Annotated in this window: 71 protein-coding genes, 1 tRNA gene and 3 pseudogenes (1 of these 75 running past the window's edge); 56 read left to right on the top strand and 19 right to left on the bottom strand. The window is 75.3% G+C overall.

Annotated elements, in window-relative coordinates; genetic code table 11:
* The 3 genes from ABZ951_RS01620 to tdh form a co-directional block, all read right to left on the bottom strand.
* On the bottom strand, positions 1 to 655 hold the 5' portion of the coding sequence (locus ABZ951_RS01620; protein ID WP_344092325.1) for a LysR substrate-binding domain-containing protein. It extends 260 nt beyond the left edge of the window; the window shows 655 of its 915 coding nt (coding positions 1–655); its start codon is at positions 653 to 655; its stop codon lies off the left edge, out of view.
* A complete protein-coding gene (locus ABZ951_RS01615; RefSeq protein ID WP_344092323.1) occupies positions 652 to 1,833 on the bottom strand; it encodes a glycine C-acetyltransferase in 1,182 nt (393 codons plus the stop codon). The genes ABZ951_RS01620 and ABZ951_RS01615 overlap by 4 nt, the downstream gene beginning before the upstream one ends.
* Positions 1,834 to 1,929: 96 nt before the next feature.
* Positions 1,930 to 2,958, bottom strand: coding sequence for an L-threonine 3-dehydrogenase (gene tdh / locus ABZ951_RS01610; protein ID WP_344092321.1), 1,029 nt, complete (start codon positions 2,956 to 2,958; stop codon positions 1,930 to 1,932).
* A 354-nt stretch (positions 2,959 to 3,312) separates the two neighbouring features.
* On the opposite strand from tdh, the gene ABZ951_RS01605 reads away from it, so the two are divergent.
* Positions 3,313 to 4,437 (top strand): MFS transporter, encoded by a 1,125-nt coding sequence (locus tag ABZ951_RS01605; protein WP_344092379.1) that lies wholly within the window; start codon positions 3,313 to 3,315, stop codon positions 4,435 to 4,437.
* A 413-nt stretch (positions 4,438 to 4,850) separates the two neighbouring features.
* On the opposite strand, the pseudogene ABZ951_RS01600 reads toward ABZ951_RS01605, so the two are convergent.
* The 3 genes and pseudogenes from ABZ951_RS01600 to ABZ951_RS01590 all read right to left on the bottom strand — a co-directional run.
* Positions 4,851 to 5,096: pseudogene (locus ABZ951_RS01600) on the bottom strand (M48 family metalloprotease); the annotation flags it as partial.
* 851 nt (positions 5,097 to 5,947) lie between these two features.
* Complete coding sequence (locus tag ABZ951_RS01595; RefSeq protein WP_344092319.1) at positions 5,948 to 6,544, bottom strand: Pycsar system effector family protein; 597 nt, start codon at positions 6,542 to 6,544, stop codon at positions 5,948 to 5,950.
* A gap of 22 nt (positions 6,545 to 6,566) precedes the next feature.
* Positions 6,567 to 7,091, bottom strand: a complete 525-nt coding sequence (locus ABZ951_RS01590) for a hypothetical protein (RefSeq protein WP_344092317.1) — start codon at positions 7,089 to 7,091, stop codon at positions 6,567 to 6,569.
* A gap of 42 nt (positions 7,092 to 7,133) precedes the next feature.
* On the opposite strand from ABZ951_RS01590, the gene ABZ951_RS01585 reads away from it, so the two are divergent.
* The 5 genes from ABZ951_RS01585 to ABZ951_RS01565 all read left to right on the top strand — a co-directional run bounded on the left by ABZ951_RS01585 (position 7,134) and on the right by ABZ951_RS01565 (position 12,812).
* Entirely contained in the window at positions 7,134 to 7,847 is a 714-nt protein-coding gene (locus ABZ951_RS01585) for a response regulator transcription factor (protein WP_344092315.1), read from the top strand.
* Entirely contained in the window at positions 7,844 to 9,280 is a 1,437-nt protein-coding gene (locus ABZ951_RS01580; RefSeq protein WP_344092313.1) for a HAMP domain-containing sensor histidine kinase, read from the top strand. Before ABZ951_RS01585 ends, ABZ951_RS01580 begins: the two co-directional genes overlap by 4 nt.
* 167 nt (positions 9,281 to 9,447) lie before the next feature.
* Complete coding sequence (locus ABZ951_RS01575) at positions 9,448 to 10,905, top strand: cellulose binding domain-containing protein (protein WP_344092311.1); 1,458 nt, start codon at positions 9,448 to 9,450, stop codon at positions 10,903 to 10,905.
* Between the two features lie 103 nt (positions 10,906 to 11,008).
* Positions 11,009 to 11,998: a lytic polysaccharide monooxygenase gene (locus ABZ951_RS01570; RefSeq protein ID WP_344092309.1), complete on the top strand. Its 990-nt coding sequence runs from the start codon at positions 11,009 to 11,011 to the stop codon at positions 11,996 to 11,998.
* A 217-nt stretch (positions 11,999 to 12,215) separates the two neighbouring features.
* Entirely contained in the window at positions 12,216 to 12,812 is a 597-nt protein-coding gene (locus tag ABZ951_RS01565) for a TetR/AcrR family transcriptional regulator (protein ID WP_344092376.1), read from the top strand.
* Between the two features lie 107 nt (positions 12,813 to 12,919).
* Here ABZ951_RS01565 and ABZ951_RS01560 read toward each other — a convergent pair whose 3' ends face one another.
* The 3 genes from ABZ951_RS01560 to ABZ951_RS01550 all read right to left on the bottom strand — a co-directional run bounded on the left by ABZ951_RS01560 (position 12,920) and on the right by ABZ951_RS01550 (position 18,747).
* Positions 12,920 to 13,999, bottom strand: a complete 1,080-nt coding sequence (locus tag ABZ951_RS01560) for an RICIN domain-containing protein (RefSeq protein ID WP_344092307.1) — start codon at positions 13,997 to 13,999, stop codon at positions 12,920 to 12,922.
* A 65-nt stretch (positions 14,000 to 14,064) separates the two neighbouring features.
* Complete coding sequence (locus ABZ951_RS01555; protein ID WP_344092304.1) at positions 14,065 to 15,189, bottom strand: alpha/beta hydrolase-fold protein; 1,125 nt, start codon at positions 15,187 to 15,189, stop codon at positions 14,065 to 14,067.
* A gap of 135 nt (positions 15,190 to 15,324) precedes the next feature.
* Positions 15,325 to 18,747: an NACHT domain-containing protein gene (locus tag ABZ951_RS01550; RefSeq protein WP_344092302.1), complete on the bottom strand. Its 3,423-nt coding sequence runs from the start codon at positions 18,745 to 18,747 to the stop codon at positions 15,325 to 15,327.
* Positions 18,748 to 18,907: 160 nt separating this feature from the next.
* Between ABZ951_RS01550 and ABZ951_RS01545 the strand changes: the two genes are divergently transcribed.
* The 3 genes from ABZ951_RS01545 (at position 18,908) to ABZ951_RS01535 (ending at position 21,298) form a co-directional block, all read left to right on the top strand.
* On the top strand, positions 18,908 to 19,390 hold the full coding sequence (locus tag ABZ951_RS01545) for a C2 domain-containing protein (protein WP_344092301.1): 483 nt from the start codon (positions 18,908 to 18,910) through the stop codon (positions 19,388 to 19,390).
* 358 nt (positions 19,391 to 19,748) lie between these two features.
* The gene (locus ABZ951_RS01540; RefSeq protein WP_344092300.1) at positions 19,749 to 20,396 is read left to right on the top strand and encodes a DUF4360 domain-containing protein; all 648 of its coding nucleotides are present in this window, start codon (positions 19,749 to 19,751) and stop codon (positions 20,394 to 20,396) included.
* A 245-nt stretch (positions 20,397 to 20,641) separates the two neighbouring features.
* Complete coding sequence (locus ABZ951_RS01535; protein WP_344092298.1) at positions 20,642 to 21,298, top strand: DUF4360 domain-containing protein; 657 nt, start codon at positions 20,642 to 20,644, stop codon at positions 21,296 to 21,298.
* A gap of 63 nt (positions 21,299 to 21,361) precedes the next feature.
* Here the strand turns inward: ABZ951_RS01535 and ABZ951_RS01530 are convergent, their stop codons facing one another.
* On the bottom strand, positions 21,362 to 22,573 hold the full coding sequence (locus ABZ951_RS01530) for a cation:proton antiporter (RefSeq protein ID WP_344092296.1): 1,212 nt from the start codon (positions 22,571 to 22,573) through the stop codon (positions 21,362 to 21,364).
* Positions 22,574 to 23,314: 741 nt separating this feature from the next.
* On the opposite strand from ABZ951_RS01530, the gene ABZ951_RS01525 reads away from it, so the two are divergent.
* Both ABZ951_RS01525 and ABZ951_RS01520 read left to right on the top strand, forming a co-directional pair.
* On the top strand, positions 23,315 to 23,965 hold the full coding sequence (locus ABZ951_RS01525; RefSeq protein WP_344092294.1) for a DUF4142 domain-containing protein: 651 nt from the start codon (positions 23,315 to 23,317) through the stop codon (positions 23,963 to 23,965).
* A 6-nt stretch (positions 23,966 to 23,971) separates the two neighbouring features.
* Complete coding sequence (locus ABZ951_RS01520; protein ID WP_344092291.1) at positions 23,972 to 25,396, top strand: DUF1996 domain-containing protein; 1,425 nt, start codon at positions 23,972 to 23,974, stop codon at positions 25,394 to 25,396.
* A gap of 119 nt (positions 25,397 to 25,515) precedes the next feature.
* Here ABZ951_RS01520 and ABZ951_RS01515 read toward each other — a convergent pair whose 3' ends face one another.
* Complete coding sequence (locus tag ABZ951_RS01515) at positions 25,516 to 26,622, bottom strand: helix-turn-helix domain-containing protein (RefSeq protein WP_344092289.1); 1,107 nt, start codon at positions 26,620 to 26,622, stop codon at positions 25,516 to 25,518.
* Positions 26,623 to 26,959: 337 nt separating this feature from the next.
* On the opposite strand from ABZ951_RS01515, the gene ABZ951_RS01510 reads away from it, so the two are divergent.
* The 8 genes from ABZ951_RS01510 to ABZ951_RS01475 all read left to right on the top strand — a co-directional run bounded on the left by ABZ951_RS01510 (position 26,960) and on the right by ABZ951_RS01475 (position 34,696).
* Positions 26,960 to 27,772: a hypothetical protein gene (locus tag ABZ951_RS01510; protein WP_361278457.1), complete on the top strand. Its 813-nt coding sequence runs from the start codon at positions 26,960 to 26,962 to the stop codon at positions 27,770 to 27,772.
* Between the two features lie 71 nt (positions 27,773 to 27,843).
* Complete coding sequence (locus ABZ951_RS01505) at positions 27,844 to 29,271, top strand: NADH-ubiquinone oxidoreductase-F iron-sulfur binding region domain-containing protein (RefSeq protein ID WP_361278530.1); 1,428 nt, start codon at positions 27,844 to 27,846, stop codon at positions 29,269 to 29,271.
* Positions 29,272 to 29,395: 124 nt separating this feature from the next.
* Positions 29,396 to 30,418: an SCO0930 family lipoprotein gene (locus ABZ951_RS01500; protein WP_344095589.1), complete on the top strand. Its 1,023-nt coding sequence runs from the start codon at positions 29,396 to 29,398 to the stop codon at positions 30,416 to 30,418.
* A 184-nt stretch (positions 30,419 to 30,602) separates the two neighbouring features.
* On the top strand, positions 30,603 to 31,247 hold the full coding sequence (locus ABZ951_RS01495; RefSeq protein ID WP_344095587.1) for a CBS domain-containing protein: 645 nt from the start codon (positions 30,603 to 30,605) through the stop codon (positions 31,245 to 31,247).
* 207 nt (positions 31,248 to 31,454) lie between these two features.
* The gene (locus ABZ951_RS01490; protein WP_344095593.1) at positions 31,455 to 31,874 is read left to right on the top strand and encodes a DoxX family protein; all 420 of its coding nucleotides are present in this window, start codon (positions 31,455 to 31,457) and stop codon (positions 31,872 to 31,874) included.
* A gap of 69 nt (positions 31,875 to 31,943) precedes the next feature.
* Positions 31,944 to 32,201: a hypothetical protein gene (locus ABZ951_RS01485; protein ID WP_344095585.1), complete on the top strand. Its 258-nt coding sequence runs from the start codon at positions 31,944 to 31,946 to the stop codon at positions 32,199 to 32,201.
* Positions 32,198 to 33,607 (top strand): hypothetical protein, encoded by a 1,410-nt coding sequence (locus tag ABZ951_RS01480; RefSeq protein WP_344095583.1) that lies wholly within the window; start codon positions 32,198 to 32,200, stop codon positions 33,605 to 33,607. The genes ABZ951_RS01485 and ABZ951_RS01480 overlap by 4 nt, the downstream gene beginning before the upstream one ends.
* 69 nt (positions 33,608 to 33,676) lie before the next feature.
* Positions 33,677 to 34,696, top strand: coding sequence for an RICIN domain-containing protein (locus ABZ951_RS01475; RefSeq protein ID WP_344095581.1), 1,020 nt, complete (start codon positions 33,677 to 33,679; stop codon positions 34,694 to 34,696).
* 19 nt (positions 34,697 to 34,715) lie between these two features.
* On the opposite strand, the gene ABZ951_RS01470 is transcribed toward ABZ951_RS01475, so the two are convergent.
* The 3 genes and pseudogenes from ABZ951_RS01470 to ABZ951_RS01460 form a co-directional block, all read right to left on the bottom strand.
* Entirely contained in the window at positions 34,716 to 35,621 is a 906-nt protein-coding gene (locus ABZ951_RS01470) for a TIGR04222 domain-containing membrane protein (protein ID WP_344095579.1), read from the bottom strand.
* 28 nt (positions 35,622 to 35,649) lie between these two features.
* A complete protein-coding gene (locus tag ABZ951_RS01465; RefSeq protein ID WP_344095577.1) occupies positions 35,650 to 36,621 on the bottom strand; it encodes a TIGR04222 domain-containing membrane protein in 972 nt (323 codons plus the stop codon).
* 153 nt (positions 36,622 to 36,774) lie between these two features.
* Positions 36,775 to 37,924, bottom strand: a pseudogene (locus tag ABZ951_RS01460) (DUF692 domain-containing protein); the annotation flags it as partial.
* 157 nt (positions 37,925 to 38,081) lie between these two features.
* On the opposite strand from ABZ951_RS01460, the gene ABZ951_RS01455 reads away from it, so the two are divergent.
* Positions 38,082 to 38,282: a hypothetical protein gene (locus ABZ951_RS01455; RefSeq protein ID WP_344095575.1), complete on the top strand. Its 201-nt coding sequence runs from the start codon at positions 38,082 to 38,084 to the stop codon at positions 38,280 to 38,282.
* Positions 38,283 to 38,304: 22 nt separating this feature from the next.
* Here ABZ951_RS01455 and ABZ951_RS01450 read toward each other — a convergent pair whose 3' ends face one another.
* Positions 38,305 to 38,838: a GNAT family N-acetyltransferase gene (locus ABZ951_RS01450; protein WP_344095573.1), complete on the bottom strand. Its 534-nt coding sequence runs from the start codon at positions 38,836 to 38,838 to the stop codon at positions 38,305 to 38,307.
* A 361-nt stretch (positions 38,839 to 39,199) separates the two neighbouring features.
* Between ABZ951_RS01450 and ABZ951_RS01445 the strand changes: the two genes are divergently transcribed.
* The 31 genes and pseudogenes from ABZ951_RS01445 to ABZ951_RS01295 all read left to right on the top strand — a co-directional run bounded on the left by ABZ951_RS01445 (position 39,200) and on the right by ABZ951_RS01295 (position 103,529).
* Entirely contained in the window at positions 39,200 to 39,919 is a 720-nt protein-coding gene (locus ABZ951_RS01445) for a phosphatidylserine decarboxylase (protein WP_344095571.1), read from the top strand.
* 329 nt (positions 39,920 to 40,248) lie between these two features.
* On the top strand, positions 40,249 to 42,162 hold the full coding sequence (locus tag ABZ951_RS01440) for a condensation domain-containing protein (protein ID WP_344095569.1): 1,914 nt from the start codon (positions 40,249 to 40,251) through the stop codon (positions 42,160 to 42,162).
* A gap of 265 nt (positions 42,163 to 42,427) precedes the next feature.
* Complete coding sequence (locus ABZ951_RS01435) at positions 42,428 to 48,829, top strand: amino acid adenylation domain-containing protein (protein WP_344095567.1); 6,402 nt, start codon at positions 42,428 to 42,430, stop codon at positions 48,827 to 48,829.
* A complete protein-coding gene (locus ABZ951_RS01430; RefSeq protein ID WP_344095565.1) occupies positions 48,826 to 52,020 on the top strand; it encodes an amino acid adenylation domain-containing protein in 3,195 nt (1,064 codons plus the stop codon). Before ABZ951_RS01435 ends, ABZ951_RS01430 begins: the two co-directional genes overlap by 4 nt.
* Complete coding sequence (locus ABZ951_RS01425; protein WP_361278446.1) at positions 52,017 to 57,959, top strand: SDR family NAD(P)-dependent oxidoreductase; 5,943 nt, start codon at positions 52,017 to 52,019, stop codon at positions 57,957 to 57,959. The genes ABZ951_RS01430 and ABZ951_RS01425 overlap by 4 nt, the downstream gene beginning before the upstream one ends.
* Complete coding sequence (locus ABZ951_RS01420; protein ID WP_361278443.1) at positions 57,956 to 61,360, top strand: amino acid adenylation domain-containing protein; 3,405 nt, start codon at positions 57,956 to 57,958, stop codon at positions 61,358 to 61,360. The genes ABZ951_RS01425 and ABZ951_RS01420 overlap by 4 nt, the downstream gene beginning before the upstream one ends.
* 529 nt (positions 61,361 to 61,889) lie before the next feature.
* Positions 61,890 to 70,004, top strand: a complete 8,115-nt coding sequence (locus ABZ951_RS01415) for an amino acid adenylation domain-containing protein (protein ID WP_361278440.1) — start codon at positions 61,890 to 61,892, stop codon at positions 70,002 to 70,004.
* Positions 69,991 to 71,832, top strand: a complete 1,842-nt coding sequence (locus ABZ951_RS01410) for a condensation domain-containing protein (RefSeq protein ID WP_344096043.1) — start codon at positions 69,991 to 69,993, stop codon at positions 71,830 to 71,832. Before ABZ951_RS01415 ends, ABZ951_RS01410 begins: the two co-directional genes overlap by 14 nt.
* 12 nt (positions 71,833 to 71,844) lie before the next feature.
* On the top strand, positions 71,845 to 72,825 hold the full coding sequence (locus tag ABZ951_RS01405; RefSeq protein ID WP_344096046.1) for an NAD-dependent epimerase/dehydratase family protein: 981 nt from the start codon (positions 71,845 to 71,847) through the stop codon (positions 72,823 to 72,825).
* Entirely contained in the window at positions 72,818 to 74,305 is a 1,488-nt protein-coding gene (locus ABZ951_RS01400) for an aspartyl/asparaginyl beta-hydroxylase domain-containing protein (protein WP_344096048.1), read from the top strand. Before ABZ951_RS01405 ends, ABZ951_RS01400 begins: the two co-directional genes overlap by 8 nt.
* Before the next feature lie 7 nt (positions 74,306 to 74,312).
* On the top strand, positions 74,313 to 76,232 hold the full coding sequence (gene asnB, locus ABZ951_RS01395; protein WP_344096050.1) for an asparagine synthase (glutamine-hydrolyzing): 1,920 nt from the start codon (positions 74,313 to 74,315) through the stop codon (positions 76,230 to 76,232).
* A complete protein-coding gene (locus ABZ951_RS01390; protein ID WP_361278435.1) occupies positions 76,225 to 84,144 on the top strand; it encodes an amino acid adenylation domain-containing protein in 7,920 nt (2,639 codons plus the stop codon). The genes asnB and ABZ951_RS01390 overlap by 8 nt, the downstream gene beginning before the upstream one ends.
* 14 nt (positions 84,145 to 84,158) lie before the next feature.
* On the top strand, positions 84,159 to 86,684 hold the full coding sequence (locus ABZ951_RS01385; protein ID WP_344097941.1) for an AMP-binding protein: 2,526 nt from the start codon (positions 84,159 to 84,161) through the stop codon (positions 86,682 to 86,684).
* Positions 86,681 to 87,682 (top strand): TauD/TfdA family dioxygenase, encoded by a 1,002-nt coding sequence (locus tag ABZ951_RS01380; RefSeq protein WP_361278431.1) that lies wholly within the window; start codon positions 86,681 to 86,683, stop codon positions 87,680 to 87,682. Before ABZ951_RS01385 ends, ABZ951_RS01380 begins: the two co-directional genes overlap by 4 nt.
* Before the next feature lie 286 nt (positions 87,683 to 87,968).
* Positions 87,969 to 89,375 carry a condensation domain-containing protein gene (locus ABZ951_RS01375; RefSeq protein WP_361278428.1) on the top strand — a complete coding sequence of 469 codons (1,407 nt, stop codon included), beginning with the start codon at positions 87,969 to 87,971 and terminating at the stop codon, positions 89,373 to 89,375.
* Positions 89,372 to 89,602, top strand: a pseudogene (locus ABZ951_RS01370) (MbtH family protein); the annotation flags it as partial. The gene ABZ951_RS01375 and the pseudogene ABZ951_RS01370, both read left to right, overlap by 4 nt.
* Before the next feature lie 417 nt (positions 89,603 to 90,019).
* A complete protein-coding gene (locus tag ABZ951_RS01365; protein WP_361278425.1) occupies positions 90,020 to 91,177 on the top strand; it encodes a glycosyltransferase family 9 protein in 1,158 nt (385 codons plus the stop codon).
* Positions 91,174 to 92,805 carry a carbamoyltransferase C-terminal domain-containing protein gene (locus ABZ951_RS01360; protein WP_344097305.1) on the top strand — a complete coding sequence of 544 codons (1,632 nt, stop codon included), beginning with the start codon at positions 91,174 to 91,176 and terminating at the stop codon, positions 92,803 to 92,805. Before ABZ951_RS01365 ends, ABZ951_RS01360 begins: the two co-directional genes overlap by 4 nt.
* Positions 92,802 to 93,083 (top strand): phosphopantetheine-binding protein, encoded by a 282-nt coding sequence (locus ABZ951_RS01355; protein ID WP_344097302.1) that lies wholly within the window; start codon positions 92,802 to 92,804, stop codon positions 93,081 to 93,083. The genes ABZ951_RS01360 and ABZ951_RS01355 overlap by 4 nt, the downstream gene beginning before the upstream one ends.
* Positions 93,080 to 94,576 carry a D-glycero-beta-D-manno-heptose 1-phosphate adenylyltransferase gene (rfaE2, locus tag ABZ951_RS01350; protein WP_361278421.1) on the top strand — a complete coding sequence of 499 codons (1,497 nt, stop codon included), beginning with the start codon at positions 93,080 to 93,082 and terminating at the stop codon, positions 94,574 to 94,576. Before ABZ951_RS01355 ends, rfaE2 begins: the two co-directional genes overlap by 4 nt.
* Positions 94,573 to 95,847 carry a radical SAM protein gene (locus tag ABZ951_RS01345; protein ID WP_344097297.1) on the top strand — a complete coding sequence of 425 codons (1,275 nt, stop codon included), beginning with the start codon at positions 94,573 to 94,575 and terminating at the stop codon, positions 95,845 to 95,847. Before rfaE2 ends, ABZ951_RS01345 begins: the two co-directional genes overlap by 4 nt.
* Positions 95,848 to 95,872: 25 nt before the next feature.
* Positions 95,873 to 96,796, top strand: a complete 924-nt coding sequence (locus tag ABZ951_RS01340; RefSeq protein ID WP_344097295.1) for an aspartyl/asparaginyl beta-hydroxylase domain-containing protein — start codon at positions 95,873 to 95,875, stop codon at positions 96,794 to 96,796.
* A 109-nt stretch (positions 96,797 to 96,905) separates the two neighbouring features.
* A complete protein-coding gene (locus ABZ951_RS01335; RefSeq protein ID WP_344097293.1) occupies positions 96,906 to 97,274 on the top strand; it encodes a VOC family protein in 369 nt (122 codons plus the stop codon).
* Between the two features lie 84 nt (positions 97,275 to 97,358).
* Positions 97,359 to 97,925, top strand: coding sequence for an ankyrin repeat domain-containing protein (locus ABZ951_RS01330; protein WP_361278416.1), 567 nt, complete (start codon positions 97,359 to 97,361; stop codon positions 97,923 to 97,925).
* Positions 97,922 to 98,353, top strand: coding sequence for a DUF5990 family protein (locus tag ABZ951_RS01325; RefSeq protein ID WP_344097289.1), 432 nt, complete (start codon positions 97,922 to 97,924; stop codon positions 98,351 to 98,353). The genes ABZ951_RS01330 and ABZ951_RS01325 overlap by 4 nt, the downstream gene beginning before the upstream one ends.
* Positions 98,350 to 99,267 (top strand): GNAT family N-acetyltransferase, encoded by a 918-nt coding sequence (locus ABZ951_RS01320; RefSeq protein ID WP_344097287.1) that lies wholly within the window; start codon positions 98,350 to 98,352, stop codon positions 99,265 to 99,267. Before ABZ951_RS01325 ends, ABZ951_RS01320 begins: the two co-directional genes overlap by 4 nt.
* A gap of 86 nt (positions 99,268 to 99,353) precedes the next feature.
* Positions 99,354 to 100,334, top strand: coding sequence for an arginine deiminase-related protein (locus ABZ951_RS01315; RefSeq protein ID WP_344097285.1), 981 nt, complete (start codon positions 99,354 to 99,356; stop codon positions 100,332 to 100,334).
* Positions 100,331 to 102,145: an ABC transporter ATP-binding protein gene (locus tag ABZ951_RS01310; protein ID WP_344097283.1), complete on the top strand. Its 1,815-nt coding sequence runs from the start codon at positions 100,331 to 100,333 to the stop codon at positions 102,143 to 102,145. The genes ABZ951_RS01315 and ABZ951_RS01310 overlap by 4 nt, the downstream gene beginning before the upstream one ends.
* Before the next feature lie 97 nt (positions 102,146 to 102,242).
* A complete protein-coding gene (locus tag ABZ951_RS01305; RefSeq protein ID WP_344097280.1) occupies positions 102,243 to 102,878 on the top strand; it encodes a hypothetical protein in 636 nt (211 codons plus the stop codon).
* Positions 102,878 to 103,348, top strand: coding sequence for a hypothetical protein (locus ABZ951_RS01300; protein ID WP_361278410.1), 471 nt, complete (start codon positions 102,878 to 102,880; stop codon positions 103,346 to 103,348). Before ABZ951_RS01305 ends, ABZ951_RS01300 begins: the two co-directional genes overlap by 1 nt.
* 49 nt (positions 103,349 to 103,397) lie before the next feature.
* Positions 103,398 to 103,529 (top strand): LPFR motif small protein, encoded by a 132-nt coding sequence (locus ABZ951_RS01295; RefSeq protein ID WP_344097253.1) that lies wholly within the window; start codon positions 103,398 to 103,400, stop codon positions 103,527 to 103,529.
* Positions 103,530 to 103,591: 62 nt separating this feature from the next.
* Here the strand turns inward: ABZ951_RS01295 and ABZ951_RS01290 are convergent.
* Positions 103,592 to 103,668: transfer RNA gene (locus ABZ951_RS01290), tRNA-Lys, on the bottom strand.
* Positions 103,669 to 103,875: 207 nt separating this feature from the next.
* On the opposite strand from ABZ951_RS01290, the gene ABZ951_RS01285 reads away from it, so the two are divergent.
* The 5 genes from ABZ951_RS01285 to ABZ951_RS01265 all read left to right on the top strand — a co-directional run bounded on the left by ABZ951_RS01285 (position 103,876) and on the right by ABZ951_RS01265 (position 110,130).
* Complete coding sequence (locus ABZ951_RS01285; protein WP_344097255.1) at positions 103,876 to 104,505, top strand: DUF4956 domain-containing protein; 630 nt, start codon at positions 103,876 to 103,878, stop codon at positions 104,503 to 104,505.
* The gene (locus ABZ951_RS01280) at positions 104,502 to 105,335 is read left to right on the top strand and encodes a polyphosphate polymerase domain-containing protein (protein WP_344097257.1); all 834 of its coding nucleotides are present in this window, start codon (positions 104,502 to 104,504) and stop codon (positions 105,333 to 105,335) included. The genes ABZ951_RS01285 and ABZ951_RS01280 overlap by 4 nt, the downstream gene beginning before the upstream one ends.
* 294 nt (positions 105,336 to 105,629) lie before the next feature.
* A complete protein-coding gene (locus tag ABZ951_RS01275; protein WP_344097259.1) occupies positions 105,630 to 106,100 on the top strand; it encodes an XRE family transcriptional regulator in 471 nt (156 codons plus the stop codon).
* A 248-nt stretch (positions 106,101 to 106,348) separates the two neighbouring features.
* Positions 106,349 to 109,246 carry an AAA family ATPase gene (locus ABZ951_RS01270; protein WP_344097262.1) on the top strand — a complete coding sequence of 966 codons (2,898 nt, stop codon included), beginning with the start codon at positions 106,349 to 106,351 and terminating at the stop codon, positions 109,244 to 109,246.
* 164 nt (positions 109,247 to 109,410) lie between these two features.
* Entirely contained in the window at positions 109,411 to 110,130 is a 720-nt protein-coding gene (locus tag ABZ951_RS01265) for an MBL fold metallo-hydrolase (protein WP_344097264.1), read from the top strand.
* Positions 110,131 to 110,184: 54 nt separating this feature from the next.
* Here the strand turns inward: ABZ951_RS01265 and ABZ951_RS01260 are convergent, their stop codons facing one another.
* From ABZ951_RS01260 to ABZ951_RS01250, 3 genes are all read right to left on the bottom strand, one after another.
* Positions 110,185 to 111,447, bottom strand: coding sequence for a wax ester/triacylglycerol synthase domain-containing protein (locus ABZ951_RS01260; protein ID WP_344097266.1), 1,263 nt, complete (start codon positions 111,445 to 111,447; stop codon positions 110,185 to 110,187).
* Positions 111,448 to 111,664: 217 nt separating this feature from the next.
* Positions 111,665 to 114,469: an AAA family ATPase gene (locus tag ABZ951_RS01255; protein ID WP_361278402.1), complete on the bottom strand. Its 2,805-nt coding sequence runs from the start codon at positions 114,467 to 114,469 to the stop codon at positions 111,665 to 111,667.
* Positions 114,470 to 114,542: 73 nt separating this feature from the next.
* Complete coding sequence (locus ABZ951_RS01250; protein ID WP_344097270.1) at positions 114,543 to 115,202, bottom strand: TetR/AcrR family transcriptional regulator; 660 nt, start codon at positions 115,200 to 115,202, stop codon at positions 114,543 to 114,545.
* Positions 115,203 to 115,343 lie beyond the last annotated feature (141 nt).

The raw sequence follows: 115,343 nt of genomic DNA, 5'->3' as shown, positions 1-115,343 counted from the left end.
ACCCCGCGAGCTCGCAGGCCAGCAGCATCACGTCGTGGCAGGGGTTGCCGGGGTAGGGGCCGACCCAGTCGCTGTCGGCCAGCTCGCCGAGCGCGACGTGGGCGCCCTGGCCGAGCGGATGGGAGGCGTGCAGCACGGCGTCGAAGGGCTCCGCGTAGAGGGGCACGCGTACCAGCCGCCGGTCGTCCTCGCGCGGCGCGCCCCGGTACTCGACGGCCAGCACGACATCGGCCTCCCCGTCCAGCAGCAGCGGCAGGCTCTCGTCGCCCTCGGCGTCCCGCACCCGTATCCGGATGCCGGGGTGCCGGTCGGCGAGGCGCCCGATGGCCGGGGCGAGCACTTCCGCGATGCCCGTGGCGAAGGCCGCCACGCGCACCTCGCCGGCCGCCCCGCTCGCGTACTCCGCGAGCTCGGCCTCGGCCCGCTCCAACTGGGCCAGCACGGCGTTGGCGTGCGCCAGCAGAATGTCGCCGGACGCCGTCAGCCGCACCCCCTTGCCGCTGCGGGTGAGCAAGGTGTGGCCGGTCTCCTGCTCCAGCGCGGAGAGCTGCTGGGACACGGCGGAGGGGGTCAGATAGAGCGCTGCGGCCGCGGCGGTCACCGTCCGGTGGTCCGCCACGGCCCGCAGAATACGCAGCCTGCGGGGGTCGATCACCCAGCCATTGTCCCCCGCGCGTCGACGAAGGCCGCCACGGCCCGCTCCACGTCGGCCGTGGAGTGTGCGGCGGAGAGCTGCACCCGGATCCGGGCCGCGCCCATCGGCACGACGGGGTAGGAGAAACCGATCACGTACACGCCCCGCTCCAGCAGCAGCTCGGCCATCCGGCCGGCCTCGGCCGCGTCACCGATCATGACGGGGGCGATCGGGTGGTCGCCGGGCAGGATCTCGAATCCGGCCTCGGTCATCTTCGTGCGGAACAGCTTGGTGTTGTCGTGGAGACGCTCCCGCAGCTCCCCGGCCGACTCCAGCAGGTCGAGCACCTTGATCGACGCGGCGGCGATCACCGGGGCGAGGGAGTTGGAGAACAGGTACGGGCGCGAGCGCTGGCGCAGCAGCTCGACGATCTCGGCGCGGGCCGCGACGTAACCGCCGGAGGCGCCGCCGAGCGCCTTGCCGAGGGTGCCGGTGATGATGTCGACGCGGTCCATGACCCCGTGCAGCTCGGGGGTGCCGCGCCCGCCGGGGCCGACGAAGCCGACGGCGTGCGAGTCGTCGACCATGACCATGGCGTCGTACCGGTCCGCCAGGTCGCAGATCTCGGCGAGCGGGGCGACGTAGCCGTCCATCGAGAAGACGCCGTCGGTGACGATGAGCCGCCGGCGGGCGTCCTGGGTGTCCTTGAGCTGCTGCTCCAGGTCCGCCAGGTCGCGGTTGGCGTAGCGGTGGCGGCGCGCCTTGGAGAGGCGGATGCCGTCGATGATCGAGGCGTGGTTCAGGGCGTCGGAGATGACCGCGTCCTCGGGGCCCAGCAGCGTCTCGAAGACACCGCCGTTGGCGTCGAAGCAGGAGGAGTAGAGGATCGTGTCCTCCTGGCCCAGGAAGGCCGAGAGCCGCTGCTCCAGCTCCTTGTGGATCTCCTGGGTGCCGCAGATGAAGCGCACGGAGGCCATGCCGTAGCCCCAGCGGTCGAGCGCCTCCTTGGCGGCGGCGACGACCTCGGGGTGGTCGGCCAGGCCGAGGTAGTTGTTGGCGCAGAAGTTCAGCACGTCACCGGACGCGACCGCGACGGAGGCGCTCTGCGGAGTGCCGATGACCCGCTCGGGCTTGTAGAGACCGGCGGTGCGGATCTCGTCGAGGGTCGTGCGGAGCTCGTCGCGGACGGATGCATACATGTGAGGGCTCTCCTGGCGGTGTGTCGCGGGGCTGGGGGAGGGGGCGGGGCCCCCGGGTCGGGAAAGGGCGGGACCTGGCGGGGGTCCGCCGCTGAATCAGCTCGTCCAGTCGAGGATGATCTTGCCGCTGCGGGCGGTGGCGGCCTCGTCGAAGGCCGCGTCGAAGTCCTGGAAGCCGTAGCTGCCGGTGATCACGGGGGTGAGGTCGAGCCCGCCCTCCAGCAGGACGGTCATCGCGTACCACGTCTCGTACATCTCACGGCCGTAGATCCCCTTGACCGTGATCATCGAGGTGACGATCTTCGACCAGTCGACCGCGAACTCCTCGGAGGGCAGGCCGAGCATCGCGATCCGGCCGCCGTGCGTCATGTTCGCGACCATGTCGCGCATCGCCTCGGGACGGCCCGACATCTCCAGACCGATGTCGAAGCCCTCCTTGAGGCCCAGCTGCCGCTGCGCGTCGGCGATGTCGGTCCGGGCGACGTTGAGGGCCAGGGTCGCACCGGCCTTGCGGGCGATCTCCAGCCGGGACTCGCTGACATCGGTGATCACGACATTGCGGGCGCCGGCGTGCCGGGCGACGGCCGCCGCCATGATGCCGATCGGGCCCGCGCCGGTGATCAGCACGTCCTCGCCGACGAGGGGGAAGGACAGCGCGGTGTGCACGGCGTTGCCGAACGGGTCGAAGATCGCGGCCACGTCCAGATCCACCTCGGCCCGGTGCACCCAGACATTGGAGGCGGGCAGGACCACGTACTCGGCGAACGCGCCGTTACGGCCGACACCGAGACCGACCGTGGAGCGGCACAGGTGCCGGCGGCCCGCCAGACAGTTGCGGCACCGCCCGCACACCAGGTGGCCCTCACCGCTCACCAGGTCACCGACCGCCACGTCCGGCACGTCCGCGCCGACGGCCGCGACCTCCCCCACGAACTCGTGGCCGAGCACGAGCGGCGTGGCGACGGCCTGCTGCGCCCACCCGTCCCAGGACCTGATGTGCAGGTCCGTGCCGCAGATGCCGGTACGGAGCACCTTGATCAGCACATCGCCCGGGCCCGCCTCCGGCTCCGGCACGTCCATCAGCCACAGACCCGGCTCGGCGTACTGCTTGACAAGTGCCTTCATGGCGGTGGCTCCAGGCGGGGAAAAACTGATCGTGGACGCTGCCAATCTGGCGGGCCGCGGGCCTCACGTCCATCGAGGATTTCTTAACCGCGCCCACAGCGGAGCTTCACACGTCCGGAGGCCGGGCCGGTCCCGGGCCCGTTCCGGGCCGCCGACGGCCTTCCTGCGGCCGTATGACGGCCTTCCAACGACCTTCCAGCAGCTCTCCGGTGGCCTTCCGGCAGGGGCGGCGGCCTCTGTGGACGCGTGCCGGACCGTGCGTCCGGCTAGGTTGACGGCGTGACCGTTCACGACACGGGGGAACGTCATGCCCGGGGCCGGTACCTCGCGGCCGCGGGGGTGTTCGCCGTCGGCATGGCGGGGACCACCTTGCCGACGCCGCTGTACGGGCTCTACCGGGAACGGATCGGCTTCTCCGAGCTGATGGTGACGGTCGTCTTCGCCGTCTACGCGCTCGGCGTGATCGCCGCGCTGCTGGCCGCCGGTGACTTCTCCGACCTGCTGGGCCGCCGCCCGGTGCTGCTGACCGCACTGGTGCTGTCGGCCCTGAGCGCGGTGTGCTTCCTGGCCGAGAACGGGCTGCCGCTGCTGTTCGCCGGACGGCTGCTCTCCGGCTTCTCCGCCGGGCTCCTCAGCGGGGCCGCGACAGCCGCCGTGCTGGAGCTGGCACCGCCCGGGCCGGGCGCACGGGCGGCGTTCGCCGCCACGGCCGCCAACATGGGCGGCCTGGGCTGCGGCCCGCTGCTCGCGGGCGTCCTGGCGGAGCACGCGCCGTGGCCGCTCCGCCTGCCCTTCCTGGTCCACATCGCGCTGCTCCTCGTGGCCTTCGCCGTCACCCGCGCCCTGCCGGAGACCGTGCGGCGGCGCACGCCCCGCCCGCCGCTGCGCCCTCAGGGCATGGTCGTCCCCCCGCAGGCGCGTGCGGCGTTCGTGCCCGCCGGGCTGGCCGCGTTCGCCGGCTTCTCCCTGATGGGGCTGTTCACCGCGGTGGCACCGGGCTTCCTCGCCGAGACGCTGGACGAGCACAACCTGGCGGTCACCGGCGCCGTCGTCTTCTCGGTGTTCTGCGCCTCGACCGCCGGTCAGCTCCTGATGGGCCGGCTGGGCGTCCGGCGCGCCCTGCCGGCCGGCTGCCTGGTGCTGACGGCCGGCATGGTCCTCGTGGCCTGCTCCCTCCTGGCCGAGTCCCTGCCGGTGCTCGTCGCCGGTGCGGTGGCCGGGGGATTCGGCCAGGGGTTGGCCTTCCGCGCGGGCATCACCGACGTGAGCGCGGCGGCCCCGGACGAGCGGCGGGGCGCGACGATCTCGGCCTTCTTCGTCGTCGCCTACGCCGGGATCTCCCTGCCGGTGGTCGGCGTCGGGGCCCTCACCCTGGCCCTGGGGCTGCGCGGCGCGGGCCTGGTCTTCGCGGGGTGCGTCGTGCTGCTGTCGGCCGGCGTGGGCGTGTTCCTCCTGCGCCGGCCCCCTCGGACGGACTGACAGCCGGCCGTCCGCGTCACCGCACCGCCCGCTCGAAGGACCGCACAACCGTCCCGCGACCCGGACACACGCTGCCTGCGTGCTCTTTCTCCCGCCTCGCGCCGCTGTCGCCGGCGGATCACCCCGGCGCCTCGGCGGCCCCGGCCCGCCCCGGTCGCTACGGCCGCCCGGCCGGCCGGCGCACCTCCGCCATGTCGCGCTGCAGATGTGCCCCGCCCCTGCCCGTACCGGCCCCCTCCCGGGGGAAGGACGCCACCCGGACGGTGGGGAACGCCGCGCACACGAACTTCGAGGCCCGGCTGAGGCACCATCTTCGCCTTGCTCTTCGACCGCAGGAGGAGGAGCAGGCCGGCGGCGATCCACCGCCACACCGTCCGGGCCGGCAGCGCGTACCAGTCGGCGAGCATGCCCGCCCAGGTGTGCCCGCCCACGTGGTGGCCCAGCTCGTGGGCGAGGACGGCCGCCAGCTGCGAGTTGGGCAGCCGGTCCAGGGCGTGCCGGGTGACGGCGACGATGTGCCCGGCCGCGGCGGTCGCGTTCAGCTCGGCGCGCTCCTGGACCCACAGTTCGTACGTTCCCTGGCTCACCCCGGCCCGGCGTGTCACCTCTTCCCACACCGCGTCCAGCCGTTCGGCTTCCTCGCGCGTGGGCCGCCGCATCTTCAGCAGGTGCCGGGCGATGGCCGCTTCGGCGGGGCGGTGGAAGACCAGGGGGCCGGAGAGCAGCCACACCGCCGCCATGACCAGCCCCAGTAAGGGGTTGACCAGGGAGAAGGCCAAGCTGACCACGACGAGGCTGATCAGCGCCGTCGGAAGGGGCATGACCAGTTGGGAGAGGGCGGCGCCGTCCACCCCGCGCTGATGCGCCTTCAGGTGCTTGCGCCCGGACTGCAGGGCCAGGTCGTCGTGCCCGACGGCACCTGCGGGGCCGGACGCGACGTCCCCGGGCGGGAACGGGCCCCCGCCGGGGTGCGGGGGCGCGCTCGGCGGTGCCGGGGGCGGTTCCGGGTATGCGGGCGGTGCGCATGCCGGGCCGGCGGGCGGGTTCGCCGTGGGTTCGCCGCCCGGGTAGGGGGGTGGGGTTTCCGGATGGCCGGACGGTGTCTCGGTGGAGTCCGGCCGCGCCGGGGGCGGTCCCGGGTACGGGGGTGGTGCGTGGGCCGGGCCGGCGGGCGGATTCACCCTCGGTTCCTCGCCCGGGTAGGGCGGTTCGGCCCCCGGGTGGCCGGACGGTGTTTCCCCGGCCGGACGGACCGGCGGCTCCCCGCCCGGGTACACGGGCGGCGCACCGGCGGCGCCCACGGTCCCGGGGCGCGTCCCTTCGCCGGGGTACGGCGGCGGGGCCGCGGGCGGCTCGGACGCTGTCGGGTACGGGGGCGGCTCCTGCGGCAGCGGCGCCGGGGGCAGCGGTACCGGGGGTGGTGGCACCTCGGGGGCCTCGGGCCGGCTCTGGTCGGGCATGGTCGTGTCTCTCCTGAACGTTGTCGTCCGATGCGTGGCGGCCGGCCGGGTCAGCCGACGAGGAGCGCTCCCGGCAGCAGCACCATCGCGGCCGTGAAGCCGGCCATGCCGGCGCGCAGCCACCGGTACTTCCCGGCGACTATCCGGCTGTTGTCCGTGAGGGCCGTGAGGATCGCGGCCGCGGGGGCCCGTTCGGTCTCCCGCAGGGCCTCCTCCAGTGCCGGCCGGCCCCGGCGCGCCGCGCCGTGGATGTCGGCGAAGTGGGTGAGGGGCAGCCCGGGGCGCCACGCGTGCGAGCGGTAGCGGGGGATCACCGTCATCAGCAGCGAGAACAGCGAGCCGAGGAAGCAGGCCGCACCCGCCCACCACAGCACCTGCCCCGGCGCTGAGAGGGACGTCGGCTGCCAGCCCCGGACGGCGAGCACACCGACGAGCGCGGACGCGGCCATGCTCTGCGCGGCCACCAGCACGGAGCCCTTGGTGTCGGCCCGGGCGGCCTCCTGGCGCAGCTCCAGGAGCAGCCGGTCGGCCGCGCGCGAGCTTCCGCCGGGCGAACCGGTGGTCTCGCAGTTCTCGCTCGTGTGTGAGCGCGGCTTCGCCCCGGCGGATCTGGATCGCGCACCGCACGTGCAGCGCCGACCCCGCACGCCGCCGCCGTGGCGACCCCGGTCAGCCCTCCACCGTCTGCACCTGCGGCGGGTGGCCGTTCCAGGTGACGAAGACCGAGGTGGTCCGCGCGCCCGCCACGAAGTCCACCCGGATCCACGCGCTCTGCTTCCACACCCGCATCTGCCAGCCCTCCTCCGGCGCCGCCGAGACGAGCGTCGCCGCGCTCTCGCCGAGGTCGAAGACCGCCCGCCCGCCCCGCACCGGGTAACTCTTCACCGCACCGGCCGCGGGCGGCGGTGGCGACGCGGGGCTCGGTGTGACAGCGGGCGGTGAGGACGGGGCCTCCCGGGCGGACGGCCTTGCGGGCTGCGAGGGCGAGGGGGAGGGGGAGGCCGCCGGCTCCGGGGCGGGTGCAGGGGCGGACGAACCGGGCGTGGCCGGTGCCGTGTTGCCGGAGATCGGCAGCGCGCGCGGAGGCTCGTAGGCCGTGCCCGCCAGCACCGTCCGCACCCCGTACCAGGACACCGCCACGGCCGCCGCCGTCGCCAGCGCCCACGCCAGGGCCTGCATCATCGCTCGTCTCACCTGGCTCATAGTGCCTCACCCGTATGGCGTACGGTGCGGGCCATGGCAAGACTGCTCGTAGTCGAGGACGACCCGTTCGTACGCTCCGCCCTCATCCGGCAGCTGACCGAGGCGTCGCACACCGTCCGCAGCGTCGGGACCGCTCTCGAAGCGCTGCGCGAGGTCGCGCAATTCCCCTTCGACCTGGTCATCCTCGACCTGGGACTGCCGGACCTCGACGGCGCGCAGGCACTGAAGATGCTGCGCGGCATCACCGACGTGCCCGTCATCGTGGCCACGGCGCGGGACGACGAAGCGGAGATCATCAGGCTGCTCACCGACGGCGCCGACGACTACCTGGTCAAGCCGTTCTCCGTGGCGCACCTCACCGCCCGCATGGCCGCCGTGCTCCGCCGCGCGGGCCGGGGCGGCACCGCGGCCGAGCCGGTGCCGGCCGGAGTGCTGCGCGTCGGCGGCCTGGCGGTCGACCCGCTGCGCCGGCTGGCCGAACTCGACGAAAGCCCTCTGGACCTGACGCGACGTGAGTTCGACCTGCTCGCCTACCTCGCCGGCCGGCCCGGCGTCGTCGTCCCGCGCAAGGAACTCCTCGCCGAGGTCTGGCAGCAGTCCTACGGCGACGACCAGACCATCGACGTGCACCTGTCCTGGCTGCGCCGCAAGCTCGGCGAGACGGCCGCCAGCCCGCGCTACCTGCACACCGTCCGCGGGGTCGGGGTGAAACTGGAGGCGCCCGGGGCCAAGGGGGCGCCGGCGTGAGATGGGCGCTCATCAGGGTGTCGCTGGCCGTCACGGTGATGGTGGTGCTGGCCTTCGCCGTGCCGCTCGGGCTGGTGGTCCAGGAGCTGGCCCGGGACCGCGCCTTCGCCGACGCAGAACGGCAGGCCGCCCAGATACGCCCCGCCCTCGCCATCACCACCGACCGCGACCAGCTGGAACGAGCGGTCGCCAGCTCGCAGGCCGGCGGGGACGGCCGGATGGCCGTCCACGTACCGGACACGACCGGCACCCGGCGGGGGAGTACCGCCGACGCCCCCGGGACGCACGAGGCGTACGGCATCGGCCGGCGCCGGGCCGAACCCCGCGACGTGGAGACCGCACGCCGGGGCCGCTCCGCCGTCACCTCCGTGCCCGGCGGCTACGCCCTGCTCCAGCCGACGGCCCTGAGCAGCGGCGAGTTCGCGGTGGTCGAGGTCTACGTGCCGCACCGCGCGGTCGACAACGGCGTCACCACCTCCTGGCTGATCCTCGCCGGCGTGGGCCTCGGCCTGATCGCCGGTTCCCTCGTCACCGCCGACCGCCTCGGCCTGCGCCTGGTGCGCCCGGCCGAACGGCTCGCCCGGGCCGCCGCCGAGCTCGGCGAGGGCCACCTGGGCGTACGGGTCCGCGAGGACGGCCCGGCCGAACTGCGCGCCGCCGCCGTCGCGTTCAACTCGATGGCCGACAAGATCGTGCGGCTCCTGGCCAACGAACGGGAACTGGCCGCCGACCTCTCGCACCGGCTCCGCACCCCGCTCACCGTCCTGCGCCTCAACGCCGCCTCCCTCGGCGAGGGTCCGGCCGCCGACCAGACCCGCGCCGCCGTCGCCCAGCTGGAGCACGAGGTGGACCAGCTGATCCGCGCGGCCCGGGAGCAGGGGGAGCGCACGGAGCGGCCCGTGCTCGGCTGCGACGCCTGCGACGTGATCCGCGACCGCATGGACTTCTGGTCCGCGCTCGCGGAGGACCAGGGCCGCACGGTGCGGCTCGCGGGCGTCGACGCGGCCCTGCGCGTCCCCGTCGCCCGCCCCGAACTCGCCGCCGCGCTCGACGCGATGCTCGGCAACGTCTTCCGGCACACCCCCGAGGGCACGGCCTTCGCCGTGGACGTGCACCAGGGCGAGGACGCCGTGATCGTGCTCGTCTCCGACGCGGGCCCGGGCATCGCGGACCCGGACGCCGCGCTCCGCCGCGGCCACGGCGACGGGGGCCCCGGCTCCACGGGCCTCGGCCTCGACATCGTGCGCCGGGTCGCGGAGTCCACCGGGGGCGACGTACGGATCGGGCGGTCGGTGCTCGGCGGCACGGAGGTACGGGTGTGGCTCTCGCTGGACGGCGGGGGCCGGCCGCGGCGGGGCGGGCGGCGGCGCCGGATCCGCCGCGCGGGAGCGGGCTGGAAGACAGGACGGACGACGGGACGGCGGGTCTCCTGAGCCGCCCCGTCGTCCGCGACCCGGCCCCGGTCCTTTAACCGTCACCCATGTGTGTCTTAAGCCCGCCATAAATAGCGGGCCCGGGCACGGGATTCGGCGATTGGTCCGGTTCGCTCCCGCTAGCGTGCTGCCGCGTCACCCCCCGACACACGACAGGCAGGTACGCGATGGGATCCTCCGCACACCGTCGACGAGTGAGCCGCACGGCGAAGCTGATCGGTACCGGCGTCGCCGTGGCGCTCGCGGCCGGTGCCGCGGTCACGCTCACCGGCACGGCGAGCGCCGCGCCGGTCGGGGCCGGCTTCTCCCGGACCGGTTCCTGGGCGGGCGGCTACACCGGCCAGTTCGTGGTCACCAATGACACGGACAAGGAACTGCCGGGCTGGAAGCTGACGTTCGAGCTCCCGGCCGACACGAAGGTCACCTCGCTCTGGAACGGCAAGCACACGGTCAGCGGCCGCACCGTCACCGTCGAACCGGAGAGCTGGAACGCGACCATCGCGCCCCGGAAGTCCGTCACCGTCGGATTCGTCGCCGCCGGGGACGCGGCGGCCGGCCCGGTCGCCTGCCACATCGACAACGGCACGTGCGCGGTGGACGAGGCCCCCGGGCCGAAGCCCGCCGAGCCGGCGCCCACCCCGCCTGCGCCTTCCACCCCTTCCGCTCCGTCCGCCGAGCCCTCGCCGTCCAGGCCGGCGCCGGACGCGACCGCACCCGCCCCGGGCGGCGGTGGCGCCGCCTTCGCCCCCTACGTCGACACCGTCCTCCACCCCGCCTACGACCTCCTGGGCACCGCGAAGAAGACCGGCGTGAAGGAGTTCAACCTGGCCTTCATCACCTCCTCCGGCGGCTGCACCCCCTCCTGGGGCGGCGTGTCCGACCTCGCCGGCAACCCCGTGGCCCGGCAGATCGGCCCGCTGCGGGAGGCGGGCGGCGACGTACGGGTCTCCTTCGGCGGCGCCGCCGGCTCCGAGCTGGGGCTCGCCTGCTCCTCCGCCGAGACCCTCGCGGCCGCGTACGGCAAGGTCGTCGACGCCTACCGGCTCACCAAGGTCGACTTCGACATCGAGGGGAGCGCCCTGCCCGACAAGGCCGCCAACACCCGGCGCGCCCGGGCCGTCGCGCTGCTCCAGAAGAAGCACCCCGGCCTCGACGTGTCCTTCACCCTGCCGGTCATGCCCACGGGCCTCACCCAGGACGGTGTCGACCTGGTCGAGGACGCCAAGAAGAACGGCGTGTCCATATCGGCGGTCAACGTCATGGCGATGGACTACGGGCCCTCCTTCGACGGCGACATGGGGCAGTACGCGATCGACGCCGCCACCGCGACACATGCCCAGCTCAAGGGCGTGCTCGGGCTCGGTGACGCGGCCGCCTGGAAGGCCGTGGCGGTCACCCCGATGATCGGTGTCAACGACGTGGCCACCGAGGTCTTCAAGGTCGACGACGCGGCACAGCTGGCGAAGTTCGCCCGCTCCAAGGGCATCGGATGGCTGTCGATGTGGTCCGCCGCGCGCGACAAGCAGTGCCCGGGCGGCGCACAGCACTCCGCCTCCGCGACCTGCAGCTCGATCCCGCAGGACGAACTCGCCTTCACCAAGGCGTTCGCCGCTCCCCAGGGCTGACGCACCACCGCTTCACTCCCTCATACCGCCCCGCACGCACGGCACCCCCCACCTCACGGCCGGCGTGCGGGGCACCCCCTCACCCCCCAAGGAGACCCCTCTCATGCGCATGCGTCACCACGCCGTACGGATATCCCTGCTCGGCATCGTCCCCCTCGCGCTCACCGCGCTCACCGCCGCCCCGGCCCGGGCGCACGGCTCCCTGACCGACCCGGTCAGCCGGGTGTCCGCCTGCTTCGCCGAGGGACCGGAGCACCCGCGCTCGGCCGCCTGCAAGGCGATGGTCGCGGCGGGCGGCACCCAGCCGCTCTACGACTGGAACGAGGTCAACATCGGCGACGCCGCCGGGCGCCACCGGCAGATCATCCCCGACGGCAAGCTGTGCAGCGCCGGCCGCGACAAGTACAAGGGCCTGGACCTCCCGCGCGCCGACTGGCCGGGCACAAAGCTGGCCGCGGGCAAGCACACCTTCCGCTACCGGGCGACCGCCCCGCACCGCGGCACGTTCGCGCTGTACATCACCAAGGACGGCTACGACCCGAAGAAGCCGCTGAAGTGGGCCGACCTGGAGGCGAAGCCGTTCGCGAAGGTCACCGACCCGGCGCTGAAGAACGGGAGCTACGTCTTCGACGGCACGGTCCCGAAGCGGTCCGGGCGCCACCTGATCTACAGCGTCTGGCAGCGCTCGGACAGCCCCGAGGCGTTCTACACCTGTTCCGACGTGGACCTCGGCGGCGGGGCACCGGCGACGAAGGCCCTGGCTCCGGCGGCGAACGCGCCCAGCGACGCGCAGATCGCCGAGGGGGTCGGCAAGTCGACGGTCGACCACGGCGGGCACGGAGGTGACAGCCCCGGCGAGGGCACGCACGGCGGGGGAGAGCACGCCGGCAGCGGGCCTGCCGCGGACGGGACCGGGCCGCAGGCCGCGGTGAAGGCCGCCAACGCCCCGGCGGCCCAGGGCGGGCGTCTCGCCGAGACCGGCGGCGACAGCAGCACGACGGCGTTGGCCGTCGGGGGCGCCGGGATCCTGGCGGCCGGCTCCGCCACCTTCTTCCTGGCCATGCGGCGACGCTCCGCCCGCGGCCGCGCTTGAGCGCTCCGCTGGGAGGGGGAAGTCGGGCGCGTCACCTGCGGGTGCGCTGTGGCCGGCCGCGCGGTTCCCCGCGCCCCTTTGGGGCGCGGGGAACCGCGCTCCAGGCACCCGACCGCACCGCTGGGTACGGGCCCGAATGCCGTAGCATGGGTTTCTCATAACTCCCTCTACTTCTGGTGGCATCAGGCTGTTCACCGTGACCTAACGGGACCGCATCATCTCTCCTAAGCAGCAGCGTGGCGAAGCCACCGTCGACCGTCTCCTGACCGCCGCCCTTGAGGTGTACGCCGCCTCGGGCCCGCAGGGATTCACGGTGAACGCGGTGACCGCGGCCAGCGGGGTGAGTTTCGGCAGTCTGTACCACCACTTCGGCAGCTTCGACGGCCTCGCCGCCGCGCTGTACACCCGGTGCCTCGGGCAGCTGTTCGACGAGCTGACCGCCGCCCTGACCCGTTCCCGTACCGCCCGCACCGGGGTCCGCGCGCTCGTCGCGGCCTATCTGCGCTTCACCGAAGAGCGGGCGGACGTCGCCCTCTTCCTCCACGCCTCGGCCTACTCCGGCTATCTGACCTCCCACGCCGAGCAGATCAGCGCGGCCAGGACGGTCATGCTGCGCGGCATCGTGGACTGGATGCGCGCGCGCATGGAAGCCGGTGACATCGTGCCCACCCCCGAGCCGCTGATCGAGGCGCTGGTCATCGGCCCGGTCGCCGAGACCGCGCACCGCTGGCTCTCCACCACCTACGACATCGACCTCGCCGAAGCCGCCCGCATCCTGCCCGAGAGGATCTGGCGGTCCCTGCGGCCGGAATAGCGGCGGGGGGCCGCCATGACGCCCCCCGGGACACGACACCGCCCCTGCCCGCCGGTGGTCACCGGCGGGCAGGGGCGGGCGGGATCGGACCCGGGTTCAGGCGCGGGTCAGACGCAGGAGGTGAACGTCGGGCTGACGTTCGCGCTGTACAGCGTCGCACCGCCGGCGGGGTCGCTCTGGACGGGGACGGTGATGGTGTCGTCGGCCGTCCAGGGCAGGCCCTGGGCGTCGAACGTCCAGTTGCCGGTCACCTTCCTCGCCAGCTTCGCCAGGGTCACCCAGCCGTAGTTCTTGTCGGGCACGCGCACCGTGATGGCGTCATTGACCGACGACGAGCCCCGCCAGGTGTTGTTGAAGGTGAGGGCGGAGCTGATGGTCGCCTGCAGCGCCATCTCGTTCCCGCCGCTGATGTCCGACTGAAGGGTCGTCCCGATGCTGCTCTCCCAGCCGGACTCCTTGGTCACCGAGAAGGTCTGCGGAACCTCGGAGCCGGTGTTGTTGTACCAGACCGCCGACGCGCAGACCTTCGGCAGCGGCGCGGCCGGGGCCTCACTCTTCACCGTCCAGTGGCAACTGGCGGTGTTCTTCTGGCAGACCCTGGCGCCGTGGTCCACGGCCAGGTTCCACGCGGCGGCCGAGGCCGTGGTCCACCGCTGGTTCGCCGCGCCGTGGCAGGAGGACTTCCCCGTCCAGGCGTCGTTGTACTGGGCGTTGGCCGTGAGGTCGATGCACGAGTTGTCGTTCGCGTTGCGGATCATGAACGCGTCGGTGGACCCGGAGACGGGCTGGAAGTACCACTTCTGGCTCTTCTGGCCCCGGCAGGTCTGCTGGCGCAGGGCCGGCCAGCCGACGTCGATGCACTTGCCCGTCGTGTTGTTCACGATGCTGAAGGAGGAGTCCGTCGCATCGACGTTCAGGCGCCAGGACTGGTGGTGCCCGGGCGCCGAGTTGGTGACGATGTAGGCCCCGTCGTTGCGCGAGCCGTTCTGCACGTCGAGCGCCCGGCCGTTGCCCTGCGACGTGAACGTCATGCACTGGAGGGCGGAGTCGCAGTTCTCGGCCGCGTGGGCCGGTGCCGCCAGGGGCGGTGACAGGGCGATCCCCAGGGCCGCGCAGCAGGCCGCCAGGGCCGCGGCGACCATGCGGAGAAACGGCACCGGGCGTCTCGGGGCCGGGGTGAACGTCATAGGTGTGTTCTTCCTGTAGCGATGAGAGGTTTCGAACCAGGCGCCCTGAAAGGCCGCCGCCGGAGTCACTCGGAGGCGAAGGCCGCTTCCAGGCGCGGCACGTAGTCCACGAGGTCCTGCGCCCAGCAGCCGGCGTTGTGCCCGCCGTTGCAGGCACTGCCCCAGCCGGAGCCGTTGCCGTAGTCCACGTAGTGCGAGGGGTACTTCAGGGCGTCCAGCCGCTCCTTGGCGTGCTGGGAGGCCGACTGGGCCCAGAACTCCGGCTCGGCGGGGTTGCCGCCGCCGTTGCCCGTGTAGAGGGTGACGCCGATGCCCGCCTGGGCCAGCACGCCCATGCGCGCGACGGGGTCCGCCGCGTTCCAGTGCCGGTCTGCGCCCAGGATCGGGTACGGCGTGCCGAAGATCGCGTCGCTGGACACCGTGGGGCCGAAGTTGAGCGAGCAGGCGGGGCCGGAGGTGCCGCAGAGCGGGGCGCCGATGTTGGTCAGCGTGGCGACGACCGCGGCGCGCATCACGGCGTGGTTGCGCGAGAGTTCGTTGGCGCCGGAGAGCGAGGCGACCTGGCTGAACAGGTCGGGACGGCGCTGGGCGTAGTGCAGGGCGCCGAAGCCGCCCATCGAGAGGCCGCCGACGGCCCGCCCCTTCTTGGAGGCGACCGTGCGGAGGTTGGCGTCGATGAAGGGGATCACCTGGCTGAGGTGGAAGTTCTTCCAGTTCTGTGCGCCGGCGGCGGTCTTCTGGTCGAGCCAGTTGGTGTACCAGCCCCTCCGGCCGCCGTCCGGGATGACGGTGATCATCGACTGGGCGGCGGTGAGCGCGGGGTAAGCGACGCCCGGGTTGCCCGGGTCGTCGGAGGCGCCGTGCAGGAAGTAGAACACCGGGTAGCGCTTGCCGGGGTTGTCCGCGTAGTCGCGCGGCAGCAGGATCCGGATGCGGTGCTCACCGGCGACCTCCGGAGTGGTCACGGTGACCACGAAGTTGGTGGCGGAGCCGGTGGCGGCGCCCACCTGGGTCAGGCCGGAGGCGTCGGTCAGCGGTGGCGGGGCCGGGGCGCCGGCCTGCGCGGGCGGAACGCCCAGCGCGAGGAGGGCCGTGGCCAGCGCGGCCACGGCCGCCTTCGCCCGGGCCGGCCGGCCGCGCAGGGCCGCTAATCGCGCGGTGACGGCCGTCACGGCCGGGTGGAGCGTCATCGGGTGCCTTCCGGTCCTGGCGAGGCGGCTGAGGGCTGGGGGTTCACCATGCCGGGAACCCTAGCCAGTTCCAGAACATTTTTCTATAAGATCATTCTAATTTCGCTGCTGGGCTCGCCGCCCTCGCCGGTCCGGTCAGCAGGTGGGAGTGCGCGACCGCACGGCCATGTCCTCCCAGAACTGCCGGAGTTCGGCCGTCGTCATTCCCTGCCACGGGGCCCGCTTGCGCCGCAGCCAGGACAGCGGGTTCAGGCACCGGTACCCGCGCAGCAACGCCTGCTGCTGCCGGCAGAACGCCTCGCGCAGCTCGGCCCGCGGCTGCTCTCCCATCGCGGGGTAGGGGCACAGCTCGAACGGGCAGTCCCGCAGGCAGGCGCTGCCCGGCGGGGAGCTCTCACTGGTGCCCACGGTCCGCCGCGGGCGCAGCGGCCCGCGGTCCTTGGTGAGGCACGGGGGCAGCACGGTGCGGTCCGCGCGCTCCAGGCGCGCCTCCAGCTCCGCCGGCCGGCCGTCGCGTTCGGTGAGGTTGAGCACGAGGAGCACGTCCGCGAGGAGCTGCTGCGCCCGCGGGTGCAGGGTGCTCCAGCCCACCGACGGGGGGATCCAGAGGTTGTGCTTGCGGTACGCGCCGGGGTCGGCGGGGGAGGAGCCGATGTTGTTCATGGCCCCGATCTCGTCGATCCAGATGAAGTGCTCGGGGTGCCCGCTCTCCAGGGCGAGGACCGCGAGGGCGGCCGCCTCGGCGACGAAGGGGTGCAGACGGTCCCCCTTGCGGGTCCGGTCGCCCGGGTGCAGCGCGCGGGGGTCCTGCTTGCTGCCCGCCAGCGCGAGCCAGCGCCGCACGGCCCGGGTGGGGTCGGTCCGCGGGGCGGGACGGGCCGCGCCGGGGACGTCGTCCGGGTCCGTGGCCAGCCGGTCCGGCAGCTCCCACAGGCACAGCGCGTGGATGAGCGTCATCTGCGAGTACCAGAAGCGCGCGTGGGAGAGCATGTTCTCCGCCTGCGCGACGAGGAACTCCCGGGCCGCGTCGTTCGTCTGCGGGTGCCGCCTGCGGCGGTTGGCGGCGCTCTTGAACCCCTGGGCGAGGGCGATTTCGAGGGAGAGGGACAGGTCGGCCCGGTGCGAGGGGGAGTGTTCCGGCTCCAGGTGGCCGAGCCACAGGCGCAGCCGCTCCTTCGCCTGGTCCCTGTGCTTGTCGCCGACCGAGGCCACCATCATCGGCACGAGCCAGGCACGCATGACGAACCGGCGCCAGATCCGGCTCCTGCGCTCGGCGCCCTCCTTCACACACTTGCCGTACTGCGCGCGGGTCTGCTCGTTGTCGGGCCGCAGCCCGAGGAAGATCTCACGGGTGCGCTGCTCCGCCCGGGACTGCTCGCGGAACGCCCGCTCGTACTGCTCCCACGGGTCGTCCCCCTCGGGCGAGTCCTTCTGCGGCAGCGGGAACATCACGCGCAGCACATCGAAGGCGCTGTCCCCGCCCGCCCCGATCTCCTGGGCGATGGCCAGCCGGAGCGGGTAGGACGGCTCGACCGCGGCGATCTCGAAGAACCACTCGTAGGCCGGGGTCCGGCCGCACGCCGCGTCGCCGGAGCGGCACTTGGCCGCGTCGACGGCCCGCAGGGCTTCGCCGAACCGGCGGACGAGCCGCGCCTTGGCCCCTTCCAGGGTCCTGCGGTCACTGCCCCTGATCTCTTCCCAGCGCTGGTGGAGCGTCCGGGCGATGCGTTCGTGCTCGGCCGCTCCGGTGGCGCTGTCGATCTCGAAGGCGGCCGCGTACATGTCGAGCGCTTTGGCGTCCTTGCGCGTGCCCGCCGCGTCCAGGAGCTTGCGGACGACGGCGACCTGGCCGGCCTTCGCGTCGGCGTCCGGCCGGCTCCCCAGGGCCGCCCGGGAGTTCAGGACGAGGGCGATGAGCAGCTCCCGGCCGGGTTCTTCGAGCGCCCGGGTCAGGGGCTCGTACCCGGCGACGTCGAGGTACCGGGCCCCGAGGTACGCCTGGACGATGCTGTGCGGGAAGCGCACCCGCTCGCCGCGGGATTCCACCAGGCCGAGCTGTTCGCCTTGCGTGGCACACAGCGACAACAGGGCGCGGCGGCGCCGGTCGTCGGTCTCTGCGGCGCCCAGCCCGCACAGTTTCTCCCAGAGCCGGTCCCGTACCCCGGTCACGGGCTCCGCGGCGCCGGCCCCGTCCGGTCCCGTCAGCTCGTCGAGGCGGACCTCCAGCCGGTCCCGGAGCAGTCCGATGCCGGCCAGTGCCGAGAGGACTTCGACGACGACCTCGCGCTGTTCCCGGGCCAGGGCGATCTCGTCGTGGATGCGTCCCGCGACCAGCGCCTCCCGCCAGGTGTCGAGGAGGCGCCACCGCAGGCCCGCCCGGTCGGCGCTGCGGGTGTCCAGCTCGGCCCAGCCCTTGGTGCCGGTCAGGTGCTCCAGCAGGTGGTACTCGCGCAGCTGCCGGGCGATCTGCAGATACAGGGGCGACTCGGAGACGGCCGCCGTCTCGACGATCCAGTCCATGCGGTGGCCGTCCAGGTCGGGGTGGCCCTTCTCCAGGTACTCCAGCGCGGCCTCTTCGCTGAGGGGCTCCAGATCGACGACCGCGGCCCGGGTGTGCTCCAGTGGCGCGTGCGGGCGGGAGGCGATGACCAGGGGGAGCTTCTGCTGCTCCGCCCGCTGGATGGCGCGGCGGATGAGGATGTCCCGCTCCTTCTGCTTGTCGTCGTCGGCGAAGGTCTCCTCCAGGCCGTCGGCGATGACGACGGCCCGGTCGTCCATGCAGAGCTGCCGCCACACCCGCTCGCTCTGCCGGCCGGACAGCACGTCGCGGTCCACCTCGTCGCGGAACCGCTTCATGCCCAGCTCGCGGAAGTCCAGCCCCGAGCCGTTCAGGTCGACGTCGCGCAACCGGATGGGGACGGGGACCGCCCCCTTCTTCGCGAGCATCTGCGTGAGCTCCACGAGCACCGACGTCTTCCCGGTGCCCACGCCGCCCACCAGCAAGTACGGGCGTCTGGTGCGCCGGTCGCGCAGGGCCCGGGCGATGACGAGGCACATTTCCTTGCGCCCGACCACGTGCGCGAGGGTGGGGCCGGCCGTCGGCACGATGCTGCACGGGTCCTTCCGGGCCGCCCGGGTCAGGGGCCTGCGGACGGAGACGTACGGCAGGACGAGGAAGACGAGCGTCGCCAGCCCCAGGCTGAGGAAGGGGGCCAGGAACCCGTAGGTCACCGCGCAGCCCGAGCCCGAATCCTGGCACCACCGCTCGACCGCCGACTTCTCCCCGCTGACGACCGCGTAGCTCGCCGTCCCGACCCAGGCCAGCAGCACCACCACGGCCACCCAGGAGAGCCGCTGCACCAGCACGATCGGCGACCACTTCATCCACCAGTGCCGGGCGGGCGCCACCTTGTCGCGGGCGGCCATGCGGACCAGCGCCCGGCGCAGGAACCGCCGGACGGCCTCGGCCCCGCGGGAGAGGCAGCGCCGCGGGCGGACCAGGAGGGGGGTCCTGCGTGGTGCGACTTTCCCCTGGGGATGTCGGATGAGGTAGTTCATGCCGGATCAGCCGCCCTAGCGGTCCTTCCGGGCGCCACCCCGGAACTTCCCTTCCTCCATCGTGCGCCGGGTTTCCGGCCGCTGTCGAACGCTGGAGCCCGCCGCCCCCGCGCGGGCGGGCGGTGGTAACCATCGGGCGCGGTGTCTCGTTTGACCGGCTATGTTCACCAGGAAGAACCGCTGTGCCCTGATCGGTCTGACCGCCCTGCTCTGCTGGGCCCCGGCCGGCCCCGCCGCGCCCTCGGCGAAGTCCCGTGCCGAGCCGGTCTCGACGCTCCGCGTCACCGTCGTGAAGGCGCGGGACCTCAAGAACGAGGACGGGCTGCTCGGCAGCGCCGTCAACCCCTACGTGGTCCTCAGCTCCGGGACCCAGAAGCACCGGACGAAGACGGTCTCGCACGCGGGCCCCGAGGCCAGATGGAAGGAGACGTTCATCTTCACCGGACAGAACTCGTCCAGCGTGCTGAGTCTGAAGGTCTTCGACCGTGACCTGATCCGTGACGGACTCGTCGGAGCCGTGTCGGTCCCCCTGCGCGAGAACGTGCGCGGCGGGGGGACGACGGAGCGCTGGTACACCATCGCCAAGAAGGCCAAGGTCACCGGTGAGGTGCAGCTGAGGATCGCGCCCGGGCCCGCGCGCTGACCCACCGGAGCGGCCGTCGTCAGCGGGGGCCGGTACCGCGGGCAGCACGTGGTCACCGATCCGCCCCCCCCGGCGGAAATCGGGCCGTGGGCGAGGCCGGTGCCCGCCCCGATGGAGAAATCGGCCACGCAGGCGATCCCGCCCCGGGCGGGATCGCCTGCGTGGGCTCGGCGGCAGCCCGGAGAGGAACGCCGGGCAGGATGTATTTCCAGCCGCCGCCTCGCAGGTGAAGGGGGTGGTGCGGGGGCGCGCGCGGGCGGAACGCGGAGGACGGCTCGACTTGGCCTGTACATGACCTATGGCTGGTGGTCGTATGAGCCTCCCGGAGCACGCCCGCACAGCAGCTGGAGGGGTCTCCATGTTCAGACCGTTGATGATCGGCGGCGCGAGCGTCGCGCTCATGGCCGCCACGTTCTCGCCGTCGGCTGCCGCGGACGAGGCAGGCGGTCCGCCGCCCGGCAGGGTCGAGATCGACGTGGTGGCCGTCAATGGATCGGGCTGTCCCGCGGGGACGGCCGCCGTCGCGGTCGCGCACGACAACACCGCGTTCACCGTCTCCTACAGCAGATACCTCGCCCAGGTGGGCCTGGGCGCCAAGCCGACCGACTTCCGCAAGAACTGCCAGCTCGGGCTGAACGTCCACGTCCCGCAGGGCTACACCTACGCGATAGCGCGGGCCGACTACCGGGGCTTCGCCCACCTGGAACGGGGCGCCACGGGCCTGCAGCGGGCCGGCTACTACTTCCAGGGCATGTCGCACACGGCCACCGCGAGCCACCGCTTCGCCGGCCCCGTCAGCGACAACTGGCAGACGTCCGACGTCACGGACGTCGAGGCGCTCGTCTTCGCCCCGTGCGGCGCCCAGCGGATCCTCAACATCAACTCCGAGCTGCGGGTGGGCGCCGGCACCTCGGACCCGTCGACGACCAACAGCTTCATGGCCATGGACTCGACGGACGGCAGCGTCAACACCCTCTACCAGTTCGCCTGGAAGGAGTGCCCCTGACCGGTTCCCCGCGGGCACATACGGCGTGGAGTGCCGCCAACGGCTTCCGGTGAACGGCGCGCCGTTCCCGAAGCGGCACTGAAGCGGTACTGAAGCGTGGGCCGCGTCACCGCCCGGGCGCCCGTGACCGGGGCGTCCGGCGGTGGGCGGTGTCGGCTCGATCTGTTCCGTGCACATCCCGTCGCTGATGGTGACATGGACCATCACGTGTCCGAGTGGGCCCTGGGCCCGGGGGAGGGATCTCCATGTTCAGACCGGTGATGACCGGCGGTGCGGCCGTCGCGCTCGTGGCGGCCGCGTTCACGCCGTCGGCGGCCGCGACCGGATCCGGCGACGGGGTGCCTCCGCCGGACAAGATCGTGATCGATGTGGTCACGGTCAACGGCTCCGGCTGTCCCGCCGGGTCGGCGCACGTGTCCGTCTCGCCGGACAACACCGCCTTCACCGTCACCTACAGCACCTACATCGCCCAGGTGGGCCTGGGCGCCAAGCCGACCGACTTCCGCAAGAACTGCCAGCTCGGGTTGAACGTGCATGTCCCGCAGGGCTTCACCTACGCCGTCGCCCGGGCCGACTACCGCGGCTTCGCCCACCTGGAGAAGGGCGCCACGGGCCTGGAGCGGGCCAACTACTACTTCCAGGGCATGCAGCAGACCGCCTTCATGAACCACCACTTCACCGGCCCCCTCAACGACGACTGGCAGACCTCGGACACCACGGACATCGACGCGCTGATCTACCACCCCTGCGGCGCGAAGCGGAACTTCAACATCAACACCGAGCTGCGGGTGGACGCGGGGACGTCCGACCCCACCAAGACCAACAGCTTCATGGCGATGGACTCGACGGACGGGAACATCAACACCGTGTACCACTTCGCCTGGAAGACGTGCCCGTCGTAGACGCGCCGTTGCCGCCTGCGGCGGCGAGCGCCTTCCGGGCGCGTCAAACGCCGGACGGGCTCTTCAGCCCGTCCGGCGTTTGAGGACACCGCCGCGCAGCGGTGGTGCGTCCCCACGATCTGCCGGCGGAGCGGTGAGGCGGCGGGCGAGCGGCTCCGTCCAGCGCCCGGTGAGCGGGCCGAGGAGGACCAGCACCAGGACGTAGGCGGTGGCCAGCGGGCCGATGCGCGGCTCCACCCCGGTGGCCAGCCCGGCGATGACGACGGAGAACTCGCCCCGGGCCACCAGCGCCCCGCCCGCCCGCCAGCGCCCCGCGGCCCCGAGACCGGCCCGCCGCGCCGCGTACCACCCGGTGGCGATCTTCGTGACGGTGGTGACGGCGGCGAGGAGCAGCGCGGGCCCGAGGACGGGAGGGATGTCCGCCGGGTCGGTGCTCAGGCCGAAGAAGACGAAGAACACGGCGGCGAACAGGTCCCGCAGCGGGCACAGCAGCCGGTGCGCGCCCTCGGCGACCTCGCCCGAGAGGGCGATGCCGATGAGGAAGGCGCCCACGGCTGCCGAGACGTGCAGCTCCTCCGCCACCCCGGCGACGGAGAGCGTCAGGCCGAGGACGACGAGGAGCAGCATCTCCGGGTTGTCGCAGGAGACGGCACGGGTGATGAGCCGCCCGTGCCGCACGGCGACGTAGAAGACGGTGCCGACGGTGACCAGCGAGATGAGCAGGGCCAGCCCGCCCTCGGTCAGGCCCAGTCCGGCCAGCAGGGCGGTGAGGACGGGCAGGTAGACGGCCATGGCGAGGTCCTCGATGACCAGGATGCCGAGGACGACCGGTGTGGCGGGGTCCCCGAGGCGGCCGAGGTCGGTGAGGACCTTGGCTATGACGCCGGAGGAGGAGACCCAGGTGACGCCCGCCAGGGTCACCGCGGCCACCGCGCCCCGGCCCATGAGCAGCGCGGCGAGGGCGCCGGGCAGGGCGTTGAGGACGAAGTCGACGGCGCCGGAGGGGTAGTGGGCCCGCAGGCTGGCGGCCAGTTCGGAGGCGCTGTACTCCAGGCCGAGGAGGAGCAGCAGCAGGGTGACGCCGATGTCGGCCCCGGTGGCGACGAACGACTCGCTCGCGCTGAGCGGACGGATGCCGCCGTGGCCGAAGGCGAGCCCGGCGAGCAGGTACAGGGGGATGGGGCAGAAGCCGATCCGCCCGGCGAGGCGGCCGAGGAGCCCCAGGGTGAGGATGATGGCCCCGAGTTCCATGAGGAGCGTCGTGGTGTGGCGCATGGGCGCTGACCTCCGGTGGTCGGTGCGACGGCGGCGGCTGTGCCTGCGGGGCTGTTTTTGCGGGGCGCCGGAGACGGCACACGCGCTGTCTCCGTGCACGCGGGGATCACCTCGTGAGCAGCGGTGACCGCGGCGCGCGGACGATCGGGTGGGGACGGTGACAGGGGCCGGGCCGGCGGGACGGTCCCGCCCGGCCGGGGGCGCGGCGTGCTTCAGCCGCTCACGGCCGTATCGGGCACGCCGTTGCGCGCACGGGCGGTGATGCGCGCGGAACGGGGGAGGCGGGACGCGGCGGGCAGGGCGGGGGCGAGGATGGTGGGCGGCCTTGCGGCGGTGCGGCCCCGCTCCATCGCATGCCCCCCGTCGAGCCGGCGCCGCCGGCTGCTCTGCCGTGTCCGTGCGGGCGAGCACCCGCACAGCTCAACAGAGCGACTTCGGGGCTCGATAGAGCATCCTAGTCGGGCAATACCATAGGATAAACGGCTTCATTTCCTGTAAGAGCGGGAGAAAAGACGGCCGTTGTGCTCCTGTGCGCCGTGGAGGTCCGGGGGCGCGCGCACGGGCAGCCGCCGCCCGCCCCCGCACGTCGCCGGAGCGGCACGGTAGCAGCGTTCCGGCGGGCGGCGGCCCGCTTTGTCAGAGGCCGAGGAATCCTCGACCGCCCCACCGCCCGCACGGCTAGCGTCCGTGGGCATTCCGGCAGGGCGACCGAAGAGGGTGTTTATGCGATCCGTCCGTCCCATGCGTACGCTGCCGCCCGTCTCGCGACGGGCGCTCGGCACCGGCCTCGTCGTCTTCTCCCTGGCGGCGACCCTCCTGGCCCTGGTGATCCCCGTCGCCCTCTTCGGCGGCGCGGAGCCCGCGGCGGCCACCGCGCGCACCACCTGGAGCGACGACGGTGGGGGCGTCACCGCGACGAACTCCGGGCCGCTGACCCCCCTGGACAGGGACTTCATCCGCAGGGTCCGGCTGGCCGGGCTGTGGGAGAAGCCCGCGGGGAGACTGGCCCAGGAGCGCGGCACCACCGACGCCGTGCGGATGGCCGGGGACCACCTCGTGGACGGCCACACCGAGCTGGACCGGCGGTCCATCGACGTGGGCCGCGCCCTGGGCGTGACGCTGCCGACGAAGCCGAGCGCCGAACAGCAGGGCTGGCTCGACCAGTTGGAGGCGGCCCGCGGCGCGGCGTTCGACCGGCCCTTCGCCACCCTGGTGCGCGCCGCCCACGGCAAGGTGTTCGGCCTGGTGGCGCTCGTCCGCGACCGCACCGGCAACGCGCTCGTCCGCGAACTGGCGACCCGCGCCAACACCGTCGTCCTCGACCACATCACCGTCCTGGAGAACACCGGATTCGTCGAAATCCCCTCCTCAGGCGACAACGAAAAGAAGTGACTGCACATGATGCGACAGGCCCATAAACGCTCGCAGTTGAAGAACCGGGCGGTGGTGTCGGCCGCGGCACTGCTGCTCGGCGGCGGCGGGACGGCGATCATCGCAGCGAACGCCTCCGCCGGCCCCGACGGCGCCGGTCACCGCTCCGGCGGCGCCGCCCGCACCGCCGCCGAAGGGTCCGCCACCACGGCACCGACCGTCGTCTGCCCCGACGTCGGCGACCGGCTGCGCGAGGTTCCCGCGCCGGTGCGGACCGAGGTGTCCCAGAGCCTCTCCCAGCTCGACGCCCAAGTGGCCCGGGCCTACGAGCGGATGGCGACGCGCGGCGACACCCCCGCGGCCGTGCTCGCGGAGCTGAAGGACAAGCGCGCGGAGACCATCGGCCGGATCACCGACGCCCTCGGGACCGCGGCCGGAGGCTCCGCCCCCGCCGCCGAGGAGCAGGCCGGCCTCCCCGCACTGGCCGGGTGCAGCACCCGGCAGGTCAGCACGGCCGCCGCGGACGACTCCTCCAGCGCCCTGAACAGCACGCTCGGCGCCCGGGGCAAGCCCGGCGGCCCCTCCCGCGCCGACTTCGCCGACATCCGCACCGCGCCCGCGCGGAGCGGCCCGCCCGCCGCCCGCCCCGGCGCCTCGACCGGGACCTTCGCCTCCGTGTGCGGTCGCAACGAGAACGGTCACTTCAACCCCGACAACGTCATCGTCACCCCCGGCGTGCGCAATGGCGCCCACCATCTGCACGACTATGTGGGCAACAAATCCACCGACGCCTTCTCCACCGACAACAGCCTCGCGGGCGCGGGCACGACCTGCACCAACGGGGACAAGTCCAGCCACTACTGGCCCGTGCTGCGGGTGCTGGACGGAAAGGCGGCCCCGGACGCCAACGCCCCCGGCGGCGGCCACGACGGGAACATGGGAACCGTACTGCGTCCCGCGTCCGTGACCCTGCAATTCAAAGGGAGTCCCGTCACCAAGGTGACCGCGATGCCGCGTTTCCTCCGGATCATCACCGGTGACGCGAAGGCACTGACCAACGGGGTCGCCAACGCGAATGCCTCATGGAGCTGCGAGGGATTCGAGAACCGGCAGCTGAAGGACAAATACCCGATCTGCCCGGACGGCGCGGACGTCGTGCGCACCTTCGCCTTCCAGAGCTGCTGGGACGGGCGCAACACCGACAGCGCCAACCACCGCACCCACGTCGCCTTCGCCCGCGGCGACGGCTCCTGCCCCCGCGGCTTCCGGGCCGTTCCCCAGCTCGTGCAGCGCATCACCTACGACGTACCGGCGGGCACGGCCTTCGCCGTGGACAGCTTCCCCGAGCAGCTGCACAAGCCGGTCACGGACCACGGCGACTTCATCAACGTCATGTCGGACGACCTGATGAGGAAGGCGACGGGCTGCATCAACGGCGGCCGCACCTGCTGACCGGCCGCCCCGGCCCGCACAGGCCCCCGGCGCCGGTGCTCCCCATCCCCTGCCCACCGCGCGCCGGGAACAGCGGCGGCCCCGAACAGCCGAGTTCGGGGCCGCCGCGCCACGCCGTCTCACAGGCCGTTGACCCGCGCCCGGCCCGCCGTGCCCAGCGGGTGGACGGCCGCGCCCAGGGCCCGCGCGGGGCCCTGGGCCCGTGAGCGCAGCTGCCGGGCCCGCGCCAGCAGCCGCCGGCTGCGCAGCGCCAGCTCCAGCTCGAACCTGCTCCGCGGCTCGCGCATCGCCGGCCCGAAGAGCTTCTCGATCTGCCGCAGGCGGTAGCGCACGGTCTGCGGGTGCACCTTGAGCGTCCGGGCCGCCTCCGGCGCGCCACCGCTCTCCAGCCAGGCCAGCAGCGTCACCTCCAGCCGCTCGCTCTGCCGCGGCGTGAGGTCCTCCAGCGGGCGCAGCCACCGCGCGGAGAGCGCCCGCGCCAGGGACGCGTCCTGGATCAGGAGCAGCTCGGAGAGGTGGTCGTCGACGAAGGTGACCCGCTCCACCGGGCCGCCCGCCGCCGCCATCAGGCCCGGCAGCCGCCGGGCCCAGCGCAGCGAGGCGGCGGCATCCGTGACCGGCACCGCGTGGCCCACCGCCGCCACCCGGCCGTGCAGCGCCGCCTCCAGCGCCGGCCGTGCCCGCGGCCCCGGGTCGGGGATCAGCAGGCACAGCTCGCCCTCGACGGTGCCGGGCAGGCCGTGGCCCAGCGCGGCCGCCAGCTGGGCGGCCGGCTGGGGAACCAGACGGGGCGCGGGTGACGGCGCCTCGCCGGGGTGGGCGAGCACCACGGCCCGCACCCGGCGGGGGAGCGGCCAGCCGGCCCGGTCGGCCAGCTCGGCCAGGACCTCGAGGGGGATGTGCCGGTCGTCGGCGAGCGCCGCGAAGAGGACTTGGCGCGGGCGGGCGCCGGGCATGGGCGTGACGACCCCGCCCGGTTTTCGCCGCGGCGCGGGTATGGCCTCCGCCCCCTTGGCGGGCCGGAGCCCCAGGGTCAGCAACAGCGCCTGCTCCACGGCGGCCTGCGTCGCCTCCTCGCCGATGCGCCGGGACACCGCCGCGAACGCGGGGGTGCCGCGCTGCAGTTCGTCGACCACCTGCGCGGCGAGCGCGGGAAGTTCCCTTCTCAGGACGCGGGTCCACTCACCGCGCGGCCGCGACCAGATGCGGTCCAGGATTTCGCACATCGTCTACCTCCGGACTTCTGTACCGGGCGGCAGGACCGGGAAACAGACCGGCATGTCCTTCCGCCTGAGTGGGCATCATCAGCAGCCGGCCGCTGCCATGGGGACAGCCGCGCGTGAATTTGTCACAGCGCGATAAACCTTATGAAGATCCCGCGAAGTTGGACGATGCTTCTGCACATTCCGCCGCCGGACCTTGAGTGGTCGTGCGGTCACATCGAGTGAATTCGACGGTCGCCCTGTCGGCGTATACCGCCGGTGCGAGGGATTTCCGGATTTCTCAGGAACACGGGCAGTTACCGGAGCCCTTGCCGACCGTCCGCAGGAGATCCAGGTGCATATGTCGCGAACGCAAACACTCCTGTCCGTTCTATCTGGTCTGTCTGCTCCGCCCGCCCCGGCCCCGCCGCCTGGCCCGACCCCTCCGCCAGGTCCGCCCCACCGCTCCGGACCGCCCCCGGCCGGCGGCCGGGCCCGCCCGGGCGCCCGCCGCCGGACCCCCCGGCCCCGGCCGCGCGCCCGGCCGCAGACCCGGCCATCGGTCCGGCCCGCCCTGCCCGCGGCGATCCTGCTGCTCCTCGCCGTCGCCGCCCGGAGCGGTGCGGCCGAACGGGCGCAGGATTTCCTCGACTTCGGCGCGGGCGTCCTCGCGCTCGTCTCGCTCACCTCCACCGTGCTGTGGGGGCTGGCCGCAACCGACCGGCGGCTGCTGGGCTCGGCCCACCGACTCTTCGCCCAGGGCGTGCACCGCGGACTGGCCGTGGCCGGGCTCGGCTTCCTCGCCCTGCACGTCTGGGTGAAGGTTGCCGAGGACCGTATCAGTACGGCCGCCGCGGCCGTCCCGTTCACCGACAATGCCCAGCCGTTCCTGATCGGGCTGGGCACACTGGCCGGTTACCTCTTCCTCGCGGTCGCCGTCACCGGCGCCGCGCGCAGCGCTTTCACCGGCGTCGGGCGCTCCCGCCTGTGGCGCGCCCTGCACATGGCGGCCTACCCCGCGTGGGGCGCGGCCCTGGTGCACGGGCTGCACGCCGGCCGGCCCGCGGCCGGCTGGGTGACGGCGGCGTACGCGCTGTGCCTCGCGGGCGTCGTCCTCGCCCTGACACTGCGGCTGCGGCTCCGGCTGCGCGAGGCGCGCGGGGGGCGGCCGTGAACCGGAGCGTGCCGCGACTGGCCGCCGTCGGACCGCCCCGCCTGCTGGCCGGGCTCGACGAGACCGCCTGGATGGACCGGACGGCGCACCTGGCCGTGCACGGCCCCGCCCCCGGCCTGAGCACCGGCGAACTCGCCGAGCTCGCGGACGACATCGGCCTGCGCGGCCGGGGCGGCGCCGGGTTCCCCTTCGCCCGCAAGCTGCGGGCCGTCGCGGACGCCCTCGGGCGCAAGGGGACCGGCGGCGCCGTCGTCGTCAACGGCAGTGAGGGCGAGCCGGGTTGCCTCAAGGACACCGCCCTGCTGCTGTACGTGCCCCACCTCGTCCTCGACGGCGCCCTGCTCGCGGCCCGGGCGCTCGGCGCGCACGAAGTGGTGGTCGGGGTGACCCGGGCCGACGTCCGCGCGTCGGTCGGCCGCGCGATAGCCGAGCGCGGCACCACCGGCCCGGCGACCGGCGTGACCCTGCTTCCCGAACGCTTCGTCACCGGCGAGAGCACGGCCCTCGTCCGCGGCATCGAGGGCGGCCCCGCCCTGCCGTCCGGCCGCAGGATCCGCACCAGCGAGAGCGGTCTGGGCGGGGCGCCCACCCTGCTCTCCAACACCGAGACCTTCGCCCAGCTCGCCCTCGCGGCCCGCCTCGGAGCCGCCGGCTACAGCGCGGCCGGCCTGCCCACCGAGCCCGGGACGGTCATGCTCACCGTCGCCGGCACCCACGCCGTGGAGACCCCCACCGGGCTGCCCCTGCCGTACATCCTGGAGCTGTGCGGCACCGCGCCCGGCCAGGGCGTCCTCGTCGGCGGCTACCACGGCACCTGGCTGCCGCCCGGCGCGGTCCGCTCGGCCACCGTCTCCCGGGACTCCCTCGCCGCGGCCGGCGGGGACCTCGGCGCCGGCGCCGTGCTGCCGCTGCCCGAGACCACCTGCCCGGTCGGCGAGACGGTCCGGGTGGCCCGGTGGCTGGCGGCACAGTCCGCGGGCCAGTGCGGGCCCTGCGCCCTCGGCCTGCCGGCCCTCGCCGGCGCGCTCGACGACGCCGCGGGCGGGGGCGGCCAGCGGGCCCTGGACGCCGTCCGGGCCCGGATGTCCGCCGTCGAGCGGCGCGGCGCGTGCGGGCACCCCGACGGCAGCACCCGCTTCGTCTCCTCCGCCCTGGCCGTCTTCGCGGAGGAGTTCGCGGCCCACGCCCTCGGGCACGGCTGCGGGCGCCCGGTCCTCGGGGCCCTGCCGCTGCCCGCCGAGGAGCGGCCGCCCGCCGCGCCGCGCCCCTTCGCCGCCACCGGCGCCGTCCGCCTCCCCCGCGAACAACTGCTGGTCGACTGGACACTGTGCCGCGGGCACGGCCTGTGCGCGGACCTGCTCCCCGGCCTGCTGCGGCTGGGCCCGGACGGATACCCGGAGCGGGCCGTCATCCCCGTCCCGGCCCGGATGCGCCCGCGGGCGCTGAGAGCGGTGCGCCGCTGCCCGGCGCTCGCCCTGCGCGTCGAAGCCGCCGGGTGAACCACTCACCGCGGTTCTTGTCCTCCAGTGACAAATTTCCCGGCCCGTTGAGCGCCCACGGGCCCGGCCCCGTACTTCCACGGCAACGGCGGACCACCGCCGGGCCACGAGCAAAGGACAGTTCATGAACAAGCTGCGTCACGCCTCCCTCGCTGGGGCGGCGATCACGGTCATGGTGCTGACGGCGGCATGCGGCGGCGGTGGCTCGTCCGCGAAGGACGACTACGGCAAGGCCGCGGCCGGGAGCAGCTCGACGGCCGGCGACGGGTACGGACAGGCCGGTTCCGGCTCGGGTGGCTACGGCTCCGGCGGCTCCGCCGCGAACGCGGGGGCCAAGAACGCCCCCGCCCAGCAGCTGGCGGTCCGCGAGGCGCCCGGGATCGGCTCCGTCGTCGCCGACAGCAAGGGCTGGACGCTCTACCGCTTCGACAAGGACACCGCCGAGCCGCCCGCCTCCCGGTGCGACGGCGACTGCGCCAAGGCGTGGCCGCCCGTCCCCGCGGGCGACGCGAGCACCGCCATGGGCCTGGACGCCGAGCTCGGCGAGGTCGAGCGCGCCGACGGCACCCGGCAGCTCACCCTCGCCGGCTGGCCCGTCTACCGCTACGCCAAGGACACCGCGCCCGGGGACACCAAGGGCCAGGGGGTCGGCGGCACCTGGAACGCGTTCGCTCCCGACGGCAAGAAGGCGGGCGGGAAGGCAGGCGAGGAGCCCGGCAAGGGAGCCGACAAGGGAGCCGACAAGGGCAAGGAGGCCGGCAAGGGCAAGGAGGCCGAGGAAGTCGCCGGGGTCTCCGTCAAGGCCGAGCCGACCCTCGGCAAGATCCTCGTCGACGGCCAGGGCCGCACCCTCTACCGGTTCGACAAGGACAGCGCCTGGCCCATGAAGTTCGCCTGCAACGACGCCTGCCTGGACACCTGGAAGCCCGCCCGGCCCGTCGAGAAGAGCGCGGTCCAGGGCGTACCGGAGAAGCTGATCACCACCGTCACCCGGCCCGACGGCACGAAGCAGCTCGCGGTCGACTGCTGGCCGGTCTACTGGTTCACCGGTGACAAGAAGGCCGGCGACATCGAGGGGCAGGGCAAGCAGGGCGTGTGGTTCGCCGTTGACGACCAGGGCAAGAAGGTGACCACCCCGAAGGGCTGAACCCGCCCGGCGACACGCCCGGTGGCACCCCCGGCGCTCACCCGGCCGTCCCTTTGGCCAGGGACGACGTGATTGCATGGAGGTCCTGGCGGCGCGGCGGCGACGCCCGTGGCGGACCGGCACCCGGCTCCCCGCGGCGGCCGCCGGTCCGCCCGACCGCCGAGACCGCTGGGAATGAGGAGCCATGCAACACCGGGCCGTCAAGGACGTCATGACGCAGGACGTCGTCCAGGTGCCGCCGGAGACGGGCTTCCGGGAGATCGTGACCCTGCTGGCCGAGTTCGACATCACCGCCGTCCCGGTGGTGGACGGCGAAGGCCGGCCCGTCGGAGTCGTCTCGGAGGCCGACCTGGTACGGATCCAGGCCGCCCAGGGGTTCCCCTCCCCGCCGTCGGAGCCCGGCGCGCTCACCGCCGGGGAGCTGATGACCAGTCCCCCCATCTGCACCACACCCGAGGTGAGCGTGGTGGGCGCGGCCCGGCTGATGAACGACCGCAAGGTCAAGAGGCTGCCGGTGGTGGACGGCACCGGCCGTCTGGTGGGCATGGTCAGCCGGGGCGATCTGCTGCGGGTGTTCCTGCGCGACGACAGGACGATCCGCGCGGAGATCGTCGAGGAGGTCCTCCACGAGGTCGCGGGCGTCAGCCCCGCGGCGGTGGGCGTCGAGGTCGAACAGGGTCAGGTGGTGCTCAGCGGCACGATCGAGCCGCCCGAGCTCGTCCCGCTCGTGCTGCGCCTGTGCCGGTCGGTGGAGGGCGTGGTCTCGGTGACCGACCGCACGGCCGGGGCCGCGTCCCGGTCGGCGTCGGGCAGCGACGTGACGGTCTGACGCGCCGGCACCGCCCCGGCTCCGCGCAGACCGGCCGGAGAGGGGTGAACGCCGCCGCGGGACCGGCGGACGAGCACCCTCCGGCGTGCGGAGGGCGGCACCGGCCCGCACCCCGGGGCCCCGGGGTGCGCACGAGCGGCCCGGCGGTGACGGACGTAGCCTGGACGTGGATGGTCCCGACTTCACATAACCATGTCGGAGGTCGCCATGGACGTCCTGGTCCTCATCGGCCGGATCCTCTTCGTACTCCTCTTCCTCGGCTCGGCCGCCGGACACCTCACCCAGACCAAGGTCATGGCGGGCTACGCCGCGGCCAAGGGTGTCCCCGCCGCCGCAGCGGCCACCGCCGGCAGCGGAGTGCTGCTCCTCGCCGGCGCGCTGAGCGTCGTCCTCGGCGTATGGGCGGACCTGGGCGCGCTGCTGCTGGCCGTGTTCCTGCTCCCGACGGCCCTGCTCATGCACGCGTTCTGGAAGGAGAGCGACCCGCAGATGCGCCAGCAGGAGATGATCCAGTTCGAGAAGGACATCGCCCTGATGGGCGCGTCGCTGATCCTGTTCGCCTTCTTCGCGTACGCGGGCCACGACCTGGGCCTGACCCTCACCGGCCCGCTCTTCAGCCTTCACTGAGCCGCGCGCACCCTCGCACCCTGTGGTCTTATGTCACTGTCGGTTATCCGCCGTGGTAAGGACGACGACATGGGTTCGAACCGTCACGACCCGCACCCCGCGGCCGAGGTGCTCGGCCCGCTGTACCCCGTCGCGAAGGAAGCCGTGGACTGCCTCAGCCTCGGCATGTCCGTCAAGGAGGCCGTCCAGGAGGCCCGCACGGCCGTCCCCGGAGGGCAGGGCTTCACACCGCAGCAGGTCGTCCAGGGCGCCCACGACCTCCTGGCCGCGGGCCCGGACGAGGAACTCGACCACCCGGACACCGGCCCCCGGCCCCGCACGCGATGACCACAGCGCCCGTGGCCGGGACCCTGGACGCGGCCGTCCACCGGTTCCACGAACTGCTCGGCCAGGAGGACAGCGCCAGGGCCACGCACCACCGCCTGCGGGACGGGCAGCGCGCCGCGGGCCTGACCCCCGGGGGCCGCCTGTTGTCGCACGTGCTGCGCCCACGGTTCATGAGCGACACCGAGCACGCCAGGGTGTGCGCGGACGGCGCCAGGCTCACCGATGCCATCCACCGGCTGGCCGCGCACGCCCTGCGGACCGGCGCGGCGGGCGACCTCGTACGGCAGCACCTGGCCCTGACCCCCGAGGAGACGGCGCTGGCCGGGACGGCCCCTCTGACCGGGCCGTTCACCCAGGAGTCCCGGCTCGACGGGTTCCGGACCGCCGACCGCACGGCCTTCGTCGAGTACAACTCCCACAGCCCGGTCGGCATCGTCTCCCAGGACCTGCTCTGCGACATCTGGGCGGGCGTCCCGGTGATGGAGACGTTCCGCCGCGAGTACCGGGTGGAGGCCGTCCCGGGGTGCCGGTGGACGGCCGATTCCCTGGTGAGCGCCTGGCGCACCGGCGGGGCCCCCGGCGGCGAACCGCACGTGGCCGTCGTGGACTGGGAGAGCGGGTTCGCGTGGGAGTTCGAGGCGCTGCGGGCGGAGCTGCAGGGCCGGGGCGTGCCGGCGGTGGTCTGCTCGCCCGACGACCTGCACTACGAGACGGGGCGCGGGCTGTACACCCGCGACCCCGACGGACGCAGGCGCCCGATCACCGTCGTCCACCGGCGGGTCCTGCTCAACGATCTGCTCTCCCGCTACGGACACACCCTCACCGACCACCCGCTGACCCGCGCCTGGGCCGCCGGGGCGTGCGTCATGGTCAACCCCTACACCAGCCACCTCGCGCACAAGAAGTCGGTCCTGGCCCTGCTCACCGACCCGCGGGCCGGCGACCTCCTGCCTGAGCCGGAGGCGGCGGCCGCCCGGGAACTCGTGCCGTGGACCCGCCTCGTCCGCGCCGGGACCACCACCTGCCCCGACGGGCACCGGACCGACCTCATGACCCTGGCCCGCGACCGGCGCGACCGCCTCGTCCTCAAACCGAACGACGACTACGGCGGCAGGGGCGTCCTCTTCGGCTGGGAGACGACGGACCGGGAGTGGCAGGCCGCGCTGGGCCGCGCCCTGCTGTCCCCGCACGTCGTCCAGGAGCGGGTGACGATCCCCACGGCCTCGTACCCCGTTCTGGTCCGGGGCCGGCTGCGGGCGGAGGAGTACGCCGAGAGCACCGATCCCTTCCTCTTCGGCGCGGACTCCCCGGGGTGCATCTCCCGTCTGTCCCGCACGTCCCTGCTGAACGTCAGCGCCGGTGGGTGCGTCGCCGCGGTGTTCCGCGTCGCGCCGCGGACGCCGTGACGCCGGCGCGGAGCACAGGTGGCTGTCGCAAGCGTTGTCAAGCGACATGGGCACGGCAAGTATGTGGGCATGCGCAGCGAGATGGAGGGGCAGGGGGAGCCGTCGCCTCATGAAGCTCGGGACGCCGCCGCGTTCGTCGCGCTGCTGCGGGAGCTCAAGCGGCGGTCGGGGCTGACCTACCGGCAGTTGGAGGAGCGCGCCGCCGGGCGCGGTGAGGTGCTGCCGCGCAGCACCCTGGCCGGCGTCCTGCGCCACAACGCCCTCCCGCGCGCCGAGATCCTGACGGCGTTCCTCGGTGCCTGCGGCGAGGATCACCGCGCCGGGGACTGGCTGCGTGCCAGGGAGCGGCTCGCCGGCGGAGGAGCCCCCGAAGTCGCCCGGCCGGGCGGGGAGTTGCTCGGGGCGAAGGGTGGGCCCGCTTCCCGCCGACGACTTCCCCCGGCCCCCGGCCGGTTGCTCGGTGCGGCCCTGGTGCTGGCGGTGCTCGCGGGCGGCGGGTACCTCGCTCTGGAAGGCATGGGCGGAGGGGACGGTGAACCGGCGGGCAGCGGCGTGCCGGTGTCGGCGAAACCCGGGCCGGGCACCCGGGGCGCCACCTCCGCGCCCGCGCCGGGGACGTACCGGATCCGTTCCGCCCTCTCCTCCCTGTGCCTGTCCGAACGGGACGGCGACGACACGGGCAACGTCTATCAGGCCGCGTGCCGCAAAGCCGTCCCCACCTACGCCCTGGAAGAGGCGGGGAACGGGGAATACCGGATCCGCTCCCTCCACCCGGTCTTCGGCTACGGCTGCCTGGGCGTGGCCAACGGCAGCACCCTGGGCGGCACCCGCATGGAGGACGACTACTGCGGGCAGCGCGGCAGAGGGGAACAGTTCCGGATCCGGCCGGCGGGCGGACCGGCCCGGGGTTACCGCATCGTGCCGGTGCACACGGACGCCTGCGTCTCCGTGCCCGGTGGCGCGCGGACGGAGTGGACCGCGGTCCTCCAGCTCCCCTGCGCGTCCGGCGAGCCGGGGCAGGTCTTCCACTTCGACCCCGTGGCTTCTCCGGCTGCCATGCCTACGATCACCAGCAATCACGGCTTGTGAGCCGCCGCCGGCCGGGGTGTCACGACGAGCAGCTGGAACCGCTGCTGCAGCTTGAGCAGGAACTGGAGGAGCACGAGCTGGAGGAGCACGAGTTGGAAGAACAACTGGAACTGCTGCTGCACGCGGAGCTGGAGCCGGAGGGCGAGGTCGAGTAGGTGTAGCTGTACGAGGGGGCCTGCCAGATCGCGGCCTTCTGCAGCTGGGTGCGCAGTTGCTCGTCGGGCAGGGCGCTGACCTTTCGCACCGCCACGACCGCCGCCGCCCCGGGCGGGTGGGCGCCCGGCCTCGGGTCGGTCCACACACCGGCCCGGAGCACCTGGCGCTCGTACTCCCGGCCACGGTCGGTGAGCTCGTGATCGTCGAGATGGAGGTGGCACTTCACGCGCAGGACGATGCCCGCGGCCACGAGGGCCATCAGGAGGAACGGCAGGGGATAGGAGTCCACATGGAACGCCATGACCAGCGATATCAGCCCGGCGACGGCCGTGCCCGTGATCTGGAGACCGGCCGCCCGGCGCCAGGCCGTCATCGTTCCCGGTGCCACCAGCAGGCCCTCGCGGACCGCCGCTTCCTTGTAGGCCCTCACCGCGGGATCCGTGCGCAGCTCCCAGTGCAGCTCGTCGAGGCCGGTGGACCAGTCCGCACCGCAGTGCTTGAGCAGGGCGCGTTCCGCGTCGTTGCGGGCCACCGCCTCGACGACCTTGACCTGGCCCTCGGCGTTCACGGCGATCCGTCCGTCCTCGTGCATACCGACGATGACGGTGTTGGCGACCCCCTGCCAGTGGTCCCGCAGGTAGGCGGTCTCCAGCAAGCCGGGCACCCCCTTGGCGAACACTCTGGGCTCATGGGCGTGGCGGCTCGCGTGCCAGAGCCAGGCCGAGGGGGCGAGGAGCGCGAGAAGCGCCACCAGGGCAGCGATGATCATGTGGCTGTCGGCCTTTCCGGCACGGGGGTCAGGAAGAAGAGGAGCAGCTGCTACTGCTGCCGCAGCTCGAACCGGAGCTGGAGCACGAGCTGCCGGATGAGCAACTGCCGCCCCCGCCGGAGCAGCTCGAACAGCTCGAACAACTGGAGCAGCTGGAAGAGCCGGAGCAGGTGGAGCCGGTGAAGCCGGTGGTGTGGTGAGCAGAAGAGGGCGCGCCGCTCCGGCGGCCGGGCCCGCGTGAGCGCGTTCGGGCGGCCTTCCTGAGATGGTGGCGCAGCAATCCGCCCGGCAGGCCGTCCACACCTCCCACCGCGACCACACCGGCGGCCCCCTCGGGGTGGAGCTCCGGATCGAGGACGCTCCAGGGGCCGCCTGCCCGCAGGGCGCGGGCGACGTCTTCGCCCCGATCCGTACGGTCGATCCGCCGGTCCTGCGGGCGGCATTTGACGTACTGCACCACCCCGCCGGCCGCCACCGCGAGCAGGACGAACGGCGCGGGGTACACGTCCGGCCGGAACAGCAGGACGACGGCGACGGCGGCGGCGACCGCCTGCGCGGCCACGTGCAGAGCGGCGGCCCGGCGCCATCGCGCCTTCGCCTGCGCGGAGATGAGCAGCCCCAGATCGGCCAGCGAGCTCTCGACGGCGTCCACGGCGTCGTCGAACTGCAACGACGTCCGCAGCCGGCGCAGGGAGACGGCCCAGTCGGCACCGCAGCGCGCCAGCAGCGCCCGCTCCAGGGGGTGGTGGGCGACCGCGTCGCGCACCCCGATCCTGCCCCGGGCGTCCAAGGTGATCCGACCGTCCTCGTGCATCCTGGTGATCACCGCGTCGGCGAGCCGGCCCCGGCCGCCGAGCAGGTACGCCACCTCCGGCAGGTCCGGCTCCCGGCCGGGCGGCAGGGAAGTGCCGGGCCTCCGGGCCCGGCGGCGTGCCGTGTGCAGCCACGCCGAGGCGGCGAGGGCGAGGAGCAGAAGGAGCACGGTGAGGGCGACGGCCATCGGTCAGGTGCCTTTCCGGGTGCGTGCGGGGCGTCGGCCCCGCAGGGCGGCCGCGAGGCGGCCGAAGGCGCCGGGGGAGGCCGGTGCCGCGTGCCCGGCCAGCCAGGCGGACAGCTGCCGCCGCCGCTCTCCGGCGGCCAGGGTGTCGTCGTCGAGCAGGTGCCGGGCGAAGTCCAGGGTGTCCTGGCGGTAACCGCCGGCCATGGCGTGCGTCCGGGCGTAGGAGAGGAACAGGGCCCGGAAGTCGCCGGCGAGCAGGTCCGCGAGCTCGGGCGCCACCTTGGCGGCGACGTCGGCGCGCTTGGCCAGCAGCGCCCGCCGCTGTACTTCCAGGCGCCGGTGGTCGAAGCCGTCCGGCACGGGGGTGCCGGTGACGAGCGCGGAGAGCACGGCGTGCTGGGCGGCGGCGAGCCGCTGCCGCGCGGCGTCGGTGCCTGCGGTGCCTATGGTGCTTTCGGTGCCTATGGGGTCAGACACGCTGTGCCTCGCGGGAGGCGGCGCGTATCGCGTCGAGCTCGGCGGCCAGCTCGCCGGCCTCGGGGAAGTGGTCGTCGCGTTCGAGCAGGATGCCCGGCGGGGTGACGCGGGCGCACAGCTCGGCGAGGACGTCGAGCACGGGCCGGGTCACCGGGTGGGCGTGGCTGTCGTGCCAGAGCCCGTCGCGCTCGAAGCCGCCCGCCACGTGCACATAGGCGAGGGCTTCGAGGGGCAGCTCGGCGAGCGCGGCGCGGGGGTCCTCGCCGCGGTTGACGTGGTTCGTGTGCAGGTTGGCCACATCGACGAGGAGCCGCACCCCGGTCCGCTCGACCAGCTCGGTGAGGAAGCGGCCCTCGGTGAACTCCTCGCCGGGCCATGACCAGAACGCGGCGATGTTCTCCAGGGCGAGCGGCACGGGGAGCATGTCCTGGGCGATGCGGACGTTCTCGCACAGCACGTCGAGGGCGTCGCGGGTGCGGGGCACCGGCAGCAGGTGCCCGGCCTCGACGCGGGGTGTCCCGGTGAGCGGGCCGCCGGAGCGCACGAAGGCGATGTGCTCGCTGACCAGGGGTGCGTCGAGCGCCTCCGCCCGTTCGGCGAGGGCGACCAGCCGGCCGAGGTCGGGCCGGTCGGCGCCGCCGAGGCCGAGCGAGACGCCGTGCGGGATCACGGTGGTGCCGCGGTCCCGCAGGCGCTGGAGGGCGTCGGGGAGGTGGCCGGGGCAGATGTTCTCCGCCACGACCTCGACCCAGTCGACGCCCGGCAGGCGTGCGATGTCCTCGGCGATCTCCGGCCGCCAGCCGATACCTGTCCCCAGCGTTTTCATGGCCCCGTCCCCCCGTGCTCAACCCGTGGCCGTGTCTTCGATACGCGGGTAATTCCCCTCGCGTACCTTACAAAACCTTGATCATCTATGTCTTCAGCGGAGGGAGCGCAGACTTTTCCGGGGACGGGCCAGGGTGCGGGCGGGTAGGGTCCGGCAGATGATGATCACTCGTGGGCTCACCGCGGCCGTGGGCCTGGCGGCCCTGGCGGCCGTGCTCCTGACCGGCTGCGCCGATGTCCCGCAGCCGCGTGACCCGGCGCCGGAACGCAGCAGCCCGCCGAGTCCGGCCGTGTCCCCGCCCGTGCCCTCGCCGTCGGGGGACACGATCGCCTACGTGGACATCGTGGGCGCCCGATGACGCCGCCGGGCGCCGGCCCGGCCTACGCCTGGTACTGGGTCAGGTCGATGGCGTGGATCTGCAGGGAGTGGCCGAACTCGGGGTGCGTCGTCTCGCGCTCCGGCTCCATCCCGAGCTTGCGGGTGACGTTCTCGGAGGCTTCGTTGCCCATCCGCTCGATGCTGACGACCCGGTCGAGCCCGCGGTCCTGGAGCGCGAACTCCAGCGTGGCGTGGGCGGCCTCCGACGCGTAGCCCTGTCCCCAGAACTGCTGCCCCAGCCGCCAGCTGATCTCCACGGCGGGCAGCACCTCCGGCAGGTACTCGGGGACGGACAGGCCGACCGCGCCGGCCAGCTCGCCCGAGCCGAGCAGCTCGACCGCGAAGATGCCGAAGCCCTCCTCGTCCCACTCCTCCTCCCAGCGCTCGATGGCCTCCGCCGTGGCGTCCGGGTCGAGGACCGAGCCGTCACCGATCCAGTGCATGACCCGCGGGTCGGCGTTGATCTCGGCCATGGGGAAGAGGTCGTCGTCGTGCCAGCGGCGCAGGACGAGGCGGGGGGTGCGGATCTCGGTCATGGGGTCCATCCTGTCGAAAGCAAGGGCCGCGACGTTAATCGGCACCCCTCTGTGCTGGTGATTACCGGAATCCGCCAGGGGTCCGAGGGTATCGCGGTGCCCGGTACCGCGGCCGGACCCCCGGCGGCCCGTGGTGACCGCTTGTGATCGCCGGACAAGCGCGCCGCTCAGGGCGTCGGCAGTACCTCAGGACTATGGGTGGGGAATATGACCGGATCCACCGCTTCTGGAAAGCGCCGGTTCTGTGTTGGAGTACCACGGTGAGCACGCCGACACGTTGATTGAACGGCTAACCATCGACGTTCGCCGGTGGGGTTCCGGTGTCCGCAGCGAAATCGTCGTCTTTCCGATGAGGGGTTTCATGGCTCAGGACTTGAAGGAATGGATCGACGCCGAGGTCGCGCCGTACCGGGACAAGCCGATCGAGTGGCTTTCCCAGTACCACTTCTTCAGGGACCCCGCCCGGGCCGCCTACGTCGATCACCGCTACTTCTTTTCCCCGGCCGACGGCGTGGTCGTCTACCAGAAGGTGGTCGACCCCGACGAGTCCATCATCGATATCAAGGGCAAGCCGTATGCGCTGCGCACCGCCCTGCGGGACGACTCCTTCGCCCACCGGTGCCTGGTCATCGGCATTTTCATGACGTTCTTCGACGTCCATATCAACCGGATGCCCTACGGCGGACGGCTGTCGTTCACGCTCGCGGAGCCCATCGGCACGTTCAACCTCCCGATGCTGGCCATGGAGCAGGACGTTCTGGAACAGCTGCGCATCGACCCGGCCAACGCGGGCTACCTGCACCGCAACGAACGGATGATCAACCGCGTCGACGTGCCCGGCCTGGGCGGCTCCTACTGGATGCTGCAGATCGCCGATTACGACGTGGACTCCATCACGCCCTTCCGGCAGCGCCAGGGCGTCTACCGCAGCCAGGGCCGCCGCTTCTCCCAGATCCGCTACGGATCCCAGGTCGAGCTGGTGATCCCGGTGTCCGAGGCGTTCTCCCACACCCCCCTCCAGGACGTCGGGCGGCATGTGAAGGCGGGCATCGACCCGCTGGTGAAGGTCCACCGGAGATGACCGCCGGGCGGCGCCGCGCGGGATCCGCCGCCGCGGGCCGTGCCTCCCTCGTTTTTTGCGCCCTGGCTCCCCGTGCCGTCCCGAGCCCCGGAGCGTGGCCTCCGGGCCGAGCCGGCCGCCGGTGAAGGACCGTTTCCCCGGACCGGCCCTCCCGGCCCCGCCGCGGCGGCCGACGACCCATCCACCCACGCCGCCCCGCGGACGACGAACAGGAGGACGGTACTGTGAGGTTCTGGCCGTGGCGAGGGGCCGCCGACCGTTCACGACCCCCCGGGCCGGAGCCCGCCCGGTTCACCCCGAGCGGCCCCCCGGCCCCCCGGGACGGTCCGATGGCCCTCTCCGTCACCCAGCTCGGCGAGTGGATCTTCGACCAGCGCTGCGAAGGGGTGCTCAGCCACGAGCCGACGATCGTCCGGCTCGAGGGCACCCTGCACACCGCCGCGCTGCGGGCGGCCTTCGCCGGACTGCAGCGGCGCCACGAGTGCCTGCGCACCCGCTTCCCCCTGATCGACGGGGTGCCCATGCAGGTGGTGGAGGAACCCCGGGCGGACGCGCTGCCGCTGGTCGACCTCAGCGCGCTCCCCGCCGGGCTCCGCGAGCGGGAGGCGGCGAGGATCGCCGAGGAGACGCTGTCCGCGCCCGTCAGGCTCGACGACCGGCCGCCGGTGCGCCAGGCGCTGATCCGGATGGGACGCAAGGAGCACCTCCTGCTCGTCGGGATCCCGCACATCACCGCGGACCTGTGGTCCGCCACCCTCCTCAACGACGACCTGATGGCCCTTTACGGCGCCTGCCACGACGGGGTTCCCGGCCGGCCGCCGACGGCCGCCGCGCAGTACGCCGACTACGCGCGCTGGCAGCGCGCCCGGTGGGACGAGCGCCGCACCGCCGGAGAGCTCGCGCGCTGGCGGGCCCGGCTGGACGGGCTGGCCGCGGCCGACCTGCCCCTGGACCGGCCCCGGCCGGCCGGCCGCCGGCGCGACTGCTTCTTCGTCGGCGACGAGCTCGACGGCGAACTGAGCGAGGAACTGCGCGCTTTCGCCCGCGCCGAGAACGTGACGCTCTACGTCGTGCTGCTGGCCGCCTTCCACGCTCTCCTGGGGCAGGCGGCGGGCGCCGGCCGGGTCCTGACCACGTCGCTGACCGCGGCGCGGCACGGCCGGGCGGTGCAGGAGATGACGGGGCCGTTCTCCGACTACCTGGCCGTCGTCGGCGACCTGACCGGCGACCCGGACTTCCGGGAGCTGCTGCGCCGGACCCGCGACGCGTGCCTGATCGCCCACGACTTCCAGCGGCTGCCGTTCCCGATGGTCATCGAGGGGCTGGACCCGGCCAAGGAGCTGCATCCGCACCCCTTGGAACAGATCGAGTTCCACTTGCACAACACCCCGCCCCCCGTCCTCGACTTCGCCGGTGGCCTGCGCGTCTCGGGCCCGCTGCCGGAACCGGAGCCGGGGGAGGCGGAACCCGTGCCGTGGACGGCGGACTTCGCCTTCGAGCTCTACGACTACGGCACCGGCCACCTGCCGCTCCACGTGCTCCTCGACGGCCACCTCTTCGACCCGGAGTCCGCCGGGGCATGGGCCGACCGCTACCGGTCGGTCCTCCGCGCGGCGCTCGCCGACCCCACGGCGCGGCTGTCGCAGCTCGTCACCCCGCACGGCCCGGGCGCCGAGGCGTACGACGTCCGGCGGGCGGAGGAGGAACTGGAGCGCTGCGACGGTGTCCTGGCGGCACTGGTGGTGATGCGGGAGCGGCGCATCCCCACCGGCCTGGCCGTCCGGGAGCCGGTCGGCTACCTGGCGCTCGCGCCCGGGCGGGACGGCACGCGCCCGCACGCCCACGGCATCCGCGGGCAGACCCGCGGCCGGGCGCCCACCGTCCTGATCGAGCGCCCGCTCGCCGAGATTCGCCGTGCTGCCGCCGCCCGGTCGGCGGGAGGCGACCCGGCCGGCGCGCTGCCGCCGCCGGAGGAGTGCGCCTGGCTGCCGGAGGGCGCCCCGCCTCCAGCGGACGAGGTGGAACGCCGGCTGGCCGCCCACTGGCACGACGTGCTCGGGGCACCCCCGGCCCACGTGACCGAACGCTTCTACCGCCCCGGCGCCGCGGACCTGGACGCCATCCGCTTCCTCACCCGCGTCGCCGCCGACTTCGAAATCACCGTGCCGCTCGTCGACTTCATGGCGGCACCTACCGTATCCGGCGTGAAGGAATATCTGTTGAGAAATCTTCCTGTCATGTGAACGCACTAATGGTAGAGTCGGGAACGACCGACACCGAATAGACCATCCTGTTCGGCAATGCTGTTGTCCGCATTGCCGTCCCGCGCGGTGTGCGGCGCCCTTGTGCGCCCGAACCCACCCCTAGGTTATTCCGTTCCCCCGTTATGTTTCCGGTCGCCTGTGTTCCCCGTGCCCGGATATTCGTGGTGCCTGATCGGTGAATTGCCTCGGCGTGCCCGGGGTGCGCCCAGTGCTGTTGTCCGCAACGCGCCAAGGGAGATGGATCGTGACTGAGACGGCGAATTCCGGCTACCGCGTCTCGCCGCAGCAGCGGCACTTATGGGCCGGGCCGGCCGGCCGTGCCGAATCCTTCGCGCAGCTCACGGTGGCGGTCTCGGGATCGCCGGACGAGGCGCGCCTCGCGGCCGCGCTCTCCGCCGCGGTGGCCGCGCACGAATCGCTGCGGACGACCTTCACCGGCCTCGCGGGCCGCACCGCGCCCGTGCAGATCGTCCAGGAGCCCGGCGCGGTACCGCTGCCCGTCACCGCACTGCCCGCGTCGTGCGCCGACGGGTCGGGGCCGGAGCTGGACGCCCTCCGCGCCGCCGAGCGGGAGGCCCTCGATCCGCAGGCCGGGCCCCTCCTGCGCGCCGTACTGGCCCGCGCCGGCGACAGCCGCGCCCTGCTCGTCCTCACCGCCCATGCCCTGGTCGCCGACCGGGTGTCCCTGTGCCTCCTTGTCCGGCAGCTGGTCGCGGCCTACGGCGGCGACGCCGCGCCGAACCCCGAACCGCCCCTGCAATACGCCGACTTCGCCGCCTGGCACAACGACCTGCTGACGGCCGAGGACTCCGCCGCGGACCGGGCCTTCTGGACCGCCCACGCCCCCCGGGCCGCCGCCCACCTCCCCGGCGTCACCCGCACCGACCCGGGGAGCCCCGGGCACGGCGACTGGCGGGACAGGGAGATCACCCTGACCCCGGAGACGGCCGCCGGCATCGGCCGGATCGCCAAGAGCCTGTCCACCGGGCCCGACGCCGTCCTGCACGCAGCCTTCCGCGTCATGGTCCGCCGGCTGACCGGGGACGGCACCCTGCCGGTCGCCCTCACCCGGGACGGCCGCACCTACGAGGAACTCAGGCGCGCCGTCGGCGCCTTCGAGCGGGACATGCCGCTCGTCCTCGACACCGACCCCGGCCGGCCGTTCACCGCCTACGTCCGCGCCCTGGACGAGCTCGTCCGCGAAGGCGACGCCCGCCTGGACGCCTGCGACCCCGAACTGCTCGGCGGCCTCGGCGGCCGCGCCGCGCCGCCCCTCTTCGCCTTCACCCACCAGACGGACGAGATGCCGGTCGAAGGCGGCGGAATCACCTGCACCGTCCTCCACCAGGAGACGGGCACCCCCGCCGTCCCCGTCCGGCTGACCGTGCGCCGGGCCGGCGGCACACCGCGCCTTCACCTGCGGTACGACGCGGCCCGGATCGACGAGACCTTCGCAGAGAACGCCGCTGACTGCCTGGCCCGGATCCTCACCGCCGTCACCGCCGGCCCCGATACGCCGGTGGACGACCTCCGCATCCTCACGGACATGGCCGAGCAGCGCCTCCGGGAAGAGGGCCGCGGCCCGCGCGAGGACCACCCGCGGAAGAACGTCCACGAGCTCTTCGCCGAGCGGGCCGCCGCCGGCCCGGACCGCGTCGCCGTCCGCGCCGGGGAGGAGACGCTCACCTATGCCGAGCTGGATGCCCGGGCGAACCGGCTCGCCCACCACCTGATCGCGACCGGGGTGCGCCCCGGCCAGCACGTCGTCGTCTGTCTGGGCCGGTCGACCGGCCTCCTCGTCGCCCTCCTCGGCGTCCTCAAGGCCGGGGCGGCGTTCGTCCCCGTCGACGTGGGATTCCCGCCCCGGCGGCTGGAGTTCGTCCTCCGCGAGACCGCCGCGCCCGTGCTGCTGTGCACCGCCGACATCCGGGAGCGCACCGGCCCCGGTACGGCCACCGCCGTGGCCCTGGACGCCGACTGGCCGCGCATCGCCGCCCGTCCCGCCACCGCGCCCGCCGTCGCCACCGGGCCCGACGACCCCGCCTACGTCCTCTACACCTCCGGCACCACCGGAGCGCCCAACGGCGTCCAGGTCCCGCACCGGGCCCTGGCCAACTACCTCAACTGGTGCGTCCGCGCCTACGGGCTGGGGGAGGGCACCGGCGCCCTCGTCCACTCCTCGATCAGCTTCGACCTCACCCTCACCGGCCTGCTCGGCCCCCTGCTCGCCGGCCAACAGGTGATCATGCTGTCCGAGACCGCCGGGGTCACCGGCCTGATCGGCACCCTGCGCACGGCTCGCGACCTCAGCCTGGTCAAGCTCACCCCCACCCACCTCGACGTGATCAGCCAACTGCTCACGGCCGACGAGGTGCGCGGCGCGGTCCGCACCCTCGTCGTCGGCGGCGAGGCGCTGCGGGCCGAGAGCCTGGAGCTGTTCCGCGCCGCGGGCGGCCGGATCGTCAACGAGTACGGCCCCACCGAGACCGTCGTCGGCTGCCTCGCCCACCTCGTGGACGAGCACACCCCGCACACCGGCCCGGTGCCCATCGGCGCCCCGATCGCCAACACCACCGCCCACGTGCTCGACAGTCGGCAGCGGCCCGTGCCCGACGGCGTCGCCGGGGAGCTGTGGATCGGCGGGGCCGGGGTCGCCGACGGCTACCTGCAGCGGCCCGGCCTCACGCGGGAACGCTTCCGCGGCCTGCCCGGGGCCGGCAGCGCACGCTTCTACCGCACGGGCGACCTGGCACGCCGGCGCCCCGACGGCCACCTGGAGTACCTCGGCCGGACCGACGACCAGGTCAAGATCCGCGGCGTCCGCGTCGAGCCCGCGGAGACCGAGGCCGTCCTGGCCGGCCACCCCGGCGTCGCCCGCGCCGTGGTCGTCGCCCGGCGGGACGACGACCCGGGCCGCTCCTCCCCGCTCGCCGCCGAACTCACCCTCGTCGGCTACGTCGTCCCCGCCCGCGGCGCCGAGGCCCCCCGCCCCGGGGAGCTCGCGGCCCACTGCCGCGAGCACCTGCCCGAGCACTTCGTGCCGTCGGTGTTCGTCACCCTCGACGCCCTCCCGGTCACCGCTCACGGCAAGGTCGACAAGGCCGCCCTGCCCAAGCCCCACACGACCGCGCGGCGCGGCCCGGACGGCGGGGAGCACGCACAGTACGCGGCCCCGCGCACGGCCACCGAGGAGATCCTCGCCGCCACCGTCGCCACGGTCCTCGGCGTCGGGCGCGTGGGCATCGACGACAACTACTTCGTGCTCGGCGGCGACTCGATCCGCAGCGTCATGGTGGCCGCCCGGGCCCAGGCCCGCGGTGTCGACGTCACCGTCGCCGACCTCCACCGGCACCCCACCGTGCGCACCTGCGCCGAGCAGCTGGACGCCCGCCAGGACCCGCCCGAGGCGCCGGTGACCGAGCCCTTCGCGCTGATCTCCGCCGAGGACCGGGCGATGATGCCCGAGGACGTCGAGGACGCCTTCCCGCTGAACCTCCTCCAGGAAGGCATGATCTTCCACCGCGACTTCGCGGCGAAGTCGGCGGTCTACCACGCCATCGCCTCCGTACGGCTGCGCGCCCCCTTCGACCTCCAGGTGATGCGCACGGTCGTGCAGCAGCTCGTCGAACGCCACCCCATGCTGCGCACCTCCTTCGACATGGGCAGCTTCAGCCGCCCGCTGCAACTGGTGCACCACACCTTCGACAACCCCCTGCACCACCAGGACCTGCGCGGCATGCCGGCCGGGGAACAGGACGCCCGCGTCGAGGAGTGGATCGAGCACGAGAAGGAACGCGGCTTCGAGCTGCACGAGTACCCGCTGATCCGCTTCATGGTCCAGCGGCTGGAGGACGAGGTCTTCCAGTTCACCTACGGCTTCCACCACGAGATCGTCGACGGGTGGAGCGAAGCCCTCATGATCACCGAGCTGTTCAGCCACTACTTCTCGGTGATCTACGACGAGCCGATCGCGATCAAATCGCCGACCTCCACGATGCGCGACGCCGTCGCCCTGGAGCTCCAGGCCCTCGCCGACCGCCGCAACTACGACTTCTGGGACTCCTACCTCGCCGACGCCACCCTGATGCGGCTGCCCAGGCCCGGCGCCGGGCCCCGGGCCGACAAGGGCGCGCGGGACATCGTCCGCATCGCCGTGCCCGTGTCCGAGGAGCTGTCCGACGGCCTCAAGCGGGTCGCCGCCGCCAACGCCGTGCCGCTCAAGAGCGTGCTCCTGGCCGCGCACATGGTGGTGATGTCCCTCTACGGCGGCCACGAGGACACCCTCACCTACACCGTCACCAACGGCCGCCCCGAGACCGCCGACGGCTCCACCGCGATCGGCCTGTTCGTCAACAGCCTCGCCCTGCGACTGCGCATGGGCGGCGGCACCTGGGCCGAGCTCATCACCGCGACCCTGGAGTCCGAGCGCGTCTCGATGCCCTACCGGCGGCTGCCGATGGCCGAGCTCAAGCGCCACCAGGGCAACGAACCCCTCGCCGAAACCCTGTTCTTCTTCACCAACTACCACGTCTTCCACGTCCTGGACCGCTGGACCGACCGCGGGGTCGGCCACGTGGCCAACGAGCTCTACGGCGAGTCGACCTTCCCCTTCTGCGGCATCTTCCGCCTCAACCGGGAGACCGGCGGCCTGGAGGTGCGCGTCGAGTACGACAGCCTGCAGTTCGCCGACTCCCACATGGCCAGCGTCCGCGACAGCTACGCCCGGGTGCTGGAGGCGATGGTCGCCGACCCCGGCGGCCGCTACGACCGCCACGACTTCCGCTCCGACGCCGACCGGGCCGCCCTCGCGACCTTCACCCGCGGCCCCGCGGCGCCCGTCGAGGAGCGCTGCCTCCACGAGCTGGTGGAGGCCCACGCGGCCGCCCGCCCCGACGCCCCCGCGATCCAGCTCGACACCGCCGTCCTCAGCTACGGCGCACTCAACCGGCGCGCCAACGCCCTGGCCCACCACCTGCGGGCGCACGGCGTCCGCGCGGAGACGGTCGTCGGCGTCCTGGCCGAGCGCTCGGTGGAACAGATCGTCAGCGTGCTGGCCGTCCTCAAGGCCGGCGGCGCGTACCTGCCGCTCGACCCCGCCCTGCCCGACGAGCGGATCGCCGCCGTCCTCGCCGCGAGCGGCGCCACCACCGTGGTCCACCGGCCCGGCACGGCCGGCCGACTGCCCGCCGGGGTGCGCCCGGTGCCCTGCGACGCCGCCCCCGCCGCCGGCACCGGCGATCCGCGCGGCGTCGTCACCCCGGCGGGCGCCGCCTACGTGATGTTCACTTCCGGGTCGACGGGCGCCGCCAAGGGCATCGTCGTCGAGCACCGCAACGTCGTGGCCTCGCTCGCCGCCCGCCGCGCCCACTACCCGGCCGCACCCGACCGGTTCCTGCTCCTGTCCTCGTTCGCCTTCGACAGCTCGGTCGCCGGGATCTTCTGGACCCTCGGCGAGGGCGGCACCCTCGTCCTGCCGGGCGAAGGGGCGCAGCTGGACCCCGCCGCCCTGGTGGAGACGGTCGCCCGCCAGCGGCCCACCCACACCCTCGCCATCCCCTCCCTGCTGGCGCCCGTCCTCGACCAGGCCGGGCCCGGTGAACTCGACTCGCTGCACACGGTGATCGCGGCCGGCGAGCCCTGCCCCGCCGACGTCCGCCGCGCCTGCCGGGAACTGCTGCCCGCGAGCACCTTCCACAACGAGTACGGGCCCACCGAGACCACCGTGTGGAGCACCGTCTGGTCCCAGGAGGACACCGGGTACGACGGCCCCCAGCTGCCCATCGGCCGGCCCGTCGCCGGCACCCGCGTCCACCCGCGCGACCACCACGGGCGCACCGTGCCCCTGGGCGTGGCCGGCGAGCTGTTCATCGGCGGCGCCGGGGTGACCCGCGGCTACCTGGGCCGCCCCCGCGACACCGCCGCGGCCTACCGCCCCGACCCCGCCGCCCCGGCGCCCGGCGGCCGCGCCTACGCCACCGGCGACCTCGGCCGCTACCTGTCCGACGGACAGCTGGAGTTCCTCGGCCGCGCCGACCACCAGGTCAAGATCCGCGGCTTCCGGGTGGAGCTCGGCGAGCTCGAAGCCGTCCTGGACACCCACCCCCGCTTGCAGCGCTCCATCGTCATGGCCCGCGGCGAGGACGCCGGGGAGAAGGTCCTGGTGGCCTACGTGCTGCCCGTGCCCGGCCACCGCCCGGACCCCGCCGAGCTCCAGAAGTACGTCCGCGACCGGCTCCCGCGGTACATGGTGCCCACCGCGGTGATGGTCCTCGACGCCGTGCCGCTGACCGCCACCGGCAAGGTGGACCGCGCCTCGCTTCCCGCGCCCAGCCACGCCGAGCTGGCACCCGGCCAGGAGTACGTCGCACCCGGCACGGACACCGAACGCACCCTCGCCGCGATCTGGGCCGACGTGCTCAAGCTCGACCGGGTGGGCGCCGCCGACAGCTTCTTCGACCTCGGCGGGGAGTCCCTGCGCGCCATGCAGGCCACCGCCGCGGCTAACAGGATGTTCCGCACCCGCGTCTCGGTGCGCAGCCTCTTCGAGGCGCCGGCCCTGCGGGACTTCGCCCAGGAGATCGACCGGGCACGGCTCGCCGGCCCGGCGACCGCGGGGGCGTCCCTGGCCGGGGGGCACCGGGAATGAGCCCCCTCGCCCCCCTTGCCCCGGCCGACCGCCCGCTATCGCCGGCCCAGCGCAGAATGTGGTTCCTGCACCAGCTCGCCCCGCAGGTGCCCTCATACAACATCTGCACCGCCATCGAGCTCACCGGTGACCTACGCCCGGCGGCGCTGCGGACGGCCGTGCGGTGGCTGGGCGCCCGGCACGAAGCGCTGCGCACGGTGTTCCGGGCCTCCGGCGACACCCTCGCGCAGCACGTCACCAGGCGGGCGGCGGACCTGCGGGTCGTCGACCTGACCGGGGTGGACACCGCCGGGCGGGAGGCGGAGACCGGCCGGACACTGCACCGCATCGCCGCCCGCCCGTTCCGGCTGGACACCCGGCCGCCGGTGGAGTGGACGCTGCTGCGCCTCACCGCCGATCGCTCCTTCCTCATCCTCGCGGCCCACCACATCGTCTTCGACGGCGGTTCGCTCGCGGTGGTGTGCCGGGAACTGGAGGACGGCTACGCGGCGGCCCTCGCCGGCCGGCCCCGCCCCTTCGGGGAACGGGCCCCGGGCTGCGCCGAAAGCACCGCGGACGGCGCGCAGGACCCGGGCGGCCGGCTCGACTTCTGGCGCCGGGAGCTGGCCGGCGCCCCCGCCCGCACCGCGGTCTTCCGCCGCTCCGGCCCCGCCTCCGGGGCCCCCGCCCGCCGGAGCGTCCGGTACGCCGACGAGGACCCGGCGCGCACCGCCGCGTTCTGCCGGCAGCGGGGAGCCACCGCCTACATGCTGCTGCTGGCCGGCCTGGCGGCCCTCGTCGCCCGGTACACCGGCCGGCCGGACGTGGTGATCGGCTCCCCGGTCGGGCTGCGCGAGGACGAGCGTCAGCTCGCCACCGTCGGCCCGCTGATCAACACGCTGCCGTTACGGATCCGCCTGGACGGCGATCCCACCTTCCAGGAGGTGCTGGCCCGGGCCAAGTCCGCGCTGATCGGCGCCCTGGAACACCGCACGACCCCGTTCGAGGACATCGTCGACGCGGTGGCCGCGGACCGGTCGCCGGACCTCAGCCCCCTCTTCCAGGTGCTCCTCGCCCACGAGCGCCGCCCCGCGCCGCCCGCGCTGCCCGGTGTGCGGGCCCGCGTCGTCCCGGTGCCCGGCGCGGCCGCCAAGGTCGAGCTCGGCGTCACGGCCGTCGAGTCACCCGACGGACTGGAGCTGATCTTCGAGGCCGAGCCGGGGCACGGCACCCCCGCGGAACTGAGCGCCTTCGCCGACCATTTGGGCACCCTCCTGGCCGCCGGGGTCCGCGCCCCCGACACCCCGCTGAGCAAGCTGCCGCTGCTGTCCGCCGAGGAGTCACGGCGCCTGACCGGCACCGCCGTGCGGCAGCCGGCCGGGCCGCCCCTGCACCGGCTCGTGGAGCGCACCGCGGCCCGGTGCCCCGACGCCGTCGCGCTCGTCACCGGCACCGCGCACCTCAGCTACCGGGCCCTCAACCTCCGCGCCAACCACCGGGCCGCCCGGCTGCGCCGCGCCGGCATCGGCACCGAGGACGTGGTCGGAGTGCGCCTCACCCGCGGACCCGAGCTGCTCGTCTGCCTCCTGGCCGTCCTCAAGGCCGGGGCCGCCTACCTCCCCGTCGACCCCGCCCTGCCCGCCGCACGGGTGCGCCTGATGCTCGCCGACACCCGCGCGCGGGCCCTGCTCACCGCGTCCGGGCTGGGCGAGCCGCCGGTGCCGGCCGGGGTGCCCGCGCACTTCACGGACGGGCCGCAGCCCCGCCCGCGCCCCGGCGACGGCGCCGACCACACCGGGCCCGACCGGCCCGGTGCCCTCGCCTACCTCCTCCACACCTCCGGCTCCACCGGCCGGCCCAAGGCCGTGGCGGTCCAGCACGACAGCGTCGCCGCGTTCCTGCGCTGGGCCGGCCACGCCTTCCCGCACGGGGAACTGACGGCCGTCCTGGCCACCACCTCCGCCGGCTTCGACCTGTCGGTCTTCGAGCTGTTCGCGCCCCTCGCGCACGGCGGCACGGTCGTCCTCGCCGACAGCGCGCTGCACGTGGGCACCCTGCCCTGGGCCCCGGCGGCGACGCTGCTCAACACCGTGCCCTCCGCCGCCGCGGCGCTCCTGGACACCGGCGCCCTGCCCGCGGGCCTCCGGGCGGTCAACCTGGCCGGCGAGCCGCTGGCCCGCGACCTCACCGACCGGCTGCACGCCCGCCTGCCGCGCGCGGCCGTCCGCAACCTCTACGGGCCCTCGGAGGCCACCACCTACGCCACCGTGTCCCTGGTGCCCCGGGGGAGCGCGCAGGAGCCGGCCATCGGCCGCGCCGTCGACACGGCCCGGGTGTGGGCCGCGGACGCCCACGGGCGGCCCGTCCCGGGCGCCGTCGCCGGGGAACTGCTCATCGGCGGGGTGGCGCCCGCCCGCGGCTACCTCCACCGGCCGCGCGCCACCGCCGAGTCGTTCCGGCCCGACCCCTACGGCCCGCCCGGCGCCCGCCTCTACCGCACCGGGGACCTGGCCGTCCGCCGCCCCGACGGCGAGTTCGTCTTCCTCGGCCGGGCGGACACCCAGGTCAAGATCCGCGGCGTGCGGATCGAACTCGGCGAGGTGGAGGCCGCCCTGCGCGCCTGCGCGCCCGCCGCCGAGGCCGCCGTCGTGGCCACCGGGGCGACCGCCGGGGACCGCCGCCTCCTCGGCTTCGTCAGCCCGCTCCCGGGCGGCCGGATCGAGACGGAGCCCACCCTGGCCGCCCTGCGCTCACGACTCCCCGCGATCTTCGTGCCCAGCGCCCTGGTCGTCCTCGACGCCCTGCCGCGCACCCCCAACGGCAAGGTCGACCGGGCCGCCCTGGACCGCCTCGCGGCCGGCCACCGGCCGGCCGCCGACCCGCACGCACCGCCCCGCACCCCGGTGCAGCAGGCCGTCGCCGAGGTGTGGCGCGAGGTCCTGGGCATCGAACACATCGGTGTCCACCAGGGGTTCTTCGACCTCGGGGGCAACTCCCTGACCCTGCTGCGCGTCCACCACCGGCTGGTGGCGAGGCTGGGCACCGACCTCGCCCTCGTCGACCTGTTCCGGCTGCCGACCGTCGCGGCGCTCGCCGCGTTCGTGGAAGGCCGCGAGGACCGGCGCGGGGGCGCCGTGGCCGAGGCGTCGCGCCGCGCGGACCGCCGCCGCTCCGCGGTGGCCGCGCACCGCCGGGAAGGCGGGCGGCGATGACCGGGCCGGGGCCTGAGGGAGCGCCGGAGCCGGCCGACGGGATCGCCGTGGTCTCGCTGGGCGGCCGGTTCCCCGGCGCGGACGGCGTCGAGGCGTTCTGGGCGAACCTGGTCCGCCGCGCGGACACCGTCAGCCGCTTCCCCGCCGCGAGCTCGGCGCTGCGGGGGGCCGAACGCGAACGGACCGGCCACCCCCGGTTCGTCGGCGCGGAGGGCCTCCTCGGCGACATCGCCCTGTTCGACGCGGAGTTCTTCGGCTACTCCCCGCGCGAGGCCGCCGTCATGGACCCGCAGCACCGCATCTGCCTGGAGACCGCCTGGCACGTCTTCGACACCGCCGGCTACGACCCGGCGGCCACCGGGGCACCGGTCGGGGTGTTCCTCTCCGCGAGCCTCAGCTCGTACCTGATCCGCAACGTGCTGGCCGAGGGCACCGCGCAGCGCCTGCTCGGCGGCTTCCCCGTCCTCATCCACAACGACAAGGACTTCCTGGCCACCACCGTCTCCCACAAACTCGGCCTCACCGGACCCAGTTACGCCGTCGGGTCCGCGTGCTCCTCCTCCCTGGCCGCCGTGCACCTGGCCTGCCAGAGCCTCCTCACCCACGAGTGCGACATGGCACTGGCCGGCGGCATCTCCCTCCAGGTCCCCCAGGGCCAGGGCTACGTGTACGCCGAGGACGGCATCTACGCCCCCGACGGGCGCTGCGCGCCCTTCGACGCCCGGGCGAACGGCACGGTCGGCGGCAGCGGCGTGGGGCTCGTCCTGCTCAAGCGCCACGCCGACGCGGTCCGCGACGGCGACCGGGTGCACGCGGTGATCCTCGGCTCCGCGGTGAACAACGACGGCGGCGACAAGGTGGGGTACACCGCGCCGGGCGTCACCGGCCAGAGCGCCGTCGTCGCCGAGGCCCTGGCCGTGGCGGGGGTCCCCGCGGAGACCATCGGCGCCGTGGAGGCCCACGGCACCGGCACCCGGCTGGGCGACCCGGTCGAGGTCGAGGCACTGACGCGGGCGTTCCGCGCGCAGACGGACCGGAGCGGGTTCTGCGCGCTCGGCTCGGTGAAGGCCAACGTGGGCCACCTCGACGCGGCCGCGGGCATCACCGGCCTGATCAAGGCCGTCCTCGCGGTGCGGGAGGGCGTCATCCCCGGCCACCCGCACTACCGCACGGCCAACCCCGCGATCGACTTCTCCGCCACCCCCTTCCACGTCAACGCCGACACGCTGGACTGGCCGGCCGCCGCCCACCCCCGCCGCGCCGGCGTGAGCTCCTTCGGCATCGGCGGCACCAACGTCCACGTCGTCCTCGAACAGCCGCCCGCGCCCCCGGCCCGGCCGCCGCGGCCGCCGGCCGCACTGCCGCTGGTGGTGTCCGCCCGCACCCCCGCCGCCCTGGCGGACGCCGTTCGCGACCTCGCCGCCTGGACGCGCCGCGAGCGGCCGGACGACCTCACCGACCTCGCCGCCACCCTCGCCGGGCGCCGCGCCCACCCCCACCGGGCCGCCGTGGTCTGCCGCGACGGGGCCGACGCGGCCCGGCTGCTCGCCGGCGCGGCCACCGAAGCCGCCCACCAGGGCCGGGAAGCGGTGTTCCTCTTCCCCGGCCAGGGCACGGCACCCGCCGCGACGAGCCGCGCCCTGTACGCCGGCCGGCCCGCCTACCGCGCCCACTTCGACGCGTGCGCGGAGCTCCTCGGCCGGCGCCCCGCCGACCTGCACGCCGCCGCCGACGGCCCGGCCCGCCCGGAGCGGGACACCCGGCTGCTGCAACCCACCCTCTTCGCCCTCGAATACGCCCTCGCCGCCACCCTGATGGACTGGGGGCTGCGCCCGGCCGCGATGCTCGGCCACAGCCTCGGCGAGTACGTGGCGGCGACCCTGGCCGGGGTGCTGTCGCTCCCGGACGCGCTGACGCTCGTCGAAGCGCGGGCGGCCGTGCAGCACCGGCTCCCGGCCGGGCGCATGCTCGCCGTGCCCCTGGCGGCGGAGGACCTGCGGCCCCTGCTCGCCGACGGGGTGGAGCTCGCCGCCCTCAACGCCCCGGACCGCTGCGTGGTCAGCGGCGCGCCGGAACCCGTGCGGGCACTGGCCGCCCTGCTGGCCGAGCGCGGCGTCGCGACCACCGCGCTCGCCACCGCCCACGCCTTCCACTCGGCGGCCGTCGAACCCCTCCTCGACGACTTCAGGGCCGCACTTCAGACGGTCGAACTGCGCCCGCCCCGGCTGCGGTACTGCTCCGGCCTCACCGGCGACTGGGCGGACGAAACCGTGGCCTCGCCCGACCACTGGCTGGCGCACATGCGGCGCCCGGTGCGGTTCGCCGACGGCCTGCGGCGCTGCCTGGAACTGGGCCCCGTCGCCCTCCTGGAGACCGGCCCGCCCGCCGGGCTGACCGCCCTCGCCCGCCGGGCCCCCGGCTTCGGCGAGCGGCACCGCGCGATCCGGTGCCTGGCCGGAACGGACCCGGCACAGTCCCTGACCCGGGCGGTCGCCGAGGCGTGGCGCGCCGGATGCGACACGGACTGGCCCGCGTTCCACCGCCCCGCCGAGCCCCGGCGGACCACGGTGCCGGGGTACCCGTTCCAGCGGGCGCGGCACTGGGTGGAGCCGGACGCGGCGTCGGCCGTGGCGGGGCGGTCGGGGCCGGCCGGCGTCGGTGAGCCGGGTTCCGCTGACGCGGCCGCGCGGCCGGCCGCCGGCCTGGCGGCCGCCGGTCGGGAGGGTGCGGCTGCGCGGGCTGCACGGGAGGAGGGGCCGCCCGAGGGGCCTGCCGAGGGGCTGGGCTCTGGCTTCCTGGCTGTCCGGCGTGTCGCGGGTGTGGTGCCGGATGCCGGGTCGGCGGCTGGTGGCGGTGGCGTACCGGGTGATGATCCGGCCGCCGGCCGGGAGGGTGCGGTTGCTCGTGCCGTATGGGAGGAGGGGCCCGCCGAGGGCTCGGGCTCCGTCCTCCCGGTATCGGCCGCTCGTGGCGGCGGCGCACCGGGCGATGACCCCGACGCCGGCCCGGCGGCCCCCGAGCCCCTCCTCGCCGGCCTCGCCACCGCCCTGCGCGCGGAGTTACGGGCGGCCGGCGACGGGCCCGTGCCCCTCGACGGGCGGCCCGGTCTGCGGCCCGCCCTGAACCGGCTGTGCGCGGCCCTGGCCCGCGACTGCCTCGCCGGCGGCGTCCGGGACCAGGACGTCCTGCCGCAGTTCCGGCGGCTCCATGACTTCCTGCGCACCCTCGCCGACGAGGCCCCGGCGGCGGACGCCGCGACCCTCGTCGCCGAAGTCACCACCGAACACCCGGAGTTCGCGGGGCTCGTCGAGCTGCTCACGCACTGCGCCGGGGCCTGCCCCCGCGCCCTCACCGTCCCCGGCGCGGCGCTGGAAGCCCTGTACCCGGCGGGGGACGCCGCGCTCCTGCGCCGCACCCTGGGGGAGCGCACCGCCGACCACCGGGCGACCGGCCGGCTCACCGCGCTCACCGGAACCCTCCTCGACCGGCTCGCCGCCCGCCACGATCGACCGATCCGGGTCCTGGAAGTCGGCGCGGGCGAAGGCAACCTCACCCGGGAACTGGCCACCCGCGCCCCCGGCAGGCTCGATTATCACGCCACCGATGTCTCCCGCCTGTTCGTCACCCACCTCGCGGAGGAAGCCGCCCGCCGCGGCCTGGACTTCGTCCGCACCCGCGTCCTGGACATCTCCCAGGAACCCGGCGAACAGGGCTTCGCGGGCGAGCACTTCGACCTCGTCTGCGGGCTCGACGTCGTGCACGCCGCCCCTGACCTGCGGGCCGCCCTCGGCCACCTGGGCTCCCTCCTGGCCCCCGGCGGCACCCTCGCCCTGATCGAGACGACCGCCGCGGACCCGTGGCTCTCGATGATCTGGGGCCTGACGGACGGCTGGTGGAACGCCACCGACCGGCGCACCCACGGCCCGCTGCTCGACGCCGACGGCTGGCGGGCGCTGGTGGCCGGGGAGGACTTCGCGGCCACCGACGTGATCGTCCCGGAGACCGGCGCCCGGGACGCGGCCCTGGTCCTGGCCGAACGGGCACCGCGGCCCCTGCCCGCCGCCGGACCCGGCGGGGCACGGGACGTCAGCACCTGGTGCCACCTGCCCGGCTGGCGGCACGCCGCCCCGCCCCGCCCCGCCGACGTGTCCGGGACCTGCCTGCTCCTGGGCGGCGGCGCGACCGCGAAGGCCGTCGCCACCCGGCTGGAGGCCCTCGGCGTCGACGTCACCGCGGTCGGCGAGCCCCCGGCGGAGTACGAGGACCTGCTCGGCGACGCCGTCCGCCTCGTGGTGCACCTGTGGCCGATGACGGACGCCCTCCGCCGCGGCCGCGCCGCCGGGCCCGGCACCGCCGCTGCCGCCCAGGGCGCCGGCCTGCACAGCCTCCTGGAGCTGGCCCGGGCCTTCGGCGCCCGCCCGGAACGGCACCCCGTCCGGCTGCTCACGGTGACCGCCGGGGCGCAGGAGATCCTCGGCGACGACCTGCTCCACCCGGAGCACGCCACCGTGGCGTCCGCGGCGAAGGTGATCCCCCGGGAGTACCCGTGGATCGCCTGCACCGCCATGGACGTGCCGGCGAACCCAGACGGCACAGTCGGCACGGACGGCACCGACCACGATCCCACCGGCCGGCTGGCCGACCGGATCGTCGAGGAGCTGCGCGCGGCACGGGAGACCACCCTGGTCGCCTACCGGGGCCGGCGCCGCTTCGTCCCCGGCCACGCCCCGCTCACCCTGCCGGCCCCCGCCGAGCGCGCCCGGATCCGCCCCGGCGGCGTCTACCTGATCTGCGGCGGGACCGGCGGCATCGGCCTGCACCTGGCCGGACACCTCGCACAGGCCCCCGCCACCGTCGTCCTGACGCACCGCAGGCCCCTGCCCCCGCGCGAGGACTGGGAGCGGCTGCCCGCGCACCACCCCGAGGCGGACCTCGTCAGGCGCCTGCGCCGCATCGAGGCCACCGGCGGCCGGGTCTTCCCGCTCCGCGCCGACCTCACCGACCCCGAGGCCATGCGCGCCCTGACGGCGAGCGTCGAACGCGACCACGGGCCGGTCCGCGGGGTGGTGCACGCCGCCGGGGTCCCCGACACCGCGGGCATGATCCAGCGCCGCGACCGGGCCGCGACCGACACCGCCATGGCCGCGAAACTCCTCGGTGCCCTCGTGCTCGACGACCTCTTCGCCGATCACGACCTGGACTTCTTCGTCCTGTGCTCCTCGATCGGCACCGTGCTGCACAAGCTGAAGTTCGGCGAGGTCGGCTACGTGGCGGGCAACGACTTCCTCAACGCCTTCGCCGCGCACCGCGCCGCCCGCCGCCCCGGGCGCACCCTGTCGGTGTCCTGGACCGACTGGCGGGAATCGGGCATGTGGGCGTCCGCACAGCGCCGGCTGACCGAACGCTACGGGCCGGGGGCGGCGGACGCCCCCGGCCGGCCCGGCGGCGACCTGCTGGGCGCCCTCACCCCGCGGGAGGGCGTCGAGCTGTTCGACCGGCTGCTGGCCGCCGACACCGGGCCCAACGTGCTGGTGTCGACCCAGGACCTCGGCGAACTCCTCGCCCGGCACGCCGCCTACACCACCGACGACCACCTCGCCGCCCTCGGCGAGCTGCGCATCGGCCCCGGCCGGGACACCGAGGACCGCACGGCCCCGTACAAGGCCCCCCGCACCCCGGCCGAGCGGCGGATCGCGGACTGGTTCCGCGACCTGCTCGGCGTCCGGCGGGCCGGTCTCACCGACGACTTCTTCTCCCTCGGCGGCGACTCGCTGCTCGCCCTGCGGCTGCTGTCCCAGCTCCGGGACGCCTACGGCACCGAGATCTCCATCGCCCGCATGTTCGACGACCCCACGGTCGCGGGGCTGGCCGCCGCCGTCGACCGGCACGGCCAACCCCCACCGGCCGCGCCCCCCGGCCAGGAAGAGGTGGTGCTATGAGCGACTCCGGCGTCACGGAGCTCCTCGCGGAACTGAGCGGACGGCACATCAGCCTCACGGCCGACGGCGACCGGCTCCGCTGCCGAGCCCCCGAAGGCACCCTCACCCGCGACCTGCTCGCGGCCATCACCGCCCGCAAGAGCGAACTGCTCGCCCACCTGCGCGCCGCCCACCGCGTCCCCCGCCACGAAGGGCCCGCACCGCTGTCCTTCGCCCAGGAACGCCTCTGGCTGCTGCACCAGTTCCACCCCCGCGACAGCGCCTACAACCTCCCCCTGGAGATCGCGCTGCGCGGCCCGCTGAGCCCGGCCGCCCTGCGCGACTGCCTCGGCCAGGTCCTCCGCCGCCACGAGGTGCTGCGCACCCGGTACGCCATCAGCCGCGGCCGCCCCCTGCCCGTCGTCGCACCCTTCCACGGCGCACCGCCCCTGCCCCTCGCCGACCTCGGCGCGCTCCCCGGGCCCGCCCGAGCCACCGCCCTCGCCCGCCTCGCCGCCCAGGAGGCGCGCCGGCCCTTCACCCTCGCCACCGGCCCGGTGCTGCGGGCCCTCCTGGTGCGGCTGGCCCCCGGCGAGCACCGCCTGCTGCTGACCCGCCATCACATCGCCGGCGACGGCTGGTCCCTGGACCTCCTCCTGCGCGACCTCGGCACCCTCTACCGCGCCCACCTCGCCGGCACCCCCGGCGGCCTGCCGGACCCGCCGCTGCGCTACACCGACTTCGCCGCCTGGCAGCGCGAGCAGGCCGCACGGCCCGAAGCGGCCGCCTCGTCGGCCCGGTGGGCCGAGCGGCTCGCCGGTGCGCCGCCCGGACTGGACCTCCTCGCACCGCCGCCCGCCGAGCCCGGGTACGAACCCGCCGCCGTCCTGCGGGACACGCTCCCCCCGGACCTCCTCACCGGGCTGCGGGCCCTCGGCGGCCGGGCCGGGCTCACCCTGTTCCCCCTGCTGCTCGCCGCCTTCGGCCTGACGCTCGCCGCCCTGTCCGGCCAGGACGACACCGTCGTCGGCGTCCCCGTGGCCGGCCGCGGCCGCACCGAACTGGAACCCCTCGTCGGCTGCTTCGCGACCGTCGCCCCCATCCGCCTGCCCGGCGCCGGGGCCGCGCCGCTGACCGCGCTCGCCGCCGACGCCCAACAGCAGGTGCGCGAGGCCCTGGAGGGACCGGACGTGCCCTTCGAACGGCTCGTGGAGGCGCTGCGCCCGGAGCGGTCCCTCACCGACAACCCGCTCTTCTCCGCCTCCTTCGCCTTCCAGAACACCCCGCGGACCGCCGTGGACCTGCCCGGCCTGGACGTCGCCGTCCTGCCCCCGCCCGCCGTCGCCCCCAAGTTCCCCCTGGCGCTGACCGCCACCGAAGGCCCGGACGGCATCGCACTGGAGCTGGAGCACGACCCCGGGCGCCTCACCGGCGCGGTGGCCGGCGAAATCCTCACCCGGCTGCGCGAGATCCTCACCGGCACCCTCGCCGCACCGGACGCGCCCACCGCGGCCGTCCTGCACCGGGCCACCGCCCGCCGCCTGCCCCGGCCCCGGCACGAGGAGCGGACCGGGCAGGACCTCCTGCACCACCTGGTGGCCCGGGCGGCCGCCCGCCACCCCGACGCCGTCGCCGTGACCTGCGGGGGCGCCCAGCTGACCTACGGGGCGCTGGACACCCGCGCCGGACGCCTGGCCGCCGTCCTGCGCTCGCACGGCGCCGGACCGGAGCACCTGGTGGGCCTGTGCCTGCCCGCCGGGCCGCAGTGGGCCGTCGGCGCACTGGCCGTTCTCAAGGCGGGCGCCGCCTATCTGCCGCTCGACCCCGCGGACCCGGCCGCCCGGCGCGCCGCCGTCGCCGCCGACGCGGGGATCACCCTGATCGTCTCCGACACCGAACTGCCCCCGCTGCGCCGCGTCGACCCCGCCGCGACCGCACCGCCCGGCACCCCGGCGGCCCCCGCCCGACCGGTCCGGCCCGCGAACGCGGCCTACGCCGTCTACACCTCCGGCTCGACGGGCGGCCCCAAGGGCGTGCTCGTCACCCACGCCAACATCACCGGGCTGCTGGCCTCCTGCCGTGAGACGCTGCCCGCCCTGGACGCGCCCCGCACCTGGTCGATGACCCACTCGCCCGCCTTCGACTTCTCCGTGTGGGAGGTCTGGGGCGCCCTGACCACCGGCGGCCGGCTCGTCATGGTGCCCCCGGACGTGGCCCGGGCGCCCGACGAACTGTGGACCACGCTCCAGGAGGAGCGCGTCGAGGTCCTCAGCCAGACGCCCAGCGCCTTCCACCAGCTGCTCCCCACCGCCGTCCGCGCCACCCCGCCCGGCGCGCTGGAACTCGTGGTCCTCGGCGGCGAGCGGTGCGAGCCGGGGCGGCTGGGCCCCTGGTGGGACGCCGTGGGCGACCGCCGGCCCGCCGTGTTCAACCTGTACGGCATCACCGAGACCACGGTCCACGTCACCGCCCGCCGGCTCACCGCGGCCGACACGGCGGGCAGCCCCGTCGGGGCCCCGCTGCCCGGCCAGTACGCCGACGTGCTCGACCCCGCCGGCCGCCCCGCCGGACCGGGCGGCCGGGGCGAGATGTTCGTCGGCGGCGTCGGCCTGGCCCGCGGCTACCTGAACCGCCCCGGCCTCACCGCGGACCGCTTCCCGCCCGACGACACCCCCGGTCGCACCGGCGCCCGCCGCTACCGCTCCGGCGACCTCGCCCGCCTCCTGCCCGGCGGCGAACTGGACTACCTGGGCCGCTCCGACGCCCAGGTGAAGCTGCGCGGACACCGGGTGGAGCCCGCCGAGACCGAGGCCGCCGCCCTCACCCACCCGGCCGTCCGGGACTGCGCCGTGGTGGCGCGCACCGACGGCGACCGGCACTACCTCGCGGCGTACGCCGTCCTCGACGGCACCTGCGACGCGGGGGCGCTCCGCGCCTACCTGGCCGCCCGGCTGCCCCGCTATCTCGTCCCGGCCGCCGTGGTCCCCCTCGACCGGATCCCGCTGACCCGCAACGGCAAACTCGACCGGGCCGCCCTGCCGGACCCCGCCGCCGGCCGCGCCGCCCGTCCGCCGGACCGGCGCGCCCGCACCGCCACCGAACGGACCCTGGCCCGGCTGCTCGCCGACCTGCTCAAGACGTCACCGGAGACCATCGGCGTGCACGACAACCTCTTCGACCTCGGCGGGGACTCCCTGATGGTCACCCAGTTCCACTCGCGGGTCGTCGAGGAGTTCGACGTCGACCTGCCCGTCCGACGGGTCTACCAGGCGCTCGACATCGCCGCGCTCGCCACGACCGTGGAGGACTTCCGGGCCCGCGCCGACCGGCAGGCGATCCTCAGCGCCCTGGCCGAAGTGGAGGCGCTGCCGCCGGAGCCCTCCGGGCCGCCCGTATGGGAGGGGGAGCCGTGCTCCGAGTGATTCCGCCTCGTGGCGCTGTGGCGTTCGTGCGTCGGGATGCGGTGGCGTTCCCCGGCGCCGCGGCAGGCGCCGGCAGCGGCTGGTCGGTACTGCCGTCCGCACTGCCCGCGCCGGAGGTGGCTGTGCCCCAAGTGGCTCCGTCCCGGGGCCCCGTAGAGTCCGCGCGTCGGTACGCGGTGGCATGCCCCGGCGCCGCGACAGGCGCCGGTATCGGCCGGTCGGTACTGCCGGCCGCATGGCTCGTACGGGAGGGGGCCGTGCCCCGGGTGGCCCCGCCTCGTGGCGCTGTGGCGTTCGTGCGTCGGGATGCGGTGGCGTGCCGCGGCGCCGTGGCAGGCGCCGGCAGCGGCTGGTCGGTACGGCCGTACGCACTGTCCGCGCCGGAGGGGGCCGCGCCCCAACTGACCCCGCCCCGAGGCCCCGTAGAGCCCGCGTTCCCCGGCGGCCCGGCCGCTGCCGGTACCGGCCGGCAAGCGTTGCCGTCCGCACTGCCCGCACTGCCCGCACCGCCCGCACCGGAGGGGGAGCCGTGCCCCGAGTGACCCCGCCCCGCAGCATCGTGGAGACCGCGCGCCGGCACGCCGCTCTGACCCCCGACCGGCCGGCGTACGCGTTCCTGCCCGACGGTGAGGAAGAGAGCGTCCGCTTCGGGTTCGCCGGCATCGACGCCCGGGCCCGGGCCGTGGCGGCCGTGCTCCAGGACCGTGGCCTCACCGGGGAGCGCGTCCTCATCGCCTACCCCTCCGGGCCCGCCTACGTCCAGGGCTTCCTCGGCTGCCTGTACGCGGGCGCCGTCGCCGTGCCCTGCGACGAACCGCGGCCCGGGCCGGGCGCCGAGCGGCTCGCCGCGATCCGCGCCGACGCGCGCCCGGCCCTCGCCCTCGCCGCACCGGCCCCCGGCACCGACGGCCCGCTGGGCGGCCTGCCCACCCTCGACGTCACCGGCATCCCCGACTCCGCCGCCGCCCACTGGACCGACCCCGCCCCGGCCGCCCGCGACCTGGCCTTCCTCCAGTACACCTCCGGGTCCACCCGGCAGCCGCGCGGCGTCATGGTCGACCACGGCAACCTCCTCGCCAACGAGCGCTCCATCGAGGCCGCCTGCGGCCACGACCGCGACTCGACGTTCGTGGGCTGGCTCCCGCTCTTCCACGACATGGGCCTCGTCGCCAACCTCCTCCAGCCCCTCCACCTGGGCTCCCTGTCGGTCCTCATGCCGCCCATGGCTTTCCTCCAGCGGCCCGGCCGCTGGCTGCGCGCCGTCTCCCGGTACCGGGCGCACACCAGCGGCGGCCCCGACTTCGCCTACGACCTGTGCGTCCGGCGTGTCACGGCGGCGGAACGCGAGGAACTCGACCTCGCGCACTGGCTCGTCGCCTACAACGGCGCCGAACCCGTCCGCGCCGACACCATGCGCCGCTTCGCCGAGAGCTTCGCCCCCCACGGCTTCGACCCCGCCGCGCACTTCCCCAGCTACGGGCTGGCCGAGGCGACGCTGCTCGTCGCGGCCGGGCCCAAGAAGCGGCCGCCGCGCGTCCTCGCCGCCGACCGCGCCGCCCTGCGCCGGGGCCGGGTGCGCCCCGCCACCGGTGACGACGCCGCCACGGCCCTGGTGGGCCACGGCACCGCCGGGGTGGACACCGAGGTCCTCGTCGTCGACCCCGACACCCGGCGGCCCCTGCCGGACGGCCACGTCGGCGAGCTCTGGGTACGCGGCGGGGGAGTGGCCCGCGGCTACTGGGGCCGGCCCGAGGAGTCCCGGCCCGTGCTGGCCGCCCACCTCAACGGCCCCGGAAACGGCCCCGGAGACGGCCCCTTCCTGCGTACCGGCGACCTCGGCGCCCGGCACGACGGCGAGCTGTTCCTCACCGGCCGCCTCAAGGACCTGATCGTCGTCCGCGGCCAGAACCACTCCCCGCACGACCTCGAACGCACCGCGGAGGAGGCCCACCCCGCCCTGCGCGTCACCTGCTGCGCCGCCTTCTCCGTGGAAGACGACGGCGAGGAACGCCTCGTCCTGTGCTGCGAACTGAACTCCTACCGGCCCGCCCCCGACCTGCCCGCGATCGCCGAGACCGTCCGCGCGGCCCTCGCCCGCCGGCACGGCATCGCCCTGCACACCCTGGTCGTCCTGCGCCGCGGCGGCATCGCCAAGACCACCAGCGGCAAAGTGCGCCGCCAGTACTGCCGCACCGCCTACCTGGACGGCACCCTGCGCGTCCACGGCCAGGTCCGCCCCACCGCCACCGAAGACGGCCCCGAACTGCCCCGGACCACCGACCCGGTGCGGCTCGCGACCGCCCTGCGCGACCTCGCCGCCGCCCGGGCCGGCCGGGACACCCCCCTGCCGGACCTCGGCGAACCCGTCGCGGCCCTCGGCCTGGACTCCCTCGCCGCCCTCCACGTCCACCACCGGGTGCAGGCCGTCTACGGGGTGACCCTGCCCGCGACGGCCCTCCTCGGCGACGCGACCTTCCTGCACCTGGCCGAACTCACCCTCGCCGCCCGGGCGACCCCCCAACCCGCCCGCCCGCGCGAGCCGGCACCGGAGGCCGCCGGCTGGCTGCCCGTGACCCAGGGGCAGCGCGCCCTGTGGTTCGAGCAGTCCCTCGACCCCGGCGCCGCCGCCTACCACCTCGTCCGGGCCATGGCCGTCCACGGGCCCCTCGACGAGGCGGCGTTCACCGACGCGGTCGCCCGCACGGTCCGGCGTCACCCCGCCCTGCGCACCCGCTTCGCCCTCCACGACGGCGAACCGGTCTGCCGGACCGAGCGGGACGGCCCCCGGCTGAGCGTGCGGGACGCCTCCGACCTGCCGGAGGAGGAGTTCCGCGAGCTGCTCGCGGAGACGGGCGACCGCCCCTTCGACCTGCTCACCGGCGGCCCGCCCGTCCGCCTGACCCTCTTCCGCCGGAGCGGCGGCCACGTCCTGCTCCTGGCCGCCCACCACCTCGTCGCCGACTTCTGGTCCCTCGTGGTGCTGCTGCGCGACCTCGCCGTCACCCTCTCCGGCGCTGCCGCCGAGGAGGCACCGGCGGGCCTGACCCACGCCGACCTCCTCGCCGCCGAACAGCGGCGCACCGGCCCGTCCGACGACCGCGACCTGGCGCACTGGAAGCGGGCACTGCACCGGGCGCCCGCCGCGCTGGACCTGCCCGCCGACCTCCCCCGGCCCGCCGTCCGCGGCTTCGCCGGGGCCACCCACCGCTTCCACCTGCCGCCCCGGCTCGCCCAGCGGCTCACCGCCCTGGCACGGGAGCGGCACTGCACCCTGTTCACCACCCTCCTCGCCGGCTACCAAGCGCTGCTCCACCGCGTCACCGGCCGGCCCGACCTGGTCGTGGGCTCGCTGCTCGCCGGGCGCCAGGACGCCCGCTCGGCCCGCACCGTCGGCTACTTGGTGAACCCCCTGCCGCTGCGCTCCACCACCGACCCCGGCGAGCCCTTCACCGCACTGCTGCGGCGCACCCGGCAGGGACTGCTGGCGGCGGTGGAGCACGGCGGGTACCCCTTCGGGCGCCTGGTGTCCCACCTCGCGCCGGACCGCACCCCCGACCGGGCGCCCCTGGTGCAGAGCCTCTTCGTGCTCCAGCGGGAGTACGGCGAGGAAGCCGACGGCTTCCGGGCCCTCGCCCTGGGCACCGCGGGCCGGCTCCGTCTCCCCGGCCTCGACCTGGAGCCGCTGGAGGTGCCGCGCCGCTGGTCGCAGCTGGACCTCTCGCTGAGCATGGCCGAGACCGACGGCGGCCTCACCGGGGTCTGGGAATACCGCACGGACCTCTTCACCGCGACCACCGTTGCCGCACTGACCAGCGCCTTCACCGAAATCCTGCGCACCCTGGCCGAGGCCCCGGACACCCCCGTCGACGCCCTGGACCTGACAGGCGGCCGGGCCGGGCGGCCGGCCGCCGGGCCGGACGTGCCCCGCCCCGCCACCTCCCTGCACCACCTCGTCTCCGCCGCCGCCCACCGCCATCCCGGGCGCGTGGCCGTCACCGCGCCCACCGAGGACGGCACCGCCCGGCACCTCAGCCACGCCGGTCTGCACCGGGCGGCCACCACCCTCGCGGCCCGGCTGCGCCGCCTCGGTGTCCGCGCCGAGGACCCCGTCGCCGTCCTCACGGGCCGCGGCCTGCACCTGCCCGTCGCCTACCTCGGCGTCCTGCACGCCGGGGCGACCGTCCTGCCCCTGGACCCGCAGGACCCGCCGGGCCGCAACGCCCGGGCGGTGGCCGCCGCCGGGGCCCGCCTCGTCCTCACCGACGCGCCGTCCGCCGGCCTCGCCGCGGGCCTCGGCGCCCCGGTGCTGACCGTCGAGGACGGCACGCGCGGCACGGAGCGGCTCTCGGCGGACGTCCACCCCGAGCAGGCCGCGTACCTGCTGTACACCTCCGGGTCGACGGGCACCCGCAAGGGCGTCCTCGTGCCCCACCGCGCCCTCGTCAACCGCGTGCTGTGGATGCAGGAGGAGTACGGGCTCCTGCCCGGCGAACGGGTCCTGCACAAGACCCCCGTGACCTTCGACGTCTCGCTGTGGGAGCTGTTCTGGCCGCTGACCGCGGGCGGCACCCTGGTGCAGGCGCCCCCCGGCGCCCACCGCGACCCCGAGCGGCTCCTGCGGGTCCTCGCCCGCGAGGACGTCTCCACCGTGCACTTCGTGCCGTCCGTCCTCACCCCCTTCCTCGCGGAGGCAGCGCAGGCCGCCGCCCGGGGCACCCGGCCCGCCGCCCTGCGCCGCCTGGTGTGCAGCGGCGAAGCGCTCCCGGCCCGGGCGGCCGACGAGGCGGCCCGGCTGCTCGGCGCCCGGGTGCACAACCTCTACGGGCCCACCGAGGCCGCCGTCGACGTCACCGCCTGGCCCTGCCGCCCGGGCGACCCGGGGCCCGTCCCCATCGGCAGGCCCATCGCCAACACCGCCGTCGAGGTGCTCGACGGACACCGGCGCCCGCTGCCCGCGCCGCTGCCCGGCGAGCTGTACCTCAGCGGCGCCTGCCTGGCCCGCGGCTACCACCGCGCCCCCGCCGCGACCGCCGAGCGGTTCGAGCCGGCGCCCGGCGGCGGGCGCCGCTACCGCACCGGCGACCTGGTCCGCCACCGGGCCGACGGGGCGCTGGTCTTCCTGCGCCGCACCGACGACCAGGTCAAGATCGGCGGCATCAGGGTCGAGCCCGCCGAGGTCACCGAGGCCCTGCGCGCCCTGCCCGGGGTCGCCGACGCCGCCGTCGTCGCCCGCGACGGCCGCCTGGCCGCCTACGTGGTCCCCGGGCAACGGCCCTGGGCCCCGGCGGACGTGCGGGACGCGCTGCGCGAGCGGCTGCCCGGCCCGCTGGTCCCCGCCAGCGTCACCGTCCTGGACCGGCTGCCGCTGACCTCCTCCGGCAAGCTCGACCACCGCGCCCTGCCCGCACCCGAACCCCCCGCGGCCACCCCCGGCGCGCCGCCCGCCACCCGCACCGAGCGCCTCCTGGCCGGCGTGTGGGAAGAGCGCCTCCACCGCGCCCCGATCGGCGCCGACCAGGACTTCTTCTCCCTCGGCGGCGACTCCGTCCAGGCCATCGGCGTCGTCGCCGCCTGCCGCGCCGCCGGACTCCCGGTCACCGTCACCGACCTGCTGCGCCTGCCGACCGTGCGCGCGCTCGCCCGCCACCTGGACGGCCCCGGAGCGCGGGGCGCCACGGCGGCCGACGACCCGGCGGGCGAGCCCTTCTCCCTGTGCCCCCGGGCGGCGGGCCTGCCCGGCGTGGAGGACGCCTACCCGGTGTCGATGGCCCAGCGGGCCGTGCTCTTCCACCGCGACCACCACCCCGGTTACGAGGTCTACGTCACCGGCGTCGCCGTGTCCCTCCCGCTGGACCGCCCGGCGCTGGGCGCGGCCGTGCGCCGGGCCTTCGAACGGCACCCCTACCTGCGGTCGTCCTTCGACCTCGTCTCCCACGCCGAGCCGGTCCAGCTGGTGCGGTCCACCGTGCCCGTCCCCCTGCGGTTCGAGGACCTGCCGGACCCCGAGGGCTTCGACGCGTGGCTGCACACCGAACGCACCCGCCCCTTCGACCTCACCACCGGCCCCCTGGCCCGCTTCACCGCGCACGACGGGGGCGGCACGTTCCGGCTGACGCTCAGCAGCTTCGCCCTCGACGGCTGGTGCGTGGCGATCGTCCTCACCGAAGTCCTGCGCGACTACTGGGCGCTCCTGCGCGGCACCACCCCGGCCGCTCGACCGGCCGTCACCTCCTACCGCGCGTTCGTCGCCCTGGAGCGGGCCGCGCGGCAGGACCCGGCCCACCGCGCGTTCTGGGCGGCCGAACTGGCCGGCGCCCGGCCGCACCCCCTGCCGCGCCGCCCCGTTCCCGCGCCCGGCCCCGGCGGCCGCCGCCCGCACCGCCACGTCGTGCCGGTCGAGGACACCGTCAGGGAACGGCTCGCCACCCTGGCCGCCGAACTGGGCGTCGGGCTCAAGCACGTCCTCCTCGGCGTGCACCTGCGCGTCGTGCGGGCTCTGGCCGGGGACGCCGACGTCATCACCGCCGTGGAGACCAACGGCAGGCCCGAACGGCACGACGGCGACCGGATGGTCGGGGTGTTCAACAACATCCTCCCGCTGCGCCGGCGCGTCGACGGCGGGACCTGGGCGGACCTCGCCCGCGCGGCCCACGCCGCCGACACCCGGATCTGGGAGTACCGCCGCTACCCGCTCGCCCAGGCCCAGCGCGACCTCGGCGCCGCCCGGCTCTTCGACACCCTGTTCGTGTACACGCACTTCCACCTCTACCGCGACCTCGCCGCCCTGGACGGCATGCGCGTCTTCGACCTGCGCGCCCCCGACCAGACGTACGTCCCGCTCACCGCGCACTTCAACCTCGACGCCACGGACGGCGGCGGGCTGCGGCTGCTCCTGGAGTCCGACCCCGGGGAATTCCCCGACACCCAGGTCGAGGAGTTCGGCGCCCACTACCTGCGCGCCCTGCGGGCCGCCGCCGGTGCCCCCCACCGGGCCTACCGCGACACCCCGCTGACGGGCCCCCCGCCGGCCCCCGCCGCCCCCGGCGAGGACACCTCGGTCCACGCCCTGTTCGCCGCCCGCGCCCGGCAGACCCCGGACCGCATCGCCCTCAGCGACGACGAAGGGCGCAGCACCGGCTACGGGGCACTGGCCCGGCGGGCCGCCCGCCTGGCCGGCACCCTGCGCGCCGCGGGGGCGGGCCCCGACACCGTGGTCGGCCTGTGGGCCCCCCGCCGCACCGACACCGTCGTGGCGCTCCTGGCGATCCTCCACGCGGGCGCCGCCTACCTCCCGCTCGACCCCGCGCACCCGCCGGCCCGGCACCGGCGGGCCCTCGCCGAGGCCGGGGCGCGGCTGCTCGTCCTGCCCGCCGGCGCCGACACCCCGCTCCGGGCCGCCGGTCTGCCGGTCGTCGCCCCCGACGACCTCGGCGACCCGCTGCCCCCCGCCCCCGTCCACCCCGACAACCTGGCCTGCGCCATGGCCACCTCGGGCTCCACCGGCACCCCCAAGGTCATCGGGGTGCCGCACCGCGGCCTCGTCAACTACCTGCGCTGGGCGGTCGGCCGGTACGGCATCGACGCGAGCACCGAAGCGCCCGTGCACTCCTCCCCGGCGTTCGACCTGACCGTCACCGCCCTGCTCGCACCCCTGGTCGCCGGTGGCCGCGCCCACCTCATCGGCTCCGACGACCCCACCGCACTCGGCGACGCCCTGGCCGGCGGCCGCTGCACCCTCCTGAAGATCACCCCGGCCCACCTCGCCGCCGTCGGCCACCAGGTGGCCCCGGTGAGGAGCCTGCGCACCGTCGTGGCGGGCGGCGAACCCCTGCGCCCCGGGCACGTCCGCGCCGCCCGGCAGCTCGCCCCCCACGCGGCCCTGGTCAACGAGTACGGGCCCACCGAGACCGTCGTCGGCTGCTGCGCCCGCACCGTCGACGAGAGCGCGGAGGCGGGGACCGCCGGGGTGGGCGAGGCGATCACGGGGCTGACCGCGTGCGTCGTCGACGACGGGGCCGCCGCACCGGCCGGAGTGCTCGGCGAGCTGTACATCGGCGGGACCGGCGTCACCCGCGGGTACCTGGGCAGGCCCGCGGCCACCGCGGCGGCCTACGGACCGGACCCGTCGGTGCCCGGCGCCCGCCGGTACCGCACCGGGGACCTGGCCCGGCGGCTGCCGGACGGCGGCGGGCTGCTCCTGGCCGGCCGCGCCGACCGGCAGGTGAAGATCCGCGGGTACCGCACGGAACCGGGGGAGACCGAAGAGGCCCTCACCGCCCACCGTGGGGTGCGCGAGGCGGTGGTGACGGCCCGTGCGGCGGCAGGCGGCGGACGCCGGCTCGTGGCGTACTGGGTCCCGGCCGACCCGGCCCGGCCCCCCGCCCCCGAGGAGCTGACCGCGTGGCTCACGGACCGGCTGCCCCCGTACGCCGTCCCCGCCGAGCTGGTGGCGCTGCCCGCCCTGCCCACCACCGCCCACGGCAAGGTCGACCACGCCCGGCTGCCCGCCCCGCCCTCCGCCGATCCGCGCGGCCGGCGCCTGGCACGGCTGCTGGACCGCGTCGAGCAACTCTCCGACGCCGAGGCCCTCTCGGCGCTACGGCAGGACCGCTTCGCACCGGGAGGTGACGATGTCCGAGCATGACGAGCGGATCGGCAGGCTGTCCGAGGCGCAGCGTGCCGTGCTGGCGCGCTGGGTCACGGACCTCGACGACCTGCGCACGGACGGCACGGACGACTGGGAGGCGGACGACGGCCCCGGCACTGCCGCGGTCGCCTACCGGCCACCGGGCACCGCGGCCGAACGGGCCCTCGCCGACATCTGGCAGGAGGTCCTGGAGACCGACCGGATCGGCGCGGACGACGACTACTTCGCGGCGGGCGGCGACTCCATCCACGCCATCGTGATCGTGGCCAAGGCCCGGCACGCGGGCTTCGCCGTCTCCGCCCAGGACCTCTTCGAAGGGCGCACCCTCGCCGCGGTGGCCGAACGGGCCGTCCCCCTCGCCGCCACCGGACCCGCCGCCGAATCCGCCGTCGAGCCCGCCGTCGAGCCCGCTCCCGCCACCGCGGAGTACGGGCTGGCCCCGATGCAGGAGGGCATGCTCTACCACTCCCTCGGCGGCAGCACCCCCGGCGCCTACGTGGTGCAGGTCTGCTGCCGCCTCACCGGGGAACTGGACGAGCGGGCCTTCCACACCGCCTGGCAGACCGTGCTCACCGCCAACCCCGCGCTGTGCGCCTCGTTCCGCTGGGACGAGGGCACTTCCCCGGCCCAGATCGTCGACCCGGCCGCCCGCGTCACCGTACGCACGGCCGACTGGCGCACCCGGACCCCGGCCGAACGGGACACCGGCTTCGCCCGGTTCCTCGACGAGGACCGGGAGCGGGGCTTCGACCTCACCCGCGCCCCGCTGATGCGACTGACGCTCTTCCGCGAGGACGCCCGCGCCTACCGCTGCGTCTGGACCCACCACCACCTCGTCCTCGACGGCTGGTCCCAGCAGCTCGTCCTGCGCGACGTCCTGGACGCCTACGCGGAGCTGCGGGCGGGCCGGCCCGCCGCCCCGCCCCGGCGCCCGCCCTTCGCCGACTTCCTGCCCCGGCTGCGGCGCCCCGTGGACGAGGAGTTCTGGCACCGCCGCCTCGCCGACGTGCCCGCCCCGACGCGCATCGCCGGCCCCGGCTGCCGCGACGGACGCGTCCAGGCCGTCCGGCGGGGCGAGCGGGAACACCGCGCGGGCGCGGCGACGGGCCGGGCGCTGGCGGAGTTCTGCCGCGGCCACGGGCTCACCCCGGCGGCCGTGCTCCACGGCGGCTGGGCGCTGCTGCTGGCCCGCCACTGCGACCAGGACGACGTGGTCTTCGGCACCACCCTCGCCGGCCGGCCCGCCGAACCGCCCGGGGCCACCGAGTGCGTCGGCCTGTTCATCAACACCCTCCCGCTGCGCGTGCGCTGCGGTGGCTCCCCGACCACCCTGGACTGGCTCCGCACCCTCCAGGGCGACCTGCTGGAGCTGCGCGACCACGCCCACGTCCCCCTGAGCCGCGTCGAACGCGGCGTCGGGGCCGCCCGCGGCGGCAGCCTCTTCGACACCATCATGGTGGTGGAGAACTTCCCCACCCGCATCACCGACGGCCACCTCGCCGGCGGTCTGCGCGTCGAACGCCCCCACGCCCTCGTCGACGAGGGCTACCCGCTCGTCGTCGAGGCCACCCCCGGCGAACGTCCCGCACTGCGCGCCCGGTTCGACCCGCACCGGCTCGACGGCGACACCGTCCACGCCCACCTGGCCACCCTGGAGGACTACCTCCAGGCGGTCGCCGGCGGCCCGGACCGCCCCCTGGCAGCCCTGCGGGCCCTCGTCGCGGACGCCCACACCCGCCGCGGCGAGGGCGCCCGCGGCCGGCGCCGGGAGAGAGACCGCACCCGGCTGTCCACGGCACGCCGCCAACCCGCGACCAACGACTGAGGGAGACACACGGTGACACTGATCGTGGTGACCGGGGCCGGCGGCTTCATCGGCTCCCACCTCGTACGGCGCCTCGTCCGCGACGGGCACCACGTCCGCGGCGTGGACCTGGAGAGGCCCCGCTACCAGCCCAGCGGCGCCCAGGAGTTCCTCATCGCCGACCTCCGCGACCCCGCACGGGCCGCCGAAGCCGTCGCCGGGGCCGACACGGTGTTCGCGCTCGCCGCCAACATGGGCGGCATCGGCTGGACGCACACCGCGCCCGCCGAGATCCTCCACGACAACCTGCTGATCTCCACCCACACCGTTCAGGCGTGCCGCGCCGCCCGGGTGCGCACCACCGTCTACACCTCCTCGGCCTGCGTCTACCCCGGCTACCTGCAACGCGAGCCCGACGCCCCGCCCCTGGCCGAGGACCGCGTCTTCCCCGCCGACCCCGACATGGAATACGGCTGGGAGAAGCTCACCACCGAGATCCTCTGCCGCACCTACCGCGCGAGCCACGGCATGGACATCAAGGTCGCCCGGCTGCACGCGATCTACGGCCCCCTCGGCACCCACGACGGCCCCCGGGCCAAATCCCTGGCCATGCTCTGCGACAAGGTCGCCCGGCTGCCCGGCACCGAAGGGGAGATCGAGGTCTGGGGCGACGGGACGCAGACCCGCTCCTACTGCTACGTCGACGACTGCGTCGAGGGCCTGATCCGCCTCTCCCGCTCGGAGGTGACCGAGCCCGTGAACCTCGGCTCCGAGGAGCGCGTCGACATCGCCGGCCTGGTCGAACGGATCGCCGCCGTCGCCGGCAAGAAGGTGCGCTGCGCCTTCGCCCCCGACCGGCCCGTCGGACCGCGCGGCCGCAGCTCCGACAACACCCGCTGCCGGCAACTCCTCGGCTGGGCACCCGACACCCCGCTCGACACCGGCCTGCAGCGCACCTACCCCTGGATAGCCCGGCAGGTCCAGGCCGCAGCAGCCGGGAGGACCGATGCCTGAGCGCGCCCCCGCCAGGGACCTGGGGCGGCTGCTCCTCGGCCACGCCGCCCGCTTCCGGGACCGCGAACTCCAGGACGTCGCCACCCGGGCCCTGCGCGCGCCCGGCGGGGAGCACGCCTGGGTGGTGTCGGTGGTCAACGCCAGCCTCCGCGCCCGGCAGGCCCTCGACCACTCCCTGCGCCTGGAACCGCGCCGGGCCCTGTCCCGGCTGCGCTTCCCCTGGTCCGCCGGGGCCCGCCCGGCCGCGGCCCCCCGGACCCTCTCCCTGCTGTGCCCGACCCGGGAACGCGTCGGCAACGTCATCCGCTTCCTCGACAGCGTCGCCCGCACCGCCGCGGCCCCCGGCCGCGTCGAGGTCCTCTTCTACGTCGACGCCGACGACCCCGACCTGGCACGGTACCGGGCCCTGTTCGACCGCGCCCGGTGGCGCTTCGGCCGGCTCGGCCGCTGCGCCCTGCACGTCGGCGACCCCGTCGGCGTGCCCCACGCGTGGAACCGCCTCGCCGAGGCCGCGACCGGCGACGTGCTGATGATGGCCAACGACGACCAGCTCTACATCGACTACGGCTGGGACGCCGCCCTCGACGCCCGGATCACCGACCTGAGCGCACTGCACCCCGACGGCGTGCTGTGCCTGTACTTCGACGACGGCCAGTACCCCGAAGGCGGCTGCGACTTCCCCGCCGTCACCCGCCCCTGGTACGACACGCTCGGCTACTTCACCCCGACGATCTTCCAGCAGTGGGAGGTCGAGAAATGGGTCTTCGACATCGCCGACCGGCTGCACCGCCTCTACCCGGTGCCCGGCGTCCTCGTCGAGCACCGGCACTACCAGGACTACAAGGCCCCCTTCGACGCCACCTACCAGCGGCACCGGATGACCCGCGAGAAGTCCTTCGCCGACCACGCCCTGTTCCTGCGCACCGAGCGGCAGCGCGAGGAGGAGACGGAGAAGCTGCGCGCCGTCATCGCCCGCGCGGCCCCGGCCCCGCCCCCCGCCCCCACCCTCCACGACCCGGCCGCCTTCTGGTTCACCGGCCTCCTGCGCGAGAGCCACGCCGAGCTGCTCGACGAACTCGAAGGCGCGCCCGAGCCGGTGGAGGGCGCCGTGCTGTTCGCCGACGGCGCCTGGACCGCCACCGCCTACGCCTCCTTCCCCCTCGCCACCGGCCTGATCGACTCCATCCCGGAGGCCACGCTCGACGACGGCGTGGCCGAACTCGTCGTCGTGCCGCCCGGCGGGACGCTCCGGCGGGCCGGCGGCACCCCCGGCGAAACGCCCGGCGGCCCCCTGCGCGTCCTGTTCGGCCTGCGGGTGCCCGACGGCGCCCGGCTCGACGTCGGGGGAGCCCCGGTGCCCTGGGGCGCCAAGGAGTGCGTGATCCACGACGCCGGGGCCCCGGCCACCCTGCGCAACGACAGCGGCGAACCCCTCGCGGTCCTGGCCTTCGGCACTCCGCACGCGACACCGGGGGCGTGAGGACGACATGTGCGGCATCGTCGCGACCTTCTCCGCCCGGGGCGGGGTCACCGAGCGGACCCTGGCCGGGGCGATGGACCGGCTGCGCCCGCGCGGCCCCGACGGGGAGGGCACCTGGTGCTCCCCGGGGGGCCACGCCGCGCTGGGCCACACCCGGCTGGCCGTGATCGCACCGCGGGCCGGGCACCAGCCCATCGCCGGACCGCACGGGCTGGTCCAGCTGGTGGCCAACGGAGAGTTCTACGGCTACCGGGAGGTCCGCCGCGAACTGCGCGCCGCGGGCTGCCGGTTCCGCACCGGGAGCGACAGCGAGATCGCCCTGCACCTCTACCTGCGCGACGGCCCGCGGGCCCTGGAGCGGCTGCGCGGGGAGTTCGCCTTCGTCCTGTGGGACGAGCGCCACCGCACCCTCTTCGCCGCCCGCGACCGCTTCGGCGTCAAACCCCTCTACTACACCCTCCTCGACGGCCGGCTGCACCTGGCCTCCGAGATCAAGGCACTGCTCGCCTGCGGGGCCCCGGCCGCCTGGGACACCGCCTCCTTCGCGGCCCACCTCCAGCTGGGCCTCCCCCCGGACCGCACCCTCTTCGCCGGGATCCGCCAGCTCCCGCCCGGCTGCCACCTCACCGCCGAGGCCGACGGCGACACCGTCCGGATCCGCGTCCGCCCCTACTGGGACCTCGACTACCCGCCCACGGCGGACCTCGCCCCGCCCGACCCCCGGCGCCTCGACGCCCACCTGGGCGCCGTACGCGAAGGGATCGACGACGCCGTGCGGCTGCGGACCGTCGCCGACGTGCCGCTCGCCTGCCACCTCAGCGGCGGACTGGACTCCACCTCCGTCGCCGCCACCGCCGCCCGGCACACCACGCTCACCGCCTTCACCGTCCGCTTCGACGACCCCGCCTTCGACGAGAGTGCCGTCGCCCGGCGCACCGCCGCCCACCTGGGCATCCGCCACCGCGAGGTCGGCTCCGAACCCGGCTGCTTCGCCGCCCACCTGCGCGAGGCCGTCCGCGCGGGGGAGATGGTGCAGGAAAACTCCCACGGCGTCGCCCGGTACCTGCACAGCGCCCGCATCAAGAAGGAGGGCTTCACCGCCGTCCTCGCCGGCGAGGGCGGCGACGAAGTGTTCGTCGGCTACCCGCAGTTCCGCAAGGACCTCTCCCTGAGCCTGTCCACCACCGCCCGCGCCCGCGCCGCCAAGGGCTACGCCGCCCTCGCCGCCCAGGGCCTGCCCCCCTACCTGCGGCGGATCCTGGGCACCCTGGGCTTCCTGCCCAGCTGGATCGTCGAACGCCACCTGGCCGTCACCCAGCCCGTCACCGCCCTGCTGCGGCCGGAGTTCGCCGCCGAACTCGCCGCCGCCGACAGCGCCGGGCCGCTGCTGGACGCCGGCGCCGCCCAGCTCGCCGGGCGGGCCCCCGTCCACCAGTCGACCTACCTCTTCGCCAAGAGCTGGCTGCCCGGCTACATCCTCGCCGCCGAGCGCCTGGACAGCGCCCAGGCGGTCGAGGTGCGGCTGCCGCTGTTCGACCACCACCTCTTCGCCACCGTCCGCACCACCCCGCTGGCCTGGTACGACAAGGACGGCAGCGGCAAGTACCCACTGCGGGCCGCCCTGCGCGACCGGCTGCCCGACGAGGTCGCCCGGGGGGCCAAGCGGCCCTTCTTCGCCCCTCCCGCGGTCGGCGACACCACCCTGCTCACCGCCCTGCGCGACCTCGCCGAAGGCCCGGCCGCCCGGAACAGCCCCTTCTTCGACCCGCACGCCGTACGCACCCTCCTCCACCGGCTCACCGCAGCGCCCCCCGCCCGCAGGACGGCCGGCGAACGGCTGCTGCAACTCGTCGCGGGCACCGCCGTCCTGGCCGACGTCTTCGGCCTGGCCGGCCCCGGCCCGCGGGAAGGCGGTCACCGTGACTGACACCGACCCCGCCGCGCTCACGGACGCTGAACTGGACCGCAGGATCCAGGCCCTGCCCGCCGACCGCCGCGCGGCGTTCGAGGAGATCCTGGGCCGCCGTGCCGGCCGCCGCGCCGCGATCCGCCGCCGCGGCGACCTCAGCCCGCCGCCGTCCTTCGGCCAGGAGCGGATGTGGCTGCTCGGCGGCCTCATGCCCGCCGCGTACAACTACGCCACCGCCCTTCGCCTGCGCGGCGACCTGGCGGTCCCCGCGCTGCGCGGCGCGATCGAGGCCATCGTGCGCCGCCACGAGGCCCTGCGCACCACCTTCCGCTCGGCCGGTGACCGCCTCACCCAGGTCGTCCACCCCGCCGCCCCCGTGCCGGTCCGCTTCGTCGACCTCACCGGCCGGACCGCCGACACCCGGCGGCTGATGCGCGAGGAGGCCCGGCGCCCCTTCGACCTCGCGGCGGGGCCCCTGCTGCGGGTCACCCTCTTCCGGCTGGCCCCGCGCGAACACCTGGCCCTGCTCGCCGTCCACCACGCCGTCACCGACGGCTGGTCCAACGGCGTCCTCGTCGAGGAACTCGCCGCGGAGTACCGCGACCGGCGCGCCGGCCGGCCCGGACGGACCCCGGAGCCCCCCGTCCAGTACGGCGACTACGCGCACTGGCAGCGGGACCGGCTCAGCGGCCCCGAACTCCGCGAGCTCACGGACTTCTGGTCCACGGCCGTCCGCGACCTGCCGCGCGTCGCCCTGCCCACCGACCGCCCCCGCACCGCCGAGCGGCAGGGCGAGGGCGCCAACCACGCCTTCGTCCTCCCGGCCGCGCTCGCCGACCGGCTCACCGAGCTCCGGCGGCGCGAGGGCGGCTCCCTGTTCATGCTGGTGCTCTCCGCGCTCCTGGTGGTCCTGCGCGGGGTGAGCGGCCAGGACCACCTCGCCGTCGGCACCCTCGTCGCCGGCCGGACCCGCCCCGAACTGGAACGCCTGATCGGCTACTTCGTCAACGTCCTGCTGCTGCGCTTCGAGGCCGCCGGCCCCACCCCCTTTTGCACCCTGTGGCGCGAGGTCCGCGAAACGCTCGTCACCGCCTACGCCCACCAGGAGATGCCCCTGGAGAAGGTCCTGGAGCTGCTGCGCTCGGAAGCCGGCGGTTCCGGGGCGGACCCCGAACCCGCCGTCAGCGTCCTGTGCGTCGCCCAGCAGCCCTCGCCCGCCGTCGACCTGCCCGGGCTCGACGCGAGCGCCGAGGACGTCGACCTGGGCACCGCGCAGTTCGACCTCGTCGTCGAGGTCCGCGAGCGGCCCGAAGGACTGGAGATCGCCTTCCAGTACGACCGGGACCTGTTCGCCGCGGACACCGTCGCCCTGCTCGGCACGCACCTGCGCACCGTCCTGACACGGGCCGCCGCCGACCCCGGCCTGCCCTGCGCCGACCTGCTCACCCGCCCTGGGCTTACGCCTGGCTCTGGGCTTACGCCTGGCTCCGCCTGCGCGTCTGGCTCTGCCTCCGCGCCTGGCTCTGGGCTCGCGCCCGGGCCTGCCCCCGCGCCTGGCTCTGCCTCCGCGCCCCGCCCTGGGCTCGCACCCGGCCCTGGGCTCACACCGGCCCCCGCCCCCGCCCCTGTCTCCGCGCTCTCGCCCGCCCCCGGCCCGGCCGGGACCCTCCACGGCCGGTTCGAGGACCGCGCCGCCCGGACCCCCGACGCCGTGGCCCTCGTCGACGGCGGCCACCGCATCACCTACCGCGCCCTCAACACCCGCGCCAACCGGCTCGCCCGCCACCTGCGGGAGCTCGGCGTGCGCGCCGAGGACCGGGTAGCGCTGTGCCTGCCGCGCGGCGCCGACGCCGTCACCGCCGCCCTCGCCGCCCTCAAGGCGGGCGCCGCCTACGTCCCCCTGGACCCCGGCCACCCGCGAGAGCGGCTGGCCGCGGTCCTCGCCGACGCCCGCCCCGCCGCGGTCCTCACCCCCGCCGCCCTGCGCGACGCCGCGCCCCGCGCCGCCCGGCAGCCCGGCCACGACCTCGGCGTCCCCGTGCACCCCGACAACACCGCCTACCTCGTCTACACCTCCGGTTCGACCGGCGAGCCCAAGGGCGTCCTCGGCCCGCACCGCGGCGCCGTCAACCGGGTGGACTGGATGGCCGCCACCCACCCCTTCGCCCCCGGCGACGTCGCCGTCGCCCGCACCGCCCCGGGCTTCGTGGACGCCGTGTGGGAACTCTTCGGCCCGCTCCTGGCCGGCGTCCCGCTCCTGCTGCTGCCCGCCGATGACGCCCGCGACCCCGCCCTGCTCACCGACGCGCTGGAGCGCGAACGGGTGAGCCGCATGGTCACCGTGCCCTCGCTGCTGACCATGCTCCTCGCCGAGGACGGCGACCTCGACGCCCGGCTCACCTGCCTGCGTACCTGGATCACCAGCGGCGAGCCCCTCCACCCCGCCACCGCCCGCCGCTTCCACACCCGGCTGCCCGGCCGCACCCTGCTCAACCTCTACGGCTCCAGCGAGACCGCCGCCGACGCCACCGCCGCCGTGATCGCCCCCGGCGCCGCACCGGAGCGCTCCCCGGTCGGCCACCCCCTCCCCGGCGTCACCGCCCTCGTCCGCGACCCGGCGCTGCGGCCCCTGGCCGCGCTCGCGCCCGGCGAGCTGTACGTGGGCGGGGTGTGCGTGGCCCGCGGCTACCACGGCCGCCCGGGGCCCACCGCCGCCGCGTTCCTGCCCGACCCCCAGGCACCCGGCGCCCGGATGTTCCGCACCGGCGACCTGGCCCGGGAGCGGGCCGACGGCCGGCTGGAACTCCTGGGCCGCGCCGACCGCCAGGTCCAGATCCGCGGGCACCGCGCCGAACCGGGCGAGGTCGAACAGGCCCTGCTCGCCCACCCCGCCGTCCGCGCCGCCGCCGTCACCGCCGCCCCGGACGCCACCGGCCTGTGGGCCTACGCCGTCCCGGGTCCCGCCGCGCCCGCACCGGCCGAGCTGGCCGGGTTCCTGCGCGGCCGGCTGCCCGCCCACCTCGTGCCCACCGCGATCACCCTCCTCGACGAGCTGCCGGTCACCGCCCACGGCAAGACCGACTACCGCGGCCTGCCCGCGCCCGCGCCTGCCGCCCCGGCCGCGGACACCCCGCCCCGCACCCCCGCCGAGACCGCCGTCGCCGAGGTCTTCGCCGAGCGCCTCGGCCTGCCCCGGACCCCCGGCGCGCACGACGACTTCTTCCTCCTCGGCGGGCACTCGCTCCTCGCCGCCCGGGTGGCGGCCGACCTGCGGCGCCGGTGCGGGACCGATGTCGGCCTGCGGGACGTCTTCGCCGCGCCCTCCGTCGCCGGCCTCGCCGCCCGGATCACCGGCCGCCGCCCGGGCGCCGGGCAGGCGGCACCGCCCGCGCCGTTCCGCCCCGACCCCGCCGCCCGCCACGAGCCGTTCCCGCTCACCGACGTGCAGCGCGCCTACTACGTCGGCCGCGAGGGCGGGTTCGCGCTCGGCGGCGTCTCCACCCACGCCTACCTGGAGCTCACCGCCCCCGACCTCGACCTGGAGCGGTTCACCCACGCCCTGCGCGGCGTGATCGGCCGCCACCCCATGCTGCGCGCGGTGATCCGGCCCGACGGACTCCAGCAGGTCCTGCCCGAGGTGCCGCCCTACCAGGTGGCCGTCCACGACCTGCGCGACCTCGGCGAGGCGGACCGGCGCCGCGCACTGCTCGCCGTCCGCGAGGAGATGTCCCACCAGGTCCTGCCCGCCGACCGCTGGCCCCTGTTCGACGTGCGGGTCTCCCTCACCGGCCCCGCGGCCGTGGTGCACATCGGCGTCGACGCCCTGGTCTGCGACGCCCACAGCTTCGGACTCGTCATGGCCGAGCTCGCCGTCCGCTACACCGACCCCGCCCGCACCTTCGCCCCCCTGGAGACGGACTTCCGCGACCACGTCCTCCACCAGCTCCGCCACCGGGACTCCGCCGCCTACCAGGAGGCACTCGCGTACTGGACCAGGCGGCTGCCCGACCTGCCCCCGGGCCCCGAACTGCCCCTGGCCACCGCGCCCGAGGCGCTCGGCACCCCCCGCTTCGCCCGCCGCTCCGGCCGCCTCGCCGCGGCCGCCTGGGCCGCGGTCAAGGAACGCGCCCGCGGCCTGGGCCTCAGCCCCTCCGGGGTCCTGCTGGCCGCGTTCGCCGAAGTGATCACCGCCTGGAGCGGCCGGCCGCGGTACTCCCTGATGCTCACGGTCTTCGACCGCCCGCCGCTGCACCCCGACATCGGCCGCATCGTCGGCGACTTCACCTCCCTGAGCCTGCTGGAGGTCGACCACGGCCGGCCCGGCGACTTCACCGCCCGCGCCCGCGACCTCCAGCGGCGGCTGTGGGAGGACCTCGACCGGGCCGCCGTCAGCGGCGTCACCGTCATGCGCGAGTGGGCCGCGCTCCGCGACGCCCCGCCCCGGCTCCTGACCCCCGTCGTCTTCACCTCCAACCTGCCGGTCGCCGACGACGACCGCGCCGCCGCCGGCCCCCGGGAGTGGGCCCTGGGACGGGCGGGCTACGGCGTCAGCCAGACCCCCCAGGTCCACCTCGACCACCAGGTGGCGGAGGACCGCGGGGAGCTCGTCTTCAACTGGGACGCCGTCGAGGACCTCTTCCCGCCGGGCGTGCTCGACGCCATGTTCGCCGCCTACCGGGCCGCACTGACCCGCCTGGCCGCCGGGCCGGACGCCTGGCGGGAACCCGGCGCGCCGCCCCTGCCCGCCGCCCAGGCCGCCGTCCGCGACCGCGTCGGCGCGCCCCGGGCGCCCCTGCCGGCCCGGCTGCTCCACGAGGCCGTCGCCGACGCCGCCCGGCGCCACCCCGGGCGCACCGCCCTCGTCGCCGGGGACACCCGCCTGACCTACCGCGAACTGACCGAGCGCGCCCGGCGCGTCGGGCACACCCTGCGCCGCCTCGGCGCCCGGCCGAACGAACTCGTCGCCGTCATCGCCCGCAAGGGCTGGCCGCAGGCCGTGGCCGCCCTCGGCGTCCTGGAATCCGGAGCCGCGTTCCTGCCCCTGGACCCGGACCAGCCCGCCGAGCGGATCGCCCGCCTCCTGCGCCGCGCCGGGACCGCCGTCGTCCTCACCGAACGCGCCCTGCTGGGGCGGACGGACCTGCCCGCCGGCCGCCCCACCCTCGCCGTGGACGACGACGCCGCCCTGGACCCCGCCACCGAGCCGCTGAAGCCCCTCCAGAGCCTCACCGACCTCGCCTACGTGATCTTCACCTCGGGCTCCACCGGAGAGCCCAAAGGCGTCATGATCGACCACCTCGGCGCGGCCAACACCCTGGAGTGCGTCAACCGGCGCCTGGGCACCGGCCCCGGCGACGCCGTCCTCGCCGTGTCCTCCCTCAGCTTCGACCTTGCCGTCTACGACCTGTTCGGCGTCCTCGCCGCCGGCGGGAAGGTCGTCCTCCCCGACCACCGGCGCCGCCGCGACCCCGGCCACTGGGCCGACCTCGTACGCCGCGAGCACATCACCGTGTGGAACTCCGTGCCCGCCCTGGGCACCGTCCTCGCCGACTACGCCGCCGGCCTGGCCCCGGACGCCCTGCGCACCCTGCGGGCCGTCCTGTTCAGCGGCGACTGGATCCCCCTGCCGCTGCCCGACCGCATCCGCGCCCTGTGCGCCCCCGGCGCCACCGTCATGAGCCTCGGCGGCGCCACCGAAGGATCCATCTGGTCGGTCTGGTACACCATCGGCCGCACCGACCCCCGGTGGCGCAGCGTCCCCTACGGCACCCCGATGGACAACCAGCAACTGACCGTCCTCGACGCGACTCTGCGCCCCCGGCCGGACTGGGTCCCCGGCGAGCTCTACATCGGCGGCACCGGCGTCGCCCAGGGCTACTGGCGCGACCCCGAACTCACCGGACAGCGGTTCGTCACCCACCCCCGCACCGGCGCCCGCCTCTACCGCACCGGCGACCACGCACGCCACCTGCCCGACGGGAACCTGGAGTTCCTCGGCCGCCAGGACGACCAGGTCAAGATCAGCGGCTACCGCGTCGAACTGGGCGAGATCGAGGCCGCCCTGGCCCTCCTGCCCGGCGTCGCGGCCGGTGCGGTCCTCGCCGTCGGCGAGGACCGCGGCGAGAAACGCCTCGTCGCCTTCGCGGTGCCCACCGGACCGGAGCCCTGCGACCCCGCGGCGCTGCGGGCCGGCCTCGCCGCCCGGCTGCCCGGCTACATGGTGCCCGCCACGCTCCTGCCCCTGGACCGGATGCCCCTGACCGCCAACGGCAAGACCGACCGGGCCGCCCTCGCCCGCCTCGTCCCCGCCCGGGACGGTATCGCGCCGGCGGCCGCCGCGGGCGGGACCGACGTGCCCGAACGGCTGCGCGCCCTGTGGTGCCGGGCCCTCGGCGTGGAGAGCGCCGGCGCCGACGACAGCTTCTTCGCCCTCGGCGGCACCTCGCTGGTGGCCATCACCCTCGTCACCCGCATCCAGGCCGAACTGGGCGTCCGCGTGCCGATAGCGCGCCTCTTCGACGCCCGCACCCTCGGCGGCCTCGCCACGGCCGTCGCCCGCCTGAGCGGGCACCCCGAGGGCGGGGACACCGCCCCCCGGGGCATCGCCCTCGACCCCGCCGCCCGCCACGAGCCGTTCCCCCTCACCGACATCCAGCAGGCGTACTGGCTGGGCCGCCACCGCTCCCTCTCCCTCGGCGGCGTCGCCACCCACACCTACCTGGAACTCGACGTCGAGGACCTCGACCCCGGCCGCCTCCAGCGCGCCCTGCGCGCCCTGATCGACCGGCACGACGCCCTCCGCCTCGTCATCCGCCCCGACGGCCGGCAGCAGGTCCTGCCGGAGGTCCCCGCCTACGAGCTGGCCCACACCGACCTGCGCGGCAGGACCGACGCGGGCGCCGTACTGGAACGCGTCCGCGACCACATGTCGCACGAGGTCCGCGACGCCTCCGCCTGGCCCCTGTTCGACATCCGCACCCACCGGCTCGACGACCTCACCACCCGGCTCCACCTGAGCCTGGACCTCCTGATCGCCGACGCCCACAGCGTCCACGTCCTCACCCGGGAACTGCTCAGCCTCTACCACGACCCCGACACCGAACTGCCCGCCCTGGGCTGCTCCTTCCGCGACTACGTGCTCGCCGTCCGCGCGCAGAGCGAGGGCGAGCAGCGCCACCGCGCCCTCGCCTACTGGCGCGGCCGGCTCGCCCACCTGCCCCCGGCACCCGGGCTGCCCCTGCTGGCCCGGCCCGAGGAGCTGACCGCGCCGACGTTCACCCGCCTGGTGACCGGCCTGGACGCCACCACCTGGGCCCGGGTCCGCCGGCAGGCCGCCGACGCCGAACTGACCCCCGCCGCACTGGTCTGCGCCGCCTTCTGCGACGTCCTGGCCGCCTGGAGCGAGCGCCCCTCCTTCACCCTCAACCTCACCACCTTCCACCGCCCGCCCCTGCACCCGGGCGTCGACGACATCGTCGGGGACTTCACCACCACGACCCTCCTGGCCGTCGACGGCGAAGGCGAGACCTTCCCCGACCGGGCCCGCCGGCTCCAGCAGCGGATCTGGCAGGACCTCGAACACCGCGTCGTCAGCGGCGTGGAGGTGCTGCGCATGCTGCGCCGCGAGCGGGGGGCCCGCGACGGCGGCGGCATGCCGATCGTGTTCACCAGCACCCTGCTGCCCGCGGGCGCCGCCCCCCGCCGAACCCCGCTGTCCTGGCGGGTGCGGCCGGTGCACGCCATCAGCCAGACCCCGCAGGTACTGCTCGACCACCAGGTGAGCGAGAACGACGGCCGCCTGGTCTGCAACTGGGACTACGTCGCGGACGCGTTCCCACCGGGACTGATCGAGGCCATGTTCGGGGCCTTCGAGACGGTACTCGCCTCACTGGCCGCCGAAGACGAGAGAACGGGAGGTGGTCCGGAGTGACGAGCGCCCGGCCCATGTCGACTCTGCTCCCCGCCGACCAGCGCGAGCTGGTGCGGGCGATGAACGCCCGCACCGCGCCGGTGCCCGAGGACACCCTCACCGCCCAGCTGGCCCGGGCCGCCCAGCGGTACGGGCCCGCGCCCGCCCTGCTCGCCCCCGGCCTGACCCTCACCCACGCCGAGCTCGCCGCCCGCGTGGAGACGGCCGCCGCCCGCCTCCACGCGGCGGGCGTCGCCCCCGGCGACCGGGTCGCCCTCGCGGTGGAGTACGGGTGGGAACAGTTCGCGGGCGCCCTGGCCGTCCTGCGGGCCGGCGGCGTGTGCCTGCCGGTGCCGCCCGGCCTGCCCCGCACCGTCCGCTGGCGGAGCGTCACCGACGGGCGGGCGAGCGCGGTCCTGACCCAGTCCTGGCTGGCCGAGCGGCTCGACTGGCCACCGCCCGCACCCGTCGTCGCCGTCGACGGGCCCGCCGCGCCCGGCCTGCCCGCCGCACCCGAACCGCGGCGCACCGCAACCGACGCGGCCTACCGCATCACGCACCCCGTCAGCCACCGGGCCCTCGCCACCGCCGCCCTGGAAGTCAACCGGCGCTTCGGGCTCGGCCCCGGCGACCGGCTGCTGGCCCTGGCGCCCCCCGACTCCCCGGCCGCCCTCTACGACCTGTCCGGCCCCCTGCTCGCCGGGGCGTCCCTCGTCCTCACCCGGGACATCGACCTGCGCGACCCCGAGGCCCTCGCCGAAGAGCTGCGGCGCCACCGCGTCACGGTCTGGAACGCGCCCCCGGCCCTGCTCGACCTGGTCCTGGACCACCTCGCCGACCGGGGCGAGAAGCTGCCCGAGACCCTGCGGCTGATCCTCCTCGGCGGGGAGCGCCTCGACCCCGCCCACGTGCGCCGGCTGCGTGAGGCCGCACCGCACGGGCCCACCGTGGCCCACCTCGCCCCGGCCGCCGGCGCCGGCCCCTGGGCCACCTGCATGGAGGTCGGTGAACCGGAGCCGGCCTGGCGGTCGGTGCCCCTGGGCGACCCGCTGCCCAACCAGCGGGTCTTCATCCTCTCCGAGGCCCTGCGGCCGTGCCCCGTCTGGGTCGCCGGGCGCGTCTACTACGGGGGCGTCGCCGCCGAGACGTGCCCGGGCGAGGAGGAAGGCCAGGAGACCGTCGCCCACCCCGAGACCGGCGAACCCCTGGTGCGCAGCGCACGGTTCGCCCGGCTGCTGCCCCAGGGCCTGATCGACGTGGTGGGGGACGAGTCCGCCCGGATCACCGTGCGGGACCGGCCGCTGAACCTCCAGGACACCGAAGCCGTCCTCGCCGCCCACGAAGCCGTGCACACGGCCGTCGTCGTCCCCGTGGGCGGGGACTCGTTCGCCCGGGTGCGGCTGCGCCCGGGGGCCCGGGCCGGCACGGAGGAACTCACCGCGTACCTGCGCCGCAAGGTCTCCCCGTACCTGATGCCCGCCGCCGTCGAGATCGTCGACGCGTTCGCGCTGACCCCCGACGGGCGCCTGGACCGGGAGGCGGTCGCCGCCGCGGCCACCACGGCCGCCCCGGCCCCGGCGGCGGAGGAAACCCCGGGCCCGCCCCCGCGGGACGAGGCCGGACTCCTCGACAGCGTCACCCGGGTGACCTGCCGGGTGCTGGGCCTCGCCGCCGTCGAACCCGACATGAACCTCCTCGACGCCGGCGCCACCTCCGTCGAACTCGTCCGCCTGGCCACCACCCTGGAGGAGGAGCTCGGCATCGACACCGACATCGAGGAACTGCTCCACTTCCCCTCGGTCGCCGTCATCGTGAGCACCCACCTCGGCGGGCTCGACGCCCGGCCCGGGCCCGCCGAGGCGGCGGCCGCCCCGGCGGCGGCCCCGGCCGCGCTCGACGGCATCGGGGCCCGGCAGAAGTTCAAGGACGCCCGCCACGGCGTCCGCCACGAGCTCGACGCCCGGGACGGCATCGCCCTGGCGGGCCCCGCCGAGCACCACCTCACCGCCCGCCGCAGCCACCACGGCTTCGCCCCGGAACCGGTGGACCTCACGGCCCTCGCGGAACTCCTGGGCGCGCTGCGCGAGGTCCGCCACGGCGGCGAACCCAAGTACGGCTACCCGTCGGCCGGTTCCGCCTACCCCGTGCAGACCTACCTGCTGGCCCACCCCGGCCGGGTCGACGGCCTGCCCGCCGGCGGCTACTACCACCACCCCGTCCACAACCGCCTCGTCCCCGTCGCCCCGGGCGCGACCCTGCCGGCGTCCGCCCACGACGCGGTCAACCGCACCGCCTACGAGGAAGCCGCCTTCTCCCTGTACCTCGTCAGCCGCACCGACGCCATCACCCCGCTCTACGGCGAACTGGCCTGGGACTTCACCGTCTTCGAAGCCGGCGCGATGACCCAGCTGCTGATGCAGACCGCCACCGGCACCGGCCTGGGCCTGTGCCCCGTCGGATCGATGGACCCCGCGCCGCTGCGGTCCGCCTTCGACCTGGGCGACCGGCACCGCTTCGTCCACGCCCTCCTCGGCGGGCGGCCCCGGCAGGCGCGCCCGTGAGGCCCGGGCCCGCCGCGGGGCGGCGACAGCCGGCCGCCGCCGAGGCGTCCTGGGCGGCCCCCGGACTGCCCCGGCGGATCACCGCCGCCGACGGCGCCGCCGACCTCGCCGCCTGGGCCCGCGCCCACCACGGCGCGGTCCGCACGGCCCTGCACCGCGACGGAGCCGTCCTCCTGCGCGGCTTCCGCACCGGCCTGGACAACTTCCCCGCGTGCGTCGAGGCCCTGGCCGGCACGCCCGAGGCGTACGGGGAACGCTCCTCGCCGCGCACCGAGCTGGCCCGGCACGTCTACACCGCCACCGACCACCCCGCGGAGCAGCCCATCGCCCTGCACAACGAGAACTCCTACCAGCTCACCTTCCCCGCCGCGCTCGTCTTCTCCTGCCTCACCCCCGCCACGACGGGCGGCGCCACCCCGCTCGCCGACACCCGGCGGGTCCTGGCCCGCCTCGACGCCTCCGTCGTCCGGGCCTTCACCGAACGCGGCGTGCTCTACCAGCGCAACTACGGGGAAGGACTCGGCGTGCCCTGGCAGGAAGCCTTCGGCACCACCGACCGCGCGCGGGCCGAGAGCTACTGTGCCGCCCGGGACATCACCACCGAATGGAAACCGGGCGGAGGGCTGCGCACCACCCAGGTCCGCCCCGCCGTCGCCGTCCACCCGGTGACGGGGGAGCGGGTGTGGTTCAACCACGCCGCGTTCTTCCACGTCTCGGGGCTCCGGGCGGAGCTGCGGGACGCGCTGCTGGCCCAGTTCGACGAGCGGGACCTGCCCACCCACAGCTACTACGGAGACGGCCGCCCCATCGAGCCCGCCGTCCTGGAGCAGCTCCACCACGCCTACGCCGCCGAGCGGGTGAGGACCCCCTGGGAGACGGGCGACGTCCTGCTGGTCGACAACCTCCTGACAGCACACGGCCGCGAGCCGTTCACGGGGGACCGCCGCGTGGTGGTGGCCATGGCGGCCCCGCTGAACTGGGCGGAGGTCCGCGCGTGACGGCACCGGCGGCGGGAGCGGGGCTGTCGGCGGGGCCGGTCGCACGTCGGCGTGACGGGTGGCGGCCGGGGCCCCGGCGGGGCCCCCGGTCGGCCGCCGACCGGCCCGGGGCGCGCGGCCGGGAACGTCTCGCCGGCCGGTCGGGTACGGGGCTGCTCGCGGGGTCGGCCGCCGGCCTGCGGCGTGCCCCGTGGGCGCCGAAGCCCCTCGGGGACCCGCGGGCCGCCCGCAACCGCCCCACCGCGCACGGCTGCCCGCCCCTCACCGACCCGGCGGAGGCCCGCCCATGACCGCTTCACTGCCCGCAGGGTTCCCGCGCCGCGGGGCATGGCCCGCCGTGCGCTTCGCCGACCCCGCCGAGGTCACCCACCTGCGCGCCCTGCGCCTGACCGGCACCCTCGACGAGGCGCGGCTCGCCGACGCCGTCCGGCAGGTCACCGCCGCCCTGCCCGCGCTGCGCGTGGAACTGGTCGACGGCGAGCCGCTCCGGCTGCGCGTCCGGACGGCCGCCGACGACCCCGCCCGCACCGACCTGCGCCACCTCACCGGCCCCGCGCGCGACCACGCCTGCGCGGAACTCCTGCGCACCGCCCGGGACCGGCCGGCCGACCGCGCCGAGGCGCACCGGGCCCGCTTCCACCTCGTCCGCCTCGCCGACGACGAGATCGTCCTCGCCCTCACCGCCCACAGCCTGGTGCTCGACGCCCGCTCCGTCTACGCCCTGCTCGGCGCCGTCTGCCAGGCGTACACCGGCCGGTTCCGCGCCGAGCAGTACCGCGACCCCACCCCCACCCCTACCACCGGCCCAGGCCCCGGCGCCGAGCCCCTCGCCCCCCTTGCCCCCCTCTCTGAGCGCGCCCGCGCCTCCCGCCGCCGCTGGTGGACCCGCCGCCTCGCCGCCCTCCCGGCCCCGGCGGACACCACCGCGGGCGCCGCCCGCAGGGGCCGGGAGTCGCAAACGCACCGGCTCCGGGTGCCCGCCGGACGGTGGGAGGCACTCACCACCTCGGCCGGCCCGCTGGGCGGCAACGGCTCCCTGGCTGTCATGGCCGTGGCCGCCTGGTGCCTGCGCACCCCCGACAGCCCCGGGCCCGGCTACTTCTCCACCGTCGTCGACCTGCGCGACCACCTCGAACTGGGCCCCCTCCTCGGCCCGTTCTCCGACCGCCTGCCCTTCGGCGTCGACCTCTCCGGCCTGTCGGCGCCCTCCTTTCACGACGTCCTGCTGCGCACCCAGGCCGGGTTCCTCGACGCGGTCGTGCACTACCTCCCCTACGACGAAGTCGTGGCCCTCGGCGTGGAACTGGGCCGCATCGCGCCCCCGCGCACGGCCGCCCACTGGGACGTCACCCTGCACTTCTGCCGCAACCCACCCGCCAGCAGCGCGACCAGGGGCGAGCGCACCCTGGCCGAACAGGGCCTGTCCATCGAGCTGTTCCGCGAGTCCGACCTGCTCGGCGCGGCCACCTCCGTGCCGGCCGACCGCTGGGACGGCGTCGCCCTCGACCTCCGCCCCGGCGAATCGGGGCCCGACACCGAGCTGGTCCTCGACATCGACCGCCACCACCCCCGCCTCGGGCACGCCGAGCACGTGCTCCAGGTGCTGGACCGCACGCTGGACGCGGCCGTCACCGCGCCCGACGCGCCCCTGCCCCCGCCCCACCCCGCCCCGACCACGAGGAGACTGCCGTGACCGAGACCGCGCCCGCCCAGCAGACCACCGAGCCGACCTACCACGTCGTCGTCAACGACGAGGAGCAGTACTCGATCTGGCCCACTGACCAGGACATGCCCGCGGGGTGGCGCGCCACCGGGACCGACGGCACGAAGGAGGAGTGCCTCAGCCACATCGACGAGGTGTGGACGGACATGCGTCCCCGCAGTCTCCGCGAAGCCATGCTCGCCGACGAGGCCGCCGGGGACGGCGCCACTCCTCCCGCCCCCGACCCGGAGCCCGAGGGCCCCGGCCTGGTCGACCGGCTCTGCGCCGGCGACCACCCGGTGGAGGTCGTCCTGCGGCCGGAGAGCACCCCGGCCGCCCTGCGCGAGGCCGTCGACCGCGGCTACGTCTTCCTGCGGTTCACCGACACCCGGGGCGGCACCGAGCTCGGCGTCCGCCTGGACCCCGCCGCGACCTCCCTCGACGGCGGCGACCTCACCGCCGGCACCGGCCACATCGAGGTGGCCGGCGTGCTGAGCCTGGACTTCGAGGAGGTGCGGTGCCGGGCCCGCGTCGACCTGGCCGACCTCACGGGCCGGGGCGGGCTGGAACGGGTGACGGGCGCGTAGGCGTCCGGCGGCGGGCCGGCGGCGACCGGTGGCGAGAGGAGAGCGACGATGAGCGAGACCCCGGACCGGCAGGTCACCGGCGTGTGCGTCTTCGCGGCACTGCACGGGCCCGGCCTCGGTGACCTGGTGCAGCGCAACATCATGCTGGCGCTGATCCGCCGGGCGCACCCGCACGCCCGGGTCACCCTCGTCGTGGGCGAGGAACTGGCGGCCCGCTTCGCGGAGCTGTTCGCCGCCCACACCTACGCCACCGACGTGCTGACCTGCCCGCCGGACGAGGCCCACCCCCGGTGGCCCGCCTTCCTGCGCACGCTCGCCGGGCGCCGCTACGAGCGGTGTGTGATCGACCCGGACAGCGCCGCACTGCACGCCGGCCATGCCCTGGCCGCCGGGATACCCGACCGGATCGGGCTCCCCCTGGGCCGTCCGGGCGACGAGCACATCACCCGCCCCCTGCGGCTGCCCCCGCCGGTGTGGGGGCGGCCCGACCTGTTCGACCACGCCACGGCCCTGGCCGGGGCGCTGGGGCTGCCCGGCAGGCTCCGGGCCGGGCAGCTCGTCCCCGACCTGCCCCGCCGCCCGGGCCCGGCCCGCCCGGCCCGCCCGGCGTCCGCCGGCCCCGTCGTCGCCGTGCACCCCGGCGGGGCCCCGCACTGGAACCGCCGCTGGCCCCCGTCCCGCTACGCCGACTTGTGCGTCCGGCTCGCCACGCGCCGCTCCGCGGCCCTGCGGCTGCTGGGCACGGCCCCCGAACGCGCCGAACTGCGGGCCCTGCGCGACACCGTCCGCGCCGGCGCACCCGGTGCCGACGTCCGTGTCGAGACCGGCGCGGACCTCAACCGCACCGCGAACCTCCTGGCCGGCGCGGACCTGCTCGTCGGCAACGACTCCGCCCTGGCGCACCTCGCCGCCGCCGTCCGCACCCCGTCCGTGGTGATCTACGGCCCCACCGGCACCGAGTTCCTGTGGACCCGGATCTACCCGCACCACCGGGGGGTGTCCCTGCGGTGGCCCTGCCAGAGTCTGCTGCACGCCCCCGGCCGCCTGGAGGACCGGAGGTGCGCCCACGACTGCGTCCTGCCCTACCGGGGCCCCGAGGGCCCCTATCCCCGGTGTCTGACCGCCCTTCCGGTGGAGCGGGTGTGGGCGGCGGTGACCGCCCAGCTGGCGAGCTCCCCACCCGCGACGATCAGGAGTACCCCATGAGCGCCGAGCACCGACGGGTGCGCACCATCCTGTCCATCAACTTCAACCACGACGGCTCCGCAGTGCTGCTCAGGGAGGGCCGGCCCGCCGGGTACGTCAACACCGAGCGGTACTCCCGCGTCAAGAAGCACCCCGGGCTGCGCGAGGACGACCTCGACGAGCTCCTCGACCAGGCCGGCGCCACCCTGGCCGACATCGACCACATCATGCTGTGCAACCTGCACAACATGGACTCCCCGGACGTGGCACGGCTGCACGGCTCGGACCTCAAGCACACCTGGCTGGAATTCTGGGTCAACCAGCGCAACACCGAGGTCAGCCTCCGCGGCCGGCGCATCCCCTGCACCGTCAACCCCGACCACCACCTCATCCACGCCGCCACCGCCTACTACACCTCCCCGTTCGACTCCTCGATGGCCGTGGCCATCGACCCCACGGGCTGCCGGGCCTTCGTCGGCCGCGGCAACCGGCTCTACCCCCTGCGCCGCGACCTCGACGCCTGGTTCAACGCCAACATCGGCTACTGCTACGTCTCGGAGCTGATGTTCGGCTCCAGCATCGTCGGCGCCGGCAAGGTCATGGGGCTGGCCCCCTACGGCAGTCCGCCGGACGGCGCACCGCACGAGGACGTGCCCGACACCGTGCGGGACTTCGCGTCCCTGGTGACCCTCGCCGACCGGCACCCCCGGCCCGTCGACGTCGGCGGCCGGCAGCTCAACGCCACCCTCGCCTACTACATCCAGCTCGGCCTGGAACGCCAGATGGCGGCCGTCTTCACCGAACTCGGGCCCATCTGCGCCCGCAACGACATCGGACGCAACATCTGCCTCTCCGGCGGCACCGCCCTCAACGCCATCGCCACCCAGCTCGCCTTCGAGGGCTCGGAGTTCACACGCCTCCACTTCCACCCCGCCTGCGGCGACGACGGCACGGCCATCGGCGCCGCCCTGTGGCACTGGCACCACGTCCTCGGCAACCCCCGGCAGGCGTACACCAACCCCGAGCTGATGTACGGCGTCCGCGCGTACCCCGAAGCCGCCGTGCGCCGCGCCCTGGACGCCCACGCCGCCGACCTCGTCGTGGAGGAGGTCGGCGACTACATCGGCAAGACCGCCGAACTGCTCACCGGCGGCGCCGTCATCGGCTGGTACCAGGGCGCGAGCGAGATCGGCCCCCGCGCCCTGGGCCACCGCAGCATCGTCGCCGACCCCCGCGACCCGGCCATGCGTGACCGCCTCAATTCCCAGGTGAAGTTCCGCGAGCACTTCCGGCCCTTCGCGCCGTCCGTGCTCGCCGAGCGCGCCGCCGACTGGTTCGGCCTGTCCGACAGCCCCTTCATGCTGCGGGCCGCGCCCGTCCTCAAGCCCGGCGTGCCCGCCGTCACCCATGTCGACGGCACCTCCCGGCTGCAGACCGTCACCCGCCCGGACACCCCGGCCTTCCACGACCTCATCCGCGCCTTCGACGACCGCACGGGGATACCCATGGTCCTCAACACCAGCCTCAACACCAAGGGGGAACCCATCGCGGAAACCCCCGAGGACGCCGTCCGCACCCTGCTCGACTCCCGCCTGGACCACCTTGTGATGCCCGGCCGGATCATCAGCCGCAGGGCGGCCCGCGCATGAGCCCGCTGGGGAGGAAGGCGCGCAGGCGCAGCAGGCTCCGCGCGCTCGAAAGGGACATCGCCGCCGTCTGGGCCGAGGTCCTCGGCAGACAGGCCGTGGGCCCGGAGGAGGACTTCCTCGCCCTGGGCGGCAACTCCGTCGACGCCATGAAGATCGTCAGCCGGGTCGAGGAACTCGCCGGCACCGAGCTGTCCATCCGCGTCCTCCTGGAGGGCCGGACCGTCGCCGGCATGGCCGAACGCGTGGAAAGCGCGCGGGCGGGGGAGCGGGCCCGATGAACACCGACCTGCCCGGCCTGCTCGACAAGGTCGCCGGACTGCGCGTCCTGGTCGTCGGCGACGTCATCCTCGACACCTACCTGCGCGGCGTCACCTCCGGCCTGTGCCGCGAGTCGCCCGTGCCCGCCGTCGGCCTGACCTCCCACCTGCACCAGTGCGGTGCCGCCGCCAACGTCGCGGTGAACCTCCGGGCCCTGGGCGCGGAACCCGTCCTGCTCTCCGTCACCGGCGACGACCCCGCCGGCCGCCGGCTGCGCGCCGCGCTGCGCGCCGAGGGCCTGGACACCGGCGCGGTGGCCGCCGACCCCGCCCGGACGACCGTGACCCGACGGCGCGTCATCGCCGACGGGCAGATGCTCCTGCGCCTCGACGAAGGAGCGGAGCAGCCCCTCGCCGCGGCCGGCGACCGCCTCGCCGCACTGGCCGACCGCCTCCTGCCCACCGTCGACGCGGTCATCGTCTCCGACTACGGCTACGGCGTGTGCGGGCCCGCCCTCGTCGCCCACCTCGCCGCCCGCCGCGACAGCGGCCCGCCCACCCTCGTCGTGGACTCCCGGCACCCCGACCGCTTCACCGCCCTGCGGGCCAGCGCCGTCAAACCCAACTACGACGAGGCGCTGCGCCTGCTGGAGGACACCGGCCCTCTGCCCGGGCCCGCCCGGGCCGACCGGCTGGCCTCGTTCGGCGAGGAACTGCTGGCCCTCACCGGGGCGGACCGCGTCGCCCTCACCCTGGACGCCGAAGGGTCCCTGCTCTTCGAGCGGGGCCGCCCCCCGGTCCGCACCTTCGCCCGCGGCACCGAGGTCCCCACCACGGCCACCGTCGGCGCGGGCGACACCTTCACGGCCGCCCTCACCCTCGCCCTCGCGGCCGGCGCGGACTCCGCGGTCGCCGCCGAACTGGCCTCGGCCGCCGCCGGCACCGTCGTCGGCAAGCCCGGCACCAGCAAGTGCGCCGTCGACGAACTGCGCCGGGCCCTGGGCGACACCGGCAAGATCCGCCGCAGCGGCACCCTGCCCGACTGGCTCCTCGACCCCGCCGGCCGCGGCCGCCGGGTGGTGTTCACCAACGGGTGCTTCGACCTCCTGCACGGCGGCCACGTCTCCTGCCTCAGCCGCGCCAAGGACCTCGGCGACCTGCTCGTCGTCGGCGTCAACTCCGACGACAGCGTCCGCCGGCTCAAGGGCCCGCAGCGCCCGGTCACCACCCTGCCCGAACGCCTGCGCGTCCTCGCCGCCCTCAGCTGCGTCGACTACGTCGTGCCCTTCGACGACGACAGCCCCGTCGCCCTCATCGGGGCACTGAAACCCGACGTGTACGTCAAAGGAGGCGACTACACCATGGCGACCCTTCCCGAAGCGCCGCTGGTGGAGCGGCTCGGCGGTGTCGTCCACCTGATGCCCACCGTCGCCGACACCTCCACCACCGACATCATCCGCCGCATCCACGCGCTGCGGGCACCCGGCGAGCCCGGCGAAGGGGAGCAGCGGTGAGCCGGGGCATGGGGCCGCTGCCCCTGCTCCAGGCCGTCCGCGAGGCCCTGGGGGACGAGCGGGACCCCCGACTCGCCCTGTACGTGCACGTCCCCTTCTGCTCGTCGAAGTGTCACTTCTGCGACTGGGTCACCGACATCCCCGTCCAGCGGCTGCGCTCCGGGAGTACGCAACGCTCGCCGTACGTGACCGCCCTGTGCGACCAGATCCGCTTCTACGGGCCCCAGCTCACCCGGCTCGGATACCGCCCCGAGGTCATGTACTGGGGCGGTGGCACCCCGACCCGGCTGACTGGCGCGGAGATGACGGCCGTCAGGAACGCGCTGGACGACGCCTTCGACCTGTCCGAGCTGCGCCAATGGTCGGTGGAGACCACCCCCAACGACCTCCGGCCCGACACCCTGGAGACGATGCGGGAGCTCGGGGTCACCCGGGTGAGTGTCGGCGTCCAGTCGCTCAACCCCTACCAGCTGCGCAAGGCAGGCCGGGCCCACTCGCGGGAGCAGGCGCTCGCGGCCGTCCCCATGCTCCGCCGGGCCGGCATCGACGAGTTCAACGTGGATCTGATCTCCAGCTTCCCCGGCGAGGCCCGGGAGTCCTTCGAGGAGACCCTGCGCACCGTCCTCGCCCTCGACCCGCCGCACGTGTCGGTCTACCCCTACCGCGCGACGCCCAAGACGGTCATGGCGATGCAGCTCGACCGCGAGTTCGTCGAGGCGCACGACCAGCACAGCATGATCGACTCCTATGAGATGGCCATGGACCTCCTCGGGGCCGCCGGGTACCACGAGTACTGCCACGGGTACTGGGTGCGCGACGCCCGCCACGAGGACCAGGACGGCAACTTCAAGTACGACCTCGCCGGCGACAAGATCGGCTTCGGCAGCGGCGCCGAGTCGATCATCGGGCACCACCTGCTGTGGAACGAGAACAGCAAGTACGCCCAGTACTTGCTCTCCCCCCGGGACTTCTCCAGCGCGCACCGCTTCAGCGCCGACGCGCCGGACCGGCTGACGGCCCCGGTCGGCGGCGCGCTGATGACCCGGGAGGGCGTCGACTTCGCCCGGTTCCGCAGGCTGACCGGGCTGGACTTCCAGCAGGTGCGGGCCACCCCGTACTTCGTCCGCTGGTTCGGCCTGCTGGAGCGCTGCGGGGGCCGCTTCGTGGAGACCGGCCACAGCCTCCGCCTGGACCGGGCCACGATCCACCGCGCCTACATCACCCACCTCGCCTACACCATGGCCCACGGCCTGGCCCCTGAGCGGGCCTGAGCCGGTACCGGGAGAGGAGCAGCCCATGACCCCCCGCACCGCCCGACGGTCCAAAGACGTGCGCGCCCACTACGCCGAGTTGATCCACGCCCTGCAGGCGGAGGGCGACCACGCCGCGGCCCGGCGCTGCGCCGAGCTCGCCGTGGAGCAGGGGGTCTGGCGCGACCCGGCACAGCGGCCCGTGCACTACTTCCCTGCCATCCCGCCGCAGCCGGTGCACGACCCCGCGGCGTTCTGGTTTACCGCCCACCTGGAGGAGAACTACGCCGCGCTCCGCGCCGAGCTGGACACCGTCACCGACCCGGCGGGCCAGGGGTTCCTGCCGGTGGAGGAGCCGCTGCTGGGCGAGGGGACCTGGGAGCAGGTCACCTTCTACGAGGCGGGCCACCGCTTCGACGACGCCTGCGCCCGCTTCCCGGTCACCGCGGCCGTCATCGAGGCGATCCCCGAGGCGTCGTACGCCGGTACCGGCGTCGTCACCCTCTCCTGGCTCCACCCCGGGACGCGGATCGTGCCGCACTGCGGGGGCACCAACGCCCGGCTGCGCGTGCACCTGGGGCTGAAGGTGCCCAAGGGGCCGGTCATGCGGGTGGGGGAGGAGTATCTGCACTGGCAGGAGGGCAAGTGCCTGGTCTTCGACGACTCCTTCGAGCACGAGGTGCGGCACGACGGCACCGCGCCCCGGGTGGTGCTGCTGATGGACGTCACCCACCCCGCTCTCGACGCGGGCACCCGGGACGCGATCCTGGCCGACCGGAGTTCGTTCGCCGAGCGCGTCGCCGGATTCATGAACAGCCAGGGGATCGACCGGGTGGAAATCGGGGCCACCGGCGACGACGCGGTCCGGCTCTTCGCGAATCCGAGCACCGGGGCTCTGATCCGGCGTCACTTAAGGGAAGTCGGCGCTTCCGCGGTGGAGTTGCGTGAAGGGCGTTTATGCTACGATTGAGAAATCTCCGGGTACGTCAAGAAAAGCACCAGAAAGCATGACCATGGAATTGCGGCCGTGGAATCCTCAAGGATTTCCGCCGTGAACGTTCTGTCGTGAGGATTCTGTCGTGGTGAAATTCACCGGTGCCATTCCGGTTCTGACCGCTGTCGATGTGCCGGCCGCCGTCTCCTTCTGGGTCAAGTCCCTCGGTTTCACCGAGGACTTCGCGGACGCCGCATTCGCCGGAGTGCACCGGGGGGATGTACATCTTTACCTCAGTCGCACGGAGCATCAGGTCGTCGCCGACAACACTTCGGCGTGGATCGAGGTCACCGGGCTCGATGAATTGTATGAGGAATGGTCCGGGGTCGTCTCCACCGATTACTCGGACACCTCGGGCCCCGCGCTGACCGGCATCGAAAACTCCCCCGCCGGACGTGAGTTCGCCGTGCGCGACACCGCGGGGAATTGTGTCCACTTCGTCGCCGCGGAGTAGCACGGCCCCGCACACCCGGCCGGACCGTCCTGTCACATCCGGTGGCGAGAGTGCCAAGAATGAGGGGACATGAGGGGAACGGACATGGAACGCACCCAGAGCACGGCGGGCGATACGGATCCGGTGCTCGTCGCCGCGGCCCGGAGCGGTGACCTCGGCGCCCTGACGGCGGCCCTCGCCGACGGCGCGGACGTCCACGCCCGGGACGGCGACGACTGGAGCGCCCTGGACTGGGCGGCCGGCCGGGGCGACACGGCGGCCGTGCGCGCGCTGCTGGCCGCCGGGGCGGCGCCCCACGCCATGGGCCGCGAGGCGCGGCGCCCCTACGAGATCGCCCTGGCCGCCGGCCGGCTGGAGAGCGCGCGGGAGCTGCGCGCCGCCGAGGACGCCCTCCCCGGGGTACCGGCGCCGCGGCGCACCTGGGAGCCGTACTGCCGTGCCTACCCGGCCGCCGAGTTCGGCCGCTTCCCCGGGTGGCCGGCCAACGGGGGCGAGGAGGAGATGCTCTACCTCCACCACGACCTCACCGTCACCCGCTCCCTCTGGCACGGCGAGGACGTGGTGTTCGACGCGGTGACGCCCGAGTGGGAGCGCTTCTGCCGCGAAACCCTCGCGTTCGCCGTCCCCGACGACTTCGACCTGATGCCGTGACGGCGCCCGGCACCGGCACGGTCCGGATCACCGTCACCACCCCCACCCCGCCCGACGGCACCGCGCGCACCGGCCTGCAGGACACGGCGGGGGAGCTGGCGCCCGGGCACCCGGTGCCCGGCGCCACCACCCGCTACGAACTCGACGTGCCCGTACGCCCCTCCCGCGCCAAGGGGGTGGATGCCCTCGACTTCGCCGGGCCCCATGTGCACGGCACCCCCGGCGGCCGGTTCCTCTACCTGAGCCGCCGCGCCCCCGACGGCCCGGGCTGGGAGCGCCGCTGCAAGATCATGCTGCCGGAGGCGGCACCCGCCGCCGGGAGCCGCCTGTCGGCGGTCGTGGCCGACGCGAGCGCGAGCCGCGCCCGGCTCACCGCGGCGGGCTGGACCACCGAGGCCGGCCCGGCCACCGAGGACCTGGCCGGATGACCGGCGGCGAGCGGGCCCCCGCGGCACCCTTGCGGACCATCCGCCTGGAGCTGGTCCCGCTGGACCCCGAGGCCGACGCCGGGCCCCTGCACCGCGCCTACGGCGACGAGGCGGTGATGCGCTGGTGGACCAGGCCGGCGTGCGCCGACGCGGGGGAGACCCGCCGCTACCTCACCGAGTGCGCGGGCCTCCCCGGCGCCCGGCTGTGGACGGTGCGGTCCTCCGACGGCCCTGGCCGCGGCGACGTCCTCGGCCTGGCCGGGCTCCTCGGCGCCGTCGACGTGCCCGGCCTCACCTGGCTGCTCCGCAGGGACGCGTGGGGGCACGGCTACGCGAGGGAAGCCGCGCGGGCCGTGGCCGACCACGCGCTGGGCCCGCTCGGCCTGGACCGGGTCGAAGCCTGGGTGGAGGCCGCCAACCACCGCTCCCGGGCCGTGGCCGCCGCCGCCGGGCTCGGCGAACGGGCCAGGCTCGGCCAGCGCTACCCCCACCGCGAGCACCCCCACGAAGTGATCGTCCTGGGCCGGGCCCGCGAGGAGGAGCCCACGGCCGTCCTCGGCACCGTCGTCGAACTGCCCGTCCGGGACGTGGCGGGCACCCTGCGCCTGGTGACCGCCGCGCTCGGGGCCCGCACCACCTTCGCCATGGGCGACCCTCCCTACCTCGCCGAAGTCGGCCTGTCACCGTGGAGCGGCGGCCCGCGCTTCCGCCTCGCCGCCATGGACCCGGAGGAGCCGCCCTCCCCGGTCCTCCTCCACCTCGACGCCGCCACCCGGCTGGACGCGCTGCACCGCGCGGCGGCCGACGCCGGAGCACCGGTCAGCGGCCCGCCCGTCCTGCGGCCCTGGGGGCGGCGCGAATTCGTGATCACGCTGGAGGAAGGTCACGAGCTGACGCTCTCCGGCCCCGGCTGAGCCGGCGAAGTCCCCCAGCACGCGCACCGCACACCGGCCCCCGCCCGGGGACCGGTCCGTCCGAGCGCCATCGAGGAGACACGCCCATGTCCGACGAGGTCCAGCACGCCGACCCGTCCTCCGAGCCGGGGGAACGGCCGGCCGCGCCCCCCGCCAACCCCGGCCAGCTCTCCCGGCCGGCCTTCCTGATGAACCCTCCGTTCTCCTACACCTGCGACGTCGCCAACAACATCTGGATGGAGGAGCTCACCGACAGCGAGCGCGCCCCCGAACCCCACCTGGCCTTCACCCAGTTCCTCGACCTCTACAGCTACGTGGCCTCCGAAGCGCTGGTGACCCTGCTGCCGACCCCGCGCACGACGGGCCTCCAGGACCTCGTGTTCACCGCGAACCTGGGGATCGTCCTGGAGCACGTCGAGGACCGCAACACCGTCGTCATATCGAACTTCACCTCGCCGCCCCGCAGGGGCGAGACCCCTGTCGGCACCGAGTTCTTCCGGTCCATGGGCTACCGCGCGCACGTACCGGAGGCGCGGTTCGAGGGCGAGGCGGAGCTCAAGCACCTCCGGGGCAACGTCTACGTCGGCGGCTACGGCCAGCGCACCGACGCGGCGGCGTACACCTGGATGGAGGAGACCTTCGGCATGGAGGTCGTCAAACTCCGGATGACCGACCCCCGCCTCTACCACCTGGACGGCTCGGTCTTCCCCCTCACCAGCGAACAGACCCTGGTGTGCACCGCGCAGTACGAGCCCGCCGAGATCCTGGAGCTGGAGAAGCAGACCGAGATCATCGATGTCGACGAGGACGTCGCCTACAGCGGCATCTGCAACTCCGTCCGCCTCAACAACGTCATCCTCAACGCCTCCAACCTCCATGAGCTCAAGGCCGGCACGGACGACTACGACACGGAGGTGCGCAAGAACCGCAAGCTGGAGGACATCGCCTCCCGGCTGGCCTTCGAGGTCTCCTACTTCAACCTCTCCGAGTACCTCAAGGGAGGGGCGCTGCTGTCGTGCATGATGATGCACCTCAACCGCTTCTCCTACTCCTTCCGTCTCCTGTGACCGACCGGTCCGCGGAGGGCACGGAGCCGGGGGCGGGGGCGGGCCGGCGGGCCGACGCGCGGGTGCTGTGGTCCTTCGCCCGCCCGCACCGGCGCACCCTGCTCCTCGGGCTGCTCCTCGGACTGGGCACGACCCTGGCCCAGCTGGCCACCCCGCTGGTCACCAAGGACATCCTGGACGGCCTGGAGGGCAAGGGCCCGGTCGGCCCCGGCGTGTACCTCCTCATCGGCCTGCTGGTGGCCGGTACCGGGTGCGCGCTCTGGCAGTGGATCCTCCTGGGCGGCCTGGCCGAGCGCATCGTGCTGGACGCCCGCAGCGCCATGGTCGACCGGCTGCTGCGGGCCCGGGTCGGCGTGCTCACCGCCCGCCCCGGCGGCGAACTCGTCACCAGCGTCACCTCGGACACCCTGCTGCTGCGGGAAGCGGCGGCGACCTCCGTCGTGGACCTCGTCAACGGCGTCGTCCTGCTCACCGGGGCCCTGTTCCTCATGGCGACCCTCGACGTGGTCCTGCTGTCCACCACCCTCGGCTCCCTCGCCGTCATCGGCGCGGTGATCGCCGTGCTGATGCCGCCGATGGCCCTGGCCCAGCGGGAGGCCCAGGCGGCGGTGGGCCGCCTCGGCGGAGTGCTGGAAGGCACCCTCCGCGCCATCCGCACGGTCAAGGCCGGCCGGGCGGAAGGACGGCAGAGCGCCAGGGTGCTGGCCGAGGCACGGGAATCGACGCGGCAGAGCGTCCGGGCCGTCCGCCTGGAGGCCGTCGCGTGGACGGTGGCGACCGGCGGCATCCACATCGCCATCCTCCTCGTCCTCGCCGTCGGCGCCTGGCGGGTGACCGAAGGGGCCCTCCCCGTCTCCAGCCTGGTCGCCTTCCTCCTCTACGCGTTCCAGATCATGGACCCGGTCAGCGGCCTCACCCGGTCCGTCACCGAACTCCAGGCCGGCATGGCCGCCTCCGCCCGCATCCGGGACGTCCAGAACATGGAGGCCGAACCGCTCCGCGAGGCGCGCGGCACTCCCCCCGCCCCGCCCGGCGGCGGCGAGCAGCCCGTGGTGGCCTTCCACGCCGTCACGGCCCGCTACCGGCCGGACGGGCCGCCCGCCCTCAGCGGACTCAGCGCCGCCATACCGCGCCGCGGACACACCGCCGTCGTCGGCCCCTCCGGCGCCGGGAAGACCACGATGTTCTCCCTCATGCTGGGCTTCCTCCAGCCCCAGCACGGCGAACTCACCCTGGACGGCGTCCCCTTCGACCGGTGGCCGCTCGCCGGGATCCGCGCCAGGATGGCCTACGTCGAGCAGGACGCACCCCTGCTCCCGGGGACCCTGCGCGACAACCTCCTGTGCTCCCACCCCGGCGCGGGCGACGACGCCCTGTGGGCCGCGCTGCGCGCCGTCCGGCTCGACGAGAAGGCGCGCGGGCTGCCCCGGGGCCTGGACGAGACGCTCTCCGGGGCGGCCCTGTCGGGCGGCGAGAGGCAGCGGATCGCCCTGGCGCGCGCCCTCGTCGGCGACCCGGACGTCCTCCTCCTCGACGAGGCCACCGCCCAGCTCGACGGGCTCACCGAGGTCGCCGTGCGCGACGTCGTCCGCCGGCTCGCGGCCCGGGCCGCCGTCGTCACCATCGCCCACCGCCTCTCCACCGTCAGCGACGCCGACCGGATCCTCGTCCTGGACCGGGGCCGGCTCCGGGCGGCCGGCACCCACGCCGAACTCCTGGGCCGCGACGAGCTGTACCGCGACCTGGTGGCCGCGCTGCGGATCGGCCCGGCGGCGACGGGCCCGGGCGACGGCTCCCTCGCCGGCGCCTGACGACGCCCGGCCCGCGCCGCGTTTGGGCGGGCCCGGCCGGGCTACTCCGGGAAGCAGCGCCCCCCGAAGGAAAGGGGGCACCGGCGGAAGGCGGCCTATGTCGACCAGCTTCATCATCACCCTCGTGGCCGTCGCCGCGGTGGTCGTGATCGGGTTCGTCCTGGCCCTGCGGGCCGTCGGCCGCGGCGGGGGCGGCGGCCGCGGCCTGCGGCGGCGCTTCGGCCCCGAGTACGACGTCGCGGTCGCCCGGCACGGCGGGGACGGCAAGGCGGCGGAGCGGGACCTGACCGACCGCCTGCGACGCCACAAGGACCTGCGCCTGCGGCCCCTGCCGGCGGCGGACCGCGAACAGTACGCCGCCCGGTGGGCGGGCATCCAGGAGCAGTTCGTCGACGCCCCCGGCCAGGCGGTCACCGACGCCGGCCTGCTGCTCGGCAACCTCGCCCGGGACCGGGGCTTCCCGGCCGGCTCACGGTCCGAACTGACCGAAGCCCTCTCCGTCCACCACCCCCGGACCGTCGGCGGCCTGCGGGAGATCGACGCCGCCGCGGTGCGGTCCGGCGCGCGGCAGGCCCGGACGGAGGAGCTGCGCGAGGCCCTGGTCCGCGCGCGGGCGCTCTTCGAGGACCTGGTGGCGGCCCGCCCGGAGGACCGCCACGCCGGGCGCCGGCACGGGGGCGGCGGCCTCCGGCACGCCCGCCACGACCAGCACGTCAGGAAGGAGGGCGTGTGATGGACCAGCACGCCGAACCCCGGCCCGCACGATCCGCCCACGACAACCGGCTCGCTCACGACGACCGGCCGGCCGCCGGGCCCGGCATCGACCCCGGCCCCGGCCCCGGCGCACCCGGGCAGCCCTCCGCGGCACCGCAGCCCGGCCCGGCCGGGCCCGGGAACGCCGCGCCGCGGACGGACGGCGCCCTGCTGCCGCCGGGCGAGCGCGACGAGCTCATGGCGCGCCTGCAGAAGAGCATGAACGGATTCGTCGACGGCCCGCGCGGCTCCGTCGAGGAGGCCGACATCGTCTTCGAGACCCTCTCCGCGCGCCTCGGCGACCTCCTGGGCGAGCGCCGCCGCGCCCTGCGCACGGCCTGGTACGAGGACGCCGCCGGCCCAGGGACGGGCGGGGGCGCGGAGACGGAGGACCTGCGGCGGACCCTCCTCGGCTACCGCGACCTGGTGGAGCGGCTGTTGCGCCTCTGAGCCGCCCGCGCGGGCAGGTGTACGAGCGGAAATCCCGTCAGGAGGCCCTATGTTCCGTGCCATCGCGGATGTCCTGAGGACGATCGGCAGCACGCTCGCCTCGGTCGTCGCCCTTCCCTTCAAGGCGCTCGCCCGACTGTTCGGCGGCGCCTCCCGGTCCGGCCGCGGCGGCCGCCGGTAGCGCCCGGGCGAGGAACCGGGCACATGGCGAAGGCCCGCACCGTGAGGTGCGGGCCTTCGCCATGGTGCGCCGCCAGGGACTCGAACCCCGGACCTGCTGATTAAGAGTCAGCCGCTCTGACCAACTGAGCTAGCGGCGCAAAAAGAATGTTACACGATCTTCAGACCGGTCCTCTCCTGTGGGCCTCCGCGCAAGAACGCCGATCACGTCAGGGGCCCACGGGGTTCCGGACACGCGCCGTCCGCTTGTGTCAAGGATGCGCAATGTTCACGGAGAAGGGCGAAGGTGTTCACTCAGAGTTCCCTCATGGTCTGTGGTTCTCCACCTACGGAAAGAGGGTGACCTGATGGACTCCCTGGGGCATCTCGCGGCTCATCTGGGGCTCGACCTCGCGGCCATCTGCCTGCTGACCTTCGCGATCTACTACCCCCGGCACCGGCGCCGCGACCTCGTCCCGGCCTACCTGGCCCTGAACGTGGCCCTGTTCACGGTCGTCGCCGCCCTAGCCGAGGTCGGCGGCAACGGCGGCACCGCGCTCGGCTTCGGCCTCTTCGGCGTGCTGTCGATCATCCGACTCCGCTCCGACGCCGTCCAGCACGAAGAGGTCGCCTACTACTTCACCACTCTCGTCCTCGGGCTCATCTGCGGGCTGCCGAACCTCTCACTCGCCCTGGCCGCCGCCTTCAGCGCCGTGCTGCTGCTCGTCATCTACGGCGCCGACCACCCCCGGCTGCTGGCCCGGTGCCGACGCACCGTGGTCACCCTCGACACCGTCCACGGCGACCCCGCCGCCCTGCGCGCCGACCTGGCCAGGCGGCTGGGCGAGCCGCTCGACTGGACGGTCATGGAGGTCGACTTCGTCCGCGACCTCACGGTCGTCGACGTCCGCTACCGCGAGCCCGAGCCGGGCCGGGGCCTGGCGTCCGAGCCCTCCGACGCCGTCCGCCGGGCCGCGCCCACCTGGGAGTCGGTGTGACCACCGCCCCGGCCGCGCTCGCCCCGGCCGCCCGGGCCGTCGACGCAGCGGCACGGGCCGCCGCACCCCTCACCCTCGCCGAGGTCAACCAACGGGCCGAACTGCTCGCCCGCTTCGACCGCAGCTACCTGGTGCCCGCGGACACCTTCCTCCGCATGATCGGCAGGCTGACCGACCCACGGCACCCCGCGGGCCCCTTCCGCGCCCTGGACATCGACGGCCGCCGGACCTTCCGGTACCACTCGGTCTACTACGACACCGCAGGGCTCCGCTCCTTCCACGACCACCGCCAGGGCCGCCGGCTCCGCTTCAAGATCCGCGAGCGGGTGTACGAGGACTCGGGGGAGCGGCAGTTCGAGATCAAACTCAAGGGGCGCCGAGGCGACACGGTCAAACACCGGCAGCCGCTGGCCGGCCGGGACACCCCGCAGGGCGCCCGCTGCTGGCTCTTCCTCGCCGACACCCTCCACCGCGCGTACGGCATCGACCCGCCCGCCGTCCTGCACCCCTCCCTGACCACCGACTACCTGCGGGCCACCTTCGTCGCCGACGGCGCGCGCATCACCTGCGACGCGGGCCTGGTCTGCACCGACCTGCGCACGGAGTGCGCCGTGCGCTGCGACGCCGGGCTCGTCCTCGTCGAGACGAAGACGGCGGGACACCTCACCGAGGCGGACCGCATCCTGCACGCCCACGGGATACGGCCGGCCGTCTTCACCAAGTACTGCGGCGCGTTGGCCGTGCTGCGCCCCTCCCTCCCCGCCAACCGCTGGCGCCGCGCCGCCCGGTGCGCGTTCGGCGGCGAAGTGCGCGTGGCCCCGGCAGGCTGACGCGCCCCGCGCCGGAACGGACGCCGCGCCCCGGCCCGCGCCCTCACGCGGCACCGGACCGGGGCCCGTATCGCCGTACACCGTGACATCACCGGCAGGGCCCGGGGCGGACCTGCGGGAGCGCCGTGTCCCGGCTGCGTGTCAAGGTGTTTACTGGGTGCACAGGAGGCACCCGCGCGCGGACGACGCCGCGACGAACTGCCGGGTGCCGGTGAACCGGCCCCGGCCCGTGCCGCCCTCCCGCGCGGAGCGGACGGCCGCGACGGGTGCCGTGGGGCAGGGGGTTGGCAGACGGTGAGCGAAGAGAGGGCCGGCCCGGACGACTGCCGGCTGACGGTGGCACAGAAGCTCGACCACCTGCTCAGGCTGCGGTCCGGGCCCGGCGAGGACGGCAAGCCGTCCTACAAGAAGCTGGCGGCGGAGATCGCCGCGCAGTCGGGCGAGACGTTCTCCAGCGTGTACCTGTGGCAGCTGCACCGGGGGGAGCGCACCAACCCCACGCTGCGGCACCTGTGCGCGCTCGCCGCCTACTTCGAGGTCCCGGTGTCCTACTTCACCGAGGACGAGGTGGCCCGGCGGATGATCGACGAGGCCGTGCTGGCCGGCCGAGAGCTGGACCAGGCCATGGCCGAGGCCGGGGTGAGCGCGGTGTACCTGCGCGGCGATCTCGCGGCCCTGTCGCCGGAAGGCAAGCGGATGGCCGCCGACATGATCCGCAGGCTCCGGGAACTGGAGCAGGGGGCCCGGCGGTCCGCCCGGCCGTGACCGCCCGCGATTGTCCCTGACGGCCCGCGATCCGGCCGCTGATTTCCGGCCGTTTTTCCCTGGGGCATGCCCTCGTCCCACTGGTTGAACTGCGTCAACTCTGCGACTAGGGTCCATCCTTGTGTAGCGGTAAGCTACTGTGAGTCATCAGATGGCCCCCTGCTCACGCGAGTTAACGCCTCCGCGGCCGGGCCGCCTGGTGGGCGGCGCCCGGAAGGGTCCCGCCGCTTTACGGGGAGGTCACAAGCGTGCATGACATCCTGAAATCCGCCGCTGAGGGCCGGGGCCGGAGCGTGCTCATCGAGGGCACCGCCGGGACGGGGCGCACCAGACACCTGCGCTCGGCGATGGACGCCGCCGAGGAGCACGGCCTGCACCTGCTGACCGCCCGCGCGAGAGCCTCCGAGCAGGACGTCGACTACAGCATCGCCCAGCAGCTCATGGCCGGGGCCCGCACCCTCCTCGGCGGCGACACCGCCCCCGGGGCCCCCGAGCCGGCGCGCACCGGCGTGCCGCACCGCCCGTCCCCGCGCGACCCGTACGCGCAGGCCGGCTCCGACGCCCTCCACCCGCTGGCCCGCGTCCTGACCGCCGGCAGGCCGCTGCTGCTGGCCGTCGATGACCTCCAGTGGGCGGACGCCCCCTCCCTGCGCTGCCTGGGCTACCTCATGGCCCGGCTGGAGAACACCCCCGTGGCGATCGTCGCCACGGTCGCCCTGGGCGAGACCCCCGGCGACCCGCTGATGGCCGAGGTGCTCTCCTCCTTCCGGCACCGGGTCCTGCTGCGCGGCCTGTCCGCCGACGCCGTCACCCGGCTCACCGCCGAGACCTTCGACGCCGCGCCCGACCCGCTCTTCGCCGACGCCTGCCGCGACGCCACCGGCGGCAACCCCGCCCTCCTCGAAGCGCTCTTCCGCGTCATGCGGCTGCACGGCCTGCGCCCCGACGCGGAGGCCGCGGCGCGGATCGGCGAGCTGGCGCCCGTGGAGGTCGCCGACACCCTGCTGCCCCGCTACGACCGCGCCTACCCCGGCGCCGCGGAGGTCCTGGAAGCGGCCGCCGTGCTCGACGGCTCCGCCACCACCGGGCTCGTCGCCCGGCTGCCCCGCCTGGACAAGCTCCGGGCGGCCGATGTCGTCGACTCCCTGGTGCGCGCCGGAGTGCTGACCGACACCGGTGCCGCCGTGCGCTTCACCCGGCCGCTCGTCCGGGCGGCGGTCCTGGCCCGCATCCCGCCCAGCCGCCGTGACGTCCTGCACGCCCGCGCCGCGGAGCTGCTGCACGAGGCCGGCGCCCCCGCCGAGGAGGCGGCCGACCAACTCCTGCGGGTGCGCAGCCGGTTAGCCGGGCACTGGATCTGCGCCGCGCTGTGCGAGGCCGCCGGGGAGGCCGCCTCCCGGGGCGACTGCGAGCGGGCCCGCGCCTATCTGCGCCGCGGCCTGGAGGAGTGCGAGGGGCCGTGCCGGGGCAGGCTGCTGCGGGCCTTCGGGCAGCTCGAACTCGCCACGGACCCGGCGGCGGCCGTCGGATACCTGCGGCGGGCCCTGAGCCTCCAGGCCGACCTGGCCGGGCGGGTGGAGATCCGGCTGCGCATCGCCCACGCCCTGCACCTCCTGGGCCGGGCCGCCGAGGCCGAGCGGGTGCTCCTGGAGGGCATCGGAGAGGCCCGGAACGCCGGCGAGGCGCCCGCGGAAACCCTGCGGGCCGAACGCAGCCTCCTGCGCGAACTGCACCTGGCGGCCGACGAGGACGCGGGCGCGGGCCCGGATGCCGTGGCGACGGCCGAGCTCCTCCCGCTCGACGCGGCGGCGACGCCCGGCGACCGGCACACCCGGCTGAGCCTCGCCGCCCTGCGGACCTCCCGGCGCGGCGAACGGCGCGAGCAGGCCGTCGACCAGGCCCGCCGGGCCCTGCAGGAGGAACACCCCGCGCTCGACTGGCGGATCGCCACCCGCACCGTCCCCCTGCAGGTCCTGGCCCGCGCGGACAAGCTCGACACCGCCCTGACGGAATGCGACGTGCTGCTGGACCGCGCCCGCGCCGACGGGTCGCGCACCATGGTCACCATGGCCCACGGCATGCGCGCCGAACTGCGCTACCGCACGGGCGACATACCCGGCTGCCTGGAGGACGCCCGCAAGGCCCTCGCCCCCGCCGGCACCTCGCCCGCCGGGCACTGGAGCCGCACGGGCCAGGCGGTGGCCGGCGTCGTCGCCGCGCTCCTGGAGACGGGAGAGCTGCGCGAGGCGAACCGCACGCTGCGCGAGGTCGGTCTGGACGCGGAGGTCCCCGCCGGCGTGAGCTACGCGGCCCTGCTCTTCCACCGCGGCCGGCTGCGGGTGGCCTGCGGGTACCCGGAGGCCGGCCTGGCCGATCTGCGGGAGTGCGGGCGCCGGCTGACGGCGGCCGGGCAGCTCAACCCCTCCGTGCTGTCCTGGCGCTCCGAGGCGGCGCTCGTCCACGCCGCCCTCGGCGAGCGCGACACCGCGCTCGCCCTCGTCGAGGACGAGCTGGGCCGGGCCCGCCGGTGGGGCGGGAGACGGGCGATCGGGCGGGCCCTGCGCGCGTCGGGGCTGCTGGCCCGGGGCCTGACCGGCGAGGCCGCGTTCCGCGAGGCCGTCGATGTCCTCGAACCGTCGCCGGCCCGGCTCGATCTGGCCAGGTCGCTCACGGACCTGGGCATCCTGATGCGCAAGTCCAGCCGGCTCGGCGAGGCCCGCGAGCACCTGCGGCGGGCCCAGTCCCTGGCCGAGCAGTGCGGGGCCACCGTCCTGGCCCACACCGCCCGCCAGGAACTCCAGGTGGCCGGCGCCCGGCCCCGGCGCCTGACCGAGGTGGGCATCGACGCCCTCACCCCCACCGAACGCCGGGTCGCGCTGATGGCCGTCGGCAAGTGCACCAACCGCGAGATCGCGGCGAAGCTGTTCGTCACCCAGCGGACCGTGGAGCTGCACCTGAGCCGGGTGTACCGCAAGCTCTCCGTCCCGGGCCGGGCCGGCCTGGCGGCGTGCTTCGCCGAGCTGCCCGACCCCGTCCCCGGGGCCGTCCCCGCGGACCTCGCCGACCTCGCGGGCCTGGCGGGCCCGGCGGGACGCTCCTGGGCCCGGCCCGCCGAGCGCAGCAGCCCCGGCGTGGCCGCCGTCTGAGCCGCCCCGCGGACCACGGCGGGCAAGGGGGTCGGCACCGGGACGCCGGGGCCGGGACGACGGCGCCGGTGGGCCGTTGGGGGGAACGGCCGTCGCCGCCTGCGGAGCGGGCGCCGGCCGGGAGGTCACACTGGGCGCGGGCGGGGAGAGAGGGCCGGCACCGCGTGGAGACGACCGTCACGGAGATCGCACCGGACATCTATCGGCTGTCCACCTACATCGGCGAGGCGGACTTCCTGTTCAACCAGTTCCTGATCGACGCCGAGGAGCCCCTGCTCTTCCACTGCGGGCTGCGGGCCCTGTTCCCCCTGGTGTCGGACGCGGTGGCCCGGGTGACGCCGGTGGAGAGACTGCGCTGGATCACCTTCGGCCACGTCGAGGCCGACGAGTGCGGCTCGATGAACTCCTGGCTGGCCGCCGCCCCGCGGGCCGAGGTCGCCCACGGCGCCATGGGCTGTCTGGTGTCGGTCGCCGACCTGGCCGACCGGCCGCCGCACCCCCTGAACGACGGGGACGTCCTCGACCTCGGCGGCAAGCGGGTGCGCCGGCTGGAGACCCCGCACGTGCCCCACGGCTGGGACGCCGGGCTGATGTACGAGGAGACGACGGGAACGCTGCTGTGCGGCGACCTGTTCACCGCGATCGGCAACGCCCCCGCCCTGACGGAGCGGGAGATCGTCGGGCCGGCCCTCGCCGCCGAGGACGTCTTCAAGGCGTCGTGCCTGACGGCGGACACGGCACCGGCGATGCGCCGGCTGGCCGGCCTGGCCCCGGCCACGCTCGGCCTGATGCACGGCCCCGCCTACGCGGGCGACTGCGGCGGCGCCCTGCGCGACCTCGCGGCGGCCTACGAGGAGCGCTTCGCGCGGTCGCTGCGGGCCTGACCTGCGCACCTGAGCTGCGCGCCTGAGACCCCGCCGGCTCCGGCCGGCGGCGGGTCAGACGCCGTCCCCGCCCGTCAGGACGGTGCGCCGCCAGCGCTGGTGCAGGGTGTCCAGGCCGGGCACCGCCCGGTCCGCGATGAAGCAGGCCGTGGACGTGCCCCGGTAGGCCAGCGCCAGCACCCCCAGGGGGCTGCCCCCGGGCAGGCAGCCCACCGGCGCCACCCGGGTGACCGGGTCCCCGTCCAGCTCCAGGCCGTGGCGGAGCACCAGGCCGGAAACCCCCACCGTGGCGTGGGCCGGGGTGGCGCAGAGCCGGGTGATGCCGCGCAGCAGCCACTGGGGGGCGTACGACGACGCCGTCGCCCGGCGCAGCGCCTCCCGGCTGCGGCCCGACCTCAGCGGGGCGGTGGCCCGGACGGCGCCCTCCAGGCGGCGTTCCAGCGGCACGTCCCCGCCCGGCAGCGCCAGCCGCACCATCACCGAACGGTTGCCGGGGGCACCGGCCTCCCCGGGACGGCGGACGTTCGCCGGCATGGTCAGCTCCAGGTGCGCTGAGCGGTGCACCAGCGGCCAGTACGAGCCCGCCCACCCCTGGAGCGCGTGGGCGAGCGTGGCGAGGTAGGCGTCGTTGACGGTGCCGCTCCGGGTGCGGGCGACGGCCCGCAGGGACCGGGTCGGCACCTCGGCCCAGCGGAACGTCCGCAGGGAGGACAGGGGGTGCCGGGAAGAGTTCCACACCGCGGTCCTGCGGGCGGTGCGGGACGCGGTCGCCAGCGCCCGTACCCGGTCCGGGAGGGTGAGCCGCGGGGCCCCGGCGAACCCGTGGAACACGGCGGACGACCGGTCCTCGGGGACGCCGTCCGCGGTGAAGAGGGTCTCCAGGGTGTGCAGCATGCCCGCGCCGTCCTGCACGGCGTGGTGCACGAGGTAGAGCACGGCGTACCCGCCGGGGACGTGGCCGCGCAGGAGCCACACGCGCCAGTGCGGCGCCCCCTCGGGGAGCGGGTCCCGCAACAGCCGCTGGACCGCGCGGTCCAGGTGCGCCGGGCCGGGCGGCAGCGGATGGTCCACCACGTGGGCGGCGGGTTCGAAGCGGTGCTCCGTCTCCCACCGGGTGCCCGACCCGGCGAGGTAGTGGGTCAGGACGGGCAGGGCCGGCAGCCGGTCGGCTATGCGGCCGCGGAGCACCCCGATGTCCGGGGCGGCCCCGGTGAGGTGCAGCAGCGCGCCGATGCGCAGCCGGGCGTCGGGGTGGCGGACGGGGAATGCGCGCATCGTCCGGTCCAGGGGAGAGGGCGGCTCCGGGGTGCGGGTCATCGGCGCGCGGACCTCCCGCGGGGCGCCGCCGCGCCGGCCGGGTCCGGATGTGGGGCGGAAGTCATGGCCGGACGGTAGGCGGCCGGGCCCGCCCGGGAACAGATCGTTTCCGGCCGGGTGATCCGCGGGGGCCCGTACTGCCGGGTATCGGCGGCAATCGTTCGCATAGGGTTCGGGTGCCCGAACTGACGTGGCTCATACGGTGATTCATGCCCCGTCAGGCGCACTCCCCGGGGGTCGCCGCGCCGTGCTCCGTCGCCTCCTGGTCACCGGTCGCCAGGCGCAGGGCCCGGCGGTCCGATATCGACAGCTTCCGGTACACCCGGCTCAGATGCATCTCCACCGTTCTGCGGGTGACGTACAGGCGGTCCGCGATCTCCCGGTTGGACAGCCCCTCCGCCGCGAGCAGCGCCGTCCTGCGCTCCGCCGGGGTGAGCGAGCCCGGACCGGTCTCGGCGGCCCGGCGCGGCCGCGCCCCCGCCTCGGCCATGTCGTGGCGCAGCTCCCGCACCAGGGCGAGGGCCCCGCACTGCTCGGCGAGCGCCGAGGCCGCCCGCAGGTGTTCACGCGCCTGCCGGGTCCGGCGGGCGCGCAGCAGTTCCCGGCCCATGTCCCGCAGCGTCCGGGCCTCGTCGAGCGCCGCACCGGCCTCCCGGAGCAGCCGCGCCGCCTCACCGAGCAGGGCGAAGCGCTCCTCGGCCGGCGCGAGCAGCGCGGCCGCGCGCAGCGCCGCCCCCACCGCGTGCGGGGCCCCGAAGGACCGGGCCAGCGTCAGCTCCTCGGCCACCAGGCGCCGGGCGGCCTCCTCGTCGCCGAGCCGGGCGTGGGCCAGGGCCGCCTCCGAACGCCAGGGGCACAGCGCCGGGTTGGGCCGCCCCCACCGCACCAGGAGCCGCCCGCACTCCTCCAGATCGGCCAGCCCCGGCCCGACCCTCCCGAGCGCGATCTGGAGCCGGCCGCGGTGGAACAGCAGATCGGGCAGGGCCGGCCCCGGCACGGCGGTGTCGAGGCCGGGGGCCAGCAGGACGCGCCGCGCCCCTTCGTCGTCGCCGGTCTCGTGCAGGGCGCTGCCGAGCAGGCCGCGGGCCAGGGCGGAGCCCAGCCACTCGCGCTCGGCGGACCGCGGGCCCTCTTCCAGGACGGCGCGGGCCGCGTCGAGGCAGTCGGGGAGCCGGCCCGCCCGGAACGCGATCTCGGCGAGGGCGGTCCGGGCCAGGGCCACGACGGTGCGGGAGCCCTCCGCCGTCGCGGCGGCGAGCACGGCCCGGGCGGTCGTCAAGGCCTCCTCCCCGGCGCCCGAGCGGGCCAGGACGAGGACGAGCCCGAGCCGCAGCACGGCGTGGTCGTTGACCGTGGCGGCCGGTTCGCCCAGCGCGAGCCGGGCGTGGTGCAGCGCCTCGGCACGGTTCCTGCCGCTCCAGTGCGCGCTCATCGCGGGCAGGGCCGCCTGGGCGCGGCGCACCCAGGGGGACCGGGCGACCTCGCTCAGCAGCACCGGGGCGGCGGGCCGCGCCCCCTGGCCGTCCAGGAGTTCGAGCAGGTCGAGGACGGCCCGGAAGCCCGTCCGGAGCTCCCGGCCGGCGCCTTGGTGCTCCAGCTCGCCGGCCTCCTCCCGGACCGTGCGCAGAGCCTCCGTCAGATCACCGGTGAGCGCGGCCGCCTGGGCCAGATCGAGGAGCACCATGGCCCGCTGCTCGCCGTGGCCCCGGATCAGGCCGACGGTGCGGCGCAGGTGGGCGACCGCGTGCTCGGGGCCGTCCGCCAGCGCGATGTGGCCCAGCCGGCGCAGCAGGTCCGGCGCCTCGTCGGGGCCGCACTCGGCGAGGCCGCGCTCCAGGAAGCCCCGCGCCTGTGCCGGGGCCCCGGCGGCCAGCGCCGCGTCGGCCGCGTCGACGAGCAGCCGGCGGGCCCAGGGCTCGCCGACGGGCGCGCCGGGCAGCAGGTGCGCGGTGACGCGCTCGCGGGGGGCGCCGGCCGCGTACAGCGCCTGGGCCGCTTCCGCGTGCAGCCGGGCCCGCTCGCCGGGCGGGATCCGCGCCCGGAACGCCGCCGCGACCACGGGGTGGCGGAAGCCGGTGCCCTCCGGGCCCTCCGTCAAAACGCCGCAGCGCACCAGCCGGTACAGGGCGTCGGCCGCTGCGGTCCGCTCGGCGCCGGAGAGCCGGGCGACGAGGTCGCCGTCCGCGCCGGGGGCGGCGACCGACACCGCGTCGAGGACGGCCCGCACGTGCGGGGAGCAGTCGCCGAGACGGGCCAGGAGGGTTTCCGCGATCTCCGCGGGCCCGAGCGCCGCGACGTGTTCGGCGGTGAGCCCTCCGGGGCCGGCGGGGGCGCGCCGGAGCTCGCGCAACAGGGCCTGGAGCAGCAGGGGGTTGCCGCCGGTGGCCTCACGGCAGGCTTCGGCGAGGCCGCTGTCCACCGGTGCGCCGAGGGCCGTGGACAGCAGGTGCGCGACGCTGTCCGGGCCGAGCCCCTGGAGCACGACGCGCCGGTGGAAGCCCGCGGCCACCTGGGCGGGGGACTCGGCGGCGCCCCGGCCCGGGGCGCCCGTCAGGTCGGGGCGGTCGAGCCCCAGCGTGGCCAGCAGGACGACGCGGACGCCCTCCAGACGGGCCATCAGGTAGCCGAGCCAGTGCAGGGACGGGGCGTCCGTCCACTGGAGGTCGTCGAGCGCGATGAGCACGGGGGCGGTCGCCGCCGACGCGGTGATCAGTCGGTGCACCTCGGCGGCCTGCCCGCCGGCGGGGGCCGGGGCGGGCCCGGGCCCGGTTTCGCCGAGGATGCCGAGGAGCTGGCCGCGGACCTGGTGCAGCACGCCGTGGGGCCGGTGCCACTCGTGGGGCCGGGCCCGCGCGGCGACCGTCCCGAAGCCCCGGCCGCGCGCGGCCGCCAGCGCGGCGCGCATCAGGTGCGACTTGCCCGCGCCGATGCCGCCCTCCAGCAGCAGGCTGGCGCCCATTCCGGCGCCCGCGGTGTCCAGGGCCCCTTCCAGGGCCGCTATCTCGCCGTCCCGGCTCAGCACAGCTCTCTCTCCCTCCCTGATTCCTCACCTCCGTCCACTCCTGTGCGGGCGCTCCCGCGGCCGCCCCGGCGGGTCAGCCCGGGCCGCCGCGTCCGCGCCGGCAGCGCCAGGGGGCCGTGGCGGCTCCCGCCATCACCACCTTCACCACCTGCTCGGCCAGGGCCGGGGTCGCGGGCAGGTGCCCGAACAGGACCCGGTAGGAGGTGGTGGAGACGAGCATGTCCAGGAGCAGGTCGATGTCGGCGTCCGCCCGGACCTCCCCCCGGCGGATCCCCCGGCGCAGGGCGTCCGCCGCCGGTGCCCGGCGGGGGTGGAAGAACCTGTCGAGGAAGGCGCTCTCCAGCTCCGGGGTGTCGGCGAGGTCGGCGGCGAGGGCGGGCAGCACCCGCCGCCCCAGGGGTGCGCCGAACGCCTGGCCGAGCGCGCCGATGCCGGCGACGAGGTCGCAGTGGGTGCACCCGGTGTCGGCCGCCGGCGCGGCGGGGACGGTGGCGACCAGCGCGTCCACGACGAGGTGCTGCCGGGACGGCCAGCGGCGGCGCAGGGCGGGCTTGCTGGTGCCCGCGCGGGCGGCCACGGCCTCCAGGGTCAGGCCGGCGTAGCCCGACTCGCCGAGGATCGCCATCACCGCGGCGGGCACGGCCGCGTCGATGCGCCCGTCCCGGGGCCTGCCGGTGTGTGGCCGGCCCGGCCGCCGGGGGCCGGCCACCGGACCGTTCGCGATGTTGACCATGGCGGCAGTATAGGGAGCCCGGCTCTCCATTACGTGCCGCACCGGAACGCAAGCGGCGGACACGGCGGGTCGTGGCGGGGCGGGCCCGGGTCCCCGGCGACGGCGAACACGGCGTAGGCGACGACCTCGATCAGCAGGCCG

The sequence above is a fragment of the Streptomyces sp. NPDC046215 genome, from assembly GCF_040646215.1.
In the GTDB taxonomy this organism is placed as follows: Bacteria; Actinomycetota; Actinomycetes; order Streptomycetales; family Streptomycetaceae; genus Streptomyces; species Streptomyces stramineus.
The sequence above is the reverse complement of the archived record's forward strand: the minus strand, read 5'-3'. Positions and strand labels throughout refer to the sequence as shown.

Coding starts and splice junctions, on each gene's coding strand:
- ABZ951_RS01615 (WP_344092323.1), bottom strand. CDS start 1,833: ATGTATGCATCCGTCCGCGACGAGCTCCGCACGACCCTCGACGAGATC.
- tdh (WP_344092321.1), bottom strand. CDS start 2,958: ATGAAGGCACTTGTCAAGCAGTACGCCGAGCCGGGTCTGTGGCTGATG.
- ABZ951_RS01605 (WP_344092379.1), top strand. CDS start 3,313: ATGGCGGGGACCACCTTGCCGACGCCGCTGTACGGGCTCTACCGGGAA.
- ABZ951_RS01585 (WP_344092315.1), top strand. CDS start 7,134: ATGGCAAGACTGCTCGTAGTCGAGGACGACCCGTTCGTACGCTCCGCC.
- ABZ951_RS01575 (WP_344092311.1), top strand. CDS start 9,448: ATGGGATCCTCCGCACACCGTCGACGAGTGAGCCGCACGGCGAAGCTG.
- ABZ951_RS01570 (WP_344092309.1), top strand. CDS start 11,009: ATGCGCATGCGTCACCACGCCGTACGGATATCCCTGCTCGGCATCGTC.
- ABZ951_RS01560 (WP_344092307.1), bottom strand. CDS start 13,999: ATGACGTTCACCCCGGCCCCGAGACGCCCGGTGCCGTTTCTCCGCATG.
- ABZ951_RS01555 (WP_344092304.1), bottom strand. CDS start 15,189: ATGACGCTCCACCCGGCCGTGACGGCCGTCACCGCGCGATTAGCGGCC.
- ABZ951_RS01550 (WP_344092302.1), bottom strand. CDS start 18,747: ATGAACTACCTCATCCGACATCCCCAGGGGAAAGTCGCACCACGCAGG.
- ABZ951_RS01545 (WP_344092301.1), top strand. CDS start 18,908: ATGTTCACCAGGAAGAACCGCTGTGCCCTGATCGGTCTGACCGCCCTG.
- ABZ951_RS01540 (WP_344092300.1), top strand. CDS start 19,749: ATGTTCAGACCGTTGATGATCGGCGGCGCGAGCGTCGCGCTCATGGCC.
- ABZ951_RS01535 (WP_344092298.1), top strand. CDS start 20,642: ATGTTCAGACCGGTGATGACCGGCGGTGCGGCCGTCGCGCTCGTGGCG.
- ABZ951_RS01530 (WP_344092296.1), bottom strand. CDS start 22,573: ATGCGCCACACCACGACGCTCCTCATGGAACTCGGGGCCATCATCCTC.
- ABZ951_RS01525 (WP_344092294.1), top strand. CDS start 23,315: ATGCGTACGCTGCCGCCCGTCTCGCGACGGGCGCTCGGCACCGGCCTC.
- ABZ951_RS01520 (WP_344092291.1), top strand. CDS start 23,972: ATGATGCGACAGGCCCATAAACGCTCGCAGTTGAAGAACCGGGCGGTG.
- ABZ951_RS01515 (WP_344092289.1), bottom strand. CDS start 26,622: ATGTGCGAAATCCTGGACCGCATCTGGTCGCGGCCGCGCGGTGAGTGG.
- ABZ951_RS01510 (WP_361278457.1), top strand. CDS start 26,960: ATGTCGCGAACGCAAACACTCCTGTCCGTTCTATCTGGTCTGTCTGCT.
- ABZ951_RS01505 (WP_361278530.1), top strand. CDS start 27,844: ATGGACCGGACGGCGCACCTGGCCGTGCACGGCCCCGCCCCCGGCCTG.
- ABZ951_RS01500 (WP_344095589.1), top strand. CDS start 29,396: ATGAACAAGCTGCGTCACGCCTCCCTCGCTGGGGCGGCGATCACGGTC.
- ABZ951_RS01495 (WP_344095587.1), top strand. CDS start 30,603: ATGCAACACCGGGCCGTCAAGGACGTCATGACGCAGGACGTCGTCCAG.
- ABZ951_RS01490 (WP_344095593.1), top strand. CDS start 31,455: ATGGACGTCCTGGTCCTCATCGGCCGGATCCTCTTCGTACTCCTCTTC.
- ABZ951_RS01485 (WP_344095585.1), top strand. CDS start 31,944: ATGGGTTCGAACCGTCACGACCCGCACCCCGCGGCCGAGGTGCTCGGC.
- ABZ951_RS01480 (WP_344095583.1), top strand. CDS start 32,198: ATGACCACAGCGCCCGTGGCCGGGACCCTGGACGCGGCCGTCCACCGG.
- ABZ951_RS01475 (WP_344095581.1), top strand. CDS start 33,677: ATGCGCAGCGAGATGGAGGGGCAGGGGGAGCCGTCGCCTCATGAAGCT.
- ABZ951_RS01470 (WP_344095579.1), bottom strand. CDS start 35,621: ATGATCATCGCTGCCCTGGTGGCGCTTCTCGCGCTCCTCGCCCCCTCG.
- ABZ951_RS01465 (WP_344095577.1), bottom strand. CDS start 36,621: ATGGCCGTCGCCCTCACCGTGCTCCTTCTGCTCCTCGCCCTCGCCGCC.
- ABZ951_RS01455 (WP_344095575.1), top strand. CDS start 38,082: ATGATGATCACTCGTGGGCTCACCGCGGCCGTGGGCCTGGCGGCCCTG.
- ABZ951_RS01450 (WP_344095573.1), bottom strand. CDS start 38,838: ATGACCGAGATCCGCACCCCCCGCCTCGTCCTGCGCCGCTGGCACGAC.
- ABZ951_RS01445 (WP_344095571.1), top strand. CDS start 39,200: ATGGCTCAGGACTTGAAGGAATGGATCGACGCCGAGGTCGCGCCGTAC.
- ABZ951_RS01440 (WP_344095569.1), top strand. CDS start 40,249: ATGGCCCTCTCCGTCACCCAGCTCGGCGAGTGGATCTTCGACCAGCGC.
- ABZ951_RS01430 (WP_344095565.1), top strand. CDS start 48,826: ATGAGCCCCCTCGCCCCCCTTGCCCCGGCCGACCGCCCGCTATCGCCG.
- ABZ951_RS01425 (WP_361278446.1), top strand. CDS start 52,017: ATGACCGGGCCGGGGCCTGAGGGAGCGCCGGAGCCGGCCGACGGGATC.
- ABZ951_RS01420 (WP_361278443.1), top strand. CDS start 57,956: ATGAGCGACTCCGGCGTCACGGAGCTCCTCGCGGAACTGAGCGGACGG.
- ABZ951_RS01410 (WP_344096043.1), top strand. CDS start 69,991: ATGTCCGAGCATGACGAGCGGATCGGCAGGCTGTCCGAGGCGCAGCGT.
- ABZ951_RS01400 (WP_344096048.1), top strand. CDS start 72,818: ATGCCTGAGCGCGCCCCCGCCAGGGACCTGGGGCGGCTGCTCCTCGGC.
- asnB (WP_344096050.1), top strand. CDS start 74,313: ATGTGCGGCATCGTCGCGACCTTCTCCGCCCGGGGCGGGGTCACCGAG.
- ABZ951_RS01385 (WP_344097941.1), top strand. CDS start 84,159: ATGTCGACTCTGCTCCCCGCCGACCAGCGCGAGCTGGTGCGGGCGATG.
- ABZ951_RS01375 (WP_361278428.1), top strand. CDS start 87,969: ATGACCGCTTCACTGCCCGCAGGGTTCCCGCGCCGCGGGGCATGGCCC.
- ABZ951_RS01365 (WP_361278425.1), top strand. CDS start 90,020: ATGAGCGAGACCCCGGACCGGCAGGTCACCGGCGTGTGCGTCTTCGCG.
- ABZ951_RS01360 (WP_344097305.1), top strand. CDS start 91,174: ATGAGCGCCGAGCACCGACGGGTGCGCACCATCCTGTCCATCAACTTC.
- ABZ951_RS01355 (WP_344097302.1), top strand. CDS start 92,802: ATGAGCCCGCTGGGGAGGAAGGCGCGCAGGCGCAGCAGGCTCCGCGCG.
- rfaE2 (WP_361278421.1), top strand. CDS start 93,080: ATGAACACCGACCTGCCCGGCCTGCTCGACAAGGTCGCCGGACTGCGC.
- ABZ951_RS01340 (WP_344097295.1), top strand. CDS start 95,873: ATGACCCCCCGCACCGCCCGACGGTCCAAAGACGTGCGCGCCCACTAC.
- ABZ951_RS01330 (WP_361278416.1), top strand. CDS start 97,359: ATGGAACGCACCCAGAGCACGGCGGGCGATACGGATCCGGTGCTCGTC.
- ABZ951_RS01320 (WP_344097287.1), top strand. CDS start 98,350: ATGACCGGCGGCGAGCGGGCCCCCGCGGCACCCTTGCGGACCATCCGC.
- ABZ951_RS01315 (WP_344097285.1), top strand. CDS start 99,354: ATGTCCGACGAGGTCCAGCACGCCGACCCGTCCTCCGAGCCGGGGGAA.
- ABZ951_RS01305 (WP_344097280.1), top strand. CDS start 102,243: ATGTCGACCAGCTTCATCATCACCCTCGTGGCCGTCGCCGCGGTGGTC.
- ABZ951_RS01300 (WP_361278410.1), top strand. CDS start 102,878: ATGGACCAGCACGCCGAACCCCGGCCCGCACGATCCGCCCACGACAAC.
- ABZ951_RS01295 (WP_344097253.1), top strand. CDS start 103,398: ATGTTCCGTGCCATCGCGGATGTCCTGAGGACGATCGGCAGCACGCTC.
- ABZ951_RS01285 (WP_344097255.1), top strand. CDS start 103,876: ATGGACTCCCTGGGGCATCTCGCGGCTCATCTGGGGCTCGACCTCGCG.
- ABZ951_RS01260 (WP_344097266.1), bottom strand. CDS start 111,447: ATGACCCGCACCCCGGAGCCGCCCTCTCCCCTGGACCGGACGATGCGC.
- ABZ951_RS01250 (WP_344097270.1), bottom strand. CDS start 115,202: ATGGTCAACATCGCGAACGGTCCGGTGGCCGGCCCCCGGCGGCCGGGC.